Source organism: Pseudomonas sp. SC3(2021), from assembly GCF_019856535.1.
GTDB classification, from domain to species: domain Bacteria; phylum Pseudomonadota; class Gammaproteobacteria; order Pseudomonadales; family Pseudomonadaceae; genus Aquipseudomonas; species Aquipseudomonas monsensis.
Window position 1 is genome coordinate 1,198,198 of sequence record NZ_CP082236.1, and the last position, 115,343, is coordinate 1,313,540.

Annotated in this window: 101 protein-coding genes, 1 tRNA gene and 1 pseudogene (1 of these 103 running past the window's edge); 48 read left to right on the forward strand and 55 right to left on the reverse strand. The window is 61.0% G+C overall.

Annotated features, from left to right (window positions below; all coding sequences use genetic code 11):
* The 7 genes from aroB to K5Y35_RS05280 all read right to left on the reverse strand — a co-directional run.
* Positions 1 to 319 carry the beginning of a 3-dehydroquinate synthase gene (aroB, locus tag K5Y35_RS05250; protein WP_123470762.1) on the reverse strand. The gene continues 782 nt to the left of window position 1, outside the view, so 319 of the gene's 1,101 nt are visible here — the first part of the coding sequence; its start codon is at positions 317 to 319; its stop codon lies beyond the left edge, outside the window.
* A gap of 152 nt (positions 320 to 471) precedes the next feature.
* Entirely contained in the window at positions 472 to 990 is a 519-nt protein-coding gene (gene aroK / locus K5Y35_RS05255; protein WP_045122260.1) for a shikimate kinase AroK, read from the reverse strand.
* A gap of 4 nt (positions 991 to 994) precedes the next feature.
* Positions 995 to 3,076 carry a type IV pilus secretin PilQ gene (gene pilQ, locus K5Y35_RS05260; protein ID WP_222833824.1) on the reverse strand — a complete coding sequence of 694 codons (2,082 nt, stop codon included), beginning with the start codon at positions 3,074 to 3,076 and terminating at the stop codon, positions 995 to 997.
* 13 nt (positions 3,077 to 3,089) lie between these two features.
* Complete coding sequence (locus K5Y35_RS05265; protein WP_222833825.1) at positions 3,090 to 3,617, reverse strand: pilus assembly protein PilP; 528 nt, start codon at positions 3,615 to 3,617, stop codon at positions 3,090 to 3,092.
* A complete protein-coding gene (gene pilO / locus K5Y35_RS05270) occupies positions 3,614 to 4,237 on the reverse strand; it encodes a type 4a pilus biogenesis protein PilO (protein WP_123470756.1) in 624 nt (207 codons plus the stop codon). Before pilO ends, K5Y35_RS05265 begins: the two co-directional genes overlap by 4 nt.
* Positions 4,234 to 4,800 carry a PilN domain-containing protein gene (locus K5Y35_RS05275; RefSeq protein ID WP_123470754.1) on the reverse strand — a complete coding sequence of 189 codons (567 nt, stop codon included), beginning with the start codon at positions 4,798 to 4,800 and terminating at the stop codon, positions 4,234 to 4,236. The genes pilO and K5Y35_RS05275 overlap by 4 nt, the downstream gene beginning before the upstream one ends.
* Complete coding sequence (locus tag K5Y35_RS05280; RefSeq protein ID WP_123470753.1) at positions 4,800 to 5,864, reverse strand: pilus assembly protein PilM; 1,065 nt, start codon at positions 5,862 to 5,864, stop codon at positions 4,800 to 4,802. The genes K5Y35_RS05275 and K5Y35_RS05280 overlap by 1 nt, the downstream gene beginning before the upstream one ends.
* 219 nt (positions 5,865 to 6,083) lie before the next feature.
* On the opposite strand from K5Y35_RS05280, the gene K5Y35_RS05285 reads away from it, so the two are divergent.
* Complete coding sequence (locus tag K5Y35_RS05285) at positions 6,084 to 8,528, forward strand: penicillin-binding protein 1A (protein WP_409202052.1); 2,445 nt, start codon at positions 6,084 to 6,086, stop codon at positions 8,526 to 8,528.
* Positions 8,529 to 9,255: 727 nt separating this feature from the next.
* Here the strand turns inward: K5Y35_RS05285 and K5Y35_RS05290 are convergent.
* From K5Y35_RS05290 to rpmE, 3 genes are all read right to left on the reverse strand, one after another.
* Complete coding sequence (locus K5Y35_RS05290) at positions 9,256 to 10,524, reverse strand: malic enzyme-like NAD(P)-binding protein (protein ID WP_003220889.1); 1,269 nt, start codon at positions 10,522 to 10,524, stop codon at positions 9,256 to 9,258.
* 183 nt (positions 10,525 to 10,707) lie between these two features.
* Positions 10,708 to 11,490, reverse strand: a complete 783-nt coding sequence (locus tag K5Y35_RS05295; RefSeq protein ID WP_222833827.1) for a thermonuclease family protein — start codon at positions 11,488 to 11,490, stop codon at positions 10,708 to 10,710.
* A 41-nt stretch (positions 11,491 to 11,531) separates the two neighbouring features.
* Positions 11,532 to 11,750: a 50S ribosomal protein L31 gene (gene rpmE, locus K5Y35_RS05300; RefSeq protein ID WP_123470748.1), complete on the reverse strand. Its 219-nt coding sequence runs from the start codon at positions 11,748 to 11,750 to the stop codon at positions 11,532 to 11,534.
* Positions 11,751 to 12,038: 288 nt separating this feature from the next.
* Here rpmE and K5Y35_RS05305 point away from each other — a divergent pair, with 288 nt between their 5' ends.
* From K5Y35_RS05305 to K5Y35_RS05350, 10 genes are all read left to right on the forward strand, one after another.
* Positions 12,039 to 14,258 carry a primosomal protein N' gene (locus K5Y35_RS05305; RefSeq protein WP_222833828.1) on the forward strand — a complete coding sequence of 740 codons (2,220 nt, stop codon included), beginning with the start codon at positions 12,039 to 12,041 and terminating at the stop codon, positions 14,256 to 14,258.
* Positions 14,259 to 14,424: 166 nt separating this feature from the next.
* Positions 14,425 to 16,161, forward strand: coding sequence for an arginine--tRNA ligase (argS, locus tag K5Y35_RS05310; protein WP_123470744.1), 1,737 nt, complete (start codon positions 14,425 to 14,427; stop codon positions 16,159 to 16,161).
* A gap of 1 nt (position 16,162) precedes the next feature.
* A complete protein-coding gene (locus K5Y35_RS05315) occupies positions 16,163 to 16,879 on the forward strand; it encodes an SPOR domain-containing protein (RefSeq protein WP_123470742.1) in 717 nt (238 codons plus the stop codon).
* A 286-nt stretch (positions 16,880 to 17,165) separates the two neighbouring features.
* Positions 17,166 to 17,702 (forward strand): ATP-dependent protease subunit HslV, encoded by a 537-nt coding sequence (hslV, locus tag K5Y35_RS05320; protein WP_003220875.1) that lies wholly within the window; start codon positions 17,166 to 17,168, stop codon positions 17,700 to 17,702.
* Between the two features lie 49 nt (positions 17,703 to 17,751).
* Complete coding sequence (hslU, locus tag K5Y35_RS05325; protein ID WP_123470740.1) at positions 17,752 to 19,089, forward strand: ATP-dependent protease ATPase subunit HslU; 1,338 nt, start codon at positions 17,752 to 17,754, stop codon at positions 19,087 to 19,089.
* Between the two features lie 76 nt (positions 19,090 to 19,165).
* Entirely contained in the window at positions 19,166 to 19,537 is a 372-nt protein-coding gene (locus K5Y35_RS05330) for a gamma-butyrobetaine hydroxylase-like domain-containing protein (protein WP_123470738.1), read from the forward strand.
* Between the two features lie 258 nt (positions 19,538 to 19,795).
* Positions 19,796 to 21,475 (forward strand): class II poly(R)-hydroxyalkanoic acid synthase, encoded by a 1,680-nt coding sequence (phaC, locus tag K5Y35_RS05335; protein ID WP_222833829.1) that lies wholly within the window; start codon positions 19,796 to 19,798, stop codon positions 21,473 to 21,475.
* A 137-nt stretch (positions 21,476 to 21,612) separates the two neighbouring features.
* Entirely contained in the window at positions 21,613 to 22,467 is an 855-nt protein-coding gene (phaZ, locus tag K5Y35_RS05340; protein ID WP_123470735.1) for a poly(3-hydroxyalkanoate) depolymerase, read from the forward strand.
* A 135-nt stretch (positions 22,468 to 22,602) separates the two neighbouring features.
* Positions 22,603 to 24,285, forward strand: a complete 1,683-nt coding sequence (gene phaC / locus K5Y35_RS05345) for a class II poly(R)-hydroxyalkanoic acid synthase (RefSeq protein ID WP_123470734.1) — start codon at positions 22,603 to 22,605, stop codon at positions 24,283 to 24,285.
* A gap of 30 nt (positions 24,286 to 24,315) precedes the next feature.
* On the forward strand, positions 24,316 to 24,936 hold the full coding sequence (locus K5Y35_RS05350; RefSeq protein WP_123470732.1) for a TetR/AcrR family transcriptional regulator: 621 nt from the start codon (positions 24,316 to 24,318) through the stop codon (positions 24,934 to 24,936).
* A 286-nt stretch (positions 24,937 to 25,222) separates the two neighbouring features.
* Here K5Y35_RS05350 and K5Y35_RS05355 read toward each other — a convergent pair whose 3' ends face one another.
* The 3 genes from K5Y35_RS05355 to K5Y35_RS05365 form a co-directional block, all read right to left on the reverse strand.
* Complete coding sequence (locus K5Y35_RS05355; protein ID WP_222833830.1) at positions 25,223 to 26,095, reverse strand: phasin family protein; 873 nt, start codon at positions 26,093 to 26,095, stop codon at positions 25,223 to 25,225.
* A gap of 10 nt (positions 26,096 to 26,105) precedes the next feature.
* Positions 26,106 to 26,528, reverse strand: coding sequence for a phasin family protein (locus tag K5Y35_RS05360; protein ID WP_123470728.1), 423 nt, complete (start codon positions 26,526 to 26,528; stop codon positions 26,106 to 26,108).
* 231 nt (positions 26,529 to 26,759) lie between these two features.
* The gene (locus K5Y35_RS05365) at positions 26,760 to 27,035 is read right to left on the reverse strand and encodes a polyhydroxyalkanoic acid system family protein (protein WP_025110282.1); all 276 of its coding nucleotides are present in this window, start codon (positions 27,033 to 27,035) and stop codon (positions 26,760 to 26,762) included.
* A 154-nt stretch (positions 27,036 to 27,189) separates the two neighbouring features.
* On the opposite strand from K5Y35_RS05365, the gene ubiE reads away from it, so the two are divergent.
* From ubiE to K5Y35_RS28115, 11 genes and pseudogenes are all read left to right on the forward strand, one after another.
* Complete coding sequence (gene ubiE / locus K5Y35_RS05370; protein ID WP_003220857.1) at positions 27,190 to 27,960, forward strand: bifunctional demethylmenaquinone methyltransferase/2-methoxy-6-polyprenyl-1,4-benzoquinol methylase UbiE; 771 nt, start codon at positions 27,190 to 27,192, stop codon at positions 27,958 to 27,960.
* Entirely contained in the window at positions 27,960 to 28,583 is a 624-nt protein-coding gene (locus tag K5Y35_RS05375; protein ID WP_222833831.1) for an SCP2 domain-containing protein, read from the forward strand. Before ubiE ends, K5Y35_RS05375 begins: the two co-directional genes overlap by 1 nt.
* Positions 28,580 to 30,184: a ubiquinone biosynthesis regulatory protein kinase UbiB gene (ubiB, locus tag K5Y35_RS05380; protein WP_123470724.1), complete on the forward strand. Its 1,605-nt coding sequence runs from the start codon at positions 28,580 to 28,582 to the stop codon at positions 30,182 to 30,184. Before K5Y35_RS05375 ends, ubiB begins: the two co-directional genes overlap by 4 nt.
* A gap of 122 nt (positions 30,185 to 30,306) precedes the next feature.
* On the forward strand, positions 30,307 to 30,708 hold the full coding sequence (gene hisI, locus K5Y35_RS05385; protein ID WP_123470722.1) for a phosphoribosyl-AMP cyclohydrolase: 402 nt from the start codon (positions 30,307 to 30,309) through the stop codon (positions 30,706 to 30,708).
* Positions 30,701 to 31,033: a phosphoribosyl-ATP diphosphatase gene (locus K5Y35_RS05390; protein WP_007909355.1), complete on the forward strand. Its 333-nt coding sequence runs from the start codon at positions 30,701 to 30,703 to the stop codon at positions 31,031 to 31,033. The genes hisI and K5Y35_RS05390 overlap by 8 nt, the downstream gene beginning before the upstream one ends.
* A gap of 25 nt (positions 31,034 to 31,058) precedes the next feature.
* Entirely contained in the window at positions 31,059 to 31,340 is a 282-nt protein-coding gene (locus tag K5Y35_RS05395) for a twin-arginine translocase TatA/TatE family subunit (RefSeq protein WP_123470720.1), read from the forward strand.
* A gap of 10 nt (positions 31,341 to 31,350) precedes the next feature.
* On the forward strand, positions 31,351 to 31,809 hold the full coding sequence (tatB, locus tag K5Y35_RS05400; protein WP_123470718.1) for a Sec-independent protein translocase protein TatB: 459 nt from the start codon (positions 31,351 to 31,353) through the stop codon (positions 31,807 to 31,809).
* Positions 31,806 to 32,597, forward strand: a complete 792-nt coding sequence (gene tatC, locus K5Y35_RS05405; protein WP_038360030.1) for a twin-arginine translocase subunit TatC — start codon at positions 31,806 to 31,808, stop codon at positions 32,595 to 32,597. The genes tatB and tatC overlap by 4 nt, the downstream gene beginning before the upstream one ends.
* The gene (locus K5Y35_RS05410; RefSeq protein WP_123470716.1) at positions 32,594 to 33,301 is read left to right on the forward strand and encodes a 16S rRNA (uracil(1498)-N(3))-methyltransferase; all 708 of its coding nucleotides are present in this window, start codon (positions 32,594 to 32,596) and stop codon (positions 33,299 to 33,301) included. The genes tatC and K5Y35_RS05410 overlap by 4 nt, the downstream gene beginning before the upstream one ends.
* 238 nt (positions 33,302 to 33,539) lie before the next feature.
* Positions 33,540 to 34,436 (forward strand): annotated as a pseudogene (locus tag K5Y35_RS28110) (methyl-accepting chemotaxis protein); the annotation flags it as partial.
* A 198-nt stretch (positions 34,437 to 34,634) separates the two neighbouring features.
* Positions 34,635 to 35,339 carry a methyl-accepting chemotaxis protein gene (locus tag K5Y35_RS28115; protein ID WP_410055922.1) on the forward strand — a complete coding sequence of 235 codons (705 nt, stop codon included), beginning with the start codon at positions 34,635 to 34,637 and terminating at the stop codon, positions 35,337 to 35,339.
* A 154-nt stretch (positions 35,340 to 35,493) separates the two neighbouring features.
* Here K5Y35_RS28115 and K5Y35_RS05420 read toward each other — a convergent pair whose 3' ends face one another.
* From K5Y35_RS05420 to hutC, 21 genes are all read right to left on the reverse strand, one after another.
* Positions 35,494 to 36,228, reverse strand: a complete 735-nt coding sequence (locus K5Y35_RS05420; protein WP_222833833.1) for an amino acid ABC transporter ATP-binding protein — start codon at positions 36,226 to 36,228, stop codon at positions 35,494 to 35,496.
* A complete protein-coding gene (locus tag K5Y35_RS05425; RefSeq protein ID WP_222833834.1) occupies positions 36,221 to 37,180 on the reverse strand; it encodes an amino acid ABC transporter permease in 960 nt (319 codons plus the stop codon). The genes K5Y35_RS05420 and K5Y35_RS05425 overlap by 8 nt, the downstream gene beginning before the upstream one ends.
* A 140-nt stretch (positions 37,181 to 37,320) precedes the next feature.
* The gene (locus K5Y35_RS05430) at positions 37,321 to 38,118 is read right to left on the reverse strand and encodes a transporter substrate-binding domain-containing protein (protein ID WP_041071500.1); all 798 of its coding nucleotides are present in this window, start codon (positions 38,116 to 38,118) and stop codon (positions 37,321 to 37,323) included.
* A 385-nt stretch (positions 38,119 to 38,503) separates the two neighbouring features.
* Positions 38,504 to 41,074, reverse strand: a complete 2,571-nt coding sequence (mdoH, locus tag K5Y35_RS05435) for a glucans biosynthesis glucosyltransferase MdoH (protein ID WP_123470708.1) — start codon at positions 41,072 to 41,074, stop codon at positions 38,504 to 38,506.
* The gene (locus K5Y35_RS05440; protein WP_185015849.1) at positions 41,067 to 42,848 is read right to left on the reverse strand and encodes a glucan biosynthesis protein G; all 1,782 of its coding nucleotides are present in this window, start codon (positions 42,846 to 42,848) and stop codon (positions 41,067 to 41,069) included. The genes mdoH and K5Y35_RS05440 overlap by 8 nt, the downstream gene beginning before the upstream one ends.
* 461 nt (positions 42,849 to 43,309) lie before the next feature.
* Positions 43,310 to 43,747 (reverse strand): D-aminoacyl-tRNA deacylase, encoded by a 438-nt coding sequence (dtd, locus tag K5Y35_RS05445; RefSeq protein ID WP_007909321.1) that lies wholly within the window; start codon positions 43,745 to 43,747, stop codon positions 43,310 to 43,312.
* Complete coding sequence (gene pip, locus K5Y35_RS05450; protein WP_222833835.1) at positions 43,744 to 44,715, reverse strand: prolyl aminopeptidase; 972 nt, start codon at positions 44,713 to 44,715, stop codon at positions 43,744 to 43,746. The genes dtd and pip overlap by 4 nt, the downstream gene beginning before the upstream one ends.
* A gap of 104 nt (positions 44,716 to 44,819) precedes the next feature.
* Positions 44,820 to 45,725 carry an alpha/beta hydrolase gene (locus tag K5Y35_RS05455; protein ID WP_186746243.1) on the reverse strand — a complete coding sequence of 302 codons (906 nt, stop codon included), beginning with the start codon at positions 45,723 to 45,725 and terminating at the stop codon, positions 44,820 to 44,822.
* 153 nt (positions 45,726 to 45,878) lie between these two features.
* Positions 45,879 to 46,826 (reverse strand): choline ABC transporter substrate-binding protein, encoded by a 948-nt coding sequence (locus tag K5Y35_RS05460; protein ID WP_222833836.1) that lies wholly within the window; start codon positions 46,824 to 46,826, stop codon positions 45,879 to 45,881.
* Between the two features lie 254 nt (positions 46,827 to 47,080).
* Complete coding sequence (hutG, locus tag K5Y35_RS05465; protein ID WP_222833837.1) at positions 47,081 to 47,884, reverse strand: N-formylglutamate deformylase; 804 nt, start codon at positions 47,882 to 47,884, stop codon at positions 47,081 to 47,083.
* Between the two features lie 10 nt (positions 47,885 to 47,894).
* Complete coding sequence (hutI, locus tag K5Y35_RS05470; protein WP_222833838.1) at positions 47,895 to 49,100, reverse strand: imidazolonepropionase; 1,206 nt, start codon at positions 49,098 to 49,100, stop codon at positions 47,895 to 47,897.
* Between the two features lie 37 nt (positions 49,101 to 49,137).
* A complete protein-coding gene (locus tag K5Y35_RS05475) occupies positions 49,138 to 49,776 on the reverse strand; it encodes a hypothetical protein (protein ID WP_222833839.1) in 639 nt (212 codons plus the stop codon).
* A gap of 26 nt (positions 49,777 to 49,802) precedes the next feature.
* Positions 49,803 to 51,335 carry a histidine ammonia-lyase gene (gene hutH, locus K5Y35_RS05480; protein WP_222833840.1) on the reverse strand — a complete coding sequence of 511 codons (1,533 nt, stop codon included), beginning with the start codon at positions 51,333 to 51,335 and terminating at the stop codon, positions 49,803 to 49,805.
* A 116-nt stretch (positions 51,336 to 51,451) separates the two neighbouring features.
* A complete protein-coding gene (gene hutH, locus K5Y35_RS05485) occupies positions 51,452 to 52,975 on the reverse strand; it encodes a histidine ammonia-lyase (RefSeq protein ID WP_222833841.1) in 1,524 nt (507 codons plus the stop codon).
* A gap of 182 nt (positions 52,976 to 53,157) precedes the next feature.
* Entirely contained in the window at positions 53,158 to 53,988 is an 831-nt protein-coding gene (locus K5Y35_RS05490; protein WP_123470690.1) for a glycine betaine/L-proline ABC transporter ATP-binding protein, read from the reverse strand.
* Entirely contained in the window at positions 53,985 to 54,836 is an 852-nt protein-coding gene (locus tag K5Y35_RS05495) for an ABC transporter permease (RefSeq protein WP_007949591.1), read from the reverse strand. The genes K5Y35_RS05490 and K5Y35_RS05495 overlap by 4 nt, the downstream gene beginning before the upstream one ends.
* 83 nt (positions 54,837 to 54,919) lie before the next feature.
* Positions 54,920 to 55,888: an ABC transporter substrate-binding protein gene (locus K5Y35_RS05500; protein ID WP_123470688.1), complete on the reverse strand. Its 969-nt coding sequence runs from the start codon at positions 55,886 to 55,888 to the stop codon at positions 54,920 to 54,922.
* Between the two features lie 69 nt (positions 55,889 to 55,957).
* Entirely contained in the window at positions 55,958 to 57,430 is a 1,473-nt protein-coding gene (locus K5Y35_RS05505) for a purine-cytosine permease family protein (RefSeq protein WP_123470687.1), read from the reverse strand.
* Between the two features lie 152 nt (positions 57,431 to 57,582).
* A complete protein-coding gene (hutU, locus tag K5Y35_RS05510; RefSeq protein WP_222834440.1) occupies positions 57,583 to 59,253 on the reverse strand; it encodes a urocanate hydratase in 1,671 nt (556 codons plus the stop codon).
* 494 nt (positions 59,254 to 59,747) lie between these two features.
* Positions 59,748 to 60,317, reverse strand: coding sequence for a HutD family protein (locus K5Y35_RS05515; RefSeq protein WP_123470683.1), 570 nt, complete (start codon positions 60,315 to 60,317; stop codon positions 59,748 to 59,750).
* Positions 60,314 to 60,982, reverse strand: a complete 669-nt coding sequence (hutC, locus tag K5Y35_RS05520; protein WP_232519483.1) for a histidine utilization repressor — start codon at positions 60,980 to 60,982, stop codon at positions 60,314 to 60,316. Before hutC ends, K5Y35_RS05515 begins: the two co-directional genes overlap by 4 nt.
* A gap of 187 nt (positions 60,983 to 61,169) precedes the next feature.
* On the opposite strand from hutC, the gene K5Y35_RS05525 reads away from it, so the two are divergent.
* Positions 61,170 to 62,534 carry a formimidoylglutamate deiminase gene (locus tag K5Y35_RS05525; RefSeq protein ID WP_222833842.1) on the forward strand — a complete coding sequence of 455 codons (1,365 nt, stop codon included), beginning with the start codon at positions 61,170 to 61,172 and terminating at the stop codon, positions 62,532 to 62,534.
* Between the two features lie 122 nt (positions 62,535 to 62,656).
* On the opposite strand, the gene K5Y35_RS05530 is transcribed toward K5Y35_RS05525, so the two are convergent.
* Both K5Y35_RS05530 and K5Y35_RS05535 read right to left on the reverse strand, forming a co-directional pair.
* Positions 62,657 to 63,226, reverse strand: coding sequence for a lipocalin family protein (locus K5Y35_RS05530; RefSeq protein WP_123470680.1), 570 nt, complete (start codon positions 63,224 to 63,226; stop codon positions 62,657 to 62,659).
* Positions 63,227 to 63,257: 31 nt separating this feature from the next.
* Positions 63,258 to 63,512: a hypothetical protein gene (locus K5Y35_RS05535; protein ID WP_007952486.1), complete on the reverse strand. Its 255-nt coding sequence runs from the start codon at positions 63,510 to 63,512 to the stop codon at positions 63,258 to 63,260.
* A 281-nt stretch (positions 63,513 to 63,793) separates the two neighbouring features.
* Here K5Y35_RS05535 and K5Y35_RS05540 point away from each other — a divergent pair, with 281 nt between their 5' ends.
* Positions 63,794 to 65,686, forward strand: coding sequence for a methyl-accepting chemotaxis protein (locus K5Y35_RS05540; RefSeq protein ID WP_222833843.1), 1,893 nt, complete (start codon positions 63,794 to 63,796; stop codon positions 65,684 to 65,686).
* Positions 65,687 to 65,870: 184 nt separating this feature from the next.
* Here K5Y35_RS05540 and K5Y35_RS05545 read toward each other — a convergent pair whose 3' ends face one another.
* The 5 genes from K5Y35_RS05545 to K5Y35_RS05565 all read right to left on the reverse strand — a co-directional run bounded on the left by K5Y35_RS05545 (position 65,871) and on the right by K5Y35_RS05565 (position 75,400).
* Positions 65,871 to 66,473, reverse strand: a complete 603-nt coding sequence (locus tag K5Y35_RS05545; protein ID WP_128616436.1) for a DUF924 family protein — start codon at positions 66,471 to 66,473, stop codon at positions 65,871 to 65,873.
* A gap of 3 nt (positions 66,474 to 66,476) precedes the next feature.
* Entirely contained in the window at positions 66,477 to 67,487 is a 1,011-nt protein-coding gene (locus K5Y35_RS05550) for a class 1 fructose-bisphosphatase (RefSeq protein ID WP_222833844.1), read from the reverse strand.
* Positions 67,488 to 67,826: 339 nt separating this feature from the next.
* A complete protein-coding gene (locus K5Y35_RS05555; protein ID WP_222833845.1) occupies positions 67,827 to 69,191 on the reverse strand; it encodes a DUF3999 domain-containing protein in 1,365 nt (454 codons plus the stop codon).
* Entirely contained in the window at positions 69,188 to 72,781 is a 3,594-nt protein-coding gene (locus K5Y35_RS05560; protein ID WP_222833846.1) for a DUF2339 domain-containing protein, read from the reverse strand. Before K5Y35_RS05560 ends, K5Y35_RS05555 begins: the two co-directional genes overlap by 4 nt.
* A gap of 168 nt (positions 72,782 to 72,949) precedes the next feature.
* Positions 72,950 to 75,400 carry a glycogen/starch/alpha-glucan phosphorylase gene (locus K5Y35_RS05565; protein WP_123470669.1) on the reverse strand — a complete coding sequence of 817 codons (2,451 nt, stop codon included), beginning with the start codon at positions 75,398 to 75,400 and terminating at the stop codon, positions 72,950 to 72,952.
* Positions 75,401 to 75,660: 260 nt separating this feature from the next.
* Between K5Y35_RS05565 and K5Y35_RS05570 the strand changes: the two genes are divergently transcribed.
* Entirely contained in the window at positions 75,661 to 76,098 is a 438-nt protein-coding gene (locus K5Y35_RS05570; protein ID WP_007961740.1) for a YkgJ family cysteine cluster protein, read from the forward strand.
* A 782-nt stretch (positions 76,099 to 76,880) separates the two neighbouring features.
* Here the strand turns inward: K5Y35_RS05570 and typA are convergent.
* Positions 76,881 to 78,701: a translational GTPase TypA gene (gene typA / locus K5Y35_RS05575; protein WP_003220792.1), complete on the reverse strand. Its 1,821-nt coding sequence runs from the start codon at positions 78,699 to 78,701 to the stop codon at positions 76,881 to 76,883.
* Between the two features lie 139 nt (positions 78,702 to 78,840).
* On the reverse strand, positions 78,841 to 80,295 hold the full coding sequence (gene thiI / locus K5Y35_RS05580) for a tRNA uracil 4-sulfurtransferase ThiI (protein ID WP_128616286.1): 1,455 nt from the start codon (positions 80,293 to 80,295) through the stop codon (positions 78,841 to 78,843).
* A 328-nt stretch (positions 80,296 to 80,623) separates the two neighbouring features.
* Between thiI and glnA the strand changes: the two genes are divergently transcribed.
* From glnA to ntrC, 5 genes are all read left to right on the forward strand, one after another.
* Positions 80,624 to 82,030, forward strand: coding sequence for a glutamate--ammonia ligase (gene glnA, locus K5Y35_RS05585; RefSeq protein ID WP_007961736.1), 1,407 nt, complete (start codon positions 80,624 to 80,626; stop codon positions 82,028 to 82,030).
* A gap of 284 nt (positions 82,031 to 82,314) precedes the next feature.
* The gene (locus tag K5Y35_RS05590; protein WP_222833847.1) at positions 82,315 to 82,827 is read left to right on the forward strand and encodes a DUF4124 domain-containing protein; all 513 of its coding nucleotides are present in this window, start codon (positions 82,315 to 82,317) and stop codon (positions 82,825 to 82,827) included.
* Positions 82,824 to 83,441 carry a DUF4124 domain-containing protein gene (locus K5Y35_RS05595; protein WP_222833848.1) on the forward strand — a complete coding sequence of 206 codons (618 nt, stop codon included), beginning with the start codon at positions 82,824 to 82,826 and terminating at the stop codon, positions 83,439 to 83,441. Before K5Y35_RS05590 ends, K5Y35_RS05595 begins: the two co-directional genes overlap by 4 nt.
* 231 nt (positions 83,442 to 83,672) lie before the next feature.
* Entirely contained in the window at positions 83,673 to 84,758 is a 1,086-nt protein-coding gene (gene glnL, locus K5Y35_RS05600) for a nitrogen regulation protein NR(II) (protein ID WP_007909240.1), read from the forward strand.
* On the forward strand, positions 84,755 to 86,191 hold the full coding sequence (gene ntrC, locus K5Y35_RS05605) for a nitrogen regulation protein NR(I) (protein WP_123470660.1): 1,437 nt from the start codon (positions 84,755 to 84,757) through the stop codon (positions 86,189 to 86,191). Before glnL ends, ntrC begins: the two co-directional genes overlap by 4 nt.
* A gap of 1,027 nt (positions 86,192 to 87,218) precedes the next feature.
* Here the strand turns inward: ntrC and K5Y35_RS05610 are convergent.
* Positions 87,219 to 87,659, reverse strand: a complete 441-nt coding sequence (locus K5Y35_RS05610; RefSeq protein ID WP_123470658.1) for a hypothetical protein — start codon at positions 87,657 to 87,659, stop codon at positions 87,219 to 87,221.
* Between K5Y35_RS05610 and trmL the strand changes: the two genes are divergently transcribed.
* Positions 87,658 to 88,113, forward strand: a complete 456-nt coding sequence (trmL, locus tag K5Y35_RS05615; RefSeq protein ID WP_222833849.1) for a tRNA (uridine(34)/cytosine(34)/5-carboxymethylaminomethyluridine(34)-2'-O)-methyltransferase TrmL — start codon at positions 87,658 to 87,660, stop codon at positions 88,111 to 88,113. The genes K5Y35_RS05610 and trmL overlap by 2 nt on opposite strands.
* Positions 88,114 to 88,233: 120 nt before the next feature.
* On the opposite strand, the gene secB is transcribed toward trmL, so the two are convergent.
* The 3 genes from secB to K5Y35_RS05630 are packed head-to-tail and all read right to left on the reverse strand — an operon-like array spanning position 88,234 to position 89,446.
* Positions 88,234 to 88,719, reverse strand: a complete 486-nt coding sequence (gene secB, locus K5Y35_RS05620; protein ID WP_123470657.1) for a protein-export chaperone SecB — start codon at positions 88,717 to 88,719, stop codon at positions 88,234 to 88,236.
* 57 nt (positions 88,720 to 88,776) lie between these two features.
* A complete protein-coding gene (gene grxC, locus K5Y35_RS05625; protein ID WP_123470655.1) occupies positions 88,777 to 89,031 on the reverse strand; it encodes a glutaredoxin 3 in 255 nt (84 codons plus the stop codon).
* Position 89,032: 1 nt separating this feature from the next.
* A complete protein-coding gene (locus K5Y35_RS05630; RefSeq protein ID WP_064585542.1) occupies positions 89,033 to 89,446 on the reverse strand; it encodes a rhodanese-like domain-containing protein in 414 nt (137 codons plus the stop codon).
* A gap of 154 nt (positions 89,447 to 89,600) precedes the next feature.
* On the opposite strand from K5Y35_RS05630, the gene gpmI reads away from it, so the two are divergent.
* The 5 genes from gpmI to K5Y35_RS05655 all read left to right on the forward strand — a co-directional run bounded on the left by gpmI (position 89,601) and on the right by K5Y35_RS05655 (position 96,297).
* The gene (gpmI, locus tag K5Y35_RS05635; protein ID WP_222833850.1) at positions 89,601 to 91,130 is read left to right on the forward strand and encodes a 2,3-bisphosphoglycerate-independent phosphoglycerate mutase; all 1,530 of its coding nucleotides are present in this window, start codon (positions 89,601 to 89,603) and stop codon (positions 91,128 to 91,130) included.
* Between the two features lie 253 nt (positions 91,131 to 91,383).
* Positions 91,384 to 92,670 carry a murein hydrolase activator EnvC family protein gene (locus tag K5Y35_RS05640; RefSeq protein ID WP_123470651.1) on the forward strand — a complete coding sequence of 429 codons (1,287 nt, stop codon included), beginning with the start codon at positions 91,384 to 91,386 and terminating at the stop codon, positions 92,668 to 92,670.
* Between the two features lie 31 nt (positions 92,671 to 92,701).
* A complete protein-coding gene (locus tag K5Y35_RS05645) occupies positions 92,702 to 94,021 on the forward strand; it encodes a S41 family peptidase (RefSeq protein ID WP_123470649.1) in 1,320 nt (439 codons plus the stop codon).
* A 2-nt stretch (positions 94,022 to 94,023) separates the two neighbouring features.
* On the forward strand, positions 94,024 to 94,800 hold the full coding sequence (locus K5Y35_RS05650) for a divergent polysaccharide deacetylase family protein (protein WP_222833851.1): 777 nt from the start codon (positions 94,024 to 94,026) through the stop codon (positions 94,798 to 94,800).
* Positions 94,801 to 94,914: 114 nt separating this feature from the next.
* A complete protein-coding gene (locus K5Y35_RS05655) occupies positions 94,915 to 96,297 on the forward strand; it encodes a Vps62-related protein (protein WP_222833852.1) in 1,383 nt (460 codons plus the stop codon).
* Here K5Y35_RS05655 and K5Y35_RS05660 read toward each other — a convergent pair.
* The 7 genes from K5Y35_RS05660 to K5Y35_RS05690 all read right to left on the reverse strand — a co-directional run bounded on the left by K5Y35_RS05660 (position 96,278) and on the right by K5Y35_RS05690 (position 102,089).
* Complete coding sequence (locus K5Y35_RS05660) at positions 96,278 to 97,033, reverse strand: substrate-binding periplasmic protein (protein WP_222833853.1); 756 nt, start codon at positions 97,031 to 97,033, stop codon at positions 96,278 to 96,280. The genes K5Y35_RS05655 and K5Y35_RS05660 overlap by 20 nt on opposite strands.
* A gap of 73 nt (positions 97,034 to 97,106) precedes the next feature.
* Positions 97,107 to 97,877 (reverse strand): imidazole glycerol phosphate synthase subunit HisF, encoded by a 771-nt coding sequence (hisF, locus tag K5Y35_RS05665; RefSeq protein WP_090452593.1) that lies wholly within the window; start codon positions 97,875 to 97,877, stop codon positions 97,107 to 97,109.
* 9 nt (positions 97,878 to 97,886) lie between these two features.
* Complete coding sequence (hisA, locus tag K5Y35_RS05670; protein ID WP_007909210.1) at positions 97,887 to 98,624, reverse strand: 1-(5-phosphoribosyl)-5-[(5-phosphoribosylamino)methylideneamino]imidazole-4-carboxamide isomerase; 738 nt, start codon at positions 98,622 to 98,624, stop codon at positions 97,887 to 97,889.
* Positions 98,625 to 98,666: 42 nt separating this feature from the next.
* Entirely contained in the window at positions 98,667 to 98,927 is a 261-nt protein-coding gene (locus K5Y35_RS05675; RefSeq protein WP_027611255.1) for a DUF2164 domain-containing protein, read from the reverse strand.
* Positions 98,928 to 99,566: an imidazole glycerol phosphate synthase subunit HisH gene (gene hisH, locus K5Y35_RS05680; RefSeq protein ID WP_123470642.1), complete on the reverse strand. Its 639-nt coding sequence runs from the start codon at positions 99,564 to 99,566 to the stop codon at positions 98,928 to 98,930. It abuts the gene before it with no gap.
* Positions 99,566 to 100,159, reverse strand: coding sequence for an imidazoleglycerol-phosphate dehydratase HisB (hisB, locus tag K5Y35_RS05685; RefSeq protein ID WP_007909204.1), 594 nt, complete (start codon positions 100,157 to 100,159; stop codon positions 99,566 to 99,568). The genes hisH and hisB overlap by 1 nt, the downstream gene beginning before the upstream one ends.
* 265 nt (positions 100,160 to 100,424) lie before the next feature.
* Positions 100,425 to 102,089, reverse strand: a complete 1,665-nt coding sequence (locus K5Y35_RS05690; protein ID WP_123470640.1) for an OFA family MFS transporter — start codon at positions 102,087 to 102,089, stop codon at positions 100,425 to 100,427.
* Between the two features lie 320 nt (positions 102,090 to 102,409).
* Here K5Y35_RS05690 and K5Y35_RS05695 point away from each other — a divergent pair, with 320 nt between their 5' ends.
* From K5Y35_RS05695 to K5Y35_RS05745, 12 genes are all read left to right on the forward strand, one after another.
* Positions 102,410 to 102,814 (forward strand): acetyl-CoA sensor PanZ family protein, encoded by a 405-nt coding sequence (locus tag K5Y35_RS05695; RefSeq protein ID WP_186748385.1) that lies wholly within the window; start codon positions 102,410 to 102,412, stop codon positions 102,812 to 102,814.
* A gap of 78 nt (positions 102,815 to 102,892) precedes the next feature.
* Positions 102,893 to 105,118 carry an AsmA family protein gene (locus K5Y35_RS05700; protein ID WP_222833854.1) on the forward strand — a complete coding sequence of 742 codons (2,226 nt, stop codon included), beginning with the start codon at positions 102,893 to 102,895 and terminating at the stop codon, positions 105,116 to 105,118.
* Positions 105,115 to 106,182, forward strand: a complete 1,068-nt coding sequence (gene mutY / locus K5Y35_RS05705) for an A/G-specific adenine glycosylase (protein WP_186748387.1) — start codon at positions 105,115 to 105,117, stop codon at positions 106,180 to 106,182. The genes K5Y35_RS05700 and mutY overlap by 4 nt, the downstream gene beginning before the upstream one ends.
* Positions 106,179 to 106,451 (forward strand): oxidative damage protection protein, encoded by a 273-nt coding sequence (locus tag K5Y35_RS05710; RefSeq protein ID WP_008024947.1) that lies wholly within the window; start codon positions 106,179 to 106,181, stop codon positions 106,449 to 106,451. Before mutY ends, K5Y35_RS05710 begins: the two co-directional genes overlap by 4 nt.
* Before the next feature lie 103 nt (positions 106,452 to 106,554).
* Positions 106,555 to 106,630, forward strand: a tRNA-Phe gene (locus K5Y35_RS05715).
* Between the two features lie 416 nt (positions 106,631 to 107,046).
* Positions 107,047 to 108,021 (forward strand): 2,3-diaminopropionate biosynthesis protein SbnA, encoded by a 975-nt coding sequence (gene sbnA, locus K5Y35_RS28120; protein WP_410055910.1) that lies wholly within the window; start codon positions 107,047 to 107,049, stop codon positions 108,019 to 108,021.
* Positions 108,022 to 108,027: 6 nt separating this feature from the next.
* Positions 108,028 to 109,059 carry a 2,3-diaminopropionate biosynthesis protein SbnB gene (gene sbnB, locus K5Y35_RS28125; protein WP_410055911.1) on the forward strand — a complete coding sequence of 344 codons (1,032 nt, stop codon included), beginning with the start codon at positions 108,028 to 108,030 and terminating at the stop codon, positions 109,057 to 109,059.
* A complete protein-coding gene (locus K5Y35_RS05725; RefSeq protein ID WP_222833855.1) occupies positions 109,053 to 110,843 on the forward strand; it encodes an FAD/NAD(P)-binding protein in 1,791 nt (596 codons plus the stop codon). Before sbnB ends, K5Y35_RS05725 begins: the two co-directional genes overlap by 7 nt.
* Complete coding sequence (locus K5Y35_RS05730; RefSeq protein WP_222833856.1) at positions 110,840 to 111,454, forward strand: glutathione S-transferase family protein; 615 nt, start codon at positions 110,840 to 110,842, stop codon at positions 111,452 to 111,454. Before K5Y35_RS05725 ends, K5Y35_RS05730 begins: the two co-directional genes overlap by 4 nt.
* Before the next feature lie 17 nt (positions 111,455 to 111,471).
* The gene (locus tag K5Y35_RS05735) at positions 111,472 to 112,896 is read left to right on the forward strand and encodes a transporter (RefSeq protein WP_123470631.1); all 1,425 of its coding nucleotides are present in this window, start codon (positions 111,472 to 111,474) and stop codon (positions 112,894 to 112,896) included.
* A 29-nt stretch (positions 112,897 to 112,925) separates the two neighbouring features.
* Positions 112,926 to 114,404 carry a PLP-dependent aminotransferase family protein gene (locus tag K5Y35_RS05740; protein ID WP_222833857.1) on the forward strand — a complete coding sequence of 493 codons (1,479 nt, stop codon included), beginning with the start codon at positions 112,926 to 112,928 and terminating at the stop codon, positions 114,402 to 114,404.
* A 102-nt stretch (positions 114,405 to 114,506) separates the two neighbouring features.
* Positions 114,507 to 114,854, forward strand: a complete 348-nt coding sequence (locus tag K5Y35_RS05745) for a hypothetical protein (RefSeq protein WP_128614603.1) — start codon at positions 114,507 to 114,509, stop codon at positions 114,852 to 114,854.
* Here K5Y35_RS05745 and K5Y35_RS05750 read toward each other — a convergent pair.
* The gene (locus tag K5Y35_RS05750) at positions 114,851 to 115,300 is read right to left on the reverse strand and encodes a carboxypeptidase regulatory-like domain-containing protein (RefSeq protein WP_222833858.1); all 450 of its coding nucleotides are present in this window, start codon (positions 115,298 to 115,300) and stop codon (positions 114,851 to 114,853) included. The genes K5Y35_RS05745 and K5Y35_RS05750 overlap by 4 nt on opposite strands.
* Positions 115,301 to 115,343 lie beyond the last annotated feature (43 nt).

Below are 115,343 nucleotides of genomic sequence, written 5' to 3' on the forward strand. Positions count from 1 at the left end.
CACCGATAACACCGCCGCCGAGGGCAATCACTGTGGTGCGGCGGTCATGACGAGCGGTCAGCAGACCGTCGAAGATCAGTTGCAGAGTTTCCCAGTTCTTGAAGGCTTCGCCGTCGGGCAACACCACCGAGATCACCGAGAACTGCGCCAGGCTGCGGGTCAGACGTTCGAGATAGAGCGGCGCAACGGTTTCGTTGGAGATGATTGCCACTTGCCGCCCGTGGATATGCGGAGCCAGCAGCTCGGGCTGATCCAACAAACCTTCGCCAATATGAATCGGGTAGCTGCGCTCGCCTAGATCGACCTTGAGTGTCTGCATGTGTCCCCACAGTGAAGATGGAAGCAGGCGTCCTGCCCTGAATTATTGGTTGTCTGCGGCCTGTAGCGGGTATGACGCCGCTCGCACGCCATCCGCCACAACCTCGGCGGGCTGTGACAGGACGCCGAGGATAGCGCATTTCGGGCGATGCTTTAACGGGGTGGAAGCTGCGCGAGGCGATCAAGAATGTCGAGCACCACCATGCGTGGTGGCCGTTCGTCGGTTTCCACCACCAGATCGGCGATTTCCCGATAAAGCGGATCACGGATCGCGAGGAGGTCACGCAGGGTTTTCGCCGGATCGGCGGTGCGCAGCAACGGCCGATTGCGATCACGCGAGGTGCGGCCCACTTGCTGTTCGACGGAGGCATGCAGATACACCACTCGCCCACCCTCATGCAGGGCCTTGCGATTGGCATCACGCATCACCGCGCCGCCACCGGTGGCCAGCACCACGCCGTCGAACGCGCACAGCTCGGCGATCATCGCCTGCTCACGGTCACGAAAGCCGGGCTCGCCTTCCTTGTCGAAGATCCACGGGATATTGGCGCCCGTGCGCAGTTCAATTTCCTTGTCGGAATCTTTGAACGGCAGGCGCAGCTCTTTGGCCAGCAACCGGCCGATGGTGCTTTTGCCAGCGCCCATCGGTCCTACAAGAATCAAATTTCGCACAGAATCAACGACTCACAGCAATCGCCTGGTTATTCATGATACGCGGAGTGAGAAATACCAGCAGCTCGGATTTTTTCTCCGAAACCACATCACGCCGGAAAAGGCGGCCAAGATACGGCACATCGCCAAGAAATGGCACCTTATCTACAACCTTGCTTTGAGTATTTGAGAAAACGCCCCCAATCACGATGGTTTCGCCGTCATTCACCAGTACTTTGGCGTTGACCTCGTTTTTCTTGATCGGCGGTACATCCTGCACTTTGTTCAGGTAGTCCGGTTCGTCCTTGGTGACCTTCACTTCCATGATGATGCGGTTGTCGGGCGTGATCTGCGGCGTCACCTCCAGCGACAGCGAAGCCTCCTTGAACGACACCGACGTCGCCCCGCTGGAGCTGGCTTCCTGGTACGGAATCTCGGTGCCCTTGAGGATCTTCGCGGTCTCCTTGTCGGAGGTGACCACCTTCGGCTGGGAGACAATTTCGCCGTTGCCGGTTTTTTCCATCGCTGTCAGCTCAAGATCGAGCAATACATTGTCGGTGATGAACGCAATGCCGATCCCGGACGTGTTGCCGACCGTGCCCATGTCGACGAACGGCGAGTTGGTGCTGGTGCTGCCCGGCGTGCCAATGGTGGTGGAGTTGCCGTTACTGACCCCGGACGTGTTCCAGTTGCCCTTGTTCTGGATCGAACCGCCCCAGCGCACGCCCAGGCTCTTGTCGTAATCGACGTTGGCCTCGACGATCCGCGCCTCGATCATCACCTGGCGTACCGGGATATCCAGCTGCGCCACAATCCGCCGCAGTTCGTCGAGGCGATCCTGGGTCTGGTAGGCAATGATGTTGTTGGTGCGCTCATCGACCGTGATCGAGCCACGCTCATCGACTTTCGCTTCGGCGCTGGTCACCGACTGGAACAGTTTGGCGATGTCGGCCGCCTTGGCGTAGTTCACTTGCAGCAGTTCGCGGCGCAACGGCGCCAGTTCGGCGATCTGCTTCTGCGACTCCAGTTCCTGGCGCTCACGGGCGGCGATTTCATCGGCGGGTGCCACCAGCAGCACATTGCCGATCTTGCGTTTATCCAGCCCCTTGGTTTTCAGCACCAGATCCAGCGCCTGATCCCACGGCACGTTCTGCAGGCGCAAGGTGATACCGCCCTGCACTGTGTCGCTGGCGACCAGATTGAGGTTGGTGAAGTCGGCGATCAATTGCAGTACCGAGCGCACGTCGATGTCCTGGAAGTTCAACGAGAGCTTTTCGCCGACGTAGCTGTTGCGGTCGGCATTACGCTTTTGCAGATCGTCGACCGTCATCGGGCGGACGCTGACGGTCAGTTTGTTGTCGGTCTGGAAAGTCGAATACTCGTAAGTGCCGCCGGGTTCGACGGTGACCACCGTGCGATCACCGCTCACCCCGGCATTGACGAACTGCACCGGCGTGGCGAAATCCTTGACGTCGAGCCGTACTCGCAGTTTCTCCGGCAACTGAGTACGGGCGAAGCTGAGGATGATCTTGCCGTCATGCTCCTGGATATCCGGGGCAATGGTCGGGTCGGACAGGTCGATGACCACATTGCCCTCGCCCGCCGTACCGCGCTGGAAATCGACACCGCGAATCGCTCGGCTTTTCGCCACGAAGGCCTTGGCCGGAGCAGCAGCGACGGTCGTCGCACGGGGTACGGCGGCTGCGGGACGGGGGGCCGCAACCGGCGCGCCCTGGCCGACCACCACGTACAGAGTATTGCCCTCCACTCGCGTGTTATAGGGCGCCAACTGCGTGAGGCTGACGATCAGCCGCGTCCGGTCCTTGGCCTCGACCACCGTGGCAGTGCGCGCATTGCCACTGCCCAGATCGAAATTTTTGCTCGCCAACTGACTGGCGACACCGGGCAAATCCACAGCGATGCGCGCCGGCGACTCGGTGGTGTAGCCCTTGGGCTGCGGTGGCGGGCCGTCGAACGACAACTTCAGTTCGACGCGGTCGCCCGGCAATGCCGCCACGTCCAGCGCCTTCAGGTTGGCAGCGAGTACCATCGGCGACATCAGCGCTATCCATAGCGAAAAACCGAGGGTGGAGAAAATCCTGTTCATTGTTCGACTTCCACTATGAGTGCACTTTCAAAGGAATGGTGCGTGGTCGTTCCAGCCAGGCGCCCTGACCGTCGGGAACGATTTCGACCACATCGACCTGGGTCGCGCTGATGGCCACGATGCGGCCGTCGTTGCGCCCCAGGTAATCGCCGACCTTCAACCGATGCACACCGCCCGCCCCGCGCAACAGCGCAAAAGAGCCAGAGGCATTGGCAATGGTGCCGACCATCTCGAACTGCTCGATGTTGAAACCTTCGAGGTATTGCTTGACCCGATTGGGGTCGGGTTTGACGTTGCGCGAACCCTGCTTCTGTCCCGCCAGGTCAACCCGCACCTGACGGGAAAACGGACTGCGCAGATTGGCAGCGCTGTAGGTGAATGTGGGGTAAGACCGGAATGTCGGCGTTGGTTCAATCTTGCCCGGCGGACGCAGGCGCACTTCATTCATGTAGGCGTCGAGGTCGCTGAAGTCACTGCTGCCCCCGCAGCCGCTCAAGGCCAGCAGCGCCACCGGCAAGACCAGATTACGAATCGGGGTCATTTCTGCAGCCCCTTGTCGTTGTAGCGGTAGGTCTTGGCGAGGATGCTCATGCGCAGTTTCGGCCCGCCTTCGGGGCTGGCCGGCGCCAGTTCGAAATCATGCAAGGTGACAATCCGCGGCAGGCCGGCCACGCCGCTGACGAAGGTCGCCAGGTCGTGATAGGCGCCCGTCACGGTGATCTGGATCGGCAACTCGATGTAGAACGGTTGCGTCACCTCCGGCAGCAGTTTGATCTCTTCGAATTCCAGCCCGCTGCCCAGCCCGGTACGGGTGATGTCCTCCAGCAAACCGGGGACTTCAGTGTCACTGGGCAATTGCCGCAACAGCACGCCAAAGGAGTTCTCCATCTCCTTCATTTGCTGGGTGTACAACTCCAGGTTTGCCGACAGGCGCGCCTTGCTGGCGAACTGGTCTTTGAGCGTGGTCTCCTCCTCGCGCCTGGCTTCGAGCTGGCTCTGCATGTCGCTTATGAAAAAGTTATAACCAAGCGCCAGCACCAGCACCATCAACAGCACCCCGGTGATGGCTTTCACGGCCCCAGGCCAGGAACCGATGTTGCTCGTGTCCAAGTCGTTGAAGTCGATATTGCGCAGGCTGTCCAGCCACTCGGACGGCTTCATTGGTCGTCCTCCAGACTTTTCGGCTGGGTCTGACGAACAGTCAGTTCAAAGGTATTGGACTGTTCCACCTGATCGGCGGAGGTGGCTTTGACTTCATTCAGGCTCGGTGCGTCGAACCAGTCGGACGCATCCAGATTGCGCATCAGCTCGGACACCCGGTTGTTCGACTCCGCCGCGCCGCTGATGGAGAGGGTCTTGCCGAGCCTTTTCACCTTGGTGAAATACACGCCGTCGGGCAGTGTGCGCGCCAGCTGATCGAAGATCCGCCCGCTGACCTGCCGGTTGCCCTGCAGATCCTGGATGATGCGCATGCGCTCGACCAGTTGCTGGCGATGGGCCTTGAGCTCACTGATCTGTTTGATCCGTTCGTCGACGACGGCGATCTGTTTGCCGATGTAGTCGTTGCGCGCGATTTGCCGGTCGATTGCCGCGCTGATGACCTGATCGGCGATAAACACGGCACCGATCGAGCCGACCACCACGCCGGTCAGTGCCAGCAGGAAGCGTTTGCGCCGCTCTTCGCGGCGCTCCTCGCGCCAGGGTAGAAGGTTGATCCGCGCCATCAGTCGAAACTCCGCAGCGCGAGCCCGCAGGCAATCATCAGGGCCGGCGCATCACTGGCCAGGGCCCCGGCGTTGACCTTGCTGCTCAGGGCCATGTCGAAAAACGGGTTGGCGACCTGGGTCGGGGTGTTCAGGCGCTGCTCGATCAAACGATCCAGACCCGGCACCGAGGCCGTGCCGCCGGCCAATAAAATGTGATCGACCGCGTTGTACTGGCCAGAAGCGAAAAAGAACTGCAACGAGCGCGACACCTGCTGTACCAGTGCCTCGCGAAACGGCTGCAAGACCTCGCTGACGTAATCGTCGGGCAGTCCGCCCTGCTTTTTCGCCAACCCGGCCTGTTCGACCGTCAGGCCATAACGCCGCTGGATTTCCTCGGTCAGTTGCCGGCCGCCGAACAATTGCTCGCGGGTGTAGATGATCTTGCCGTTGTGCAGGACGCTGAGGGTGGTCATGGTCGCGCCGATGTCGACCACGGCCACGGTCAGACGCTCCTGGGACACCGCCAGTTGCGTGGCAAGCAGGCCGAACGAGCGCTCCAGCGCGTAGGCCTCGACATCCACCACGCGCGCCGTCAACCCGGCGAGGGCCAGCGCCGCCTCGCGAACTTCGACGTTTTCCTTGCGACAGGCGGCGAGCAGCACGCTGACGCGCTCGGGATTGCGCGGGGACACGCCCTGGACTTCGAAGTCGATGGCCACTTCGTCCAGCGGGTAGGGAATGTATTGATCGGCCTCGATCTTGAGCTGGTTTTCCAGTTCGTCGTCGGACAGTCCGGCATCCATTTCGATGATCTTGGTGATCACCGCTGAACCGGCCACGGCCACGGCCACGCTCTTGAGCCCGGTGCGCGCCTTGACCAGCACCCGGCTCAGGGCGTGCCCGACGCCTTCGAGTTCGGCGATGTTTTTCTCGACCACGGCATTCGCGGGCAACGGCTCCACCGCGTACGCTTCGACCCGGTAGCGATCACCCTGACGGCTCAGTTCCAGCAACTTGACCGAAGTGGAGCTGATGTCGATCCCCAGTAACGTATTGGCCTTTTTATTGAAGAGTCCCAGCACTACCAATTCCCTATGACTTTCCGTGAGTTACGGACTCTGTAATACGCTTTGCGTTCCTTCACCCCGTCTTGACAGAAGCGCAAATGACGCCCCCAGCAGAAAAGTGCTTATAATGCCCAGCGTTTTTTTCTGCTTTTTACTGCCAGCGCGGTCCGTTCCGTGTGTAGCCGGAACCCCGTCGCCAAATTCATTCTTTGCCCTGGATGTCCAAACGCCTTGATTCGTCTGCTGAAATTTTTCGGTTGGTCCATCGTCGCCGTTTTCTGCGGACTGCTTTTAGGTCTCAGCGGCGCGTTTCTTTACCTTAGTCCGGGTTTGCCGTCTGTGGAGGCGCTGAGAAGCATTCAGTTGCAGATTCCACTGCGGGTTTACAGCAGCGACAACAAGTTGATCGCAGAATTTGGCGAAATGCGCCGGACTCCGATCCGTTTCGCCGACATTCCCCCCAATTTCATTAATGCGTTACTAAGTGCTGAAGACGACAATTTCGCCAACCACTATGGCGTCGACCCGAGCAGTCTGATGCGCGCCGCGACCCAACTGGTCAAAAGCGGACACATTCAGTCCGGCGGCAGCACCATCACCATGCAGGTGGCAAAGAACTTCTTCCTGACCAGCGAGCGCAGCTTCTCGCGCAAAACCACCGAAATCCTGCTGGCCCTGCAAATCGAACGGCAGCTGACCAAGGACGAGATCCTTGAGCTGTACGTGAACAAAATCTATCTGGGCAACCGCGCCTACGGCATCGAGGCCGCAGCGCAGGTGTATTACGGCAAGTCGATCCGCGACGTCAGCCTGGCGCAGATGGCGATGATCGCCGGGCTGCCGAAAGCCCCGTCACGCTTCAACCCGCTGGCCAACCCGGCGCGCAGTAAAGAACGTCGCGACTGGATCCTCGGGCGCATGTACAAACTCGGCAAGATTTCCGAGGCTGACTACACCGCCGCGATCAACGAACCGCTAAACGCCAGCTATCACGTGCCGACCCCGGAAGTGAATGCACCGTATATCGCTGAAATGGCCCGCGCCGAAATGGTCGGTCGTTATGGCAGCGACGCTTACACCGAAGGTTTCCGCGTCACCACCACGGTGCCAAGCAATCTGCAGGAAATGGCCAACACCGCGCTGCACGAGGGTTTGATGACCTACGACCAGCGTCACGGCTACCGTGGTCCCGAATCGCGCCTGCCGGGCAAGACCCGCGAAGCCTGGGCCAGCGAGCTGACCAAGCAGCGCACCATCAGCAGCCTCGAACCGGCCATCGTCACCCAGGTCGAGAAAAATGGCCTGCAAGTGCTGACCCGTACCGGCGAAGAACACGTCGCCTGGGACACCATGAAGTGGGCGCGGCCGTTCCTCAATACCAACAGCATGGGCGCCGCCCCGCGCCAGCCGTCGGATGTGGCACAGATCGGTGATCTGGTTCGCGTACAGCGCCAGAAGGACAATTCGCTGAAGTTCAGTCAGATCCCGCAGGCGCAAGGCGCCCTGGTGTCGCTGGACCCGCAGAACGGCGCGATCCGCTCGCTGGTCGGCGGCTTTGCATTCGAACAGAGCAACTACAACCGTGCCCTGCAGGCCAAGCGTCAGCCGGGTTCGAGCTTCAAGCCGTTCGTCTACAGTGCCGCGCTGGACAGTGGCTACACTGCTGCCACGCTGGTCAACGACGCCCCGATCGTGTTCGTCGACGAGTACCTGGACAAGGTCTGGCGGCCAAAGAACGACACCAACACCTTCCTCGGCCCGATCCGCCTGCGCGAAGCGCTGTACAAGTCACGTAACCTGGTGTCGATCCGCCTGCTGCAGGCGATGGGCGTGGGCAAGACCATCGACTACATCACCCGCTTCGGTTTCAACAAGCAGGACCTGCCGCCGAACCTCTCGCTGGCGCTGGGTACGGCGACGCTGACGCCGATGGAAATCGCGACCGGCTGGAGCACTTTCGCCAACGGCGGCTTCAAGATCACCCCGTACATCATCGACAAGATTGAAAGTCGCAACGGCGACACGCTGTTCGCCGCCAATCCGCCGACCGTGCCGCAGGGTGTGTCGGCCACAGATGGCTTTGCCGCGCCGGCGTCTCAGCCGATCACCGTCAATGCGGCACCGGCGCCGGGTGAAGTCCCGGGCGCGGCCGCAGCACCACAAGCGCCGGCAGTGGCTGAGCGGATCGTCGATGGTCGCACCACGTACATTCTCAACAGCATGCTGCAGGACGTGATCAAGCTCGGCACCGGTCGCCGCGCGCTGGCCATGGGTCGCAGCGATATCGCCGGCAAAACCGGTACCACCAACGAATCGAAAGATGCCTGGTTCTCCGGTTACAACGCCGATTACGTGACCACGGTGTGGACCGGTTTCGACCAGCCAGAAAGCCTCGGTCGCCGCGAGTTCGGCGGCACCGTGGCCCTGCCGATCTGGATGAACTACATGTCGGCTGCGCTCAAGGACAAGCCGCCACACGTGCAGCCCGAGCCGGAAGGCATCCTCAGCCTGCGGGTGGATCCGGTCAGCGGTCGTGCGGCGACACCGAGCACGCCGGGCGCTTACTTCGAGCTGTTCAAGTCGGAAGACACGCCGCCCTCGGTGAATGAACTGGGCAACGGCACCGTACCGGGCAGCCCGCTGCCGGCGGATGAACAGGCGCCGATCGATTTGTTCTGATCCACCGTCACTGAAAAGCCCCGCCTTCGTGAGAAGCGCGGGGCTTTTTATTACCTGAAGATCAAAAGCCCCTCACCCTAACCCTCTCCCGGAGGGAGAGGGGACTGACCGAGTTGTCTGGGGTCATACACCAACCTGAAAGTGTGGTGTCGATTATGGATTCGGCACAGCACTTTCAGGTCGGCGCAACTCCCGAGCATCCCCCAATCAGTCCCCTCTCCCTCCCGGAGGAAGAGGGGACTGACCGAGTTGTCTGGGGTAATGCACCGACCTGAAAGTGTGGTGTCGACTATAGATTCGGCACAGCACTTTCAGGTCGGCGCAACTCTGGAGCATCCCCCAATCAGCCCCCTCTCCCTCCCGGAGGGAGAGGGGACTGACCGAGTTGTCTGGGGTCATACACCGACCTGAAAGTGTGGTGTCGACTATAGATTCGGCACAGCACTTTCAGGTCGGCGCAACTCTGGAGCATCCCCCAATCAGCCCCCTCTCCCTCCCGGAGGGAGAGGGGACTGACCGAGTTGTCTGGGGTCATACACCGACCTGAAAGTGTGGTGTCGATTATGGATTCAGCACAGCACTTTCAGGTCGGCGCAACTCCCGAGCATCCCCCAATCAGTCCCCTCTCCCTCTGGGAGAGGGCTAGGGTGAGGGGCTCTTGATCTTCAGGCATAAAAAAGCCCCGACTCTCACAAGCCGGGGCTTTTGTTTGAAGCGCTACAACGACTTAGCCGTTGAACACGTCATCCACGCTTTTCAGCGGGTAGTTCTTCGGATACGGCAGGGTGGCCACACCGGTCTCGATCGCGGCTTTGGCCACAGCGTCGGAGATCAGGGTGATCAGGCGCTTGTCCATTGGCTTCGGAATGATGTACTCACGACCGAATTCCAGCGGGGCACCACCGTAGGCATCGCACACGTCTTGCGGCACTGGCAGTTTGGCCAGTTCACGCAGGGCGTTGGCCGCGGCCACTTTCATTTCTTCGTTGATGCGCTTGGCGCGAACGTCCAGGGCACCACGGAAGATGAACGGGAAGCCCAGTACGTTGTTGACCTGGTTCGGGTAGTCGGAACGACCGGTGGCCATGATCACATCGCTGCGGGTAGCGTGTGCCAGTTCCGGGGAGATTTCCGGATCCGGGTTCGAGCAGGCGAAGACGATCGGGTTGGCCGCCATCGACAGCAGGCCTTCAGCGCTCAGCAGGTTCGGGCCGGACAGACCGACGAACACGTCAGCGCCTTTCAGAGCGTCAGCCAGGCTGCGCTTGTCGGTGGCGTGAGCGAATACCGCTTTGTACTGGTTCAGGTCGTCACGGCCGGAGTGGATCACGCCGGTACGGTCAACCATGAAGATGTTTTCGATTTTTGCGCCCATGCTCACCAGCAACTTCATGCAGGAGATGGCCGCAGCGCCAGCGCCGAGGCAGACGATCTTCGCTTCCGGCAGGGTTTTGCCGGCGATTTCCAGGGCGTTGATCATGCCCGCAGCGGTCACGATCGCGGTGCCGTGCTGGTCATCGTGGAATACCGGAATGTCGCACTGCTCGATCAGAGCACGTTCGATCTCGAAGCACTCAGGTGCCTTGATGTCTTCCAGGTTGATGCCACCGAAGGTGATGGAGATGCGTTTTACGGTGTCGATGAAGGCTTGCGGGCTTTCGGAGTCGACTTCGATATCGAACACGTCGATACCGGCGAAGCGCTTGAACAGTACGCCTTTACCTTCCATTACCGGCTTGGAAGCCAGCGGGCCGAGGTTACCCAGACCCAGAATCGCGGTGCCATCGGAAATGACTGCAACCAGGTTGCCCTTGCCGGTGTATTTGTAGGCCAGTTCAGGATCGCGAGCGATCTCACGCACTGGTTCAGCTACGCCGGGGCTGTAGGCCAGCGACAGGTCGCGGGCGGTAGCAGTGGCCTTGGTGAGCTCGACACTCAGCTTCCCTGGACGAGGATTGGCATGATATTCGAGAGCGGCAGTTTTCAGATCAGACATTTTGGCATTCCGCTTTTTACTGTTGGACAGACTGGTCAGCGAGGATACGCGCCTCGCAAAGTCCCCACAAGACTGAGCAGTCACCCCTGTCAAGCGCCCTGTCCTACGACTTTGGGCCAAGAGCCACGGCGCACAAGGGCTGGACTGTTCACAATCGACAGAAAAAATGTCTACAATTTTTCTTCAGCGAGAACTGCGCATCATGGCCGGATCGGTCAACGGAAGCAGCCAGCGCGGCTGGCCCGCCTGCAATCCACCGCGCCGCGAACGGTCGACCACCCAGCCCCGGGCCTCGATCTGCCTGCCCTGCAGCGCTTGCAAGCGCGCCATGTCGAATTGTCCGACGAGATTGGGTGCAACACGCAATACAACGGCGCCCTGCAACTCGATCCAGACTCCGCCCCGATTGCGCTGCACTTTGCTCACACGACCGCTGAGCACGGCGAAACCCGAGCGCTGGATCTGCTCCGCTTTCAGTACAGGTGACTGTCGCCAAAGGCCTCGGCCAGCCTGTCGCGCACTGCGTTCGGCAGCCTGCTGACAGGCAACAAGATCGACATTCGGCGCTACCGCGACCTGGAAGCCAAGACCGTCAGCCAGCATTTGCGCCTCAAGGTTGGCGCCGCTGACGTTATAGAGGTGGGCGAGCGTACGCCCGTAATGGTCTTTCGCTTGCTTGCCGGGGAGCACAACGACTTGTCCGCCACTGTCATCAATCAACGCTTGCAGACGCTGGCGTGCCGCCACGGCAAAAGGTTCATCGCTGCGACCCTGCTTGCCCAATTCCGGCGTGTTGAGGCCGATCATGCGCACACTGCGGCCATCGCTCAGGCGCACCGTGTCACCATCAACGACGCGCTGTACGGCGACGCTCGGCAACCCCACAGGCGCCGGACAGAAGGCCTGAGCCCCGGAAAGCCAAATCGCGGACACAAAAAAGGCGCCCGCAAGGGACGCCTTTTTCATCAGACCGGAAAAGCCGCTGAGGTTTTCCAGAATGAAGGGCCTTAGGCCTTTTTCGCGCCGAAAGCACCGAAACGGTCGGCGAACTTCTGAACGCGACCACCGGTGTCCAGAGTCTTCTGCTTACCGGTGTAGAACGGGTGGCATTCGTTGCAAACGTCGATCGCCAGGGCTTTGCCGAAGGTCGAACGAGTTTCGAACTTGTTACCGCACGAGCAGGTAACAGCGATTTCTGGGTAATTCGGGTGGATATCAGCTTTCATGATGTCTTCCTCAGCTAGCGTGCCGCCACCCAACACGATTGTTGAATACCGCACGTAATTAGGCCGCGGATTCTACCAGACAATGTCAATCGCGCAAGCTGTCCCTGAGACCGACCGTCTGCTAGGCTCCCGGCCTTGAACGTACTCCACTGTGGGAGCGAGCTTGCTCGCGAATGCGGTGTGCCAGTTGATGACTCAGTGCCTGACACACCGCGTTCGCGAGCAAGCTCGCTCCCACAATTGATCTGCGCTCACTACCTTATTTTGCGCTTATAGAGATCCCCCCGCGTGCCCGACGCCATTCTGCGCCTCGCCCTGCCTTCGCCCTTGCGCCGCCTGTTCGACTATCGGGCGCCGGCCGGCGTGCTGCGCGCCCAGTTGCAACCGGGCATGCGCCTGCGGGTGCCGTTCGGGCGACGGGAGATGATCGGGATTCTGGTCGAGATCACCGACACCAGCGAAGTACCGGCAGAAAAACTCAAACCGGCGCTGGCCCTGCTTGATGCCGAGCCGCCGTTGCCGCCAGCACTGTTCAAGCTGTGCCTGTGGACGTCGCAGTATTACCAGCACAGCCTCGGCGACACCTTGAGCTGGGCCCTGCCGGTATTACTGCGCCAGGGCGAACTGGCCGAGGCCCGCCAGGAGCGCTTCTGGTCGGTCGTACCTGGCGCCAGCCTCGATGATCCGCGCATCGCCCGCGCCCCGCGCCAGCGTGAAGCACTGGCGACACTGGCGCAGCACCCGCACGGTGTGGCCCATCAGTTGTTGAGCAAACTGATGCTGAGCAAAGACAGCCTCGACCTGCTGCTGGCGAAGAACCTGGTGCAAGTGGAGATCCGGCGCCACGCCCCCGGCGTTCGCCATGAACACTGGCTGGCCCAGCCGGAGTTGCCACTCAACACCGAACAACGCGCCGCTTACGAAGCAATCCGGGCCGGGTTCGACAGCTATCACGCTTTTCTGCTGGCCGGGGTCACGGGCAGCGGCAAGACCGAAGTCTATTTACAGCTGATCCGCGAAACCCTCGAAGCCGGCAAACAGGCGCTGGTGCTGATCCCGGAGATCAACCTCGGCCCGCAAACCCTGGCGCGCTTCGAACAGCGTTTCAATGCGCGCATCGCCTTGCTGCATTCGGCCGTCAACGACCGCGAACGCCTTGACGCCTGGCTCGCGGCCCGTGATGGCGAGGCCGACATTATTATCGGCACCCGCTCGGCGCTGTTCACCCCAATGAAGAACCCGGGGCTGATCATCATCGACGAAGAGCACGACGGCTCTTATAAGCAGCAGGAAGGTTTGCGCTACCACGCCCGGGATCTGGCACTGGTACGCGCACGGCAGGAAAACATCCCGATCGTCCTCGGCTCCGCCACGCCTTCGCTGGAAAGCCTGCACAACGCCTACACTGGACGGTATGGGCTCCTGCGCCTGAATGAGCGTGCCGGCGGTGCCAAGCAACCCCGTTTCTTGCGGCTGGATGTGAAAAGCCGTCCACTGGACAGCGGCATTTCCGGACCGATGCAGCAAGCCATCGGCCAGACCCTCGCCAATGGCCAACAAGTGCTGGTGTTCCTCAACCGTCGCGGTTTCGCCCCGACGTTGCTGTGCCACGATTGCGGCTGGATGTCCGAGTGTTCGCGCTGTGACGCGCGGATGACCGTGCACCAACGCTACGGCGAATTGCGCTGCCATCACTGCGGTTATGTCGAACGCACGCCGCGCCAGTGCCCGAAGTGCAACAAGGTCGATCTGCGCCCGGTGGGCGCCGGCACCGAGCGGGCCGAAGAGCGGCTGGCGATTCTGTTTCCCGATTACCCGGTGCTGCGGGTCGATCGCGACAGCACCTCGCGCAAGGACGCGATGAATCAGTTGTTCGCGACGATCCAGAAGGGTCAGCCGTGCATTCTGGTCGGCACGCAGATGCTGGCCAAGGGGCACCATTTTCCGCGCGTCACGCTGGTGTCGATCCTCGATGCCGATGGCGGCCTGTTCTCCGGCGACTTCCGCGCCAGTGAGCGTATGGCGCAGTTGATCGTGCAGGTGGCCGGGCGCGCCGGGCGGGCAGAAGAGCCGGGCAAGGTGATCATCCAGACACACCTGGCCGACCATCCTTTATTGGTGCAGTTGACCGAGCAGGGTTATTTCGCCTTTGCCGAGCAGGCCCTGAGTGAGCGCCGCGCTGCGGGGCTGCCGCCGTTTGCGCATCTGGCGCTGTTGCGTGCCGAAGCGCACAAGCCGGGGCAGGCTGAAGGCTTTCTCGATGAAGCGTGCAGCGAGGCCGAACGCTTGCTGGCCGAGCAGCATCTGAGCGGGATTGAGTTGCTCGGGCCGGTGCCGGCGCCGATGGAACGGCGGGCCGGGCGCTATCGCGCGCAGTTGTTGTTGCAGGCGACAGCACGAGCGCCTCTGCATCGGTTGCTCGCCAGTTGGTTGCTGGTGCTGGAGCAGATGCCGAGCGGGCGGGCGGTGCGCTGGTCGCTGGATGTTGATCCGGTCGATTTGTACTGAAGCTCAATAGATCGCTGCCGCAGACTGCGATCTTTTGCCTTTGATGTCACCACATATCCATAAGCGGCCTGCTAAGGTTGGCAAGCCCGTCTTCGCAACGGATAATGCCCAGTTTTTCCACCCGCGCATTGATGCGCCGCCGCGCTTGCGGTCGAAAGAGAAGACCATGAAAGACACCATTCGCCAGCTGATCCAACAAGCCCTCACCCAACTCGTCAACGAAGGTGTGTTGCCTGAAGGCCTGTCGCCGGCGATTCAGGTGGAGAACGCCCGCGACAAGACCCACGGCGACTTCGCCAGCAACATCGCCATGATGCTGGCCAAGCCTGCGGGCATGAAGCCGCGCGATCTGGCGGAAAAAATCATCGCCGCGCTGCCGGCCGACGAAAACGTCACCAAGGCCGAAATCGCCGGCCCGGGCTTCATCAATTTCTTCCAGAACACCCAGGCCCTGGCCAATCGCCTCGATGCCGCCCTGGCCGACGCTCACGTCGGCGTGCGCAAGGCCGGCCCGGCGCAGCGCACCGTGGTTGACCTGTCGGCGCCGAACCTGGCCAAAGAGATGCACGTCGGCCACTTGCGCTCGACCATCATCGGCGACGGCGTGGCCCGCGTGCTGGAATTCCTCGGCGACGACGTGATCCGCCAGAACCACGTGGGCGACTGGGGCACCCAGTTCGGCATGTTGATGGCTTATCTGCAGGAAAACCCGATCACCAGCGACGAGCTGTCCGACCTGGAAAACTTCTACCGCGCCGCCAAGCAGCGTTTCGACGAGTCCGAAGAGTTCGCCGACCGTGCCCGTGGTCTGGTGGTCAAGCTGCAGGCCGGCGACGCCGAGTGCCTGGCGCTGTGGACCAAGTTCAAGGACATCTCGCTGTCGCACTGCCAGAAGATCTACGAACTGCTCAACGTCAAACTGACCATGGCCGACGTGATGGGCGAAAGCGCCTACAACGACGACTTGATAAATGTGGTAAACGACCTGAAAGCCGCCGGCATGCTGGTCGAGAGCAACGGCGCCCAGTGCGTGTTCCTCGACGAGTTCAAGAACGCCGACGGCGACCCGCTGCCGGTGATCATCGTCAAGGCCGACGGCGGCTACCTGTACGCCACCACTGACCTGGCGGCTGTGCGCTACCGCAGCGGCAAGCTCAAGGCCGACCGCGCGCTGTACTTCGTCGACCAGCGTCAGGCCCTGCACTTCCAGCAAGTGTTTGCCGTGGCGCGCAAGGCCGGTTTTGTCACCCATCCGATGGAGATGGAGCACATGGGCTTCGGCACCATGAACGGCGCCGATGGCCGTCCGTTCAAGACCCGTGACGGCGGCACCGTGAAGCTGATCGACCTGCTCACCGAAGCACAGGAACGTGCCTACAACCTGGTGAAAGAAAAGAACCCGGAACTGGCCGAAGACGAACTGCGCAACATCGCCAAGGTGGTCGGCATCGGTGCGGTGAAATACGCCGACCTGTCGAAACACCGCACCAGCGACTACAGCTTCAACTTCGACCTGATGCTCAACTTCGAAGGCAATACCGCGCCGTACCTGCTGTACGCCTATACCCGTGTGGCCGGGGTGTTCCGCAAACTGGGCAAGGACTTCAGCGAAGTCGATGGCCAGATCGTGCTGGAAGCCGCGCACGAGCAAGAGCTGGCGGCGAAACTTGCGCAGTTCGGCGAAGTGCTGAACAACGTGTCCGACAAAGGCACGCCGCACATTCTCTGCACCTATCTGTACGACGTTGCCGGCCTGTTCTCCAGCTTCTACGAGAACTGCCCGATCCTCGCCGCCGAAACGCCGGCCCAGATGCAGAGCCGTCTGCGTCTGGCCGCGCTGACCGGTCGTACTCTCAAGCAAGGCCTGGAACTGTTGGGCCTGGAAACTCTGGAGCGTATGTAAGTTGGCTGCCAAGAAAAAACCTGCACCCAAGCGTGGCGCCAGCCGTTACCAAGCTCCTGCGAAGCAACCGATTCCGGGTTGGCTGTGGATGGCCATCGGCCTGACGGTCGGCGCGTTCATCGTGTTCCTGATGAAACTGGAGCCGGGCAAGGGCAGCGACACGGTCAAGCGCGAGAAGGTCGAACAGGCGCAGCAGCAGAAAGCGTCGAAGATCGCCGAGGCCAACAAGACCCCGCCGAGCCCGACGCAACCGGTGAAGCCGAAGTACGACTTCTACACCCTGCTGCCGGAATCGGAAGTGATCGTGCCGCCGGACGCCGTGCCGGAGAAAACCCTGCCGACGCCGCAAGTGCCGGCGATCCCGACGACGCCGGTCACCCCTGCGGAAGCGGCGAAGATCGACACCGCGCGCGCGCAGGCAGCACTGGCCGGGATCACCCCGCCGCCAGCGCCACCGGTGAGCAAAGCGGCGCCCGTGACCAAATTCTTCCTCCAGGCGGGTTCGTTCCGCAAAGAGGCGGATGCCGACAAGGTCCGTGCACAGATCATTCTGCTCGGCCAGGCCGTGGCGGTTGAGTCCGGCACCGTGAAGGATGAGACCTGGTACCGCGTATTGGTCGGCCCGTTCAGCAACCGCGAACAACTGACCACGGCCCAGAAACAACTGGCCGGCGCCGGCTTCAGCAACCTGTTGTTACAACAGCGCCAGAGCCGCTGATAGTCTCCCGTGGGCGCCTCACTTTTTGGTTGCCCACAATCCCTGTGGCGAGGGGATTTATCCCCGCTGGGTCGCGAAGCGGCCCCAAAACCAGCAATTGCGGTGCATCAGGCCCACCGCGAAGGATGGTTTGGCGACTGCTTCGCAGCCGAACGGCGATAAATCCCCTCGCCACAGTCAACACACACCATTCGTCTCCCATTGCCCTCCCCGGTTGAAATCCTCTCCAGCACCCCCATATGAATGGGCATAAGGCATTTTCGCCCCGCTGCGTGGAGACTCTCCCTTGACCACCATCGTTTCAGTCCGCCGCCACGGCAAAGTCGTCATGGGCGGCGACGGCCAGGTTTCTCTCGGCAATACCGTGATGAAAGGCAACGCCAAAAAGGTGCGTCGCCTGTACCACGGCCAGGTCATCGCCGGTTTCGCCGGTGCCACCGCCGACGCCTTTACCCTGTTCGAACGTTTCGAAGGCCAACTCGAGAAACATCAGGGCCACCTGATCCGCGCCGCCGTCGAACTCGCCAAAGAATGGCGCACCGACCGCTCCCTGAGCCGCCTCGAAGCCATGCTCGCGGTCGCCAACAAGGACGCATCCCTGATCATCACCGGCAACGGCGACGTGGTCGAACCCGAGAATGGCCTGATCGCCATGGGTTCCGGTGGCGGTTACGCCCAGGCTGCGGCCAGCGCGCTGTTGAAAAAGACCGACCTGTCGGCCCGTGAAATCGTCGAAACCGCACTGGGCATCGCTGCCGACATCTGCGTATTCACCAACCACACTCAGACCATTGAGGAGCAGGATCTCGCTGAAGAAGCCTGATACGGCCCCTGTGCCACGGCTTGTTTCTGCTTGAGGACCGTCAATTACTATGTCCATGACTCCCCGCGAAATCGTCCACGAACTCAACCGCCATATCATCGGCCAGGACGATGCCAAGCGCGCCGTCGCGATTGCCCTGCGCAACCGCTGGCGCCGCATGCAGCTGCCTGAAGAGCTGCGCGTTGAAGTGACCCCGAAAAACATCCTGATGATCGGCCCGACCGGTGTCGGTAAAACCGAGATCGCCCGTCGTTTGGCGAAACTGGCCAACGCGCCGTTCATCAAAGTCGAAGCGACCAAGTTCACCGAAGTCGGCTACGTCGGCCGTGACGTCGAATCGATCATCCGTGATCTGGCCGACGCCGCGATCAAGATGCTTCGCGAGCAGGAAATGACTCGCGTGCGTCATCGCGCCGAAGACGCTGCCGAGGACCGTATCCTCGACGCACTGCTGCCGCCGGCGCGCATGGGCTTTAGCAATGAAGAAGCGCCGAGCACCGACTCCAACACCCGTCAGCTGTTCCGCAAGCGCCTGCGCGAAGGTCAGCTGGATGACAAGGAAATCGAGATCGAAGTGGCCGAGGTGTCCGGCATCGAAATCGCCACGCCGCCTGGCATGGAGGAGATGACCAACCAGCTGCAATCGCTGTTCGCCAATATGGGCAAGGGCAAGAAGAAGGCGCGCAAGCTCAAGGTCAAAGAAGCACTGAAGCTGGTGCGCGACGAAGAAGCCGGGCGCCTGGTCAACGAAGAAGAGCTGAAAGCCAAGGCGCTGGAAGCCGTTGAACAGCACGGCATCGTGTTCATCGACGAGATCGACAAGGTCGCCAAGCGCGGCAATGTCGGCGGTGCCGATGTGTCCCGTGAGGGCGTACAGCGCGACCTGCTGCCGCTGATCGAAGGCTGCACCGTCAACACCAAACTGGGCATGGTCAAGACTGACCACATCCTGTTCATTGCGTCCGGCGCGTTCCACCTGAGCAAGCCGAGCGACCTGGTGCCTGAACTTCAGGGTCGTCTGCCGATCCGCGTCGAACTCAAGGCCCTGAGCCCGGAAGACTTCGAACGCATCCTCAGCGAACCGCATGCATCGCTCACCGAGCAATACTGCGCGCTGTTGAAAACCGAAGGCCTGAACATCCAGTTCCAGCCGGAAGGCATCAAGCGTCTGGCGGAGATCGCCTGGCAGGTCAACGAGAAGACCGAGAACATCGGTGCCCGTCGCCTGCACACCCTGCTTGAGCGTCTGCTCGAAGAGGTGTCGTTCAGTGCCGGCGACCTCGCCAGCACGCACGATGAAAAGCCGATTCTGATCGACGCCGAGTACGTCAACAGCCACCTCGGCGAATTGGCGCAGAACGAAGACCTGTCCCGCTACATTCTGTAGAGCGGCAAGCCGCAAGCTGCGAGCGGCAAGCTGAGTTAAGCTTGCCGCTTGTAGCTCGCAGCTGAAGGCTTTTCCTATGATTCCTACCGACATCAAACTGCACAAAGCCTCGAAAACCCTGACGCTCACTTACGCGTCCGGCGAGGAGTACACCCTGCCCGCCGAATTCCTGCGCGTGCATTCCCCCTCCGCCGAGGTCCAGGGCCACGGCAAACCGATCCTGCAATTCGGCAAGATCAACGTCGGTCTGAGCAAGCTGGAACCGGCCGGTCACTACGCACTGAAACTGACCTTCGACGACGGCCACGACAGCGGCTTGTTCACTTGGGATTATCTCTACGAACTGGGGCGACGTTATGACGCACTCTGGGCCGACTATCTCGCTGAACTCAAAGCCGCCGGAAAAACCCGCGATCCGGACGAGTCGATCGTCAAGCTGATGCTCTAGTCCGAGACTCTTGCTCTTTAGAGGGCATTTTCTAAATTCATCTGTTTGAATGCTCCGCTGTGTGGCCGAGGATCGGCCCGCTTGCGAAAAAAATTAAACTCGGGTAACCAATGGAGCTGGCAAGTTCCCTGCAGTGCTCTACGACTGTAAAGCAGCTATGCAGAATTAACGGTCACCCGAGCAGTAGTACCTGGCATTGGCTGTGGAACTGCACAGTGCAAAACCGGGTACTCGTCTCAGGACAATGGAGCGTCGTAGATGAGTAACAAGAATAACGATGACCTGAAGTACCAAGCCTCGGAAAACACCCTGGGGCTTAATCCCGTCGTTGGGCTACGCGGAAAGGATCTGCTGGCCTCTGCTCGTATGGTGCTGAGACAGGCCATAAAACAACCGATCCATAGCGTCAGGCACGTCACCCATTTCGGCCTCGAACTGAAGAACGTGTTGTTTGGCAAATCCGAACTGCAACCGGCTGGCGATGACCGTCGCTTCACCGATCCTGCGTGGAGCCAGAACCCGCTCTACAAACGTTATCTGCAAACTTACCTGGCGTGGCGCAAGGAACTCCACGCCTGGATTGATGACAGCAACCTCTCACCCAAAGACATCGCGCGCGGCCACTTCGTCATCAATCTGATGACCGAAGCGATGGCCCCGACCAACACCGCCGCCAACCCGGCCGCGGTAAAACGCTTCTTCGAGACCGGCGGCAAAAGCCTGCTCGACGGTCTCTCGCATCTGGCCAAGGATCTGGTGCACAACGGCGGTATGCCGAGCCAGGTCAACATGGGCGCGTTCGAAGTCGGCAAGAGCCTCGGCGTGACCGAAGGCGCCGTGGTGTTTCGCAACGACGTGCTGGAACTGATCCAGTACAAGCCGATCACCGAGCAGGTCCACGAGCGTCCACTGCTGGTGGTACCGCCACAGATCAACAAGTTCTACGTATTCGATTTGAGCCCGGACAAGAGCCTGGCGCGTTTCTGCCTGCGCAATAACGTGCAGACGTTCATCGTCAGCTGGCGCAACCCGACCAAGGCCCAGCGCGAGTGGGGCCTGTCGACCTACATTGATGCGCTCAAGGAAGCGGTCGACGTGGTCACGGCGATCACCGGCAGCAAAGACGTGAACATGCTCGGCGCCTGCTCCGGTGGCATCACTTGCACCGCCCTGCTCGGCCACTACGCCGCCCTCGGCGAGAACAAGGTCAACGCGCTGACCCTGCTGGTCAGCGTGCTCGACACCACCCTCGACAGCGACGTGGCCCTGTTCGTCGACGAGCAGACCCTGGAGACCGCCAAGCGTCACTCGTACCAGGCCGGTGTGCTCGAAGGCAAAGACATGGCCAAGGTTTTCGCGTGGATGCGCCCCAACGACCTGATCTGGAACTACTGGGTCAACAACTACCTGCTCGGCAACGAGCCCCCGGTGTTCGACATCCTGTTCTGGAACAACGACACCACAAGGTTGCCCGCAGCGTTCCACGGCGACCTGATCGAGATGTTCAAAAACAACCCACTGATCCGCCCCAATGCACTGGAAGTGTGCGGTACGCCGATCGACCTCAAGCAGGTCACGGCCGACATCTTCTCGCTGGCCGGCACCAACGACCACATCACCCCATGGAAGTCCTGCTACAAGTCGGCGCAGCTGTTTGGTGGCAAAGTCGAGTTCGTGTTGTCGAGCAGCGGGCATATCCAGAGCATTCTGAATCCGCCGGGCAACCCGAAATCGCGCTACATGACCAGCGAAGGCATGGCCGCAAATGCCGATGAATGGCAAGAGAACTCGACCAAGCACACCGACTCCTGGTGGCTGTACTGGCAGGCGTGGCAGGCCGAGCGCTCGGGCAACCTGAAAAAGGCACCGACCAAACTGGGCAACAAAGCGTACGCGCCAGGTGAAGCATCGCCGGGCACTTACGTTCACGAGCGGTAAAACCTGTGGGAGCGAGCTTGCTCGCGAAAGCGTCGTGTCAGTCACCATCAATGTTGAATGATTGACCGCATTCGCGAGCAAGCTCGCTCCCACAGTTATAAATTTGAGAAACAGACTCCATCCACAGGGCCTGAAGCATGCCGCATCCGTTCATATTCCGTACCGTCGATCTGGATGGCCAGACCCTCCGCACTGCGGTACGCCCCGGCAAGCCTCATTTGACGCCCTTGCTGATTTTCAACGGCATCGGCGCCAACCTGGAGCTGGTGTTTCCGTTCGTCGCGGCGCTGGACCCGGATCTGGAAGTGATCGCCTTCGACGTGCCCGGTGTCGGCGGCTCATCGACGCCGAACCGGCCGTATCGCTTTCCCGGGCTGGCCAAGCTGACGGCGCGGATGCTCGACTACCTCGACTACGGTCAGGTCAACGTGATCGGCGTGTCCTGGGGCGGTGCGCTGGCCCAGCAGTTTGCCCACGACTACCCCGAGCGCTGCAAGAAACTGGTGCTGGCGGCGACCGCCGCCGGTGCGTTCATGGTGCCGGGCAAACCCAAGGTGCTGTGGATGATGGCCAGTCCACGGCGCTATATCCAACCCTCGCACGTGATCCGGATCGCGCCGCTGATCTATGGCGGCTCGTTCCGTCGCGACCCGACCCTGGCTGCCAGCCATGCCGCCAAGGTGCGTTCGGCGGGCAAGCTCGGTTACTACTGGCAACTGTTCGCCGGGCTGGGCTGGACCAGCATTCACTGGCTGCACAAGATCCACCAGCCGACGCTGGTGCTGGCCGGCGATGACGATCCACTGATCCCGCTGATCAACATGCGCATGCTCGCCTGGCGCATTCCCAATGCCCAACTGCACATCATCGACGACGGTCATCTGTTCCTGATTACCCGTGCCGAAGCGGTGGCGCCGATCATCATGAAATTTCTCCAGGAGGAACGTCAGCGTGCAGTGATGCACCCGCACCCGACACCGCTGGGCGGCTAGCTGCTGCGGCAGGCTTTATGCAAGCGTCAGGAAGTGCGCGGCAGGACGCCGCGCAGGCAGCAACCCGCAACAGCGACTATGGTGTTCTGGTTCGGTGAGTTTGTTTTTGGCCTGAAGACGAAGGAGTGTTGAGTCATGCGCGACAAACCAGCGACGGGCGTAGTGCCCAGCCCCGCCGTGTTCATCAACGCACAAAGTGCGATCACCGGCCTGCGTGGCCGGGATTTGATTTCGACCTTGCGCAGCGTGGCAGCCCATGGCCTGCGCAACCCGATCCACAGTGCGAAGCATGCCTTGAAGCTCGGCGGCCAACTGGGCCGTGTGCTCCTCGGCGAAACCCTGTACCCGACCAATCCGCAGGACAGCCGTTTCGCCGATCCGGCGTGGAGCCTCAATCCTTTTTACCGGCGCAGCCTGCAGGCCTACCTGGCCTGGCAAAAACAGGTCAAAAGCTGGATAGATGAAAGCAACATGAGCGACGACGATCGTGCCCGCGCGCACTTCGCCTTCACCCTGCTCAACGACGCCGTGGCGCCCTCCAACACCTTGCTCAACCCGCTGGCGGTCAAGGAGCTGTTCAACTCCGGCGGACACAGTCTGGTGCGTGGCCTCAGTCATCTGTTCGATGACTTGCTGCACAACGATGGCCTGCCACGGCAGGTGACCAAGCAGGCTTTCGAGGTCGGCAAGACCGTCGCCACCACCACCGGCTCGGTGGTATTTCGCAACGAGATGCTGGAGCTGATCCAGTACAAACCGATGAGCGAAAAGCAGTACGCCAAGCCGCTGCTGGTGGTGCCGCCGCAAATCAACAAGTACTACATTTTTGACCTGAGCCCGCACAACAGCTTCGTCCAGTACGCCCTGAAGAACGGCTTGCAGACCTTCATGATCAGCTGGCGCAACCCCGATGTCCGCCATCGCGAATGGGGCCTGTCGACCTACGTCGAAGCGGTAGAAGAAGCGATGAACATCTGCCGGGCGATCACCGGCGCGCGCGAAGTCAACCTGATGGGCGCCTGCGCCGGCGGCCTGACCATCGCGGCGCTGCAAGGTCACTTGCAGGCCAAGCGGCAACTGCGGCGGGTTTCCAGCGCGACCTATCTGGTCAGCCTGCTGGACAGCCAGATCGAGACCCCGGCCACCCTGTTCGCCGACGAGCAGACCCTGGAAGCCGCCAAGCGCCGCTCCTATCAGAAGGGTGTGCTCGATGGTCGTGACATGGCCAAGGTCTTCGCCTGGATGCGCCCCAACGATTTGATCTGGAGCTACTTCGTCAACAATTACCTGCTGGGCAAGGAGCCACCGGCCTTCGACATCCTCTACTGGAACAACGACAACACGCGCCTGCCGGCGGCATTTCACGGCGACCTGCTGGACTTCTTCAAGCACAACCCGTTGACCCATCCGGGCGGGCTCGAGGTGTGCGGCACGCCGATCGACCTGCAGAAAGTCACCGTCGACAGCTTCAGCGTCGCCGGCATGAACGACCACATCACCCCGTGGGATGCGGTGTATCGCTCGACCCTGCTGCTCGGTGGCGATCGACGCTTCGTGCTGTCCAACAGCGGCCATGTACAAAGCATCCTCAACCCGCCGAGCAATCCGAAGGCCGCCTACGTCGAGAACGGCAAGATGAGCAGCGACCCGCGCGCCTGGTACTACGACGGCAAACACGTCGAGGGCAGCTGGTGGCCGCAATGGCTGACATGGATTCAGGAACGCTCCGGGGCGCAGCACGAAACCCAGATGGCCCTCGGCAACCCGAACTATCCACCGATGGAGGCGGCACCCGGTACTTACGTGCGTGTGCGCTGACGCTTAACCGAATTTTTCTAAGAAGACTGGATGAAAACCCGCGACCGGATTCTCGAATGTGCTTTGCAGTTGTTCAATGAGAAAGGCGAGCCGAACGTCTCCACCATGGAGGTGGCCAACGAAATGGGGATCAGCCCCGGCAACCTCTATTACCACTTCCACGGCAAGGAGCCGTTGATTCTCGGCCTGTTCGAACGCTTCCAGAATGAGCTGGCGCCGCTGCTCGATCCGCCGGCCGATGTGGAGCTGGCGCCGGAAGACTACTGGCTGTTTCTGCACTTGATCGTCGAGCGCCTGGCGCAGTACCGCTTCCTCTTCCAGGACCTGTCGAACCTCGCCGGGCGCTTGCCGAAGCTGGCCAAGGGCATTCGTCATCTGCTCAATGCGCTGAAGCGCACACTCGCTTCGTTGCTTGCACGATTGAAGGCTTCGGGGCAACTGGTCAGTGATACGCAGGCGTTGGGGCAACTGGTGGAGCAGATCACTATGACGCTGCTGTTTTCGCTGGATTATCAGCGGATTCTGGATCGCGAAGGCGAGGTTCGTCTGGTGGTTTACCAGATCATGATGCTGGTGGCGCCGCATCTGCTGCCGCCGGTTAAGGTCGCCACGGAGCGGATGGCCCTGCAATACCTTGAAGATCACGACTGACGCAAAAGCCCCTCACCCTAGCCCTCCCGAAACGTCGGACCGCCCGGAGGGAGAGGGGACTGATTGGGGGATGCTTGAGATGTACGCCGACCTGCGGCTGTTTTGCCGAATCCATAGTCGACTCGGTCTGTCAGGTCGATGTTTGACGCAAGACTGCTCGGTCGGCTCCCTCTCCCTCCGGGCGGTCCGACGTTTCGGGAGGGCTGGGGTGAGGGTAAGCTTTTAAAAAGCACAAACAAAAACGCCCGACCTTCACAGGCCGGGCGTTTTGTTTTGCCCTGAAGAATCAGGACTGACTGGTTGGCGTCGACGGGGTCGATACAGCAGTCGGGGTGGCCGCCGGAGTCGGCGCTGCGGCGGAGTTCGACGCGCTGGCCGGAGCTGCCGGGGTGGCCGGTTTGGCTGCAGCAGGTGCGGCCGGTTTCGGCGCAGCGGCTTTCGGCGCGGCCGGTTTTTTCACTGCCGGTTTCTTCGCCGCAGCAGGTCTCGCTGCAGGCTTGGCAGCCGGTTTGGCGGCAGCGGTTTTGGCGGCGGGTTTAGCTGCAGTTTTGGTCGCAGGTTTTGCTGCCGGTTTCGCGGCGGCTTTAGCGGCAACCGGCTTGGCTGCGGCTTTGGCTGCTGGCTTGGCGGCGGCGGTTTTCGCAGCGGCTTTGGCTGCAGGCTTGGCCGCTGCTTTGGCCAGAGGCTTGGCGGCAGTTTTCGCAGCCGGTTTAGCCGCTGCGGTTTTCGCCGCTACCGGTTGGGTTTTCAGACCGGTGAGTTTCTCGATCTGCTTGGTCAGGGTTTCAACCTTGCTGTGCAGCGCTTTCACTTCATTGCGGCTTGGCACACCCAGGCGCGAAATCGCGCTGTTCAGGCGCTTGTCGAAAGCCCCTTCCAGCTCGTCCCACTTGCCCAGTGCGCGATCTTTCACGCCGCTGATGCGCGACTTGGCCGAAGAAGCGGAGTCCTTGGCGGCATCGACTTTTTTGCCGACTGCTGTCTTGGTGAGCTTCTCGGCTTTCTCGCCGTCTTTGACCAGTGACTCGAAGAGCTTGCTGCCGTCAGTGTCGATCTTCGAGTACACGCCTAAACCAGCCAGCCAGATTTTGCGGGAGTAGTCTTCGACTTTCCCAATCCACGAGCTGCCTTCTTTATCGGTGTTCTTTTTACCAGCCATCCCGTTCTCCTTAAGATTTACGCGCGACGCGTTCGAGCAATGCCGTCAGCTCATCGAGCTTAGCAGAGAGTGTCTCAACGTCATGTTTAGACGGAATGCCGATACGATTCAAGGCACTTGCAACACGGGAGTCGAACGCCTTCTCGACCTTGTCGAGCTGGACTTCGACACGACCCTTGAACGAGCTGACTTCGTCCTTGACGTCATCAATCTCGGCGTTGGCTGCTTCGAGTTTTTCGGTGACGGCTTTTTTGCCTTTCTTTTCAACAGTTTGACCGGCCTTGATCAACTCCTGAAAGTAGTCGCTGCCTTCTTGGCCGACCTTGGTGTAGGCACCCAGGCCTGCCAGCCAGATCTTGCGGGCATAGGATTTGACGTCGCTCAGAGCAGAAGTCGAAGCGTCGATTTTTTTCTTCAAAATGACTTTGGCCATGGTGCACCTCACGCGCAGAAGGTTTGAGGAACTGCCCGCAAAGGTGTCGGGCTCAGGCACAAAGTAGGGAGAAAAATTAGAAACGGCACCCTAACAACTGACATAAACAGCAGGAGCACCACAGAACAAATGCAGGAGTGAGCCTGCTCGCGATTGAGGTCTGTCAGTCAACATTGCGGTGACTGACAGACCCCAATCGCGAGCAGGCTCACGCCTACAGGGGATCGTATTTCAGACCAGGGCCTTGTCGAGGGCCTTCTCGATCTCGGCTTTGATCATGCCGCTCATGGCCGACATCATGATGCCCAGTTCCACATCGACCTTGATCGAATCGTCGGCCACATGCACCGCGCCTTTCACGCCTGAGCGCTTGAGGTTCAGGGTGTCGCCCGACCACTGCGGCTCCAGGCCATATTGATCGGAGAGTTTCTGCGCCAGCTTGTCGGCCTTCTCGCGGGCGGCTTCCTTGCCCAGGTTGTGGGCACGCTCAACACTGATTTTGGCCATTGAATGACTCCTGCTTGATGAATAGGTCTCGGCAAATCTTGACCGCGTCTGCGGCAAATCGTCCCGAAGGTTGCCCATCTTACCTTTAGCCATTCCAAGACAAAGCATGGCTTGGGGATTAGAATGTCGCGCATTCTCTTTTGGTGACAGCGATATGACTGATCAGCGCAAAGGCAGCGATGCCGAACCCACCACACACTTCGGCTTCAAAAACGTTCCGGAAAGCCAGAAAGCGGAAAAAGTCGCTGAGGTCTTCCACTCGGTAGCGGCGAAATACGACCTGATGAACGACCTTCTGTCGGGCGGCATGCACCGTCTGTGGAAGCGTTTTGCGATCGAATTGTCGGGCGTGCGCAGCGGCAACCGCGTGCTGGACATCGCTGGCGGCACGGGCGACCTGACCAAAAAGTTCTCCCATCTCGTTGGCCCGACCGGCCAGGTGGTGCTGGCCGACATCAACGAATCCATGCTCAAGGTCGGCCGTGATCGTCTGCTGGATCTGGGGGTGTCGGGCAACGTCGAATTCGTTCAGGCGGATGCCGAAAAGCTGCCGTTCCCGGACAACCATTTCGACTGCGTGACCATCGCCTTCGGCCTGCGCAACGTGACGCACAAAGAAGACGCCCTGCGCTCGATGCTGCGCGTGCTCAAGCCCGGCGGTCGCCTGCTGGTGCTGGAGTTCTCCAAGCCGACCAACGCGCTGATGTCGAAAGCCTACGACGCCTACTCGTTCGCCTTCATGCCGCTGATGGGCAAGCTGATCACCAACGACTCGGAAAGCTATCGCTACCTGGCCGAATCGATCCGCATGCACCCGAATCAGGAAACCCTGAAGTCGATGATGGTCGACGCCGGTTTCGACCGCGTGACCTATCACAACATGACCGCAGGCATCGTCGCCCTGCACCGCGGCATCAAGCCCTGATGTTGCTCACCGGGCTGCTCGCCAGCGTTGAACTCGGTCTGAACCGGGTGCTGCGTCTCGACAGCACGGCGCTGCCGCGGCTGGCGCATCTGACCGGCAAGGTGATTGCCGTCGATTGCCGCAGCCCGGCGCTGCAACTGTTCATCCTGCCGAGCGATGAGGGCCTGATGCTGGCCGCGCACTGGGAAACCGCTGTCGACTGCACCTTGCGTGCGCCCGCGTCGAGCCTGGTGAAACTGGCCGTGAGCAAGGACAAGACCGCGGTGCTGCACGCCCCGGAAGTCGAGCTCGACGGTGACAGCGGCGTGCTGCTGGAACTGGCCGGCGTGCTGCAGGATCTGGAGCTGGACTGGGAGTACGAACTCTCGCGCTGGCTGGGTCCGGTCGCCACGCAGCTGGTGGGCGGTCATCTGCGCAGCCGCGCGCGCTGGTATCAACAAGGATTTGCCAGCCTCAACCAGAACCTCGCCGAATACCTCGCCGAAGAATCGCGCACCCTCGTCGGGCAGCGCGAGGCCGAAGCGCGGTTCAGCGAACTGGACCGGATCAAACTTGATCTGGAACGTCTCGAGGCGCGTTTCGAGCGCCTTTCCCGATCCCTCGACCCAAGCGATAACGCATGAAGCTGCTTGCCGTCCGCCGTCTGTTGCGCATCCAGCGCGTCGTGATCCGCTACCGCCTCGATGACCTGCTGTTCGAGTTGCCGCTGCCCTGGTTTCTCCTGGCGCTGCGCTATGTGCTGCCGTGGCGCTGGTTCCCGCGCAAGCCGCTGGACCTGAGCCGTGGCGCACGCCTGCGCCTGGCCCTGCAGGACCTGGGTCCGATCTTCATCAAGTTCGGGCAGATTCTCTCGACCCGCCGCGACCTGTTGCCGGAAGACATCGCCGATGAGCTGATGCTGCTGCAGGACCGCGTGCCGCCGTTCGATTCGCAGTTGTCGATCAAGCTGATCGAAGAGCAACTGGGCAAGAAGATCAGCGAAGTGTTCAGCCGTTTCGACGTCGAACCGCTGGCCTCGGCCTCGGTGGCGCAGGTGCATGCCGCACAGCTGAAAACCGGCGAAGAAGTGGTGGTCAAGGTGATCCGTCCGGGCCTGAAACCGGTGATCGCCCAGGATCTGGCGTGGCTGTTCATCCTCGCCCGCGCCGCCGAAAAAGTCTCCGCCGACGCCCGCTTGCTGCACCCGGTGGACGTGGTGCAGGACTACGAGAAAACCATCTACGACGAACTCGACCTGCTGCGCGAGGCGGCCAACGCCAGCCAGTTGAAACGTAACTTCGAAGGCTCGCCGCTGCTCTACGTGCCACAGGTCTACTGGGACTGGTGCCGGCCGAAAGTGCTGGTGATGGAGCGCATCTACGGGATTCAGGTGACGGATCTGGCGACCCTCGCCGACCAGCGCACCGACATGAAGATGCTCGCCGAGCGCGGCGTGGAGATCTTCTTCACCCAAGTGTTCCGCGACAGTTTCTTCCACGCCGACATGCACCCGGGCAATATCTTCGTCAGCACCGTCAACCCGTGGAGCCCGCAGTACATTGCGATCGACTGCGGCATCGTCGGCAGCCTGACCCCGGAAGATCAGGACTATCTGGCGCGCAACCTGTTCGCCTTCTTCAAGCGTGACTATCGCCGCGTGGCGCAACTGCACATCGACTCGGGCTGGGTGCCGGCGGAAACCAAACTCAACGAATTCGAAGCGGCGATCCGTACCGTGTGCGAACCGATCTTCGAAAAACCGTTAAAAGATATTTCATTTGGCCAGGTGCTGATGCGCCTGTTCCAGACCGCACGACGCTTCAACATGGAAGTTCAGCCGCAGCTGGTGCTGCTGCAAAAGACTCTGCTGAACATCGAAGGCCTCGGCCGTCAGTTGTACCCGGACCTGGATCTGTGGAACACCGCGCAGCCGTTCCTCGAACGCTGGATGCGCGAGCGCATCAGCCCGAAAACCTTGATCGGCAACGTGCAGAGCCAGTTTGAACAGCTGCCGCATCTGGCCAACATGGCGCGCGACCTGCTCGAACGCATGTCCCAACCGCACGCCAAGGACCCGCCACCGCCCTGGCACAAACGCAAGGATGACTGGTTCCTGCGCCTGCTCGGCAGCGCTCATCTGGCAGGCGGCACCATCCTTGCCGCCGGTGGCCCGTTGCACGAACTGGGGCATTGGCCGGCAGGCATCATGGTGGCAGTCGGCTTGTATCTGGTCGTTCGCCGATAGCACGAATCTGCTGCAAGTTATAAGCTGCGAGCTGCAAGCTTGACGACACAGATACACCGCAGCCTGCTTTTACTTGCAGCTTGAAGCTCGAGACTCGAAGCTGCTTTTTTCAGGAATTGAAGATGAAAAACTGGCTGGACGAGATCAAGTGGGACGCTGACGGCCTGGTGCCGGCCATTGCCCAGGATCACAAAACCGGACGTGTGCTGATGATGGCCTGGATGAACCGCGAAGCCCTGGAGCTGACGGCGGCAGAAAACCGTGCCATCTACTGGTCACGTTCCCGTGGCAAGCTGTGGCGCAAGGGCGAAGAGTCCGGCCATGTGCAGACCCTGCATGAAATGCGTCTGGACTGTGATGCCGACGTCATCATCCTGATGGTCGAACAGATCGGCGACATCGCTTGCCATACCGGCCGTCAAAGCTGCTTTTACCGCGTCTTCGAAAACGGCGACTGGAAGACAGTCGACCCGGTCCTGAAAGACCCGCACGCTATCTATTGCGCAGGACACAAACATGAGTGACACCCTGACCCGCCTGGCCGAAGTGCTCGAAGAGCGCAAAGGCGCAGCCGCCGACAGCTCGTATGTGGCTAGTCTGTATCACAAGGGTTTGAACAAGATTCTGGAGAAAGTCGGCGAAGAGTCGGTCGAAACCATTATTGCCGCCAAGGACGCCGCGATCAGCGGCGACTGCAGCGATGTGATCTACGAGACCGCCGACCTGTGGTTCCACAGCATGGTCATGCTCGCCCAACTGGGGCAGCATCCGCAGGCCGTGCTGGATGAACTGGATCGCCGCTTCGGCCTGTCCGGACACGTCGAGAAAGCCTCGCGTCCGTCCGCCTGAACAACTTCTAGAGAGGAACAGCAACATGGGCATTTTTGACTGGAAACACTGGATCGTCATTCTGGTTGTCGTGGTGCTGGTGTTCGGCACCAAGAAACTGAAAAACCTCGGCACCGACGTCGGTGAGTCGATCAAGGGCTTCCGCAAAGCCATGAACGACGACGAGAAACCCGCTGCCGATCCGACCGTAACGCCTGCGCAACCGGTGCCACCGGTGCAGCCGCAAACGACCGCTCAGGCCAACCCGCCGCACACCATCGACGTGCAGGCGCAGAAAGTCGAAGAGCCGATTCGCAAAGACGTGTGAGCACTGACTAATGTTTGGTATCAGCTTCTCTGAACTGCTGCTCGTCGGCCTCGTCGCCCTGCTGGTGCTGGGTCCCGAGCGTCTGCCGGGCGCTGCGCGCACCGCCGGCCTGTGGGTCGGGCGGCTGAAGCGCAGCTTCAACGCGATCAAACAGGAAGTTGAACGTGAAATCGGTGCCGACGAGATCCGTCGGCAACTGCACAACGAGCACATTCTGTCGCTGGAGCAGGAGGCGCGGAAGATTTTCACGCCGGTTCAGCAGGAACCGACGCCGGTCGAGCACGTGGGTGAGCAGACGATTCACAGCCCTGCTGCTGCGACACCACCTGCAGCCGCCAGTGCACCAGTCATGACACCGACTGAACCAGCGCCCGCCGCTGCACAAACTTCGGTTGAACACGTTGCTCCAGCCGCCGCGCCTGTTGCGCCGGCCCCTCACGACCCCACATTGCCGCCGCGAGCCCCATGAGCGATCTCCCCGAAAACGACCAGCACATGCCGCTGGTTTCGCACCTCACCGAGTTGCGCACCCGCCTGCTGCGTTGCGTGGCGGCGATCTTCATCATCTTCGCCGGGCTGTTCGCCTTCACCCAGCAAATCTACACCTTCGTCTCGACGCCGCTGCGCCAGTACCTGCCGGTCGGCGCGACGATGATCGCCACCGACGTGTCATCGCCGTTCCTGACGCCGCTGAAGCTGACGATGATGGTCTCGCTGTTCCTCGCGATCCCGGTGATCCTGCATCAGATCTGGGGCTTTATCGCGCCGGGCCTGTACAAGCATGAGAAGCGCATCGCGGTGCCGCTGCTGGTTTCCAGCATCCTGCTGTTCTACACCGGCATGGCGTTCGCCTATTACTTCGTGTTCCCGCTGATCTTCAAGTTCTTCGCTGCGGCCACCCCGGCCGGCGTGGAAATGATGACCGACATCGCCAGTTACCTCGATTTCGTCATGACGCTGTTCTTCGCCTTCGGCGTGGCGTTCGAGATCCCGGTGGCTGTTGTGCTGCTGGTGTGGATCGGCGTAGTCGACGTAGCCTACCTGAAGAAAATCCGCCCGTACGTGATCATCGGCTGCTTCGTGGTCGGCATGATCCTCACGCCTCCGGACATCTTCTCGCAGACCCTGCTCGCCGTGCCGATGTGGATGCTGTTTGAAATCGGCATCCTGTTCGGTGGGCTGATCAGCAAGCGCGAACGCCCGGACGAAACCCCGGCCGACGATCACAACGACCAGCCGCCAGCGACCCAGGCATGAACCTGCTGTTGCTCGAAGAGGCCGACTTCATCGCGGCCGACCGCGTCGTGCTGCGTGACCGGCGCCTGACCCACATGCAGGAAGTGCATCGCTCCGAAGTCGGTGACAGCCTGCGGGTCGGGCGCATCAATGGCCTGATGGGTTCGGCCGAACTGCTGCGCCTCGAGGCCGGCGAAGCCGAACTGCGCGTCACCCTCGATCAGCCACCGCCGGCCAAGCTGCCGCTGACCCTGGTGTTGGCCCTGCCGCGTCCGAAGATGCTGCGGCGGGTGTTCCAGACCGTGGCGACCATGGGCGTATCGAAGGTAATTCTGGTCAACAGCTACCGGGTCGAGAAGAGCTTCTGGCAGACGCCGTTCCTGGAGCCGGAAGCAATTCGCGAGAATCTGATCCTCGGTCTCGAGCAGGCCCGCGATACCGTGCTGCCGGACATCATCATTGAGAAACGCTTCAAGCCATTCGTCGAAGACCGCCTGCCGGCGATCACCGAAGGCACCCTCGGCCTGGTCGGTCATCCCGGTAACTACCCGCCGTGCCCGCGTGCGCTGAGCGAACCGGTGACACTGGCGATCGGCCCGGAAGGCGGCTGGATCCCCTACGAAATCGACCTGTTGGGCAAGTCCGGCCTGCAACCGGTGCAACTGGGCGAGCGCATCCTGCGCGTCGAAACCGCCGTCACCGCCCTCCTCGCCCGCCTGTTCTAAATCCGACGCGCAACCTCTGTGGCGAGGGAGCTTCACCCCGGATAAATGGCGTTACAGATTGCCATCACTCGGCCGATACCCTCTCCATAAGTCCAATTAGTGGTCCGAGGGGAGTCGTCGCATGTACCGTTGGTTAGCCGAGAATCTTGGGAACGTCAGTGTCAAACGCAAGCTGGGCATCGGTTTCGGCCTGGTGCTGTTGCTGACGCTGTTGATTACCTTCACCGGCTGGACCGGCATGGGCGGCATCATCAGCCGCGGTGACAAGCTCGGCTTCATCTCCAGCCTCAATGAGCTGACCAAGGACCTGCGCCTGGCCCGTCTGGACTATGAAGCTCGTCGTGGCGAACAAGGCCCGGGCGCGGTCAACGAGCTGTTGGCCAAACTCGCCAGCGGCCTGCAAACCGCGCGCGGTCTGATCGAGCAGCCTTCCGATGCGGCGATGGTCGATCAGCAACTGGCCGCCGTCGCCGAGTACAAGCGCGCCTTCGCCGAGATGACCCAGGCCACCGTGCAGCGCGAAGACGCGCGCAGCAAACTCGGCGCCAATGCCGACAATGCCGTGGCCAAGGTCGCGGAAGTCGAGAAATCCCTGCTGCAGGGTGACAGCGTCGCGCAATTCAACAGCGTGATCGAGCTGAGCAAACTGTTGCAGCAGGCGCGTTATCAGGTGCGCGGCTACACCTACAGCGGCAAGGCCGATGCGGAGCAGCCCGCGCTGGACGCCATCGACAATGCCCTGAAAAACCTCGACAGCCTGCCGGCGAAATTGCCCGAGCAGCACATCGCCAACCTGCAACAGGCCACCGACTCGATCAAGGCCTATCGTGCGGCAGTCGCTCAGTTCCGCGACTCGCAGGTGAACAATGCCAAGGCCGGGGCCACCATGAAGGCTCAGGGCGACATCCTCCTCGACGTCAGCAAGAAACTCACCCAATCGCAAACCGTGGTGCGCGACACCGATGCCGCGCACGCCAAGAACATGTTGATCATCGCCACCCTGCTCGCTGTGGCCTTCGGCCTGCTGGCCGCCTGGGCAATCACCCGGCAGATCATCATTCCGCTGAACCAGACCCTGAAAGTCGCCGAACAAGTGGCCGCCGGTGATCTGACCCACAACCTCGTGTCGCAGCGCCGCGACGAACTCGGTCAGTTACAGCGCTCGATGCAAAGCATGACCCAAGGCCTGCGCGAGCTGATCGGTGGCATCAGCGATGGCGTGACCCAAATTGCCAGCGCTGCCGAAGAGCTGTCGGCGGTCACCGAGCAGACCAGCGCCGGGGTCAACAATCAGAAGATCGAAACCGACCAGGTCGCCACCGCCATGAACGAAATGGCCGCCACCGTGCAGGAAGTCGCACGCAACGCCGAGGAAGCTTCCGAAGCCGCCGTGGCCGCCGACCAGCAGGCCCGCGAAGGCGACAAGGTGGTCGGTGAAGCGATCGCGCAGATCGAGCGTCTGGCGGTTGAAGTCGGTCATTCCACCGAGGCCATGGGCGAACTCAAGCGCGAAAGCGACAAGATCGGCAGCGTGCTCGACGTGATCAAGTCCGTGGCCCAGCAAACCAACCTGCTGGCGCTCAACGCCGCCATCGAAGCCGCCCGTGCCGGTGAGGCGGGTCGTGGTTTTGCCGTGGTCGCGGATGAAGTGCGCAGCCTCGCCCAGCGCACCCAGAAGTCCACCGAAGAGATCGAAGAACTGATCGTCGGCCTGCAAAACGGCACCCAGCAAGTGGCGACGATCATGGACAACAGCCGCTCCCTGACCGACAGCAGCGTCGAACTGACCCGTCGCGCCGGTGGTTCGCTGGAAAGCATCACCCGCACCGTGTCGGCGATTCAGGCGATGAACCAGCAGATTGCGGCAGCAGCCGAGCAGCAGAGCGCCGTGGCTGAGGAGATCAACCGTAGCGTGCTGAATGTGCGGGATGTGTCGGATCAGACCTCGGCGGCCAGTGAAGAGACCGCGGCGTCCAGTGTTGAGCTGGCGCGGCTGGGGACGCATTTGCAGACGTTGGTGGGGCGCTTCAAGGTTTGAGGTGATTCATCTGCCTCGGTTCACTGGGAACCGGGGTGAGGCTATCGCTGGCAAGCCAGCTCCCACAGGATTTATGTCGATCACAACGGTTGTGTTCAACCCACTCACTGTGGGAGCTGGCTTGCCAGCGATGGCGTCCGAGGGGACGCCGCCGTTACAGGACCTGACGCAGGAAAGCCTGAGCGCGCGGATCCTTCGGTGCATCAAAGAACTCTGCCGGCGCCGCATCTTCCAGCAACTTGCCGTGATCGAAAAACAACACCCGATCCGCCACTTCCCGGGCAAAACCCATTTCGTGGGTGACGCAGACCATGGTCATGCCTTCCACGGCCAGGCTCTTCATCACGTCCAGCACTTCACCGACCATTTCCGGGTCGAGGGCCGACGTCGGTTCGTCGAACAGCATCACTTTCGGGTCCATCGCCAGCGCCCGGGCAATCGCCACACGCTGTTGTTGACCGCCGGACAGGCGTGAAGGGTATTCCCGGGACTTCTGTGCGATACCGACCTTCTCCAGCAACGCCAGGGCCTTGGCCTCGCTTTCCTTCTGCCCGCGCTTGCGCACGACTTTCTGTGCGAGGCAGAGGTTTTCCAGCACGGTCATGTGCGGGAACAGGTTGAAGTGCTGGAACACCATGCCGACTTCGCGGCGGTAGGCGTTGACGTCGGTTTTCGGGTCGGCCAGTTGCAGGCCGTCGATGCTGACCGAACCCGAGTCGAACGCTTCCAGACCATTGAGGCAACGCAGGAAGGTCGATTTGCCGGAACCCGACGGACCGATCACCACCAGCACTTCGCCCTTGGCCACCGTGGTAGTGACGTGATCCACAGCGCGGACTACCTGGCCACGGGTGTCGAAGACTTTTACCAGATCGCGGACTTCAATCACTTTGCGCGAGCCTCCGCTCAAGCCGGCTGGCGATTTTCGACAGCGGCAGGTTGATCAACAGGTACAGGCCGGCGACGCAGAACAGGATTTCGAACGGCGAGAACGAGGTGGTGATGACTTCGCGACCGCTTTTCAGCAGCTCGGTGATGGCGATCACCGACACCAGCGAGGTGTCCTTGACCAGACTGATGAATTGCCCTGCCAGCGGCGGCAGCACGCGTTTGAAGGCTTGCGGCAGCACCACGTGACGCATCGACTGGCCAGCGCTCAAGCCGAGCGAACGCGCCGCTTCGTTCTGGCCACGGGCAATCGACTGCACGCCGGAACGGATGATCTCCGCCACATAAGCACCCGTGAACAGCGACAACGCGGCGATCCCGGCGAACTCACGGGACAGGTTCATCACCGTGCCGATGAAGAAGTAGAAAATGAAGATCTGCACCAGCAGCGGTGTGCCGCGCACCAGTTCGACGTAGATGCTCGACAGGTCGCGCAGGGTCGGGTTGCTCGACAGGCGACACAGCCCGGTGACCAGACCGATCAACAACCCGAGCACGCCGGACACCACCGACAGCCACAGCGTCGTCCACAGCCCCCACAACAACGGCCCTGCGGCCCAATGCCGGGTCACGCCCACGACGTCGCCTTCCGCGACATCGTCGCCCTGAGCGAATTGCAGGCTGTTCTCGTCGACCGTCAGGTGCTGCTCGTCACCGGCGTCGTTACGCAGGGTGACTTGGGCGCTGCTGCCCTTGCGCACCAGTTCGGTAACCGTGGATATGTCGGTGGCGCGCTGGGATTCTTCGGCCTGATAGGCGAAATACTGTGGCACGCGGTTCCAGCGCCATTCGTAGGACATCAGCGACGTGGCGTAATACAACGCGCCCGCCAGGCCGACCAGCACCAGCACGGTGAGGACGTGCCAGGGCCATTGGGCTTTTTTCTGTTTCATTGCAGGTTCCGGATTTTGTGTTGCTCTGGAGGGCCTCTTCGCGAGCAAGCTCGCTCCCACAGGGGATTTGTGGTGTTCACATAATCACTGTGGGAGCGAGCTTGCTCGCGAATGGGGCAACTCGGTCTATCTGACCGGGCTTATTCCATGTCCTTGAGCCACTCGGTGCTCTTGAACCACTTGTCATGGATACGATCGTAGGTGCCGTCTTCGTGGATCTGGTGCAGGAAGTTGTTGATGAAGTTGAGGCTGTCGTAGTCGCCCTTCTTCAGACCGAAGGCCAGCGGCTCGTAGGTGAACGGCTTGTCGAGGAACACCAGTTTGCCGGCGCCGACCTTGTTCACCGCCACCACGTTGTACGGCGCGTCGTAGATGAAGGCGTCAGCCTTGCCATTGACCACGTCGAGCACCGCTTCCTGCTCGTTGTCGTAGCCGTGGTATTTGGCTTTGGCGATCAGTTTCTTGGCGACCATCTCGCCGGTGGTGCCGAGCTTGGAGGTGATGCGATAGTCGGCGGTGTTCAGGTCTTTATAGGACTTGATGGTGCCTTCCAGCTCCTTGCGGATCAGCAGGGTCTGGCCGACGACGATGAACGGTTCGCTGAAGTTCAGGCGCAGGTTGCGCTCCTGGGTCAGGGTCATGCCGCTGCCGATCATGTCGAATTTGTCAGTCATCAGTGCCGGGATGATCCCGTCGTAACCGGTCGACACCAGCTCCAGCTTGACGCCCATGGCCTTGGACATGGCCTTGAGGATGTCGACTTCGAAGCCGATGATCTCGCCGCGCTTGTTGGTCATCTCGAACGGCATGTAGGTCGGGTCCATGCCGACTTTCAAGGTGCCGCGCTTGACCGCGTCGTCGATCGCGCCGGCGTGCGCCGCATTGACTGCAACCAGTGCCGTGACGCCGACCAGCAGCATCGACAGATACTTCTTCATCTTCAAGTCCCCAAAACCATTGCAATTGCGGCGCGAAAACCAACAGAGGCGGGCAAAAAAGCCCGGGTGCGCCAATTCGGGGACGGATGCTAACGCACTCGTTTTTTTGCACAAGGTTTAATGGACGATTTGTTTAACAATCAAGAGCTGACCCTCATCGGAACGCGGCCCAGCCCTCTCCCCGAGGGAAAGGGGGCCGACCGAGGTGTCTCAAGCTATACGCCGACCTGAAAGATCGAGTCGATTATGGATTCAACCCAGCAAGATCAGGTCGACGTAACGCTGAAGCATCCCCCGATCAGTCCCCTCTCCCTCTGGGAGAGGGCTAGGGTGAGGGCCTTTTCAGCAGGCAAAAAAAACCCCGCAACATCGCGGGGTTTCTTTATCAGGCCGGTTGCGCCTGCAAGCTCACCGGTCGCAGCGGCAGCAATGGCGCATGCGGATCGGCTTTCACCGAAGCGCGCCAGGCATCCAGCCACTCGGCGTGACCTTCGGCCCAGACCAGCTCGTGCAGACGCGCCAGGGCCACCGGATCGCTCAGCAGTTGCAGGCGATCATGGTTGCTCAGCGCCGCCGGGCCAGCTTTCAGGGCGTGACGCACCCGTTCCTGACGCAGCCATTCGATCGGCTCGGCCTGACCGTGTCGCGAGGTCGCCAGCGAGCACGCCAGGGCGTTCTGCTGCGGATCGACCACGGCGCGGACGAAGCCGTCCTTCAGCGCGTGCCAACGGTTCTCGTGGGTGTACTGGTCGGTCGCCAGCAGCGCCTGTGGCGGATTGTATTCCTCTGGGATGAGGAACAGGCTCTCGTCACGGGACTTGAGACCCAGGCCGACACGGCTGGAGATCACCGACACCGGGATCGACAGCATCAGCGAACCGACGATCGGCACCAGCCACCACAGGAAGCTCGGGTTCAGCCAGATCACCAGCAGCGCCCAGCAGAAACCCAGCAGGGTCTGCGGACCGTGGCGTTTGACCGCCTCGCTCCAGGGCGTCGAGTCGTCGTCACGCTGCGGCGAGTTCCAGGTCGCGGCCCAGCCGAGGAACGCGGCAAGGACGAAACGGGTGTGGAAAATCATCCGCACCGGCGCCAGCAGCATGGAGAACAGCATCTCCAGCAGCATCGACAGGGTCACCTTGAACTTGCCACCGAACTCTTTCGCGCCCTTGGCCCAGATCAGGATGATGCTCAACAGTTTCGGCAGGAACAGCAGCACGATGGTGGTCGAGAACAGCGCGATCGCCTTGTCCGGGTGCCATTGTGGCCACAACGGATAGAGCTGGCGCGGTTCGAGGAAGTACTGCGGCTCCATCAGCGTGTTCACCGCCAGCAGCGCAGTCGACAACACCAGGAAGAAGAACCACAACGGCGCCGACAGGTACGACATCACGCCGGTGAGGAACACCGCACGGTGCACCGGGTGCATACCTTTTACCAGGAACAGGCGGAAGTTCATCAGGTTGCCGTGGCACCAGCGACGGTCACGCTTGAGTTCATCAAGCAGGTTCGGCGGCAGTTCTTCGTAGCTGCCCGGCAGGTCGTAGGCAATCCACACGCCCCAACCGGCACGGCGCATCAGCGCAGCTTCAACGAAGTCGTGGGACAGGATCGCACCAGAGAACGCACCTTTGCCCGGCAACGGCGCCAGGGCGCAGTGGTCGATGAACGGCTTCATGCGGATGATCGCGTTGTGACCCCAGTAGTGGGACTCACCCAGCTGCCAGAAGTGCAGACCGGCGGTGAACAGCGGGCCATACACACGCGTGGCGAACTGCTGCATGCGCGCATACAGGGTGTCCATGCCCGACGCACGCGGCGCGGTCTGGATAATCCCGGCGTCCGGCGTGGCTTCCATCAGGCGCACCAGACTGGTCAGACACTCGCCGCTCATCACCGAGTCGGCGTCGAGCACGACCATGTACTTGTAGTCACCGCCCCAGCGACGGCAGAAGTCGTCGAGGTTGCCGCTCTTGCGTTTCACACGACGGCGACGGCGGCGATAGAAGATCTTGCCGAAACCCTTGGCTTCGCGGCAGACATCCAGCCAGGCCTGTTGCTCGGCGACGCAGATATCGGTGTCGTTACTGTCGCTGAGGACAAAGAAGTCGAAGCGGTCCAGATCACCGGTGGCAGCGACCGATTCGAACGTCGCCCGCAAACCGGCGAACACGCGCGGCACGTCTTCGTTGCAGATCGGCATGACCAACGCGGTACGCGCGTCTTTGGCAATCGGCTCGTTACCGGCGCTTTTACCGGAGATACGGTATTTATCGTGACCGGTGAGCAACTCGAGGAAGCCCATCAACGCGGTCCAGAAACCCGCCGACACCCAGCAGAACAGAATCCCGAACAAGATCAGGATGCTGGTTTGCAGCGCATACGGCAGCACTTGCGTGGCAGTTTGCAGCAGCGGTTGGTGCAGGACTTCTTCCAGATCGACGAACGACCAGCCCTGGTACGGCATGATGCCTTTCATGTACCAACCGGCGACGATGGTCTGGCCGAGCATCAGCAGCAACAGAATGTAGCGACGGATCGAGCCAACGGTGCGCCAGCGCGCGGCCGGCAACACGTTGGCGTCTTTCGGCGGCTGCGGCGGGTTGGTGCGGCCGGTCAGACGGCGCCAGCCGCGCACCAGAATATTGGTGCGCCACGGCTCCGGTACGACTTTGGTCCGTCGGATCGGCGGCGTCGCCTTGAGGCTGACGCGGCCGCTGGCGTCGAGCACCAGCATCTCGGCGTCGGCCAGTTCTTCGGCGGTGCTCAGTGTCAGGCGCTTGCCCACCGAAGCCTGGGCGGCTTCGGCAGGGGCGTCGAACGTCGAAGACGACAGGCGTTCATGCAGCTCGCTGAACGACTGGCAGCCCGCGAGTTCCGCGCGCTGCTCGTCGGTCATCGGCAGATGCGCCAGGTACTCGGACAGAGTCTCTGGCTGTACTTGAGAGTTACTCATCGGCAGGCAACTGATAGCTCCAGGTCTCGGTCAGGACTTCTTCAGTCGGTGCCGATTCCGGTGTGGCTGGGGCCGCGTTCGCAGCCGCTGGCTGCTTGGCGTCTTTGTTGGCCTTGTCCTTGGCATCTGCAGCGGGCTTGGCATCGGCCAGTTTGGCTTCGGCGGCCTTGGCTTCCTTGTCGATTTTCTCTTGTTGCTTGGCGGCAACCTTGTCGGCCTTGGCGACGGACGAGTTGGACGCCGGCACCGATTTCGCCAGATCAGCGGTCACGACCGGCTGTACCAGCGCGGCACGCATCTCGGTGGACTTGCTCGCGTCCTTGATTTTCATCCGCAGAGTCAAGCGCCAGCCTTTGGTTTCCGGGTTGTAGCGCACGCTGTTTTCGACCAGTTCGGCGTTGTCGCCAACACTGACCTGACTGCGCACGTCGGCATCCGGGGCCAGAGCGGCCAGCGACGGACCTTCGAAATCGACCAGGTACGCGACGCTGCCGTCCGGCTGACGGATCAGGTTCGACTGCTTGACGTCACCGGTCGAACGCAGGGTCTGCTTGACCCAGGCGCTGTCGGGGGCGTGAATCGCCGCTTCATCCATGGTCCAGTGCAGGCGGTAGGCGAAGTCCAGCGGCTGACCCGGCTCCGGCATTTTTTCCGGGCTCCAGAACGCAACGATGTTGTCGTTGGTTTCGTCGGCGGTCGGAATCTCTACCAGATCAACGGAGCCCTTGCCCCACTCGCCCTTCGGCTCGATCCAGGCGCTTGGGCGCTTGTCGTAGCGATCGTCGAGGTCTTCGTAGTGGCTGAAGTCGCGGCCACGTTGCAGCAGACCGAAACCACGCGGGTTCTCGACGCTGAAGTTGCTCACGGCCAAGTGTTTCGGGTTGTTCAGTGGACGCCAGATCCACTCGCCGTTGCCGGCATGGATCGACAGACCGCTGGAGTCGTGCAGTTCACGACGGTAGTTGAGGACTTTCGACGGCTGGTTGGCGCCGAACAGGAACATGCTGGTCAACGGTGCGATGCCCAGTTTGCCGACCTTGTCACGCAGGAACATCTGCGCCTTGACGTCGACAATGGTGTCACTGCCCGGACGCAGGATCAGGCGGTAGGCACCGGTGGCACGTGGCGAATCCAGCAGGGCGAAGATCACCAGGTGCTTGTCGCCCGGCTTCGGCTGTTGAATCCAGAACTCACGGAAACGCGGGAACTCTTCGCCCGACGGCAGCGCGGTGTCGATTGCCAGGCCACGGGCCGACAGACCGTAGGTATGACCCTTGCCAACGACGCGGAAGTAGCTCGCGCCGAGCATGGTCATGATTTCGTCTTGCTTGTCGGCCTTGTTGATCGGGTACAGCACACGGAAACCGGCATAACCCAGTTGTTCAGTGGCTTTCGGATCGAATTTCAGGTCGCCGAAATCGAAGCGCGTCGGATCGTATTTGATCTCTTCGACGGTGTTCGCTGTGATTTCATTGATTTTCACCGGTGTATCGAAGTGCATACCCTGGTGATAGAAGGACAGTTTGAACGGGGTCTTCTGATCAGCCCACTCAGCCTTTTCGGTGAGGAAGCGGATTTTCTGATAGTCCGCGAACTTCATGTCGCGGAATTCGTTCGGCAGGTTGCTGCGCGGGGCTTCGAACTTCTGCCCGGCCAGCTCTTTGGCCTTGGCCGATACATCGTCAAGATTGAACGCCCAAAGCTGACCGGCGCTGAGCAGGCACAGGAGCGCCGAACCCGCTACCAGGGCACTTCGCATGCGTTTGGCAGACATTTTTGCTGCATTACAGGGACTAACAATCACGAGCAACCCTCGCCGAAAACAGATCAAAAAACCAACGGCCAGCAAGCCGTCTGTGTGGCCATTTTTGTCAGCTTATTTCGGTTCCAGGAAATCAGATACTTCGTTGCCGCGCCTCCCCATAGCAAGCTATGAGTCGTCGCAGCGCCTTGTCTCTGACTCCCTGGCCCTCGAAATAATGCTGGCAAAAATGGCCGTACAGACCGCTCATACCAGGTTGGCGAGCATTGTTCCGACTCCGATGGGGCAAAATGATTCCCCAATCGGATCCAGACAAGTCTCTACCTAAGTCAAAAATGAATCAGCGAACGCTGATCCCAGTGCGCGCGATTATCTAGTAGCCCGCATGACAACGCATCAGGGGTAACAAAGTATTTATCGCGAAAACACCCTAAAAACAGTCGAAATTTCCTAAAAAGGTGTTTCAAGCGCTTTCAGGTCTGTAACAAAAAGGTAACCGGGCCATCGTTGACCAAATGCACCTGCATATCGGCGCCGAATCTACCTGATGCCACAGTGCCATGCACCTGTTTCGCACTGCTCAATAGATAGTCGAACAATTCCTCGCCCAAGGCCGGTGGCGCGGCCGTCGAAAAGCTCGGGCGCAACCCGCTTTTGGTGTCGGCCGCCAGCGTAAACTGCGAGACCAGCAGCAACCCACCGCCGACATCGGCGAGGGACAAGTTCATCTTGCCCTCCGCATCACTGAATACCCGATAGTTAAGCAGTTTATGCAGAAGTTTGTCGGCGCTGGTACGCGTGTCGTCGGGTTCGACCGCCACCAGCACCAGCAAACCGTGATCGACCGCGCCTACCACTTCACCCGCGACTTCAACCCGCGCACCGCGCACGCGCTGCAACAGGCCCTTCATGCTTCTTCGGGCGGCAGGTCGAGCAGGCGTCGCGCCATGTTACTGGCGGCACGGACCAGTGCATCGGTGATACCCGGTTCGGACGCGGCGTGCCCGGCGTCGCGAATCACCTGCAGCTCGCTGTTCGGCCAGGACTGATGCAATTCCCAAGCGTTGTCGAGTGGACAGATCACATCGTAACGACCGTGGATGATCACGCCCGGCAGGTGGGCGATCTTGCCCATGTCGCGAATCAGTTGATTCGGCTCGAGGAAGGCGTTGTTGGTGAAGTAATGGCATTCGATCCGCGCAATCGACAGCGCGCGCTGTGGCTCGGAGAAGCGATCGACCACCAGCGGATTCGGCCGCAGGGTCGCGGTGCGCCCTTCCCAGGTCGACCAGGCTTTGGCCGCGTGCATCTGGGCGATCTGGTCGTTGCCGGTCAGGCGCTTGTGGAAGGCGCTGAGCAGATCGTCGCGCTCGTCCAGCGGAATCGGCGCGATGTAGTCCTGCCAGTAGTCGGGGAACAGACGGCTGGCCCCGGCCTGATAGAACCACTCGATTTCCTGCGGGCGGCAAAGAAAGATCCCGCGCAGGATCAGACCGTGGACACGCTCCGGATGGGTTTGCGCATAGGCCAGCGCCAGGGTCGAGCCCCACGAACCGCCGAACAGCACCCATTTGTCGATGCCCAGGTGTTTGCGGATACGTTCGAGGTCGGCGACCAGATCCCAGGTGGTGTTGTTTTCCAGGCTGGCGTGCGGGGTGGAGCGTCCGCAGCCGCGCTGGTCGAAAGTGACGATACGGTACAGGTTCGGATCGAAATAACGACGGCTCTGGGCGTCACAACCGGCGCCGGGGCCGCCGTGGATGAACACCACCGGCAAACCCTCCGGCGAACCGCTTTCATCGACATACAGCGTATGGGTGTCATCGACAGCCAGATCGTGCCGGGCATGGGGTTTGATCTGCGGAAACAATGTCTGCATTGCGTGCTCCGTAAGGGGTCGAGGTCATCCCTGGGGGGACTTCTATTATTCTGCCGTCAGGCATCATAAACCCGATTTACGTCAATGAGCATGCCCGTACGCAGTCACATTTTGTCAGCCATGTACCTCAACAGGTTTTCGTAGAGCCGGTCGACCTCGGCGACCTGGCCAAGCGCGCGCAAACAACCGTGCACAAGCCCTTCGCCGTAATAGAGGGTAGCGTCTGGCAACCGTTCGGCGTAGCGCACGCCGTCGTCGCGCAGGGGATCGAATTGCGCGACGGCGATGAACGCCGGCGGTAATCCGCTGAAGTCCTCGGCGAGCAAGGGCATGGCGTACGCGTTCGGCCGCGCGGTGCCGCGCAGGTAGAGCGCGTGATAGCAGTCGACGTCTGTGCTGCCGAGCAACGGCGCATCGGCACACTCGCTGCGGGACGGCAATCGTTCGTCGCCACCAAGGCCGGGATAGAGCAGCACTTGCGCTGTAGGCAGCGGCTCCCCGGCATCGCGCAACGCCAGGCACAACGCGGCGGCGAGATTGCCACCTGCGCTGTCACCGGCCACCAGCATTTTTTCTCGATCAAACCGGAACGGCCCGCTGCGCAAGGCGCGCCAGACACTCAGGCAATCCGCAAACCCGGCGGGAAAGGGGTGTTCGGGCGCCAGCCGATAATCCACCGCCACCACCATCGCGCCCAATGCCACGGCGAGCTCGAAGCAGATGAAGTCGTGGGAATCGAGGCCGCCGACCACCCAGCCGCCGCCATGCAGGTAGAGAATGCAGGGCCAGCCGGCGGCCGGGGGCTCTATGGGCGGGCGATACGAGCGCACCGCCACGCCGCTCAACCGGAAATCCACGACTCCAAGTCCCGCCGGGATTGGCGGAGTGAAGGCTCGACACATTTCATCGTAGTCGCGACGCAGGCCGTTGATGCTGCTGTCATCGCTGGTGAAACTGAGGGTCCTGGCGACGAAATCCGCCATGGCCGACGAAAGCTGGTAGTGAGCCATAAGCCCTCGATGCAGCAGCTATTTGCAGAGTGGCAGAACTGTGGCGAGGGAACTTGCTCCCGCTCAAGCGCGTAGTGCTCGAAACAGCCCTGGGTCCGCCTCGCAATCCTGCGGAGCAAGCGCCCGCGCCACAAAAAAATCATTCACCTATCTTCAGGGCTTGAGGCTGGCCTGAACCGCAGCCACACCTTCTTTGCCATCAAAACTGCTGACCCCCGCCAGCCAGCGCTGCAGATCCTCGGGGTGTTCACGCAGCCAGTTCTTCGCCACTTCCTGCGGGGTCTTGCGCGCCATGATCGGCACCATCAACTGACTTTCCTGAGCGGCGCTGAAGGTGAGGTTTTCCAGCAGTCGATACACGTTCGGACAGCGCTCGGCGTAATCCGGCGAGGTGACGGTGGACACGGTCGCGGCGCCTTCGTTGGGGCCGTAGACGTCTTCGCTGCCGGTCAGGTAAGTGATCTTCATGTTGATGTTCATCGGGTGCGGGGTCCAGCCGACGAACACCACGAACTCCTTGCGATTCACCGCGCGCTGCACGGCGGCCAGCATGCCCGCCTCGCCCGACTCGACGATCTTGAAATCCTTCAGACCGAAGTGGTTGGTCTCGATCATGGTGTTGATCGTGGTGTTGGCGCCGCTACCCGGTTCGATACCGTAGATCTTGCCGCCGAGCTGATCCTTGAACCTGGCGATGTCGGCAAAGGTTTTCAGCCCGGCTGCCGCGACGTAATCCGGCACCGCCAGCGTCGCCTGCGCATCCGCCAGGCTCGGCTGGTCCATGACCTTGACTTGATGGGCGGCGAGGAACGGCGCGATGTTGTTGTCCATCGCCGGTTTCCAGTAACCGAGGAAGATGTCCAGACGCTTGTCGCGAATACCGGCAAAGATGATCTGCTGCACCGCGCTGGTCTGCTTGCTCTCGTAGCCGAGGCCGTTGAGCAGCACGTCGGCCATGCCGCTGGTGGCGATGACGTCAGTCCAGTTGACCACGCCCATGCGCACGGTTTTGCACGACGCGTCGTCATTGGCCATGGCGCCGGCGCTGAGCAGCGCGCAGCCGGTGAGGATTAACGCACAGCGAGTGAAGAGTTTTTTCATTCGGGAGGTCTCGTGCGGCAGCGGATTATTGTCAGGTCGGTGTCTGTTGCACCATGGCCGAAACATTACGCAGGCGACGAGAGGGAAAGATGAACGGTGGCGACCGTGTTTTGCACAGCGGCGACCCGGACGGAACACCGTCCCCTTGTGAGAGCGAGCTTGCTCGCGAATGCGGTGGGTCAGTCACCTCATAATCGACTGACACTATGCTTTCGCGAGCAAGCTCGCTCCCACAGGGGGTTGTGGGTCTGTGTTCAGGATTTGTAGTGGCTCTCGCCCCAGGCGAGGAAACCTTGCAACAACTCCTTCAGCACCACCCGCGCCGGCTCGGCCAGGTCGGCGCGATAGCGGAACGGTTCGAACTCTTCCATGTAGGTGCTCTGGCACAGCTCCAGTTGCACCGCGTGGATGTTCTCGGCCGGGTTGCCGTAATGACGGGTAATGTGGCCGCCCTTGAAGCGTCCGTTGAGCACGTGGCTGTAATTGCCGTAGCGCGCGCAGATGGCTTCAAGCTGACTGGCCAATTGCGGATCGCAACTGGCGCCGTTGAAGGTGCCGAGGTTGAAGTCCGGCAATTTACCGTCGAACAGGTGCGGGATGATCGAGCGGATCGAATGCGCGTCGAACAGCAGCGCGTAGCCGAACTCTGCCTTCAGTCGCGCCAGCTCTTGCTGCAGGGTGCGGTGGTACGGCGTCCAGATCTGTTCCAGATAGGTCGCGCGTTCTTCTTTCGAAGGCGCGTGCCCTTCGCGGAACAACGGGATGCCATCGAACAGTGTTGCCGGGTAGAGGCCGGTGGTGGCGCCGGCGTACAGCGGCTTGTCGTCGGACGGACGATTCAGGTCGATCACAAAACGCGAGTACTCGGCGGCCAAGGTGCTGGCGCCCAACGCTTCGGCAAAATCGTAGAGCTGCGGAATGTGCCAGTCGGTGTCCGGCAGGCTTTTCGCGTCCGCGATCAGCCCGGCTTCGACCGCAGGCGTCAGACGTAAACCGGCATGCGGCATGCTGATCAGCAGCGGCACGCGACCTTGTTTGAAACTCAGAACCTTATCCACAACCGCTCTCCTACAAACTTGATTCGACGCCGTGACGCACGACGCGTTTGTCCAGATCCCCACCGAGCCAATAAGCCAGATCCGCCGGGCGATCAATGTGCCAGGCAACAAAATCCGCAACCTTGCCGACTTCCAGCGAGCCATGCGTATCGGCCATGCCCAGCGCTTGTGCGGCATGAATAGTCGCACCGGCCAGGGCTTCTTCCGGGGTCATGCGGAAACAGGTACAGGCCATGTTCAGCATCAGGCGCAACGACAGCGCCGGCGAGGTGCCGGGGTTGAGGTCGCTGGCGATGGCGATTTTCACCTTGTGTTTGCGCAAGGCGTCCATCGGCGGCAATTGAGTTTCGCGCAGGAAGTAGAACGCTCCTGGCAGCAGCACCGCGACGGTGTCGGATTTGGCCATGGCGATGGCGTCGTCTTCGTCCATGAACTCCAAGTGATCGGCGGACAACGCGTGATACCGCGCCGCCAGACTGGCGCCATGCAGCGACGACAATTGTTCGGCGTGCAGCTTCACCGGCAACCCGAGTTTCTGTGCGGTGATGAATACCCGCTCGACCTGTTCCGGCGAGAACGCCAGGTATTCGCAGAACGCATCCACGGCATCAACCAGCCCTTCGGCGGCCAGCGCCGGGAGCATCTCGGCGCAGATGTGATTGATGTAAGCGTCAGCGCGATCCTTGTATTCCGGCGGCAACGCGTGGGCGGCCAGACAGGTGCTGCGCACGCTGATCGGCAGTTCTTTCTGCAGACGACGGATGACCCGCAGGATCTTGCGCTCGCTGGCCAGATCGAGACCGTAGCCGGACTTCATCTCGACCGTGGTCACGCCGTCGCGCATCAGGCTTTTCAAGCGTTTGGCGGCGCTGGCGAACAGCTCGTCTTCGCTCGCCTCACGGGTGGCGCGCACGGTGCTGGCGATGCCGCCGCCCTGCGCCGCGATCTCGGCGTAGCTGACGCCTTGCAGGCGCTTCTCGAATTCGCCGCTGCGGTTGCCGCCGAACACCGTGTGGGTGTGGCAGTCGATCAGGCCGGGGGTGACCCACGCGCCTTGCAGGTCGTTGACCGCCGGGTATTCGCCGGAGGGCAATTGAGTGCGCGGGCCGATCCACTCGATGTGCGCACCGGACGTCACGATGGCCGCATCCTCGATGATCGAATAGACGCCCTGCGCCATGGTTGCGACGTGGCAGTGTTGCCAGAGGGTTTTCACTGTTGGCCTCCGTTGGAATTGATTTGGTGGTTGGCCTTCAAAAGCCCCTCACCCTAGCCCTCTCCCGGGGGGAGAGGGGACTGACCGCGTAGTTCTTTCGAGGTACGCCGACCTGAAACTTCTGTGTCGAACCCAGGCTTTGAACACCACGAAGATCGACTCCCTTCCCCCTCTCACTCCCGGGAGAAGAAGGACTGACCGTGTAGTTCTTTCGAGATACGCCGACCTGAAACTTCTGTGTCGAACCCAGGCTTTGAACACCACGAAGATCGACTCCCTTTCCCCTCTCACTCCCGGGAGAAGAAGGACTGACCGCGTAGTTCTTTCGAGATACGCCGACCTGAAACTTCGGTGTCGAACCCAGGCTTTGAACACCACGAAGATCGACTCCCTTCCCCCTCTCACTCCCGGGAGAAGAAGGACTGACCGCGTAATTCTTTCGAGATACGCCGACCTGAAACTTCTGTGTCGAACCTAGGCTTTGAACACCACGAAGATCGACTCCCTTCCCCCTCTCACTCCCGGGAGAAGAAGAACTGACCGGGTTGTTCTGTCGAGGTACATCGACCTGAAACTCCTGAGCCGAACTCAGGCCTTGAAGCTCACCGAGATCGGCTCCCTTCCCCCTCTCCCCCCTGGGGGAGAGGGTTGGGGTGAGGGGGATCGTTTTCAGCATCAACAACACTCCCCCTGAAAAACCACCTACAAACTAGGCAGCAACTTCGCCGGAACCAGCTCGGTCAGGCACCGCGAGGCCAACAACTCAGTCGCCGCATTGATGTCCGGCGCAAAGAAGCGGTCCTTCTCATAGAACGGCACTTCCTTGCGCAGAATTGCCCGCGCCTGTTCCAGCTTGGTCGAGGTCTTCAGACCGTTGCGCAGGTCCAGACCCTGCACCGCCGCCAGCCATTCCACCGCGAGAATCCCGCGGGTGTTCTCGGCCATTTCCCACAGACGCTTGCCCGCAGCCGGAGCCATCGAAACGTGGTCTTCCTGGTTGGCCGAGGTCGGCAGGCTGTCCACCGAATGCGGATGCGACAGTGCCTTGTTCTCGCTGGCCAGTGCTGCCGCAGTCACCTGGGCGATCATGAAGCCCGAGTTGACGCCGCCATTGGCCACCAGGAACGGCGGCAGTTGCGACATGTGCTTGTCCATCATCAAGGAAATGCGGCGCTCGCTCAGCGAACCGATTTCGGCGATGGCCAGGGCCATGTTGTCGGCGGCCATGGCCACCGGTTCGGCGTGGAAGTTGCCACCGGAGATCACATCGCCCTCAGCGGCGAACACCAACGGGTTGTCGGAGACGGCGTTGGCCTCGACCACCAGCACGTCGGCAGCCTGACGGAACTGCGTCAGGCAGGCGCCCATGACTTGTGGTTGGCAGCGCAGGGAGTACGGGTCCTGGACCTTCTCGCAGTTCTGATGCGAGTCGGAGACTTCGCTGCGTTCGCCGAGCAGATCGCGATAAGCGCTGGCGGCGTCGATCTGGCCTTTCTGGCCACGGGCCGCGTGGATGCGCGCATCGAACGGCGAGCGCGAACCGAGCACTGCTTCCACCGTCAGACCGCCAACAGCCAGCGCACCGGCAAACAGGTCTTCGCCTTCGAACAGGCCGCGCAGGGCAAATGCGGTGGACACCTGCGTGCCGTTGAGCAGCGCCAGGCCTTCTTTCGCCGCCAGGGTCAGCGGGGTCAGACCGGCGACTTTCAGCGCTTCGGTGGCTTCCATCCACTCGCCCTTGTAGCGCGCCTTGCCTTCGCCCAGCAGCACCAGCGACATGTGCGCCAATGGCGCCAAGTCACCGGAAGCGCCGACCGAACCTTTCAGCGGAATGTGCGGATAAACCTCGGCGTTGATCAGCGCGATCAGCGCATCGATCACCACACGACGGATGCCGGAGAAACCCCGGCTGAGGCTGTTGACCTTGAGCACCATGATCAGGCGCACCAGCTCATCGCTGATCGGCTGGCCGACACCGGCAGCGTGGGACAGCACCAGCGAACGCTGGAGGTTTTCCAGATCTTCGCTGGCGATACGGGTCGAGGCCAGCAGGCCGAAACCGGTGTTGATGCCGTAGGCGGTGCGATTCTCGGCGAGGATCTGCTCGACGCAGGCGACGCTGGCCTCGATCTGCGCGGAGGCGCTGTTGTCGAGGGTCAGCTTGACCGGGTTCTGATAAACGTCACGCAGTTGGGCCAGGCTCAGTTGGCCGGGAATCAGGTTCAGCGCAGTCATTAAAATGCTCCTTTTGAGACATTGTTATTAACTACCAGTCGCTCCGGAGCATTCCGTTATCCGTCGCTTCTCGTCTTGTGGACGATGAGCGCCTTGGCACGCTGGTATGGGTATTGTCAGTGCAGATTCGGTAATACGTTGTGCAGCGAATTCGAGTCTTTCAACACGCTCGCGGCGGCGGCGATATCCGGCGCCAGCCAGCGATCCTGATCGTAGGCCGGGACGGTTTCGCGCAGCAGTCGCCACGCGCGGTCAGTGCCCGCGCCGAAGCGTTGCTCCTTGAGGAACTCAAACGCTTGCGCTGCCAGCAGGTACTCGATGGCGAGGATCTGCGTGCAGTTTTCCAGGGCGCGGTGCAGCTTCAGCGTGGCGCTGGTGCCCATGCTCAAGTGATCTTCCTGCAGGCCGGAGGTGACGTAGTTGTCGAGCACCGCCGGTTGCGCCAGTTGACGGTTTTCCGCGCACAGCGAAGCGGCGACGTATTGCACGATCATCATCCCGGAGTTCACCCCAGGGTTAGCCACCAGAAACGCCGGCAAGCCGCTGACGTGCGGGTTGACCAGCCGATCGAGGCGACGCTCGGCGATCGAGCCGATTTCGGCCATGGCAATCGCCAGCAGATCCGCCGCCATCGCCACCGATTGCCCGTGCGGGTTGGCTTGCGACATCACCCGGAAGTTGTCCGGCGTACCGAGCAGCAACGGGTTGTCGGTGCAGCCGTTGAGTTCGGCTTCGACCTGCTTGATCGCGTGCGCCAGTTGATCGCGCGCCGCGCCATGCACCTGCGGGATCGAGCGAATGCTCAGCGCATCCTGCGTGCGAATGCCTTTGCTCGCCGCGATCACTTCACTGCCATCGAGCAACGCCCGCAGATTGATACCGACCTGCTGCATGCCCGGGTGCGGCTTGAGCGCGATGATCTCGGCGTCGAACGCGGCGATCTGCCCGCGCTGGGCTTCAAAACTCATGGCGCCGATGACATCGGCCCATTGCACCAGGCGCGTGGCATCGGCAATCGCCAGGCAGCTGAGGCCGGTCATGCACGGCGTGCCGTTGACCAGGCACAGACCGTCCTTCGCGCCGAGCTGCACCGGTTGCAGACCTTCTTCCGCCAGCGCCTGTTGCGCCGAGGTGATTTGCCCGCGATAGCTGACATTGCCCACGCCCAGCAGCGCGATGCCGATGTGCGCCATGTGGGTCAGGTAACCCACCGATCCTTGCGACGGCACCTGCGGGGTGATGCCGCGATTGAGCAGCGCCAGCAGGCCTTCGACCACGCGACGATGAATGCCGGATTTACCGTGGCTGTAGTTGTGGATCGCCGCGCAGATGATCGCGCGGGTCTGCTCATCGGGCAGCACCGGGCCGACGCCGCAGGCATGGCTGAGCAGGGTGTTGCGCGAGAGCTGGCTGAGTTGCTGGTCTTTCAGCGAAACGTTGGACAAACCGCCCAGACCGGTGTTGACGCCATAGGCGCGCTCGCCGCTTTCGACGATGCGCTGGACGATGCCCTGGGCATTTTCGATCCGCGCCCAGGTCTCGCTCGACAGCTCCAGTTGCGCGCCATGACGGGCGACGGCGACCACGTCCTGCCAACGCAGGGGGTTGCCGGTGATAACGATTTTTTCAGCCTGGGACATCTGGAGCCTCATACCAATACTGTTAATGCATCACGCTGTGGCGAGGGGATTTATCCCCGTTCGGCTGCGAAGCAGTCGTAAAACCTGCCTCCGCAGTCTGTTTGACAGACTGGGGCGCATGGTTTGGGGCAGCTTCGCCACCCAACGGGGATAAATCCCCTCGCCACAAAGGCAATCCAATTTCAAACCACCGCCGCCCGCCGCTGCACGAACCGGTCGACGTACTCATCCGCCGGCGAATGCAGGATCTCGCGCGGGGTGCCGACCTGAATCAGCCGGCCGTCCTTGAGGATCGCGATGCGATTGCCGATGCGCACGGCCTCGTCGAGGTCGTGGGTGATGAACACGATGGTCTTGTGCAGGGTCTTTTGCAGCTCCAGCAACTGGTCCTGCATCTCTGCGCGGATCAGCGGGTCCAGCGCACTGAACGCTTCGTCCATCAGGATGATGTCGGTGTCCGCCGCCAAGGCGCGCGCCAGGCCGACACGCTGACGCATGCCGCCGGAGAGCTGGTGCGGGTATTTGTTTTCGTAGCCCTTGAGGCCCACGGTGTTGATCCAGTGCAGCGCGCGCTCCGAGCACATCTGCTTGCTCTCGCCGCGCACTTTCAGGCCGTAGGCGACATTGTCGAGCACGGTCTTGTGCGGCAGCAGACCGAAGCTCTGGAACACCATGCTGATCTTGTGCCGGCGAAATTCGCGCAGGGCGTCCATGTCGTATTGCAGGATGTCCACGCCGTCGACCAGGATCGCGCCGCTGGTCGGGTCGATCAGCCGATTGAAGTGACGCACCAGGGTCGATTTGCCCGAGCCGGACAGGCCCATGATCACAAAGATCTCACCGGTGCCGATGCTCAGCGACAGGTCGTTGACCCCGACCACGCAACCGGTTTCGTTCAGCACCTGATCCTTGGTCTTGCCCTGGCCAACCATCGCCAGTGCATCCTTGGCGCGGTTGCCGAAAATCTTGAAGACGTTTTTGACTTCGATCTTGCTCACGGTTGCGTTGTTCATTTGCTCACCTCATGCCGTGGCCGACCGTACGCCTGGGTAATGCGGTCGATGACCACTGCGAGAATCACGATCGCCAGACCGGCTTCGAGGCCGCGTCCGACGTTGAGGGTCTGAATCCCCACCAGCACATCTTCACCCAGACCTCGGGCGCCGATCATCGAAGCAATCACCACCATCGACAGGGCCATCATGGTGGTCTGGTTGATCCCGGCCATGATGCTCGGCAGGGCCAGCGGCAGTTGCACGCCGAACAGTTGCTGCCAGCGGTTGGCACCGAAAGCGTTGATCGCTTCCATCACTTCGCCGTCGACCTGGCGGATGCCCAGATCGGTCAGACGGATCAGCGGCGGCGCGGCGTAAATCACCGTGGCGAAAATCGCCGGGACCTTGCCCAGGCCGAACAGCATCAGCACCGGGATCAGGTAAACGAAACTGGGCATGGTCTGCATGATGTCGAGCAGCGGCATCAGCACCGAACGCAGGCGATTGCTGCGCGCCGAGAGAATCCCCAGCGGAATGCCGATCAGCACCGAAATGATCGTCGCAACCATCATCAGCGCCAGGGTCTGCATGAGTTTGTCCCACAGGCCGACAGCGCCCACCAGGAACAACAGACCAACGATGACGGCCGTGGTCACGACTTTGCGCGTGGCGTGCCAGGCGACCACACCAACAATGGCGAGCATCAACCACCACGGCGCCGCACGCAGCAAACCTTCGAGATTGACGATGGCCCACAGCAGGGTGTCGGAGATGTGGCGGAACACATCACCGTAGTTGGTGACCAGCGAATCGACCCAACCGTTGACCCAGTCGGCGATGGAAAAGGTAAAGCTTTCGGGAAACATAAGCGGCTCTCAATCAGAAATCTCAATCAAGCGTTTACGGCATATCTCCCGGCCAGCCTCACGGTTAGCCGGGAGGTATCGACCTACAGCGCCGCGTCGATTTTCTTGGCAGCGTCGTCACTGACCCACGCATGCCAGACCTCAGGATGTTCCTTGAGGAAGATTTTCGCCAGTTTTGGCGACTCGATACGCTCCTTCGCCATGCGGCCCAGGTTCTGGTTCAACAGGTCGATCGGCAGGTTGACCTTTTCCAGCACGGCCACCAGTTCCGGAGCTTGCTCGTGGAAGGTTTTCGACAGACCGACCTTGATGCTCACGGTCTTGTCGACGCCCGGTTTCTCTTCGAGTTTGACCGCGTCGATCTGGCCCATCAGCGGGGTTGGCGACCAGTAGTAGAACAGGATCGGCTCGCCACGCTTGTAACTCGACAGCACTGCCGCATCCAGCGCCGGGCCGGTGCCCGGACGGAAGTTGGTGTAGGTGCTTTCCAGACCATAGCTCTTGAGCATTTCGCTGTTGTCCAGCTCACAGGTCCAGCCGGCCGGGCAGTTGTAGAAACGGCCTTTGGACGGCTCTTCAGCGTCTTTGAAGATGGCTGCGTATTTGCCCAGATCGGCAATCTTTTTCAGGTCCGGGGCCTTCGCCTCGATCTTGCGTTTGGCATCGCCTTCGATCACGTAACGCGGCACGTACCAGCCTTCGACAGCGCCGACGATCGGCGCACCGACACCAACGACCTTGCCGGCCTTCTCGGCCTTGTTCCAGACCTCGCTGCGGCCGACCCATTCTTCGGCGAACACTTGAATATCGTTACTGCTCAGAGCGTTCTCCATGGTGATGGAGTTACCCGGCAGGCTGTCGGTCTTGCAGTCGTAACCTTTTTCCAGCACCACTTGCAGCACGTCGGTCAGCAGCATGCCGCTTTCCCAGTTCAGGCCGGCGAACTTCACCGGTTTGCCCGATTCGCACCAGCCGGCGGCTTGTGTCGCGCCGGCACTGGCCAACAGGCCCATGGACAGCAGTGTGGTCAGCAGGGTCTTGTTCGATTTCATTGTTGCGACGCTCCTAATCATGAATTGGCTTACGGCAGTCAAGAGGCATCCAGCCCTGTCCACGTCCAATCAGGCCTGCGCCGCAGCGCGCCCGGCCCCACTTTTTTCAGGTTGTACAACGCTGTTCTGCTCGACCGGCAGAATCAGTTGATCAGGCACGCTGCCGTGCCATTTTTTTGCGCACACGTAATAGACGACGGCGGGCAGTACCAGACCGATGATCCAGGAAATGTCCACATCACCGAGGGCGGCTACCAGCGGGCCGGTGTAGAACTTGGTGGAGATGAACGGCAACTGCACCAGCACGCCGAACACGTAGACGCTGATGCCAAGCAGGTTCCAGCGGCCGTAGCGACCGTTCGGGTCGGCCAGGGCCGGAACGTCATAGCGCTCACGGGTGATGCAGTAGTAATCCACTAGGTTGATCGCGCTCCAGGGTGTGAAGAAAGCGAGCAGGAACAGGATGAAAGACTTGAACGCACCGAGGAACGAGTGCTGGCCGAGCAAAGCGATCAGAGTTGCAGCACCGACAATGACCAGCACAAACACCAGACGCTGCATCCGGGTAACCGTCAGGTGCCCCTTGAAACCACTGATGATGGTCGCGATGCACATGAAGCTGCCGTAAGAGTTCAGCGTCGAGATCGTCACCTTGCCGAACGCGATGCTGAAGTACAGCAACGCAGCGGTTGCACCGGTGCCGCCCAGACCGACGATGTAGGCTACTTCATGCCCGGCGAATTGACCGTTGGCGGAAGCTGCGGCGAACACGCCGAGCACCATCGCCACCTGAGCACCGATGACCGAACCTGCGCCAGCGGCAAAGAAGGTTTTCACCGAGGAAATCTTGCTCGGCAGGTAGCGCGAATAATCCGCCACATACGGGCCGAACGCGATCTGCCAGGAGGCCGCGAGCGACACGGCCAGCAGGAAGCTGCTCCAACTGAAGTGACGAATCTGCAGCAGTGCGCCCACATCCACCTGACTCAGCAGACGACTGAACAGATACACGAAGGCAATCACCCCGATCACGCTGGCAACCCGGCCGATCCAGTGGATCACCCGATAGCCGAGCACCGTGACCACCACGATGACACTGGCGAACAGCAGGATGCCAACGGTGTCGCTGACGCCGAACAACTGACCCAGCGCCTGCCCGGAAAGCACCGTACCGGTAGCGGTGAAACCCAGGTACATCAGGCACACCAGGACGATCGGGATCGCCGCGCCGTACACACCGAACTGCACCCGGCTGGAAATCATCTGCGGCAGGCCCAGCTTCGGCCCTTGCGCCGCGTGCAGCGCCATCACGCCGCCGCCCAGCAGTTGCCCGATCAACAGACCGATCAACGACCAGAACACATCACCGCCCAGCACCACGGCCAAGGCCCCGGTGACAATCGCGGTAATTTGCAGATTCGCCCCCATCCACAGGGTGAACTGGCTCAACAGACGACCGTGTCTTTCCGCTTCCGGGATGTAGTCGATCGAACGCCTTTCGATCAACGGTTTGTTGCCTGCACGATCGGTGGTTACAGCCATGATTCAACCTCTATGGATTGTTTAATTGTTCTGTCCGGGGCGACTCGAACTCTGTGGGAGCTGGCTTGCCAGCGATGACGTCTGCACCTTCAACATCATTTCCAGCAGTGCCACCGCTATCGCTGGCAAGCCAGCTCCCACAGGGATTTGTGTTACTTGCCGCCGGTAATCATCGGCAGGTTCAGCCCCTGCTCCTTGGCGCAGTCGATGGCGATCTGGTAACCGGCATCGGCGTGACGCATGACGCCGGTGGCCGGGTCGTTGTGCAGCACGCGCGCAATGCGCTCGGCCGCTTCATCGGTACCGTCGCAGACGATCACCATGCCCGAGTGCTGCGAGAAGCCCATGCCCACGCCGCCGCCGTGGTGCAGCGAGACCCAGGTCGCACCGCTCGCGGTGTTCAGCAACGCGTTGAGCAGAGGCCAGTCGGACACGGCGTCGGAACCGTCCTGCATCGACTCGGTTTCGCGGTTCGGGCTGGCCACCGAGCCGGAGTCGAGGTGGTCGCGACCGATCACGATCGGCGCCGACAGCTCGCCGCTGCGCACCATTTCGTTGAACGCCAGGCCGAGCTTGGCGCGCAGGCCCAGACCGACCCAGCAAATACGTGCCGGCAGACCCTGGAAGCTGATGCGCTCGCGGGCCATGTCCAGCCAGTTGTGCAGGTGGGCGTCGTCCGGGATCAGCTCTTTGACCTTGGCGTCGGTTTTGTAGATGTCTTGCGGATCACCCGACAGCGCCGCCCAGCGGAACGGGCCAATGCCACGGCAGAACAGCGGACGGATGTAAGCCGGTACGAAGCCCGGGAAGTCGAACGCGTTTTCGACGCCTTCTTCCTGCGCCATCTGGCGGATGTTGTTGCCGTAGTCGAAGGTCGGGATGCCTTGCTTCTGGAATTCCAGCATCGCTTTGACGTGCACGGCCATCGACTGCTTGGCGGCTTTGATCACAGCGGCCGGCTCGGTCTTGGCGCGGGCGCGATACTCGTCCCAGGTCCAGCCCGCCGGCAGGTAGCCATTGAGCGGGTCGTGGGCGCTGGTCTGGTCGGTGACCATGTCCGGGCGCACGCCGCGCTTGACCAGTTCCGGGAGGATTTCTGCCGCGTTGCCCAGCAGGGCGATGGAGATCGCTTTGCCTTCTTTGGTGTACTTGGCGATACGTGCCAGCGCGTCGTCGAGGTCTGTGGCTTGCTCGTCGACGTAACGGCTTTTCAGGCGGAAATCGATGCTCACTTGTTGGCATTCGATGTTCAGCGAGCAGGCACCGGCCAAGGTGGCAGCCAGAGGTTGTGCGCCGCCCATGCCACCGAGACCGGCGGTCAGGACCCATTTGCCCTTGAGGTCATCGTTGTAGTGTTGGCGACCGGCTTCGACGAAGGTTTCGTAGGTGCCCTGGACGATGCCCTGGCTGCCGATGTAGATCCAGCTGCCGGCGGTCATCTGGCCGTACATGGCCAGGCCTTTGGCGTCGAGTTCGTTGAAGTGTTCCCAACTCGCCCAGTGCGGTACGAGGTTGGAGTTGGCGATCAGCACGCGCGGGGCGTTGCTGTGGGTCTTGAACACGCCGACCGGCTTGCCGGATTGCACCAGCAGGGTCTCGTCGTCATTCAGGTTGGTCAGGCTTTCGACGATCTTGTCGTAGCACTCCCAGTTACGCGCAGCGCGACCAATACCACCGTAGACCACCAGCTCTTTCGGGTTCTCGGCGACTTCCGGGTCGAGGTTGTTCATCAGCATGCGCAACGGCGCTTCGGTCAGCCAGCTCTTGGCGGTCAGCTTGTTGCCGCGCGATGCACGGATTTCGACGTCGCGAAACTTAGTCATTTTGTTGTCAGTCACGAAAGAGACTCCTCAGCGATCAATTCAAACCAACCCTGGCAGTGGGCAAGCAGCCTGCGCGCCTCAATGCGCGACAAGCGAATCAGTGGACGCTGCGGAGAGTCTCGAACAACTCATACGCATACGTCTTTACTTGTACATACAAGCATATGCAATCAAGCGGCCAACTTGTTGGAGGGGCGTTCAAGAAAAATCGCGGACAGGGCTGGAGCGCGCCTGAGACAAGGCTTGCGGCGCGGATGAAAATTTTCGCGGGGGTGTTCGAGGGAAGTGAGCGACTGTTACAAAAGCGTGGTTTTGCGCCACGCTGGGGCGTTCGGTAACAAGTTGGTGCGCCGAGAGAAACAGGAAGTGTGAACGCAATTGTGGCGAGGGGATGTATCCCCACTGGATCGCGAAGCGGCCCCATTTTCGATTAGAAGAAGCGGGGCTGCTACGCAGCCCAACGGGGATAAATCCCCTCGCCACAGGGATTCTGGTTAGTTTTGGAGGAGTTCGATTACGCAGCAAGCGGCATTGGTGGAGACTTCGACCAACCCGGCGTTACCGTCCAGTTGCAGACAATCATGTCGCCCCAACTGTGAAACGCTGTCACCGACCTGCACGTGCAGCAACTCACTGACACTGAACACCAACACTGTCCCCGCCGAGCTGAAAAACCGCTGCTCACCGTCCAGCCACTGCAACCGCGCGCGGTAACGCTGCGGCGCGTAGATCAGGTTGAAATCGCGGATCGCCCCGCCAAGCAGCGTGCAGGACACCTGGCTTTCGCCGCTGAACGCAAACGGGTCGAGCGGTAACAGCGGGCGTGTGTCATCGCCATCGACGCACAGCGTCATGCCGTCGCCCTGCAACACCGTGATCACTCGCTGATAACCGGTAAAGGTCGAAAACCCGCCTGACTCGGCGATGTCGGCAATCGACAGGCGCCAGCCAAAACCCTCCAGGCCCGCGCCCGCGTCTCGGGTGATTTCTTCGGTGCTGCCGCCGCCGTTCTTCCACGGCATGCGCGGGTAGCCTTCGGCGCGTAAAACCTTCAAACCATTCATTTATGAAAGCGTCCTTCCAGACGATGACGGGAACCGGGGTGAATCAGGCGCGCCGCCGTCACCGGCTGGCGGCCCGACCAGGTACGACGGCGGATCAACAGGCACGGCTCGCCTTTTTCGATCTGCAGCAATTTGCACTCGGACGGTTCAGCGAGGATCGCTTCGACCACGTGTTCGCCTTCAGTCAGCGGCGCCACCTGGTTGAGATAGGCATACGGGGTTTGCAGGGTGAAATCCTGCTTGAGGTATTCCGGCGCGACCAGCGCGTTGACGAAACGGTCTTCGATTTGCACCGGAATGTCATTTTCGTAATGCACGATCAGCGAGTGAAAAACCTTCTGCCCTTCGCGCATGTCCAGCGCCAGTGCGCGTTCGGAGCCGGCGGCCTCTTCTTCCAGAGTAATGACCTGGCAGGTGTGGCGGTGGCCGCGTGAGGCGATTTCGTCGGCGATGTTGTGCACTTCGAACAGCGCGGACTGGCTCTTCGGTTCGGCGACGAATGTACCGACGCCTTGCATGCGCACCAGCAAACCGTCGGCGGTCATTTCACGCAACGCACGGTTGATGGTCATACGGCTGAAACCGAGCTGATTGACCAGCTCGCTTTCCGACGGCACACGGTAGTGCGGCGGCCAGTTACCGCTGTCGATCTGCTGGGTGATCATCTGTTTGACGCGGGCGTACAAGGGCGCCGGACTGTCGCCCAGGTTCGCGGCCAACGGGGAGACTGGAGGCGGAGTCGGCACGGTTGATCCCTGTTCATTGAAGAAAGTGGCTAGCTTGCCGGAGTTTACCGGGCAGGCAAACGTCTGTATATGTATATACAAATAACACACGATGGGGTGCTGAACCATGTCCGCCTTCTTTGCCGAACGCGCGCTGCTGCCTAACGGATGGGCCAACCATGTACGTCTTGAGGTCAACGCCGATGGCGTGTTGACCCAAATCCAGGCCGATTCCACCGCAGATGGCGCCGAGCGGCTGAGCGGCCCGTTGCTGCCGGGGATGCCCAACCTGCACTCCCACGCCTTCCAGCGTGCGATGGCCGGACTGGCCGAAGTGGCCGGCAATCCCAACGACAGTTTCTGGACCTGGCGCGACCTGATGTATCGGCTGGTCGGAAAAATCAGTCCGGATCAGCTCGGGGTGATCGCCCGTCAGTTGTACATCGAGATGCTCAAAGCCGGTTATACCTCGGTCGCCGAATTCCATTACGTGCACCACGACCACAACGGCCAGCCTTACGCCGACCCGGCGGAACTGGCGCTGCGCATCAGCCAGGCCGCAAGTGACAGCGGCATCGGCCTGACCCTGCTGCCGGTGCTCTACAGCCATTCGGGTTTTGGCGGGCAGACGCCGAACGACGGCCAGCGTCGCTTTATCAACAGCACCGAAAATTACCTGAATCTGCAATCGCGCTTGCAGCCAATACTGGCGCAGCAAAAGGCGCAATCGCTGGGCCTGTGCTTTCACTCGTTGCGCGCGGTGACCCCGCAGCAGATCAGCGAAGTGCTGGCCGCCAGCGACCAACAGTGCCCGGTGCACATTCACATCGCCGAACAGCAGAAGGAAGTCGATGACTGCCTGAGCTGGAGCGGACGGCGTCCGTTGCAATGGCTCTACGAAAACACCGAAGTCGATCAGCGCTGGTGCCTGGTCCACGCGACTCACGCCAACCCTGAAGAAGTCACGCTGATGGCCAAGAGTCGCGCCATTGCCGGCCTGTGTCTGACCACCGAAGCCAACCTCGGCGACGGGATTTTCCCGGCGGTGGATTTCCTCGCCCAGGGTGGGCGTATGGGCATCGGTTCCGACAGCCATGTTTCGCTCAGCGTGGTCGAGGAATTGCGTTGGCTGGAATACGGCCAGCGCTTGCGTGATCAGCGGCGTAACCGTTTGTATGGCGCGGATCAGCCGATGGTCGGGCGTACGTTGTATGACGCAGCGCTGGACGGTGGTGCGCAGGCGTTGGGGCAACCGATTGGTGCGCTGGCGGTTGGCAAGCGTGCGGACTGGATTGTGCTCGATGGCAACGATCCGTATCTGGCCACGGCCACGGGTGACGGGATCTTGAATCGGTGGTTGTTCGCCGGTGGCGATCGTCAGGTGCGCGATGTGCTGGTCAACGGCCAGTGGGTGGTGCGTGACGGCCGGCATGCTGGCGAAGAAGACAGTGCTCGCGCCTTCACCCAGGTCCTGCGTGACCTTTTAGGCTGACACAAAACAAAAATGTGGGAGCGAGCTTGCTCGCGAAGAGGCCGTATCAGTCGACTGAAATGTTGACTGATACACCGCTTTCGCGAGCAAGCTCGCTCCCACATTTTGATTGGTGGCGATGCTTAATTCGAAGTCTTGGCCATCTGCCGATCCGACGTTCGCCAGATCAATCGCGTGGTGTCATACCCCTGCTGCCGCGCCTTGCTCAGCAGTTCTTCACGCACCACACCGTTGACGGTCGGCGTGCGCGACAACAGCCACATGTACTTGCGACTCGGATCGCCGACGATGGCAGTCTTGTAGTCATCGCTGACGTACAACACCCAGTATTCGCCTTTCGCCACACCCGGAATCAGCCGCGAGAACCAGGTATCGAACTCGACCCACAGCTTGTCGGTCTTGCCCGGCACCTGTGGATAAGCCTTGCCCTTGGCCTCTTCCCACTGCCACTGCGACGTCAGGCAGCGATTGAGCACCGCGACGTTACCGTCAGGCTGGAGGGTGTAATGGGCTTCGGATTGCGCGCAATTGCGCTGGAAGTACATTGGCAAGCGCGCCAGTTCGTACCAGGTGCCCTGATAACGCTTGAGATTGACACTGTTGGCCGTCTTCGGCGCCAACGGGTCGACGCCTGAAGTGGCGCAGCCGGCCAACACCAGGCCGGCAAAAAGGATCAACAATAACCGCTTCATTTTTTCTTCTCCGTGGGCGCGAAGCCCCGGTTTACTTCAGGCCTTGGCCGGAAAACATCAGCACTTTGTCACCGGCGTACTGCACGCTGATAAAGCTGTTCTTGTCGCCCCAGGTGCAACTGGACATGCCGAGCGCGCCCGAGCAGTCGGTGGGTTTGCCGAGCAAGGTCTCAACCTCGGCCTTGGCCATGCCGGCCGAGAGCTTCGAGTAGTTTTCCTGGTTGACCTTGCTGCATGCGGCCAACAGCACGCAAAACGACAACAGGGCGATAGATCGCAGCGACATGGTGTAACTCCTGGAACGAGGGGGGATGGCAGGGTGCCAACCAGAAGCTTAGAAGAGAAAACCTTCTTCTGGTTCCCTGTACGGACGGCTATTTATTAGCCCGCCCGTCTGGCTTTTGCCGATAAATCAGACACCTTGTGGGCCTGGTGCGCATTTCGTCGCATTTCACGAAAACCGCCTAATCTTTGGCGCGCCGCGGTCGAAATAAGAGCAGCGCAAAGCCCCCGAGTGTGGCAAATTGCCGCCCTTTCTTGACCAGTCCCTTCGCGGTAGTTCATTCGATGACCAGAAACATGAAATTCAGCCACAAGATCTTGTTGGCTGCCGCCCTCGTGGTGGCCATTGCGTTCGCCTGTTTCATTTTGTTCAACGATTACCGACAACGCGAAGCCCTGAGCAGCAGCACCGAAGCGTCGATGCAGGAACTGGGCAGCTTGACCACCAGCAACATCCAGACCTGGCTGGAAAGCCGGATTCAGTTGCTGCAATCGCTGTCGCAGCAAGTGGCGGTTGACGGTAATGCACCCGCCAGCCTGAAACGCATCATCGACCTGCCCGCCTACACCGGCAATTTCCAGCTCAGCTACTTCGGTGGTGTCGACGGCGTGATGTTCTCGGTGCCCGCCGGCAACCGCGCGCCGGACTACGACCCGCGCGCCCGTGGCTGGTACAAGGCGGCCAACAGCGCGCAGCAGACCATCGTCACCGAACCGTACATCGCCGCTTCGTCGGGCAAACTGGTGATCACCGTCGCCACCCCGGTGCAGCGCCAGGGCCAGATGCTCGGCGTGGCCGGTGCAGACATCGACCTGAGCAGCGTCAGCGCGATCATCAACTCGCTGAACTTCGGCGGCCACGGCAACGCCTTCATCGTCAGCAGCGAGGGCAAGATCCTCATCCACCCGGACAGCAAACTGGTGCTCAAGACCCTCGCCGAGGCGTATCCGAACGGCGCGCCGAAGGTCAGCCCGGGCCTGAAAGAAGTCGAGTTCGACGGCAAGACTCAACTGATCTCCTTCACCCACGTCAACGGCGTGCCATCGGCCGACTGGTACGTGGCGCTGGTGCTGGACAAAGACACGGCGTTCTCGATGCTCAGTGAATTCCGCACTTCGGCGCTGATCGCCATGGTCATTGCCGTGGTGATCATCATCGCCCTGCTCGGCATGCTGATCCGCGTGCTGATGCAACCGCTGCTGACCATGGGCCGCGCGATGCACGATATCGCTGAAGGCGAGGGCGACCTGACCAAGCGTCTGGTGATCCACGGCCACGACGAGTTCGGCGCACTGGGCACCTCGTTCAACCGCTTCGTCGAGCGCATTCACACCTCGATCCGCGAAGTGTCCTCGGCCACCGGCCAGGTCAACGAAGTCGCCCTGCGCGTGGTCGCCGCATCGAACTCGTCGATGTACAACTCTGACCAGCAGGCCAGCCGCACCAACAGCGTGGCCGCCGCGATCAACCAGCTCGGCGCCGCCGCCCAGGAAATCGCGCAAAACGCCGCCCTCGCCTCGCAGCACTCCAGCGATGCGCGCAGCCTGGCGGTCGACGGCCAGCAGGTGGTAGATAAAACCATCCACGCCATGCAGCAACTGTCGGCAAAAATCAGCGACTCCTGCGGCAACATCGAAACCCTCAACAGCAACACGGTAAACATCGGCCAGATTCTGGAAGTGATCACCAGCATCTCGCAGCAGACCAACCTGCTGGCGCTCAACGCCGCGATCGAAGCGGCCCGTGCCGGTGAAGCCGGGCGTGGTTTCGCCGTGGTCGCGGACGAAGTGCGCAACCTCGCGCACCGTACCCAGGATTCGGCGCAACAAGTGCAGAAGATGATCGAAGAGCTGCAGGTCGGCGCACGCCAGGCGGTGAACATCATGACCGAGAGCCAGCGCGAGAGCGAAAGCAGCGTCGGCATCGCCAACCAGGCCGGCGAGCGGTTGGGCAGCGTGACCCAGCGCATCGGCGAGATCGACGGCATGAACCAGTCGGTGGCCACCGCGACCGAAGAGCAGACCGCTGTGGTCGAGTCGATCAACGTCGATATCAACGAGATCAACACGCTGAACCAGGAAGGTGTGGAGAACCTGCAGGCAACGCTGCGGGCGTGCTCGGATCTGGAGCAGCAGGCGGCGCGGTTGAAGCAGTTGGTGGGTAGTTTCAGGATCTGAAGATCAAGGGCTTTACCCCCTCACCCCAACCCTCTCCCCCAAGGGGGGCGAGGCGGGAAGGGAGCCGATCTTCACACTGTTCAAAACCTGAGTTCGACTCGATATCTCAGGTCGATGTATCAAGCCCAGACACCTCGATCAGTCCCCTCTCCCTCCGGGAGAGGGCTAGGGTGAGGGAAAGCTCTTAAAATCTAGAGCCAGGCTCAGAAAGAAACACCAACTCCTCAGCCGTAGACTCCCGCCCCAACACCGCATTGCGATGCGGAAACCGGCCAAACCGCGCAATCACTTTGCGGTGCCGCTCGGCGTAATCCAGATTATCGGCAAACACCGCCCGCTCGGCTTCCGGCTGTTCAGCCACCAGATCCATAAACCGTGAAACGGCTTCGTTCTGCACCGCGAGGTTTTCGCAGTGTTCGAACACCAGATAAATAAATACCCGCTGGATCGGCTTCAACTGCCGGTCAAAGTCCGCCGCAATGCCTTGGGCGACGAGTTTCTGCGCGCGCAGATCACCGGAAAATGCTTTGGGAGAGTCGCGAAAGATCATTCGCGGCAATTGATCGAGCAGCAGCACCACCGCCAGCCAACCTTCGGGACGTTGCGTCCACTCGGTCAATTCGCCGGCGAGGGCCTGATCGACAAAGACCCCGAAACGCGTCTGCGCTTCGAGGTCTTGGCTATCTTTCTTGCCGAACCACAACTTGCCTTTGTCAGCCGCAATCTCGTCAGGTGATTCGGCGTGTCCGAACCACCACTCGAGCAACGGCTGCCAAGGCGCGTGCATGGTTTATTCCTTGTGGTAGGCCGTGGCGCGGGCGACTTCTTCTTTCGAGCCAAGGAACACCGCTACGCGCTGGTGCAGGCCTTCGGGCTGAATGTCGAGGATGCGCTGGTGACCGTCGGTGGACGCGCCGCCGGCCTGTTCCACCAGGAACGACATCGGGTTGGCTTCGTACATCAGACGCAGTTTGCCCGGCTTGGATGGCTCACGGCTGTCGCGTGGGTACATGAACAGACCGCCACGGGTCAGGATGCGGTGCACGTCGGCAACCATCGCGGCCACCCAACGCATGTTGTAGTTCTTCTTCAGCGGGCCTTCTTCGCCGGCCAGCAGTTCGCCAACGTAGCGCTGTACCGGGGCTTCCCAGTGGCGCTGGTTGGACATGTTGATGGCGAATTCCTGGGTCGATTCAGGAATGGTGATGTCTTCGTGGGTCAGGACGAAGCTGCCCATTTCGCGGTCCAGGGTGAAGCCCTTGACGCCGTCGCCCAGGGTCAGCACCAGCATGGTCTGCGGGCCGTAGATGGCGTAACCGGCGGCAACCTGTTGGGCGCCTGGCTGCAGGAACGCTTTCTCGTTCAGTGGCTCGTTCTGGCTCAGGTATTCGTTCGGGCAACGCAGTACCGAGAAGATGGTGCCGACCGGGGCGTTGATGTCGATGTTCGACGAACCGTCCAGTGGGTCGAATACCAGCAGGTAGGCGCCTTTCGGGTATTTGCCCGGGATCTGGTAGGCATTGTCCATTTCTTCGGACGCCATGCCGGCCAGGTGACCGCCCCATTCGTTGGCTTCGAGCAAGATCTCGTTGGAGATCACGTCGAGTTTCTTCTGCACTTCGCCTTGGACGTTTTCAGTGCCCATGCTGCCCAGAACACCGCCCAGGGCGCCTTTGGACACGGCGTGGCTGATCTCCTTGCAGGCACGCGCCACCACTTCGATCAGGAAGCGCAGATCGGCAGGAGTGTTGTTGCTGCGGGTCTGCTCAATCAAATAGCGACTCAGGGTAACGCGGGACATGGACGGCTCCGGTGGAATGGGGGGCTAAAAACCCGCGCAGTTTACAGGGAGTCTGAAAACGTAGCGAGCGAAGACGCCCGGTAACGTGCGTTGGGGCGTAATTGCCTCTATGAGACGTGATTGTCAGTGGAGAGTTCAGGTAGCGGGTTTAGCGTAGACCGGTTCGGGACGGGTGGTGGTTGAGTGATAGCGGCAGTTTGAAGATTTTTGTTGATTGATCGGCCGTCATCGCTGGCAAGCCAGCTCCCACAAGGACTTCGGTCGTTCACCTGTTTTGTGTACACCAAATAACCTGTGGGAGCTGGCTTGCCAGCGAATGGCGCGTAGCGCCGGCCATTCTCAGGTGTTGGTCGGTGGCTTGCGCAACAAGCTGAACGCCATCGCGCCAAGAAAAACCACACTGAGCAACAACACCGCCCATAACCCGATTTTCTTCCAGTTGGTCTCGGCAGCGGCCGTCGTGGTTGCAGGCGAAGCCTGGGTGGTGAGCACTTCACCCGCCACCGTCGCCTTGCCCAGCGTCGCGAGTTTCTCCGGTTTGAAATCCGGAATCAGCGTGGCCAGCGGCAGGTTCGCCGGTTTCACACTCGGGTTACCCAATGCCAGGCTATACGGCCCCTCCCCACGTGCGAGGAAAATCACCTGCGTCGCCCGCACCGCATATTTCAGACTCGGTGCCTGCTCGCCCAAACCACCGCCGCGCTCGTCCACATTCAATTTCAACTGCTGCACGGTCTGCCCGTACAGCGGCAATTCGTTCTGCACCACGTCCTGACCGTTCTGCGTCAGGCGATACAGCAAACCGCTGCTCAATGTCTGCCACGGCAAACTGCTTTCGCGACGGCCGGCCAGCGTCACGGGCGCCAGGCTGTTCGGCTGTTTCAGTTCAACCTGCACCCGCTCGACATTCAGCCCCATCGGCAACTGCCAACTGTATTCACCGGCCTTGGTGCTATTGCCGGCCAATGACTGCGACCAGACCAACGGCAGCGGAACGTTGCGCGGATCACTGTTTTTCAGTTGTGCCGCCGTGAGGATCGGCGCCGAACTCGGCGACTCCCACAACAGCCGCAGGTAACGCGCCGATTGCCCCGGCAGCGTCACCTCATGCTGTTCGATACGCTCATCGGCAAAGGTCAGCCGCGCAACCTGACCTTCGCCCCACGCTTGCCAGTGCTGCAAATCGTCGCTGGCCTCGATGCTGAAGCGCTGAAAGCCGTCGCGCTCACTGGTCCAGTCAAGGATCAATTGCTGCAACGGCGCTTTGATCGCGCTCGCATCCAACAGCCAGCCACGCAGCACTTCTTCGCCGGCCTCCAACTGGCTGGAGGGCTGCACTTCGACCAGCGTGCCGCTGGTGGTCGATTGCACCCGCACATTCGGTGCGCGTTCGCTGGCATCGGCGGCGTTGTACAGAGGGAACCACTTCACTTCGTGCAACTGGCCGTTGTCGCGGGTCTGCGCCGATTCACGGGCCAAGGCGTAAGCCTGTGGCTCACCGGCAGCGTTGAACACCCGCAGGTCACTCAGGTCGGTCTGGCGTGCCTGCAACTGCGCACTCAGGGGCAATTCGAGGCGGTACCACGGGCCGTTGCCACTGACGGTCAGCGGCACCTGCGTGGCGAAGTCCGCCGGTTTTTCCTGGGCGCCGGCAGCCATCACCACGCCCAGCGCCAACCACCCCAGATTCAGCATGCGACTCAAGATGAAACTCCTTCGGTTTCCGGGGCCGGTTTCTCCGCCGCCGGTTCAGCCTCGACGCGTTTGGGCGGCAGCGGCGCAAAGTAGCCCACCACCAGCAACAACACGCCGACACCGATAAACGAGACGATCCGGGCGAGGCCGCCACGGTTGCTCAATTCGACAAAAACCAGTTTGGCCACCACCAGCGCAATCAGCGCGGCGCCGACCAGCCAGACCTCGCGGCGATGACGCAGATGTCCGCCGATCATCAGTCCCAGCGCCATCAGTGTCCAGACGATGGACAAGCCGGCCTGCACCAGCATCGAGGCAAGCAGTTGATCGAGTTCGAACGGGATCCCCGCCCAATGGTGAGCGGCGCGGGTGACCAGCGCGGTGCAAAAGGCGAACAAGGAAATACCGGCGACCAGTTGCGTGGCGTACTCGGCGTAATCCTTGCGAATCGACAGTTGTGTCACGGCGCTGCGCGACCAGACGTACACCCCGAACAGTGCGAACAGCAACCCCAACTCCAGCGGGTTGAGCAGCGGCACATACGGCAGCGGTTCGGCGTTACCGTCACTGACACCATTGGCCAGCCAGAACCAGCCCAACATCAGCACCGCCAGCGGCGCGGCCGCGTACAAGCGGTATTCGCGGGGGAACGCCGCCACCGGCCACGGCCAGTTGCGCGGCGCGGCCATCAACAGCAGATACAGGCTCGGCAGAATCGCCCAGCCCAGCCAGCGCCAGGCGTTGTATTGCTCGGACAACAGCAGCAGGCCGTAGCGCAACTCCAGCGCCAGCACGCCGATCAGCAACCAGCAGCCGAGCACATGCGCAGTGTTCAAGGCCCGCGCCGGCAGCATCGGCGCCAACCGCCGCAAACTGAAGACATGCACGGCGAACACCAGCGCCCACGCCAGCCAGCCGAAGGTTGCCGCCGGGTGATAACGCGAATGCCAGGCGGCCAGCAGCACCAGTCCTGCCGCCGGAATCAGCAAGGTGCAGAGCAGGCCCAGTGCCGACCATTTCAGGCGCAGCGACAACCATGCCCACAACGCTACGCTGAGCGCCGCGATCAGCAGCAACAGCGTGGCTTGCAGATGCAGCGGCGCAAACCGCAGCACTTCACTGATCCACGCCAGCGCCCACCAACCGGCGCCCCACACCAGCAACACTTCAGACAAGCGCTGCAAACTCAGCCCATCGAAGGCCGAGGCGTGATTGCCCAGTTGCAGGCGCCACGCACCGATCATCGCGGCCAGCCCCAGCACCAGCGGCGTCCAGAAGCCGCCATGGGCCAGCGGCCGCAAGCCTTCGCTGGACAGCGGCCCGAGCAATTGCGGGCCGGCCAGCAAAAACGCCGCGCCACCGATCACCTGCAACAACAGCCCGAAGACAAAACTCACCCGCTGCTTGAGGTACAGGCTCAGCCAGATGATCAGCAAACCGCTGGCGGCCCACACCGCACTCGCGGTCTGCCACGGCAGCACGAACAGCACCGCCAGATTGATCAGCACCAGCCCCGCCAGCAGCACCACCGACAAACCGCGCAGCAGACGCACGTCACCGCGCACCATGTCATCGCGAGCCGCCAACAGCATGCCGGCGATCAACGCCAGACCGATCAGCGATGCACTGAGCAAGCCGCTCCAGCCAGCGCTGAACACGGCCGCCGAATCCTCGCCCGCGCCTTGCAGGCGCAACAGGAACAACGCGCCACCGAGCAACTGCACGGCAAACGCGGTGAACAGGAACGTGCGCGACTGCAGGCGCAGACCGACAAACAACGTCACCAACCCGGCCAGCGCCCAACTGATCGCCGTGGCCTGAACGAAGAAAAACAGCGGCGCCAGCAGATAGAGGAAGGTCAGCCCCAGGCACGCCAATACCGGCAAGCCTTGGCGCTCCCAAGGCGATGCCTGTTCCGGCGAAGCCTTGCGCAGTTGGTAGAAACTGAACAGCAACGCAATACCGAGCATCAATGCGCCCAACGGTGCACCGTCAAGCAGACTGCTTTCGCCGAGACGCAATTGACTGAGGAACGCCAGTGCCGAACCCAGTTGCAACAGCAGCGCAAAGGCCCGGGCGAACGGTCGATGTTGACGCAGACCCAGCCAGTAAATCCCTGCACCTTCCACCGCCCACGCCGCCGAGGTCCAGCGCGCATCGAGTCCCAGCGGGATCGCCAGACTGGCAAAAATCACCCCGAGCGCCAGACAGGTTTCACCCAGCAACACCGCGCGACCGCCCATCAACACTCTGGCCAGCGCCATGTAGATCATGCCCAGCGCCAGCGCACTGAAAGCGGCCGCGAACTCCAGATGCTGGACCAGCGCGAACTGCAAACCGAAGCCAATGATCGGCGGGCCGAACAGCATCGTCCCGTCGACATAATCGCCTTTACGCGCTGACCAGTGCAGCAATGCCTCGCGGTCGCCATCCGCCGGCGCATCGGGCATGTCGCGCAACTTGCGACGGGCGAACAACAGGCCGATGGCCAGGTACATCAGGAAGAACAGAATCAGGAACGGCTCGGTACTCCACAACAACTCGGGCGCATACGAGCGCAGGCCCCAGGCGAAACCGATGCCGAAGGTGCCGACGAAACCGATCAGGTTGAGCAGCCGCCAGGCCTTGAACCAGGCAATGGCAAGGATGCCGGCGTTGAGCAACGCGAAATAGCTGAACAGCGCGACATGGTTGCCGGCCCCGGTCGAGGTCAGGATCGGCGCGGCGAAACCGCCGAGCGCTGCGGCGGCGGCCAGGCCCAGTGCATCTTGAGTAATCGCCAGAATCGCCGAAAACACCGTCACCGCGACCAGCAACCCCAACGCAGCCGACGGATCAAGCAGCGGGTGCAAACGCATCGCCGCAAACACCGTCAGATACAGCACCGCAATCCCGGTGCCCTGCAGCATCAACGCGTAATTGCTGTTGCGCCGGCGCAACCACCAACCCAGCGCGAGCAGTCCCAATGCCGCAGCCGCGACCCCGGCGTAGCGCAACTCGATCGGCACGACCATGCCTTCGGTGGCGTAACGCAACAGGAACGCCAGACCGAAAAACAGCAACACCACGCCGACTCGCAGCACCGTGTTGCCGCCAAACAGCCAGTTGCGCGCAGCACTGATGCCGCGCTCGATCAGGTTCGGCCCACGGGGTTCAGCAGGTTGTGCAGGGGCTGTTGGCTCGTCGGTGATGGCGTCCAGACGCCAGAGATCGGCCGGTAGCGGCTGGCTGGTTTCACTGGCGACGGCGGAAAGCGGTTCAAGCTCGGGCGGCAACTCCCAGACCAGTTCCGGTGCGGCAGCGGGTGCCTGTTCGGCGACGAACACCGGTTCGACGGCTTCCGGAGCCGGCGCAACCCTCGGTGGTGCAGTGCTTACGCCGGCACCTTCGAGCAGAAACAGACGTTGCTCGACAGCCTGCAAGGCGACTTTTGCCTGTTCAAGTTGACGTTTGTGCTCGGCAGTCTGCGAGCCGAGTCGGGTAATGCGGATCGTCTGACCGATGACCAGCCCCAGCAATGCACCCAACAGCGCATCACTGAACGACTCGTCGAGCAGCCACCCGAGCAGCAGCCCGATCAACATGAACATCCATTGCATGGTCGATATCCCTAAGCGCAAAGGCCAATCCGGGAAGATTAGCGCAGCCTGATCCAAAAAGATCGCAGCCTTCGGCAGCGCCTGCAGGGTTATGTGAACACCTGTGCAGGAGCTGCCGAAGGCTGCGATCTTTTCCGGCGCGCCGATTATATCGAGCCGGGTGAAAAGTTACTCCAGCGCTTTCCAGATATCCGTGGCGTACTCGCGAATCGTCCGGTCGGAGGAGAACCAGCCCATCCGCGCGGTGTTGAGCACCGCCGAACGCCACCAGTTGTTGCTGTCATGCCAGTGCGCTTCGACGCGTTTCTGCGCTTCCCAGTAGGAATCGAAGTCGGCACAGACCAGGAAGCGGTCGTAGTCCACCAGCGAGTCGATCAGCCCGGTGTAGCGTGAGGTGTCATCCGGCGAGAACACGCCGCTGCGGATCGCTTGCAGCACGTCGCTCAAACGATGCGACGCGGCAATGTCCGGCGCCGCACTGAACTCGTGGTTCTGTTTGCGCGCTTCAACCTGCTGCGCACTGAGGCCGAAGATGAACATGTGCTCGGCACCGATGCGTTCGCACATTTCCACGTTGGCGCCGTCGAGGGTACCGATGGTCAGCGCGCCGTTGAGGCCGAACTTCATGTTGCTGGTGCCCGACGCTTCGAAACCGGCCGTGGAAATCTGCTCGGACAAGTCCGCCGCCGGAATGATGCTCTCGGCCAGGCTGACGTTGTAGTTGGGCAAAAACACCACTTTCAGCAAGCCGCGCACCGTCGGGTCATTGTTGACGACACGGGCGATGTCGTTGGTCAGCTTGATGATCAATTTGGCCTGGTGATAACTCGCGGCCGCCTTGCCGGCGAAGATCTTCACCCGCGGCACCCAATCGACTTCGGGCTCGGCGCGAATCGCCTGATACAGCGCCACGGTGTGCATCAGGTTGAGCAACTGGCGCTTGTATTCGTGGATCCGTTTGACCTGCACATCGAACATCGCTGCCGGATTGACCGCGATGCCCAACCGCTCGTGAATCAGATAGGCCAAGGCTTTCTTGCTGTGCAGGCGTTGCTCGGCGAAGGCTTTGCGGAACGCGGTTTTCTCGGCGAACGGTTCGAGGTCGAGCAGGCGCTCTTCGGGATTATCGAGAACCTCCGGACCGAGTGCGTCGACCAGCATCGAGGTCAGCTCGGAGTTGGCCTGGAACAACCAGCGGCGGAAGGTGATGCCGTTGGTTTTGTTGTTGATCCGCTCGGGATAGAGCTTGTGCAGTTCGGCGAATACGGTCTTGCGCATCAACTGTGTGTGCAATCCGGACACACCGTTGACGCTGTGCGAACCGAGGAACGCGAGGTTGCCCATGCGCACCCGGCGACCGTTGTCCTCTTCGATCAGCGACACTGCGCGCAGCACGTCGAAATCGTGAATGCCCTTGGCTCGCAGCGAGTCGATGTGCTGGGCATTGATCAGGTAGATGATCTGCATGTGCCGCGGCAGCATGCGCTCCATCAAGCCGACCGGCCAGGTTTCCAGCGCTTCCGGCAGCAGTGTGTGGTTGGTGTACGACAACGTGTCGACGGTGACTTGCCATGCTGCATCCCAGGCCACGTCGTAGACATCGACCAGTTGGCGCATCAGTTCAGCGACAGCAATCGAGGGATGCGTATCGTTGAGCTGAATTGCCGCGTGATCGCCCAGGGTCAGCACCGAGGTGTGCATGTTGCGATGACGACGCAGCAAGTCCTGCAGGGAGGCGGCGACAAAAAAGTACTCCTGACGCAGGCGCAGCTCCTGCCCCGCTTCGGTGCTGTCCGCCGGGTAGAGCACGCGGGAGATACTTTCAGCCCGGGCGACTTCAGCAACCGCACCCAAGTGGTCACCGGCGTTGAAGCGCTCCAGGTGCAGGTCTTCCATGGCGCGTGCGCGCCACAGGCGCAGGGTATTGACGCTCGCCCCGCGCCAGCCGACCACCGGTGTGTCGTAGGCAATCGCGCGTACGGTTTCCGCTGGCGACCAGACCTGCCTGGTCTTGCCGCTGGCATCGGTGACGGTTTCGACGCTGCCGCCGAAGCCGATGCTGTACACCACTTCCGGACGCTCGAACTCCCACGGGTTGCCGAAGTCCAGCCAGTGTTCGGTCTGCTCCTGCTGCCAGCCATCGACGATGGCCTGACGGAACAAGCCGTGTTCATAGCGAATCCCGTAGCCATGCCCGGCGATGCCGAGGGTCGACATGCTTTCCATGAAGCACGCCGCCAGCCGGCCGAGGCCGCCGTTGCCGAGTGCCGCATCCGGCTCAAGCAGGCGGATGCGCTCCAGATCGACACCGAGCTCAGTCAGCGCTTCACGGGCGACATCGAGCAGGCCAAGGTTGCTCAGGCTGTCGTAGAGCAAACGGCCGATGAGAAATTCCAGCGAGAGGTAATACACCCGCTTCTGGCCTTTGCGGTAAATCTGCCGGGTGTGGTCCATCCAGTGTTCGACCATGTGGTCGCGCGCCGCCAGGGCAATGGCCTCGAACCAGTCATGGTCGAAGGCGTGATCCGGGTCTTTGCCCACTGCATAGGTGAGCTTGGTCAGGACGGCGTCGCGGAATGCGGCCACCTCTGCTTCGCGAACTAGTGGTTCTTGAGTCATCGATAGGACCTCGAGCGAGCGGGGAATTGTCTGAGCCTAGACGGTCTGACCGACGGTAGAGGCGCAGGTTCTGCAGTATTTCCGAAGACGGTGAGATAGCCCGACATAACCTTGGCGAGTGGGCTAATGAATGCAGGGGTTGTGCCGAATTGTCCGGCCGCCGGCCTGTCTGTAGAAAAAATCTGGCGAAAGGTTGTTCAAAAATCCACCAGTCCCGGTATGATCGCGCGCCCTGATGCATACACGCCTGGTAACTCCCGATGATGAAGCCCAACCTGATTGCCGCCGCCGAGATCGACCGTCTCGATACGTGGGCCAAATATTCGGCCCCGATGTGCGGCTCTTGTGTCTCCAGCTGCTGCACCCTGCCGGTCGAGGTCAAGATCAAGGACCTGGTGCGCATCGGCGTGGTCGACGAGTTCGAGCTGGGCGATCCACCGAAGAACATCGCCAAGCGTCTGCAAAAGGAAGGGCTGGTCGAGCGCTTCAACCAGAAGTCGGGGATCTTCACCCTGCAGCGCATGAGCAACAACGATTGCTACTACCTGGATCGTAAGAGCCGCCTGTGCACCATTTATGACAAGCGCCCGGACACCTGCCGCAACCACCCGAAAATCGGCCCGCGTCCGGGGTATTGCGCGTACAAGCCGAAAGAAGTCGAGCGGGTGCAGAATTCGCGGTCGATCGAGAAGTTCTAAAAGCCAACCCTCACCCCAGCCCTCTCCCGGAGGGAGAGGGGGCCAACCGAGGTGTCTGGCGCTATACGTCGACCTGAAAAATCCAGTCGATTATGGATTCATCACAGCATTTTCAGGTCGGCGTACTTCTCAAGCATCCCAAATTCAATCCCCTCTCCCGGAGGGAGCGGGTGCCGACCGAGGTATCTGGCGCAATACATCGACCTGAAACACCCAGTCGATTGTCGACTCGATAAAGCCCGACCACATCGCTTATGGATTCAGCAGAATTCTTCCAAGTCGATGCATCTCATGAATATCCCCCATTCAGTCCCCTCTCCCTCCACTCCCGGAGGGAGAGGGGGCCAACTGAGGTGCCTGGCGCAATACATCGACCTGAAACACCCAGTCGATTGTCGACTCGATAAAGCCCGACCACATCGTTTATGGATTCAGCAGAATTCTTCCAAGTCGATGCATCTCATGAATATCCCCCATTCAGTCCCCTCTCCCTCCACTCCCGGAGGGAGCGGGGGCCGACCGAGGTGTCTGGTGCAATACATCGACCTAAAACACCCAGTCGATTGTCGACTCGATAAAGCCCGACCACATCGTTTATGGATTCAGCAGAATTCTTCCAAGTCGATGCATCTCATGAATATCCCCCATTCAGTCCCCTCTCCCTCCGGGAGAGGGCTAGGGTGAGGGGCTTTTGATCTTCAAGGCCCCATCTGCACTTCCCCCAGACAAACAAAAACGCCCCCGGTCTCGCGACCGGGGGCGTTTTTTATTCCAGGGCTAAATTACGCCTTGGCTTTCTTGGCAGCGCGGGTACGCTCGCTTTCGTCCAGGATCTTCTTGCGAAGACGGATGGACTTAGGCGTGACTTCGCACAGCTCGTCTTCCTGGATGTATTCCAGAGCCTGTTCCAGGGTGAAGCGAACAGGTGGTACCAGAGCGATGGTTTCGTCTTTACCCGAAGCACGCATGTTGTCGAGCTTCTTGCCTTTGGTTGGGTTTACACCCAGGTCGTTGTCGCGGCTGTTCTGACCAACGATCTGACCGTTGTAGATCTCCTGGCCGTGTTCTACGAACAGCTTGCCACGAGCCTGCAGGGTTTCCAGCGAGTAGGTCAGTGCCTTGCCGGTTTCAACCGAAACCAGAACGCCGTTCTGACGGCCGGACATGTGGCCCGACTTCACTGGAGCGTAACGGTCGAAGATCGAGGTCAGGATGCCAGCACCGTTGGTCAGGGTCAGGAACTGGTTACGGAAACCGATCAGACCGCGAGCAGGGATGTTGTATTCCAGACGAACACGGCCCTTGCCATCCGGCACCATGTTGCTCAGGTCGCCCTTACGCAGACCCATCTCTTCCATGACCTTGCCCTGCGATTCTTCAGGGATGTCGATGGTTACGTTTTCGAACGGTTCCTGCTTCACGCCGTCAACTTCACGGATGATCACTTCAGGACGGCCCAGGGCCAGCTCGAAGCCTTCGCGACGCATGGTTTCGATCAGTACCGAGAGGTGCAGCTCACCACGGCCGGAAACCTTGAACTTGTCAGCCGAGTCGCCTTCTTCAACGCGCAGTGCAACGTTGTACAGCAGCTCTTTGTCCAGACGATCCTTGATGTTACGGGAGGTCACGAACTTGCCTTCTTTACCGCAGAATGGCGAGTCGTTTACCTGGAAGGTCATGGAAACGGTTGGCTCGTCAACGGTCAGTGGCTTCATCGCCTCGACGGTGTTGATATCGCACAGAGTGTCGGAGATGAACAGCTCGTCGAAGCCGCTGATGCAGACGATGTCGCCGGCCGCAGCTTCTTCAACGTCAATGCGGTGCAGACCGTGGTGACCCATCAGCTTCAGGATACGACCGTTGCGGCGCTTGCCGTCGGCGCTGATAGCGACAACCGGGGTGTTCGGCTTGACGCGACCACGAGCGATACGGCCAACACCGATAACACCCAGGAAGCTGTTGTAGTCCAGTGCGGAGATCTGCATCTGGAACGGACCGTCACGGTCAACGGCCGGAGGCGGAACGTGGTCGACGACCGCTTGGTACAGCGGAGTCATGTCTTCAGCCATGGCGGTGTGATCCAGACCGGCAATGCCGTTCAGGGCCGAGGCGTAAACCACCTGGAAGTCCAGTTGTTCTTCGGTCGCACCGAGGTTGTCGAACAGGTCGAAGATCTGGTCCAGAACCCAGTCCGGACGCGCGCCTGGACGGTCAACCTTGTTGATTACCACGATTGGACGCAGGCCGGCTTCGAACGCCTTCTTGGTCACGAAACGGGTTTGCGGCATAGGGCCGTCTTGAGCGTCAACCAGCAGCAGAACGGAGTCAACCATCGACATTACGCGTTCAACTTCGCCGCCGAAGTCGGCGTGGCCCGGGGTGTCCACGATGTTGATGTGGTAGCCGTTCCAGTTGATGGCGGTGTTTTTCGCCAGAATGGTAATACCGCGCTCTTTTTCCTGGTCGTTGGAGTCCATCACGCGCTCGTCGTTGAGCTCGTTGCGCTCCAGGGTGCCGGATTGACGCAGGAGTTTGTCTACCAGGGTGGTCTTACCATGGTCAACGTGGGCAATGATGGCGATGTTACGTAGATTTTCGATCACTTGTGTATCTCGATCAGAGGATTCGGTTTGCTGACAAGTCTTGGCAGCGATTAACAGTAGTGTCCGGCATGGCCGTTACAGCTTGACGGCGGTGTCGGGGGGCCGGTGACGCAGGCCACAGGCAAACAGCCCCGGGCACTTAGCTCGGTCGATAAACGCGCACATTGGCATGCCCCTCACTGAGCAAATGGTGAGCATGCAGGCGACTCATCACGCCTTTGTCGCAATACAGCAGGTACTGGCGAGTCGGATCCAGCTCCTTGAAACGAGCGTTCACTGCGTAGAACGGCATCGTCTGTACTTCTACGCCAGCGATTTCCAGCGGCTCATCCTCGGCGGCATCCGGGTGACGGATGTCGATGACGATCTGACCGGCCAGTGCTTCGCTGACTTCTTCAATCTGTACGTCCTGGCCCAATTCGTCGATTACCCGATCAATCGGCACCAGTTTGGCGTTTTCGAGCGCACGCTCGAGCACCGCCATGTCGAATTCTTTCTCTTCGTGCTCAACACGACCGCGTTTGGCGGCTGTCTTCGGATTGACCGAAATAACCCCGCAGTACTCCGGCATGTGCCGGGCGAAATCGGCGGTGCCGATCTCGTTGGCCGTGTCGATGATGTCCTGCTTGTGCGCCACGATCAGCGGACGCAGGACCAGCTTATCGGTCACGCAGTCGATCACCGACAGGTTCGGCAGCGTCTGGCTCGACACCTGAGAGATCGCTTCGCCGGTCACCAGGGCATCAATGTGCAGGCGGTCGGCAATGGCGGAGGACGCGCGCAACATCATACGCTTCAATACGACGCCCATATGACTGTTATCGACTTTGCCGAGAATTTCGCCCAACACTTCTTCAAACGGAACACTGACAAATAGCACGCGTTGCGAGCTGCCGTACTTCTTCCAGATGAAATGCGCGACTTCCATCACGCCCAATTCGTGGGCACGACCGCCCAGATTAAAGAAGCAGAAGTGCGCCATCAGGCCACGGCGCATGATCTGGTAGGCGGCAACGGTCGAGTCAAAGCCGCCGGACATCAATACCAGCGTCTGCTCCAACGCGCCGAGCGGGTAACCGCCGATGCCGTTGTGCTGGCTGTGGATGACGAACAACCGTTTGTCGCGAACTTCGATGCGCACTTCGATTTGTGGCGCTTTCAGGTCGATACCGGCAGCACCGCACTCACGGCGCAGCTTGCTGCCGACGTATTTTTCGACGTCCATCGAGCTGAACGTGTGCTTGCCCGCGCGCTTGCAGCGCACCGAAAAAATCTTCCCGGCCAGTGCATCACCGTAGTGCTGTTTGCACTTTTCGGTGATGTCGTCGAAGTCGCCCAGCGGGTACTCGTCGATCTGCAACAGGTGGGCAATGCCCGGCATGCAGCTCAGACGCTCAACCATCTCTTTCTGGGCTTTGGCGTCGGCTACGCGGGTTTCCAGCTCGAGGTTGTCCCACACACCGTTCACCACCACAGCCGGGTCCAGATCGCGGAGCACGGCGCGGATGTTTTTGGCCAACTGGCGGATAAATTTCGTCCGGACAGGTCGACTCTTGATGGTGATCTCGGGGAAGACTTTTACGATTAGTTTCATGAAAACAGCGCGCGCAGGGCCAGCCGAAAAAGGGGGGCGCGGATTATAGCGGAAATTGCTCAAGGTTTAACCAGTTAATGTGCATAAGGTTTTGCGCGCACCAAAACAGGTCATTTTCAGAATCGAGCGCTACATTAAGGGGCGAGATTTTCGCCTTTCTGGCGATTTGCTCCATTAGAAGCGTGAATTTGGGGCAAAAAACCCATGCTGGGGCACTGGCATGCAATTTGCTCCCTTGTGAGGCAGGTTGCCTTGGCAGAGTATCTGCGCCGGCATCACCCATATTAAGGGCATCCACTACCAAGCCCTAAGCCACCCGGAGGACACTATGTCGAAGTCGGTTCAACTCATCAAAGATCATGACGTCAAGTGGATTGATCTGCGCTTCACGGACACCAAAGGCACTCAGCACCACGTGACCATGCCGGCTCGCGATGCGCTGGAAGACGACTTCTTCGAAGTCGGCAAGATGTTCGACGGTTCCTCCATCGCTGGCTGGAAAGGCATCGAAGCCTCCGACATGATCCTGCTGCCGGACGACGACACTGCCGTGCTCGACCCTTTCACCGAAGACGCCACCCTGATCCTGGTGTGCGACATCATCGAACCGTCGACCATGCAAGGTTACGATCGTGACCCGCGCGCCATTGCTCACCGCGCCGAGGAATACCTGAAGACCACCGGTATCGGTGACACCGTCTTCGCCGGTCCAGAACCGGAATTCTTCATCTTCGACGAAGTGAAGTTCAAGTCGGACATCTCCGGCTCGATGTTCAAGATCTACTCCGAACAAGGTTCGTGGATGTCCGACCAGGACATCGAAGGCGGCAACAAAGGTCACCGTCCTGGCGTCAAAGGTGGCTACTTCCCGGTTCCGCCGTTCGACCACGACCACGAAATCCGTACTGCCATGTGCAACGCACTGGAAGAGATGGGCCAGACCGTTGAAGTTCACCACCACGAAGTGGCGACTGCCGGTCAGAACGAAATTGGTGTCAAGTTCAACACCCTGGTGAAGAAAGCTGACGAAGTTCAGACTCTGAAATACGTTGTACACAACGTTGCCGACGCTTACGGTCGCACCGCGACCTTCATGCCGAAGCCACTGTACGGCGACAACGGCTCGGGCATGCACGTCCACATGTCCATCGCCAAAGACGGCAAGAACACCTTCGCTGGCGAAGGCTATGCCGGCCTGTCCGAAACCGCCCTGTACTTCATCGGCGGTATCATCAAGCACGGTAAAGCGCTGAACGGCTTCACCAACCCGGCCACCAACTCCTACAAGCGTCTGGTGCCAGGTTTCGAAGCCCCGGTAATGCTGGCCTACTCGGCTCGCAACCGTTCCGCCTCGATCCGTATTCCTTACGTCAACAGCCCACGCGGCCGTCGTATCGAAGCACGCTTCCCGGATCCGGCTGCCAACCCGTACCTGGCATTCGCAGCTCTGCTGATGGCCGGCCTGGACGGTATCCAGAACAAGATCCACCCAGGCGATGCCGCTGACAAAAACCTGTACGACCTGCCGCCTGAAGAGGCGAAAGAGATCCCACAAGTTTGCGGCAGCCTGAAAGAAGCCCTGGAAGAGCTGGACAAGGGCCGTGCGTTCCTGACCAAGGGCGGCGTGTTCTCCGACGACTTCATCGACGCTTACATCGCGCTGAAATCCGAAGAAGAAATCAAGGTTCGCACCTTCGTACACCCACTGGAATATGAGCTGTACTACAGCTGCTGATCCGGTAGCGCCGCGCTAAGCGGCGTGAAAAAAAGAGGCCTCCTTCGGGAGGCCTTTTTTATCGCCCGGATTTTATGGCCGCCCCATATTCCTGCAGGAGTGAGCCTGCTCGCGATAGCGGTGGGTCATTGCAAGTGAGAGTGACGGATACAACGTCATCGCGAGCAGGCTCACTCCTACGGGAGATTTTGGCGTCCGAATGGTTTCCGGATCTGTCTCGGGTTGGGCCAACCGCCGCACCTCGCCTATGCTGCACCCCATCGCTTTCTTTCCCGGTCGATTTCATGGGTCGCACCTTTCTCTACATCCTGCTGCTGATCGCCCTGCCCGCCGCCGCGCAGATCTACAAGTACACCGACGCCAACGGCCACACGGTGTACAGCGATCACTCGCCGGACGGCGTACAGGCGCAGCCAGTGGAGCTGCCGCCGCTCAACAGCGTCGAACCACAGGCACCGAGCGCCCCGGCGCCCGCCAGCACGGACAATCGCCCAGCGGCCCGCAACGCTTATGCAGTGCTGGAGCTGACCGGCCTGCCTACCGAAGAAGCCCTGCGCGCCAACAACGGCACCTTCACCGTCAACGTGCTGATCAAGCCGCGCCTGCAGTCGCCGCACCAACTCAGGCTGGTATTGGACGACGCGCCTTACGGCCAGTCGAGCAACGTGCCGATCCTGCAACTGGTGAATATTGATCGCGGGGAGCATCGTCTCGCGGTGCAGGTGATCGACGGCGAAACGATCATCCAGCAGAGCCCGGCGGTGACGTTCACCGTGCAGCGGGTGCACACGCCATGAGGATTTTCTGGCTGATCCTGTGCCTGTTCGCTCTGCCCGCTCACGCCGAGGTCTTCACCTATGTCGATGCCCAGGGCAATCGCGTCTACACCGACCAGCCGCGTGGCAACGCCAAGCGTGTGCCCATCGCGACCAGCAACCGCATGTCGGCTAATCCCACGGCGGCTGCGCCGCTGCGCGCGACACAAAAATCCCCGGAACCACCGCTATTCCACTACGACATGCTGCGCATCCTGATCCCCGAGCCGGACGCGACCATTCGCAGCAGCGCGGGCGAGGTGATCGTCAGCGTCACCAGCGAACCGGGGCTGCAGCAAGGCCATCGCTACCGCCTGCTGCTCGACGGCCAGGCCACTGGCGAGCCAGGCCTGAGCCCGGTGTTCCCGTTGAGTAACATCGACCGTGGCAGCCACCACTTGTCGGTGGAAATCCTTGATGAACAGGGCCGCATCGTCGAACGCACCGCCAACCAGCCGTTCCATATGCTGCGCATCTCGCTGGCGCAGAAACGTCAGGTCAAACCCTGCGTCAGCGAAGACTACGGCGTACGCCCGGAATGTCCGCTGAAAGACAAACCGCCCGAGCCGAAAAACCCCTTCCTGCGTTTCTTCTAACGCCGTTCAGCTTTGCGCACTATATTGGTGCAATAGACTGCACCGTACCCACATTCCAACCCATTTTGGTTCGAAACTTCCCGTTCCAGCCGCAATGGCGCCACGCAAACGAGCGTCAAACGCCCGTTTCAGGGGTTGAACGCTTCTTTTCGGAGCCTTGGTTTGGTTTTTGCATTTTCCGTTTAACGACGCCTGCTTCTTGCGCACGCTCCGCCCCCAAAAGAGGCTCCGATGACTATTAGCGACGCAATCCACCGTTTGCTGCTCGACAACCTGACCACCGCCACCATTCTGCTCGACGCCGAATTGCGCCTCGAATACATGAACCCGGCGGCGGAAATGCTGCTGGCCATCAGCGGCCAGCGCAGCCATGGGCAGTTCATCAGCGAGCTGTTCACCGAGTCCACCGAAGCGCTCAACTCGCTGCGCCAGGCGGTTGAGCAGGCGCACCCGTTCACCAAACGCGAAGCCATGCTCACCGCCCTCACCGGCCAGACCCTGACCGTGGACTACGCGGTGACGCCAATCCTCAGCAACGGTGCAACCATGCTTCTGCTGGAAGTGCACCCGCGTGACCGGCTGCTGCGGATCACCAAGGAAGAGGCGCAACTGTCCAAACAGGAGACCAGCAAGATGCTGGTGCGCGGCCTCGCCCATGAGATCAAGAATCCCCTCGGCGGCATTCGTGGCGCGGCGCAGTTGCTGGCCCGCGAACTGCCGGAAGACAGTCTGCGCGACTACACCAACGTGATCATTGAAGAGGCCGACCGCCTGCGCAATCTGGTTGATCGCATGCTCGGCTCGAACAAGCTGCCGTCGCTGGCCATGTGCAACGTCCACGAAGTGCTGGAGCGTGTCTGCCAATTGGTCGAGGCGGAAAGTCAGGGCTGCATCACGTTGGTGCGCGATTACGACCCGAGCATTCCCGACGTGTTGATCGACCGCGAGCAAATGATTCAGGCCGTGCTGAACATCGTGCGCAACGCCATGCAGGCGATCAGCAGCCAGAACGAGCTGCGCCTGGGCCGCATCAGCCTGCGCACGCGAACGATGCGCCAGTTCACCATCGGCCACGTCCGCCATCGTCTGGTGACCAAGATCGAGATCATCGACAACGGCCCGGGGATCCCGGCGGAACTTCAGGAAACCATTTTCTTTCCCATGGTCAGCGGTCGTCCGGACGGTACCGGACTGGGCCTGGCCATTACCCAGAACATCATCAGCCAGCACCAGGGCCTGATCGAGTGTGACAGCCATCCAGGCCACACCACGTTCTCGATCTTTCTGCCACTGGAACAAGGAGCCACATCGACATGAGCCGTAGTGAAACTGTGTGGATCGTCGATGACGACCGTTCTATCCGTTGGGTTCTGGAAAAGGCCTTGCAGCAGGAAGGCATGACCACCCAGAGCTTCGACAGCGCCGATGGCGTGATGAGTCGCCTGGCCCGCCAGCAGCCTGACGTGATCATTTCCGACATCCGCATGCCCGGCGCCAGCGGCCTCGACCTGCTCGCACGGATTCGCGAACAACATCCACGGTTGCCGGTCATCATCATGACCGCTCACTCCGACCTGGACAGCGCCGTCGCCTCCTATCAGGGCGGCGCATTCGAATACCTGCCCAAGCCGTTCGACGTGGATGAAGCGGTATCGCTGGTCAAACGCGCCAACCAGCACGCGCAGGAACAACAAGGCCTGGAAGTCGTGCCCGCGCTGACCCGCACCCCGGAAATCATCGGCGAAGCGCCGGCGATGCAGGAAGTGTTTCGCGCCATCGGCCGCTTGAGCCACTCCAACATCACCGTGCTGATCAACGGCGAATCCGGCACCGGTAAAGAACTGGTGGCCCACGCCCTGCACCGCCACAGCCCGCGTGCGGCCTCGCCGTTCATCGCACTGAACATGGCGGCGATCCCCAAGGATCTGATGGAGTCCGAGCTGTTCGGCCACGAAAAAGGCGCGTTCACCGGCGCGGCCAACCTGCGTCGCGGCCGCTTCGAACAGGCTGACGGCGGGACGCTGTTCCTCGATGAAATCGGCGACATGCCCGCCGATACCCAGACGCGTCTGTTGCGGGTTCTCGCGGACGGCGAGTTCTATCGCGTTGGCGGGCATGTGCCGGTCAAAGTCGATGTGCGGATCATCGCCGCGACGCACCAGAATCTGGAAACCCTGGTACACGCCGGGAAATTCCGCGAGGATTTGTTCCACCGCCTCAACGTGATCCGCATCCACATCCCGCGTCTGTCGGATCGCCGTGAAGACATTCCGACCCTGGCCAAGCATTTCCTCAGCCGCGCCGCGCAAGAATTGGCGGTCGAGCCGAAGCTGTTGAAAAGCGAGACCGAGGAATACCTGAAAAACCTGCCGTGGCCGGGCAACGTGCGGCAGCTGGAGAACACGTGCCGCTGGATCACCGTAATGGCCTCCGGGCGCGAAGTGCATATCAGCGATCTGCCGCCAGAGTTGCTGAGCCTGCCGCAGGATTCGGCACCGGTGACCAACTGGGAGCAGGCGCTGCGCCAGTGGGCCGATCAGGCCTTGGCCCGTGGCCAGTCGAGTTTGCTCGACAGCGCGGTGCCGGCGTTTGAGCGGATCATGATCGAGACCGCGCTCAAGCACACAGCCGGTCGGCGTCGTGATGCGGCGGTATTGCTCGGTTGGGGTCGCAACACCCTGACGCGCAAGATCAAGGAATTGGGGATGAAGGTTGATGGTGGCGATGATGAGGAGGGGGATGAGGGTTAAGGCGCCGTTCGCTTAAAACCTTCTTCGCCTTCGCCATCCAGCCCCTCACCCCAGCCCTCTCCCAATGGGAGAGGGGGCCGACCGAGTCGGTCATGCACTGTCCATCGACCTGACGTGTTGAGTCGACTTTGGATTCGGCAAAGCAATTTCACCTCGGCGTATCTCTTCGACATCCCTCGGTCAGTCCCCTCTCCCTCTGGGAGAGGGCGCCGACCGAGTCGGTCATGCACCATCCATCGACCTGACGCGTTGGGTCGACTTTGGATTCGGCAAAGCAATTTCACCTCGGCGTATCTCTTCGACATCCCTCGGTCAGTCCCCTCTCCCTCTGGGAGAGGGCGCCGACCGAGTCGGTCATGCACTATCCACCGACCTGACGCTTTGGGTCGACTTTGGATTCGGCAAAGCAATTTCACCTCGGCGTATCTCTTCGACATCCCTCGGTCAGTCCCCTCTCCCTCTGGGAGAAGGCGCCGGCCGAGTCGGTCATGCACTGTCCATCGACCTGACGCGTTGGGTCGACTTTGGATTCGGCAAAGCAATTTCACCTCGGCGTATCTCTTCGACATCCCTCGGTCAGTCCCCTCTCCCTCTGGGAGAGGGTTAGGGTGAGGGGCTTTTGTGCACCACCACAATGCACGTTGACCCGCGATTGCGCACAGCCCTCAGTAAAAAACCGCCCCTGGAATCACCGCAAAACTTGAATTTTACAATCACGAAAACCCCGGATTACGGGGCTTTCGGGTTTCTGAAAACTGCTTTAGTTTGAAAAACTGAAAACCTGGCACGCGCCCTGCAATAACCCTCACAGGTGATTCGATTCACCACCCGTTTCGGGGACCTTGGTACAGGCAGGCCGGGGAATCCCCTCTTTACACCGGGCGCACAACGCAACGCGATGCGCCCACCCTTTTGGGATCCTTGGTACAGGCAGGCCGGGGGTTCCCTCTTTACATCGGACCGACGCTTTCAGCGAAGTCCACCCGTTTTGGGAACCCTGGTACAGGCAGGCCGGGGATTCCCGCTTTTATTGCTCCCGGAGATGGATCTCCAGCCGCCAGCGGTCATCGACCTGACTGCCGGCCCAGTCCCCCTGCAGCGGCCGTGCCGCCAGCACCGTCAGCAACAAACCACCATCACTCACACGCGTACGCCAGTTGACGTCCTTGCCGTTGAGCTTGAGCTGGCCCTTCTGCGCCTTGCCCTCAGCCTGGAACAGCAACGCCACCGCGCCGTCGACGATCTCGCCGTGCAGTTTGGGTTCATTGTTGAACCACACCACCAGGCCGCCGTCAGTCACCTCGACCTGCTGCAACACGCTCGGATCCGGCGTGGTCAGGCGGCCGATCATCAGCCCGACCATCAGCCCGAAAATCGCCAGCGAACCGATCACCCGCGGGAATAGTTTCGAACGCGGGTCCGCTTGCGGCGTAGAATGCGCGTCATCTTTACCTTCGGAGCCGTGCATGTTTCACGTCATCCTTTTCCAACCAGAAATTCCGCCGAATACCGGCAACGTTATCAGGCTGTGCGCCAACAGCGGCTGCCACCTGCATTTGATCGAACCCTTGGGTTTCGAGATGGACGACAAGCGTCTGCGCCGCGCCGGTCTCGACTACCACGAATATGCCACCCTGCAGCGCCACGCCGATCTGGCCAGTTGCCTGGAAAGCCTGGGCAACCCGCGCTTGTTCGCGTTTACCACCAAGGGCTCGCGACCGTTTCATGATGCCGCGTTTGTCCCGGGCGATGCATTCATCTTCGGCCCGGAAAGCCGTGGCCTGCCGCCTGAGATACTGGACGCCCTGCCGGCAGAACAGCGCCTGCGCCTGCCGATGCGCGAAGGCTGCCGCAGCCTGAACCTGTCCAACACCGTGGCGGTGGCCGTGTACGAAGCGTGGCGGCAGAACGACTTCAAATAAACACCCAAAACAACTGTGGGAGCGAGCCTGCTCGCGATTACGGCCTGTCAGCGACATTGATGTCTCTGACAAACCGCTTTCGCGAGCAGGCTCGCTCCCACAGGGGTACAGCTGAACCGCTTATTGTACGGTTGGCGTCTCGCCGCTTTCCTGCATGCGCTGCAGCTCTTGCGCGTAGAGGGCGTCGAAGTTCACCGGGGCCAGCATCAGGGCCGGGAACGAACCACGAGTCACCAGGCTGTCCAGGGTTTCGCGCGCGTACGGGAACAGGATGTTCGGGCAGAACGCACCCAGGGTGTGGCTCATCGAAGCCGCGTCCAGGTTTTTGATCAGGAAGATACCGGCCTGTTGCACTTCAGCGATGAACGCCACTTCGTCACCGTTTTTCACGGTCACAGACAGGGTCAGCACGACTTCGTAGAAATCACCTTCCAGTTCTTTCTGGCGAGTGTTCAGATCCAGACCGACGCTCGGGTCCCACTGCTGGCGGAAGATCGCCGGGCTTTTCGGGGCTTCGAACGACAGGTCGCGTACATAGATGCGCTGCAAGGAGAATTGCGGTGCGGTTTCTTCTTCGCTGGCTGCAGTGTTCTGTTGGTCAGTCATCTCAGATCCTTTCTGATCTTGGGTCTTTTAGGGATTGCTGTACGTGGGTGCAGCCGTTCAAGCCTTGAGCAGCGCGTCGAGCTTGCCGGCGCGCTCCAGGGCATACAAATCATCACAACCGCCGATGTGCTTGTCGCCGATCCAGATCTGCGGCACGGATGTGCGTCCGGCCTTCTGGGTCATGGCAGCACGAATCTGCGGCTTGCCATCGACCTTGATCTCTTCGAAGGCCACACCTTTGTTCGCGAGCAATTGCTTGGCTCGCATGCAATAAGGGCAGTAATCGCTGGAATAGACGATGACTTCGCTCATATCACTTCACCAGCGGCAGGTTGTCGCCTTTCCAGCTAGAGATCCCGCCGGACAGCTTGGCGGCGGTGAAGCCGGATTTCATCAGTTCGCGGGCATGGGTGCCGGCGGTCTGGCCCAGGGCATCAACCAGAATGATGGTCTTGGCCTTGTGTTTTTCCAGCTCGCCGATGCGCGCAGCCAGTTTGTCCTGAGGGATGTTCACCGCGCCAACGATGTGGCCGGCAGCAAAATCCTTGGTTGGACGGATGTCCACCACCACGCCCGCATCTTTATTGACCAGCGCGGTCAGCTCACCGGTGCTCAGGCTTTTACCGCCGCCCTGCATCGTGTGCGCCAGCAGCAGAGCCAGCAGTACGACGAAGATACCGACAAGAATGTAGTGGTTAGTGGCAAATTCAATCAGGTGAGCAACCATCGAAGGAGGTTCCAGGGCGTTAAAATGTCGGCCAGTATACACAGCCCCCAAGGTGGGCCAAACCCCGTCCGGCGGTGACGTGGTCGGAACTAAGCATTAAACTCGCCACTCCCTTTTCCATCGCCCTCTTCTTTATTAGCCACGAGTGGATTCCATGACTACCACGCCTAAACCTTTGGTCCTGATGATTCTCGACGGCTTCGGTCACAGTGACAGCCACGAATCCAATGCCGTGTACGCGGCGAAGAAGCCGGTCCTTGATCGCCTCTGGGCCAGCGTGCCGAACGGCTTGATCTCGGGCAGCGGCATGGACGTCGGCCTGCCGGACGGCCAGATGGGCAACTCCGAAGTCGGCCACATGAACCTCGGCGCCGGCCGCGTGGTGTATCAGGACTTCACCCGCGTGACCAAAGCGATCCGCGACGGCGAGTTCTTCGACAACCCGACTCTCTGCGCCGCTGTGGATAACGCCGTGGCCGCCGGCAAAGCCGTGCACTTCATGGGCCTGCTGTCCGACGGCGGCGTACACAGCCACCAGGATCACCTGATCGCCATGGCCGAACTGGCCTTCAAGCGCGGCGCCGAAAAAATCTACCTGCACGCCTTCCTCGATGGCCGCGACACGCCGCCGAAAAGCGCCACGTCGTCGATCGAACTGCTCGACGCGACCTTCCAGGCGCTCGGCAAGGGCCGCATCGCCAGCATCGTCGGTCGCTACTACGCGATGGACCGTGACAACCGTTGGGACCGCGTATCTCAGGCCTACAACCTGATCGTCGACGGCAACGCCGAATTCAACGCCGCCACTGCCCAGGAAGGCCTCGACGCCGCCTACGCCCGTGGCGAGAGCGACGAATTCGTCAAAGCCACCACCATCGGCGAGCCGGTCAAGGTCGAAGACGGCGACGCCGTGGTGTTCATGAACTTCCGCGCCGACCGCGCCCGCGAGCTGACTCGCGTATTCGTCGAAGACGATTTCAAGGAGTTCGAGCGCGCGCGCCAGCCGAAACTGGCCGGTTTCGTCATGCTGACCCAATACGCCGCCAGCATCCCTGCGCCGTCGGCCTTCGCCCCCGGCAGCCTGGAAAATGTGCTCGGCGATTATCTGGCGAAGAACGGCAAGACCCAGCTGCGCATCGCTGAAACCGAGAAATATGCGCACGTGACCTTCTTCTTCTCCGGCGGTCGTGAAGAACCGTTTCCGGGCGAAGAGCGGATTCTGATCCCGTCGCCGAAAGTCGCCACCTATGACTTGCAGCCGGAAATGAGCGCGCCCGAGGTTACCGACCGCATTGTCGACGCCATCGAAAATCAGCGTTACGACGTGATCGTGGTCAACTACGCCAACGGCGACATGGTCGGCCACAGCGGCGTGTTCGATGCGGCAGTGAAGGCTGTGGAATGCCTCGACACCTGCGTTGGCCGCATCGTTGAAGCGCTGGAAAAGGTGGGCGGCGAAGCGCTGATCACCGCCGACCACGGTAACGTCGAGCAGATGTCCGACGCCTCCACCGGCCAGGCGCACACCGCCCACACCACCGAGCCAGTGCCATTCATTTATGTCGGCAAGCGTGACCTCAAGGTCCGCGAAGGCGGCGTCCTGGCGGACGTGGCACCGACCATGCTGATGCTGCTGGGCCTGGAAAAGCCGGCGGAAATGACCGGCACCTCGATTCTGGTCTGACCCGAATCGCCAAAACACCGCAAAACCCTGTGGGAGCTGGCTTGCCAGCGATAGCAATCTGACAGCCAACATCTATGTTGAATGTGCAGACGCCATCGCTGGCGAGCCAGCTCCCACAGTGGTTTATGGGGTTTTCGAAATGGAATTACGCCTGTCTGGCGCTCCAGTTATCACACAGCCCCAATTGGGCGTTTTTTTTGCAGCGTCGGGCGGGCATACTAGGCCGTCCCTTACCCTGGTGCCGCCCGCCCCTATGCTTCGCGTCCTGATCGCCCTTGCTCTGACATGCCTGCTCCAACCGGCCTTCGCTGACGAGCGCGCGCAAACCCAACAGCAGTTGGACGCCACGCGTCAGGACATTGCCGAGTTGAAAAAACTGCTGGGCAAGCTGCAGGAAGAAAAATCCGGCGTGCAGAAAGAGCTCAAGGGCACCGAAACCGAGATGGGCAAGCTCGAGAAGCAGGTCGATGCCCTGCAAAAAGAGCTGAAGAAAAGCGAATCCGAGCTGCAGCGGCTCGATGCGGAGAAAAAAAAACTCCAGAGCGCGCGCACTGAACAACAGCGACTGATTGCCATCCAGGCCCGCGCGGCCTACCAGAACGGTCGTCAGGAATACCTCAAGCTGCTGCTCAACCAGCAGAATCCCGAGAAATTCGCCCGTACCCTCACCTATTACGATTACCTGAGCCAGGCCCGTCTGGAGCAGTTGAAAAGCTTCAACGAAACCCTGCGCCAGTTGGCCAATGTCGAAAAAGACATCGCTCTGCAGCAGGCGCAATTGCTGGTGCAGAAAAGCAGCCTCGACACCCAGCGCGACGAGCTGGAAAAGGTCCGCAAGGAACGCCAGCAAGTCCTCGCCAAGCTCAATGACGACGTGAAAGCCCGCGACCAGAAACTGGCCGCCCGCGAGCAGGATCAGGCAGACCTGTCTAAAGTCCTTAAAACCATTGAAGAAACCCTGGCCCGTCAGGCCCGTGAGGCAGAAGAAGCGCGGCAGAAAGCGCTGATCGCCCAGCAGGAAGCGGAAAAAAAGCGTTTGCGTGAGGCGCAGGCTGAAAACAGCGACGCCCCACGAAAACCCGCCAGATCCACCCCCGGCGCGCTGGTTTCCAGCAGCGGCGAGACCTTCGGTGGCCCTTTTGCTGCAACCCGGGGAAAACTTCCGTGGCCGGTTGATGGTCGACTGCTGGCACGCTTCGGCGAAAGCCGTGGCGACGATGCCCGTACCAAGTGGGACGGCGTAATGATCAGCGCTTCCGCCGGCAGTCAGGTGCACGCCGTACACGGCGGTCGCGTGGTATTCGCCGACTGGTTGCGCGGTGCCGGGCTGCTGGTGATCCTCGATCACGGCAACGGTTTTCTGAGTCTTTACGGTCACAACCAGACGCTGCTCAAGTCGGCCGGTGACGTGGTAAAAGCCGGTGAATCCATCTCCACTGTCGGTAACAGTGGTGGCCAGGACACGCCTGCGCTGTATTTCGCAATTCGTCAGCAGGGTCACCCGAGTGATCCGGCGCAATGGTGTCGTGCGCAAGGATAAGCGCACCGCCTAATTAAGGAGTTCGTTCGACATGCTGCATTTGTCCCGTCTTACCTCGCTGGCCCTGACGATCGCTCTGGTGATCGGCGCGCCTCTGGCGTTCGCTGCTCAGCCAGCCCCGGCGGTCGCTCCGGCAGGCACTGCCGCGACCGCCAAGGCACCGTTGCCGCTGGAAGAGTTGCGCACCTTTGCCGAGGTCATGGACCGGATCAAGGCCGCCTACGTCGAGCCGGTGGACGACAAGACCCTGCTGGAAAACGCGATCAAGGGCATGCTCAGCAACCTCGATCCGCACTCCGCCTACCTGGGCCCTGAAGACTTCACCGAGTTGCAGGAAAGCACCAGCGGCGAATTCGGCGGGCTGGGCATCGAAGTCGGCTCCGAAGACGGCTTCATCAAGGTCGTCTCGCCGATCGACGACACGCCTGCATCGAAGGCCGGTATTCAGGCCGGTGACTTCATCGTCAAGATCAACGGCCAGCCGACTCGCGGCCAGACCATGACCGAAGCCGTCGACAAGATGCGCGGCAAGATCGGCCAGAAGATCACCCTGACCCTGGTCCGCGACGGCGGCACGCCGTTCGACGTGACCCTGGCCCGCGCCGTGATTCAGGTCAAGAGCGTCAAGTCGCAGCTGCTGGAATCGGGCTACGGCTACATCCGCATCACTCAGTTCCAGGTCAAGACCGGCGAAGAGGTCTCCAAGGCCCTGGCGAAGATGCGCAAGGACAACGGCAAGAAGCTCAAAGGCATCATTCTCGACCTGCGTAACAACCCGGGCGGTGTACTGCAGGCGGCGGTGGAAGTGGTCGACCACTTCATCACCAAAGGCCTGATCGTCTACACCAAGGGCCGGATCGCCAACTCCGAACTGCGCTTCTCTGCCACCGGCAAGGACGAAAGCGAAGCCGTGCCGATGGTCGTGCTGATCAACGGTGGCAGCGCCTCGGCCTCGGAAATCGTCGCCGGCGCCCTGCAGGATCAGAAACGCGCCGTGGTCATGGGCACCACCAGTTTCGGCAAGGGTTCGGTGCAAACCGTGCTGCCGCTGAACAACGACCGCGCGCTGAAGATCACCACGGCGTTGTACTTCACGCCGAATGGCCGCTCGATCCAGGCTCAGGGCATCGTCCCGGACATCGAAGTGCGCAAGGCCAAGATCACCAACGAAGCGGACGGCGACTACTTCAAGGAAGCCGACCTGCAAGGTCACCTGGGCAACGGCAACGGCGGCGCGGACAAGCCGACCGGTTCCGGCGCCAAGCCTAAGGCAATGCCGCAGGATGACGATTACCAGTTGGCCCAGGCCCTGAGCCTGCTCAAAGGCCTGAGCATTACATCCGGCCGTTGAGGATGTCTTTGCGTTTCCTTTTCGTCCTGCTGTGCTGTCTGGCGGGCGCTGCTCATGCAGAGCCCGCCAGCCCCACGCCACACAAAGCCTACCTGACGCTGATCATCGACGACCTGGGGCAGAACCTGCCCCGGGATCGCCGCGTGCTGGCCCTGCCCGGCCCGGTGACCACGGCGATCATGCCCGACACGCCTCACGCCACCGAATTCGCCCGCGAGTCCCATCGCGCTGGCAAGATCGTCATCCTGCACATGCCGATGGATCCGGCCACCGGCCCGTACGCCTGGCACCCGGAATTGCCGATTGAAGAGCTTGAGAAGCGCCTCGACGCAGCGTTCAAAAAGGTGCCGTACACGGCGGGCATCAACAATCACATGGGTAGCCGCATGACTGCTCAGCCCGTGGCGATGGCCTGGCTGATGGGCGAGTTGCAGCGGCGGCACAAGTTCTTCGTCGACAGCCGCACCAGCGCGCAGACCGTCGCCGCGCAGCAAGCGCAGAAGATCAATCTGGCGAGCGTCTCGCGGGATGTGTTCCTGGATGACGAGCGCACCGAAGCGGCGATTTTCACCCAGTTGCAAACAGCGATCAGTCTCGCCCGTAAACAGGGCTCGGCGGTGATGATCGGCCACCCTTACCCGCAAACGCTGGCGGTGCTGGAGCGCGAGCTGCCCAAGCTGAAGGCCCAGGGCATCGACTGGATCGACATCAGGCAAATGATCAGCGTGCGCAGCAATCGCGCCATGAGCGGACATGGCAAAGACGGGATTTATCGGTAATACCGGGTAACGCTCTATACATAGTTACCGCCAGCAATCCTGCTGGCTTCCGGATAGTGAGACCTGCAACAGGTCGTGGCTCCCCCGAGCCGCTTTCAACTATCAGGATTGACTATGGCTCTCGAAGAAAACGCTGCCTCGCCACCCAGGCCAATGCAGCCCATCACGCACGACAACCTGCTGATCAACTTCACAACCGAGTTTCATCGGGTCTGGAGTATCAATAGTGCAAAGGCAAAACCTGGAACTTTCTGGCGCCCCACGCCCGCTCCGGATGCGTTGCCGGGTTACTTTCCACTGGGCGATCTGTTCATTCCCGGCAGTTTCAACATTAACGGCGACATGGTCTCGGCTGTCGTCTGCGAGAAGGACTTGAAAGGGGCGAAAAACAGTAAAGGCAACGCGCTGGCCAAGCCTGCCGATTTCGAACTGGTCTGGAATGAGTCCCCGTCACCCAGTGTTACGCGCACATCCATATGGCGCCCGATCCCCCCAGCAGGCTACGTCGCCCTGGGCCTGGTGTGCGCCAGTGACCACCGTAAGCCATCACCCAATACCGTCCGCTGCGTGAGGGCCGATCTGGTTGTAGAGGCAACTGTCGGGGATCTGCTGTGGAATGACAAAGGCACGGGCGCAAAACTCAGTTTCAGCGCCTGGACCATACAGCCACCCACTGCCGAGCCGGGCGAAATCTGTTTTGCTCCCGGCACCTTTGTGGGCGTAGAGACCTACAACAAACCCACAGCGCCCGGCACTGCTTATGCGTTACGGATGCAGATCCCGATGCAAATCACCGCAGCACCCCAAGCTCCGATGCTCACCGGGTATGCGCACCCTCCGAGTAGCGAAGCCGTCAAAGTCACTCAGGTTGCCCGCCTGCCCTGGTTTGCGGTCAGAGACCACGCCGATCCCGCCGAGCAGTTTTTCAGCTCGCCCTATTACGAGCTGAAAAGAACAGACGAATATGTGTTGATTGGTCATGACCACAACACCTCGGACAACACCCGTGCGGCCAAATGGATCACCCACCGAACACAAAACCCGATAGGGCTACGCGTGTTCAGCGGCTTGACGTCGATTGAAATCGACAAGGCCTGGCCATCCGTGGCGTTGAGCGATAGACGGGTGACGAAACTTTCGGCCCGCCTGCCGGAACACTTCACTCATACCGAAAATTCTGCGAGCGGCTGGATGGAGTCACGCCCTCAGGCCGTCATCGCCATGGTTGCGAAGCAGACTGCCGTCGCGGTCTACCAGATGGAAAGTCATTACAAACTCATACGTGAGGACGGCACTCAGGTGGCCGTCGAATTCCGCTATACCGACGACTCCAGCTTTCATCTGACGCAATTTCCGCCGGAACAAATCGAGATTGCCAACGCGTGCCGGCAACTGACCATGAGCACACCGTCAGGCTCCGAGGACAGTGGTGGTGCGGTCGACATCATTGCACCGTCAGCGCTGGAACTACCGGCTGCTACAGATAGCGCCCCATGATCTCGTCGACAACCCCATCCTTGCGCATTTGATCCAGTGCAGCCTGCAACTTGGCAACGACTGTATCTGACACATCCTTGTTCAGTGCCAGATACAGTTCTGCGCTGTTGAAGCGCAGCACAGTCTTGAGGCCGGTAACACCGTCCTGCCGCGCCAGATACCGTCCGGCAGGATCGCCTGTGGCCCACAAATCAATCTGCCCGCCGACCAGTTTTTTCGCATTGTCCTGATCACGCAGCACCACAATCGGCTTCAGCCCCTGCTTGGCCAGTGTCTCGGCAATGGCATCCCCCTTGTAGGCGCCGATCTTGTATTTGCGCGCATCCTCGAGGGTTTCGAGAGTGATCTTGCTGTCAGCCTTGGCCAACATGATCCAGTCGTCAGGGCCGATCGGGCCGACCCATTTGAAGAGTTTTTCCCGGTCCGGCAGACGCGCCATCACGAAGGCACCGTAACCGGGGTTTTCCAGGGCGAGTTTGTAGACGCGCTCCCAAGGAAAACGCAGAGTCAGGCTGTAAGTGATCCCGGCACGCTGGAACATTTCACGGACGATATCGGTGGCGATGCCATTGATGTTCTCGCCCTGGGCGAAATTTTTGCCGTTCTTCGCCATGTTATAGGGCGGGAAGTTTTCGGTGAGCAGCACCAGATCGGTGTCGGGACTGTTTTCGGCACGGGCATTGTTGATCAACAACAAAGAGGCACTGGCGAGAACAAGGAGCAGGCGTTTGATCATGTCGGGCTACCGGAATCCATGGCGTGCCCAAGAGTGCCTTGGGTGCGCCATGGTGTCCACTGGCCCGTACGGTTTAGCGCATTACGATGCCGCGTTTGGCCATATACGCTTTTGCTTCCTGCACGGTGTACTCGCCGAAGTGGAAAATACTCGCCGCCAGCACTGCGCTGGCGTGGCCTTCAATGATGCCGTCAGCCAGATGCTGCAGGTTGCCGACGCCGCCGGAAGCGATGACCGGAATGCCCAGCGCATCGCTGATGGCGCGGGTCACGCCGAGGTCGAAGCCGTTTTTCATGCCGTCCTGATCCATGCTGGTCAGCAGGATCTCGCCGGCGCCGAGGCCTTCCATTTTCTTCGCCCACTCGACCGCGTCGAGGCCGGTCGGCTTGCGTCCGCCGTGGGTGAAGATTTCCCAGCGCGGGGTTTCGCCCGGGCCTGAGACTTTCTTCGCGTCGATGGCGACGACGATGCACTGCGAGCCGAAATGCTGCGCGGCTTCGCCGACAAACTCAGGGTTGAACACCGCTGCGGTGTTGATCGAGACCTTGTCCGCACCGGCATTGAGCAGGTTGCGAATGTCCTGCACGGTGCGCACGCCGCCGCCCACGGTCAGCGGGATGAACACCTGGCTGGCCATGCGCTCGACGGTATGCAGCGTAGTGTCGCGGCCATCGACGCTGGCGGTGATGTCGAGGAAGGTAATCTCGTCGGCACCCTGCTCGTCATAGCGCCGGGCGATTTCCACCGGGTCACCGGCGTCACGGATGTTCTCGAACTTCACACCTTTGACGACCCGGCCGTTGTCCACGTCCAGGCAAGGGATGATGCGTTTGGCCAGCGCCATGGTCAGTCCTCAGCCTTTGTACGAATCGCAGAAAGCTTGCGCTTCGGCGACGTCGAGGGTGCCTTCGTAGATCGCCCGGCCAGTGATGGCGCCGATGATGCCTGGCGCCTTGGCGTCGAGCAGCGACTTGATGTCACCCAGATTGTGGATACCGCCGGAAGCGATCACCGGGATCTTCGTGGCAGCGGCCAGCGCAGCGGTAAACGGCACGTTGCAACCCTGCATCATGCCGTCTTTGGCGATGTCGGTATAAACGATCGAGGAGACGCCGTCGGCTTCAAACTGCTTGGCCAGATCAATGACCTGCACGGTGCTGATTTCAGCCCAGCCATCGGTGGCGACAAAACCGTCTTTGGCATCCAGACCGACGATGATCTTGCCCGGGAACGCGCGGCAGGCCTCAGCGACGAACGCCGGATCTTTAACGGCTTTGGTGCCGATGATCACGTAGCTCACGCCCGCCTTGACGTAGTGCTCGATGGTTTCCAGCGAACGGATGCCGCCACCGATCTGGATCGGCAAAGTCGGATAGCGCTTGGCGATCGCAGTGACCACTTCGCCGTTGACTGGCTGGCCTTCGAACGCGCCATTCAGATCGACCAGATGCAGACGGCGGCAACCGCCCTCCACCCACTTGGCAGCCATGCTCACCGGGTCATCGGAGAACACTGTGGAATCTTCCATGCGGCCCTGGCGCAGACGTACGCAGGCACCGTCTTTAAGATCGATAGCGGGAATAATCAGCATCTGGCAAACCTTCAAATTTGAATGTTCAGCTTGGCTCGGAAATCAGTTTTTCTCGAGCGCCCACAGGTCGCTTTCGATGCTTTCAAACCGCTCTTTGAGGTGGGTCTGCACATCGAAAATCGCCCTGTTGTAATAGTGCGGAGCAATTTCGCGGGTAAACAGCTCAAGAATTTCCGCCGCTTCGAACGAACCCAGATCGAGTTCGAAACGGTCTTCCATGAACCGCTGGATCTTGCGATTGACCTCGTTCTCCTGCTCGGGAGTGAGGGTCAGGATCGGCGGTTTGGACTTCTTGGCAGCCATTTACCAGCGACCGTCCCACGCGGCGAAGTTCTGCAGCAGTTGCAGGCCATGGGTATGGCTCTTCTCCGGGTGGAACTGCACGGCGAAACGCGAGCCATCGGCCAGTGCTGCGGCGAAATCGAGCCCGTAATGACCGCTGCCCACCACCTGCCGCGCGTTGGCGGCGGCGATGTAGTAGCTGTGCACGAAGTAGAAACGCGCCATGTCCGGAATATCGTGCCACAGCGGGTGACTGACCTTCTGCTTCACCTCGTTCCAGCCCATATGCGGGACTTTCAGGTGCTCGCCGTCTTCATGCAGGTCTTTGCCGAAGAACTTCACCGCCCCCGGAAACAGGCCGATGCAGTCAACGCCGTCGTTCTCTTCGCTGGTGTCGAGCAAGGCCTGCATGCCGACGCAGATGCCGAGGAACGGACGATCCTGGCTGACTTCACGCACCAGCGAGTCGAAACCGAGGCGACGAATTTCCGCCATGCAGTCGCGAATCGCGCCCACACCGGGGAAGACCACGCGGTCGGCTTCGCGGATCACGTCGGCATCGCTGGTGATCAGCACCTTGCCGGCACCGACGTGCTCGAGGGCCTTGGCCACCGAGTGCAGATTGCCCATGCCGTAGTCGATAACTGCAACCGTCTGCATTACAGGACGCCTTTGGTCGATGGCATTTGCCCGGCCATGCGCTCGTCCAGCTCGACGGCCATGCGCAGGGCGCGGCCGAAAGCCTTGAACACGGTTTCGATCTGGTGGTGGGTGTTGGTGCCACGCAGGTTGTCGATGTGCAGGCTGACCAGTGCGTGGTTGACGAAGCCCTGGAAGAATTCCTGGAACAGGTCAACGTCGAAGCCGCCCACGGTGGCGCGGGTGTACGGCACGTGCATCTGCAGGCCCGGGCGGCCGGAGAAGTCGATCACCACACGCGACAGCGCTTCATCGAGCGGCACATAGGCGTGGCCGTAGCGACGGATGCCTTTCTTGTCGCCGATGGCTTTGGCGAAGGCCTGGCCGAGGGTGATACCGACGTCTTCCACGGTATGGTGGTCGTCGATATGCAGATCGCCCTTGCATTCAATATCCAGGTCGATCAACCCGTGACGGGCGATCTGATCCAGCATGTGCTCAAGAAAAGGAACACCGATATCGAATCGGGCCTTTCCGGTGCCATCAAGGTTGATCGAGGCTTTGATCTGGGTTTCCAGAGTGTCGCGCTCGACAGACGCCTTACGTTCGGCCATCACCAGCTCCGCAAAATCATTGGGCGAAAAAGGCAGCCATTATAGGCACGCGGGGCCGAAACAGAAACACGAGACGCAATATCGCTGACGGACAGAAGTCCCGGCTGTCGCGGGTAGACATGTCCATACAAGCCATTACAGGCACCCCAAAAACAACTGTAGGAGTGAGCCTGCTCGCGATGAGGACCTGGCAATCAACATTTCTGTGACTGTCAGACCGCTATCGCGAGCAGGGCTCACTCCTACAGGGGTACTGCGTTTTTACTTAGTGAAACAGTACCGCCGTTTTCTGCAGGGTCACCCACACACCCCACGCCAACGGAATCCCCACCACCAGCCATGCTGCGACGGCCAACGGCTTGCTGCCCGGCGCGGCTTTCCACTCCAGAACCGTAGTCGCATCAGCACCTTTGTCGTGGCCCAGCGCCTGTTCGGCAGCCAGTTCAGCGTCGGTCATGAAGTACTTGTCAGCCACCGGACGAACCAGCAGGTTGCACAGGAAGCCCAGCACCAGCAGGCCGGCGAGGATGTACAGGGTGATGTCGTAGGCAGCCGCGCGGTCAACGCCGATGCTCAACTGGTACTCACGCAGGTAGTTCACCAACACCGGACCGAGCACACCGGCTGCCGCCCAGGCGGTCAGCAGACGACCGTGGATCGCACCCACCATCTGCGTACCGAACAGGTCGGCCAGATACGCCGGCACCGTGGCGAAACCGCCGCCGTACATCGACAGAATGATGCAGAACGCCGCCACGAACAGCGCGACGTTGCCCAGATGACCGAGGTTCGGGATTAATGCGTACAGGGCAAAACCCAGGGCGAAGAACACGAAGTAGGTGTTTTTGCGACCCAGGTAGTCGGAAAACGACGCCCAGAAGAACCGGCCACCGATGTTGAACAGGCTCAGCAGACCGGTGAAACCGGCAGCAATTGCGGCAATCGAAGCCAGTTGCCCGGCATCCAGTTGGCCGAACGGCACGTCAACCCCCAGCAGGCGGCCACCGAACACTTCCTGCAACAGCGGCGAGGCCATGCCCAGAATGCCGATACCGGCGGACACGTTCAGGCACAGCACCAGCCACACCAGACGGAATTGCGGGGTTTTCCACGCCACATTCACGTGCACGTGACGGTGGGTGATCATCGCGTTCGACGCTTTCTTCGCCGGCGCGGTCCAGCCTTCAGGCTTCCAGCCGGTTGGCGGCACGCGGTAGGCCAGGGCGCCACCGATCATGAACACGAAGTAGATCGCAGCCATGGCCACGAAGCTCTGCCAGACGCCGACACCGGCCGGCGAAGCGAAGTGGCTCATCAGCGCAGTCGCCAGCGGTGCACCGACCATCGCGCCGCCACCGAAACCCATGATTGCCATGCCGGTGGCCATGCCGCGCTTGTCCGGGAACCACTTGATCAGGGTCGAGACCGGCGAGATGTAGCCCAGGCCCAGACCGATACCGCCGATCACGCCGGAGCCGATCCACATCAGCCAGATCTGGTGGGTATAGATACCCAGCGCCGAAATCAGCAGACCGCCGCACCAGCACAGTGCCGATACCACACCGGCCTTGCGTGGGCCGGCGTGTTCCAGCCAGCCGCCCCAGATAGCTGCCGAGCAGCCGAGGAAGATGAAGAACAGGGTGTAGATCCAGCCGAGCATCGAGATCGGCCAGTCACATTGCGACGAAAACACTTGTGCGATGAAGCTCATGTCCGGTGCGCAAGCCACTGGAGCGGTGACGCCCAGCGCCTTGGACAGCGGCAGCCAGAACACCGAGAAACCGTAGGCCATGCCGATGCACAGGTGGATGGCCAGAGCGGCCGGTGGTACCAGCCAGCGGTTGAAACCGGGCTTGGCGATGATGCGTTCCTTGGACAGGAACGCGGGCTGGTCGGCGCGAAGGCCGTCCGCCGTGATGCTCGTGCTCATTGTGTATCCCCCAATTATTAGTATGGTTCGCCAGCCACTGCTCACCCCCGGCCTTTATGCACGCAGGCATGACCGTTTTTTTGGGTGAAGCTCCTTGAAGGCGCGACGTTAAGTCGCAGAAGGACGGACGAACGGGCGAAGGTTACCATTTGCACGTGACAGAAAAACCAAACTGATATCACCTTTTTTCATGTCACCTGATCTCCTTACCTGCAGGCACCGCACAACGCTGCGATCGTTTGATCATTCTTGAAATCACCAACGGCAATAGATCGCGGCCTGCTGCGGCTCCTGCATAGCGCTTCACAAACGGAAAAATCATGCCTGTCATCGTTCAAACGCTTGAAGACGCCAGTTATCAGGATCAGCAGGATTTGCAGAAAATCTATCGTGATGCGCCGCAATGGCTGTTCGCACCGTTCACCGGCGCGGCCGATCTGATCGAAAACGCCCTCGCTGACGGCTGTTTGATTGCCGGACGTTTCAATGATCGCCTGCTCGGTGCCGGGCGCCTGACAAGGCACCACGGCGTTTGGCATCTGTCCCATTTATGTGTGCGAAAAATCACCCGGCGTCGCGGAGTTGCCGAGCGGCTGGTGAACCAAGCGCAAAAAATGGCGTCGCAAGCGGGGGCGGAACTGCGCCTGCTGGCACCCGCCGGACACCTTGAAGCGCAGGCGCTGGCGGCCAAATTGCACGTGCCACTGGAAGTAATAGCGACATGACGGCGCCCCGAACCGGGTGGATGCAGCGCTATACTCCCCGGCTAAATTACGAATTCGACTAACTACAAGGACTCGCCCATGAAAGCGTTCGGCAAAATCCTGGGTCTGGTACTTCTCGGGTTGTTGCTGATCATTGTGGCGGCAGGCTTTGCCCTGACCCACCTCTTCGATCCCAACGACTATAAAGACGAGATTCGCCAGATAGCCCGTGACAAGGCCCACATCGAGCTGACGCTCAATGGCGATATCGGCTGGAGCCTGTTCCCGTGGCTCGGCCTGGAACTGCACGAAGCCAGCGTCGCCACGCTGATCAATCCTGCCGAACCGTATGCCGATCTGCAGATGCTTGGCCTGTCCGTACGCGTACTGCCCCTGTTGCGCCGTGAAGTACAGATGAGCGATGTGCGGGTCGAAGGCCTGAACCTGCGCCTGAAACGCGACAAGAACGGCCACGGCAACTGGGAAGACATTGGTAAATTGCCGACGCCCGCCGCACCTGCCGGCAGCCCTGCTCCCGCCAGCGCACCGACTGCCGAGCCCCCCGCGCAGCCGGAAAAACCGCCGCAGCCGATCCGCCTCGACATCGACAGCCTGACCGTCAACAACGCCCGCGTTGAATACAACGACGAGCAGACCGGCAAGCAATTCAGCGCCGAAAGCATCCAGCTGAGCACCGGCGCGGTACATGATTCGACCAACATTCCGCTCAAAGCCACGGCGTTCCTCAGCACCAATCAGCCTGTGCTGCGGGTGCGCACCGAACTCAATGGCGAGCTGCGCATCGAGCGCGCCCTGCAACGCTACAAGTTCGAGGACATGAAACTGTCCGGCGAACTGACCGGCGATCCGCTGCAAGGCAAGACCATGACCTTCTCCGCTCAAGGCCAGGTGCTGCTGGATAAAGCGGCGAACGTCGCCGAATGGACCGGGATCAAGATCTCCGCCAACCAGTTGCGCGCACTGGGCGAACTGAAGGCCAATGACCTCGACAAGACGCCGCAGATTACCGGCGGCCTGTCGATCGCCCAGTTCGATCTGGCGAAGTTCGTCGACAGCATCGGTCAGAAACTGCCGGCGATGGCCGAAGGCAGCCTGAGCAAGGTCGAACTGGTCAGCCGCGTGGCGGCCACTCCGACCAGCGTCGCCCTCGACAACATCAACCTCAAACTCGACGACAGCAGCTTCAGCGGTCGCATTGCCGTCGAGGACTTCGCCAGGCAGTCGCTACGCGCGACCCTCAAAGCCGACACCTTTAACGTCGACCGTTACCTGCCGCCGAAATCGGACCAGGCGAAAAACGCCACGCAAGTGCGTCAAGCCGAAGTTGCCAGCACCGAAGCCGATGCCATGGCCGGTGCCGGTTCCACGCCGCTGCCGGAAAAACCGAGCAAGAGCGCCTGGAGCACCGAGCGCCTGCTGCCGGTCGAGCGTCTGGCCAAACTGGATGTGGATGCCGATCTGACGTTCGGCCAACTGACCCTCGACAAACTGCCGATCCAGAACGCCGCACTCAAGGCCAGCGGCCAGGGCGGTCTGTTGACCCTGAGTAACCTCAGCGGTGAGTTGTATAACGGCGGTTTCGAGGCCAGCGGCACCCTCGATGTGCGCCCGAGTGCACCGGTGTTGAACCTGACGACCAAAATCAACCGTGTGCCCGTCGAGAAAATCCTCGAAAGCCAGGGCAAGAACCCGCCGGTCAAAGGTCTGGTGACCCTCACCAGCAATCTCACCGGCAGCGGCAACAGCCAGCAGGCACTGATCGAAACCCTGAACGGCAACGCCAGTTTCGTGATCAACAACGGCGTGCTGCTCAACGCCAACCTTGAACAGCAGCTGTGCAAAGGCATCGCCACCCTCAACCGCAAAACCCTCAGCGGCGAGCCACGGGGCAAGGACACCCCGTTCCAGGAGCTCAAGGGCAACCTGACGTTCCGCAACGGCATCGCCAGCAACCCGGACCTGAAGGTGCGCATCCCGGGCATGACGGTTAACGGTGACGGCGATATCGACCTGCGCGTACTCGGCATGGACTACCGCGTCGGCATCATCGTCGAAGGCGACACCAGTGCCATGCCGGACCCGGCCTGCCAGGTCGGCGAGAAATTCGTCGGCATCGAATGGCCGCTGCGCTGCCGTGGCCCGCTGGAACTGGGCGCCAAGGCCTGCCGCGTGGACAACGAACGCCTGGGCCAGGTCGCGACAAAAATGGCCGGCGACAAGCTCAGCGAGAAGCTCGACGAGAAACTGGGCGACAAAGTCAGCCCGGAACTGAAAAACGCATTGAAGGGGCTGTTCAAGCGATGAGAGCGGAGCAGTTTTCCTCGGCGGTGCTGGACTGGTTCGACCGCCACGGCCGCCACGATTTGCCTTGGCAGCAAGGCATCAACCCATATCGGGTGTGGGTGTCGGAGATCATGTTGCAGCAGACTCAGGTCAGCACCGTGCTCAATTACTTCGACCGCTTCATGGCCGCGCTGCCGACGGTTCAAGCGCTGGCTGAAGCGCCCGAAGACGAAGTGCTGCACCTGTGGACCGGGCTGGGTTATTACACCCGCGCGCGCAATTTGCAGAAGACCGCGAAGATCGTTGTCAGCCAGTACGGTGGCGAGTTTCCCCGTGACGTCGAAAAGCTCACGGAGCTGCCGGGCATCGGCCTGTCCACCGCAGGCGCCATCGCCAGCATCAGCATGGGCCTGCGCGCGCCGATCCTCGACGGCAACGTCAAACGCGTTTTGGCGCGGTTTACCGCGCAAGAGGGTTACCCCGGCGAACCGAAGGTCGCCAAACAGTTGTGGGCCACTGCCGAGCGCTTCACGCCGCACGACCGGGTCAACGCCTATACGCAGGCGATGATGGATCTGGGTGCGACGCTGTGCACCCGCAGCAAACCGAGCTGCCTGCTGTGTCCGCTGGAACGCGGCTGCGAAGCGCACATGCTCGGCCTCGAAACCCGCTACCCGATCCCCAAGCCGCGCAAGGCCATCCCGCAGAAGCGCACGCTGATGCCGATGCTCGCCAACGGCGACGGCGCGATTCTGCTTTACCGGCGCCCGTCCAGCGGTCTGTGGGGCGGTTTGTGGAGCCTGCCGGAACTCGATGATCTCGACGACCTGCAACATCTCGCCGATCAGCACGCGCTGACCATGGGCGAGCAGCAGGCGCTGCCGAGCCTTGTCCACACATTCAGCCATTTCCAGCTGGCCATCGAACCCTGGCTGGTTCAGGTGCAGGAGGCCAGCCACCACGTGGCCGAGGCCGACTGGCTCTGGTATAACCTCGCCACCCCGCCGCGCCTGGGCCTTGCCGCCCCGGTCAAAACCTTGCTCGAGCGCGCGGCCGCCGTATTGAACGCAGGAGAGTCGTCATGACCCGCACCATCATGTGCCGCAAGTACAAAGAAGAATTGCCCGCCCTGGAGCGCGCTCCGTTCCCGGGCGCCAAAGGCCAGGACATTTTTGATCACGTCTCGGCCAAGGCCTGGGCCGACTGGCAAAAACACCAGACCCTGTTGATCAACGAAAAACGCCTGAACATGATGAACGCTGAAGATCGCAAATATCTTCAGGGCGAAATGGACAAGTACTTCTCCGGCGAGGAATACGCCAAGGCTGAAGGCTACGTTCCGCCTGCTGAGTAACCCCGCAAAATCGGGGGTCGTATCGTAAGCGACGGAATTAATTTAAGAAATTTTAAAAAAGTCGTTGACGTAAATCCGAAAAACCCTTTTAATGCGCCCCGTTGCCCAGATAGCTCAGTCGGTAGAGCAGGGGATTGAAAATCCCCGTGTCGGCGGTTCGATTCCGTCTCTGGGCACCAAATACCGAAAACCCTGAATCGCAAGATTCAGGGTTTTTTTATGCCTGCGATTCAGCCTCCCCCCCTCTTCGCCCCGTCAGCCCTCCGCTCTCGATACACCTCCCCTCCAGGCTGTACTGAAAAATACCCAAAATCTGTATCTCTCCCTGCATAGACCATTTCGCCACTATGGCGCCAAGCCTTGGCGAGCCAATGACTGGCTCTACTGTGCGCCCCGCAACACTCTGGGCTCCTGCGGCCCTCAGAGCGCAAAACCTGATTTTTTGAATAGATCGGCGTCCACCGAAAGGTCACTTCCTGTCCAGCTAAAAAATCTAAAAACACTCAACAGGCGAACGGCAATTACTGCTTTTCAAACATTCCAGGATGAATGCCGGGCCCCTGCGCGCCCGGCGAAAGAGCGAAACGGACGACGTATGATCAAGCAACTTATCAACGAAGAGAGTTACGTACAGATTGGCGATCTGTGCAGCGCAACGATCCAGCTGAAAATCGAAGGACTGAATCCTGCCGGCTCGATCAAGCTGAAAACCGCGCACGCACTGATTACCGATCTGGAAGTCAGGGGCCTGATTACCCATAAAACCCGTCTGGTCGAGTCGTCTTCAGGGAATCTGGGGGTCGCGCTGGCGATGGTTTGCGCGGCCAACGGTTACAAGTTTGTCTGCGTGATCGACCCGAACATTTCCGCGCCGAACCGGAAACTGATCCATGCCCTCGGCGCCGAGATGATCATGGTCGATCAGCGCGACGAAAACGGCGGTTTCCTGAATTCGCGCATTCGCCTGATCGAGCAACTGGTGGCCGACAACGCCGACTACATCTGGCTCAATCAGTACAAGAACCCGACCAACCCCCTCGCCCACTATCAAGCGACGGCCCGGTCGATCGCGCGCAGGTTTCCACAAGTGGATTACCTGTTCGTCGGCGCCGGTACCACCGGCACGCTGATGGGCTGCAAAAACTACTTCGCCGAACACCACCCGCACACCAAGGTCATCGCCGTCGATACCGTCGGCTCGGTCACCTTCGGCCTGCCGGGTGGCCCGCGTCATATCCCTGGGCTCGGCACCAGCCGTCGCCCGGAGATTTTCGAACCGGCCGGCATCCACGACTTTCTGTCCATCCCTGAAGAACAGACGATCAAGGTCTGCCGCTGGCTGGCGCAGCGCTACGGCCTGCTCTTCGGCGGCTCGACCGGCACCGTCCTCGCCGGCGTGCAGCAGTGGGCGCCGCACATCCGCCCCGACGACGTCGTCGTGGCGATCTCACCCGACATGGGCGAGCGATACCTCGAAACCATCTACTCCGACGACTGGGTGACCCAGCGTCTCGGCGCTGCGGCGCTGCAACCTCTCTTCCCAGAACCCGCTCTGGCACTTTCGGCGTAAAACACAATGACGACTCAAACCTCGATTCAACCCTTCCATGTGGTGCCCGGCGCTGCGGTCAAGAACATCCTCAACGGCCTGCGCCAGGACGCTATCGAGCTGGTGGCGCAAACCTACCTGACCCACGAGCGGGGCGAGACGGTCAACCCCGACAGTTACTTCCTGCGCTTCCCCGAGCAGCCGGCGAACCGGATCATTGCCTTGCCGGCGGCGATCGTCGACAGCGAGGGCGATCAATCGGTCTCCGGGATCAAATGGATTGCCAGCTACCCCGACAACATCAAATCGGGGATTCCCCGCGCCTCTGCGGTGCTGATCCTCAACGATCCGGACACCGGCTATCCCTACGCCCTTCTTGAAGGCGCACTGATCAGCGCCGTGCGTACAGCAGCGTCGGCGGTGCTCGGCGCCTGGTGGCTCAATGGCCAGAACAAGCGTGCGCCAAGACTGTCGATCGTGGGTGGCGGGGTGATTGCGCGCAACATTCTCGAAACATTCATCAGCGACGACTGGTCGTTCGACCGTGTCGAAATTCACGACCTCAATACTGAATCGGCCGAAGCGCTGGCAGCGTTTGCTGAGCAGCTCGCGGTGCCGCAGGTGCAGATCGTGCCGCTGGCCGATGCCCTGAGCGCCGACATCGTGGTGTTCGCGACCAGTGCCGGTGAGCCTTACGTCAAAGGCAACGGCACATTCCGTCCGGGGCAGATCGTGCTGAATATCTCGCTGCGGGATATCGGTGCGGAAATCATCGAAGAAAGTTACAACTACTTCGATGACGTGACCCACTGCCTGAAAGCCAATACCTCGCCGCATCTGGCCGAGCAGAAGTACGGCCATCGCGACTTCGTCACCGGCACCGTGGCGCAGCTGATTCGCGGCGACCTGCAGGTAAGCCGGGACAAACCGCTGATCTATTCGCCGTTCGGCATGGGCATTCTCGACCTGGCGATCGGCCGTATGGTCCACGACATCGCGGTCAAGGAAGGTCAGGCCGTTGCCATCCCGTCGTTTTTCGGGGAGGAGCGCAGATGGTGAAGGCGCCCCTGCACATCGGCCTGGTGGGTTGCGGCTCGCGCGGCCTGTCGATCTTCGAACGGCTGCTGAGCCTCAGCGAAACGCGCCCCGAGCAACCGGTGGTGCTCAATATCTTTGAGCCCAACGTGCACGGTTGCGGCGCGCACTGGCCCGATCAACCGGACTACCTGCTGCTCAACACCGTCGCCGGGCAACTGGGCGTGTTTCCCGATGCGGCAGCCTTCGGCGATCTGCCGCAGGCGCAAGCACGCTCGGGGCCGGACTTCCTGCAATGGTGCCGCGAGCAGAACCTCAAGGTCGATGCCGACAGCGGGCTGCTGGCGAGTGAAGGCCGCGAGGTCCAGGCCCAGGACTTTCTGCCACGGCATCTGCTCGGCGCTTATCTGGCCGATGCCTTTACGCGCATTCTGGCGACCGCGCCGCAGTGGGTCAGCGTGCGCCTGCATCACCAGGCCGTGACCGCCGTCGACTCGGTCGATGGCAAGCGCTACCGCCTGAAAACGCCAGCAGGGGCCGAAATCACGGTGGACCGACTGATCCTGACGGTCGGCCACACCGGTCGGGTGCAGGCCGCCGATCGCCAGCGCATCGGCAATATCTATCCGTTGCCAGGCAGCCTCGACCGCATCGAACCGGGCGAAAGCATTCTGCTCGAGGGCCTCGGGCTGGGCGCCATGGACACGCTGGCCGCCCTGACCGCCGGACGCGGCGGGCAATACACTCGCCGCGCCGACGCCAGCCACGTCTACCACCCTTCAGGCCAGGAGCCGGTGATTTACGTGCAGTCACGCGACGGCCTGCCCTTCCGCACGCGGCCCAATGGCCTGACCGACTGCCCACGCCATCAAGCCGTGCTCCTGACCCCGGCGCGCATCGACGCGCTGCGGGCCGACGCCAAGGACGGGCAACTGGACTTCGAGCAGGACATTCTGCCGCTCATGCTGGTGGAAATGCGTGCCGCCGCTGTCGCCGTGTTGCACGCTCAATCTGACGCCGAGCGGCATCGCGAAGTGCTGAGCCGCCTCAGGACGGTGAGCACGGCCGGGACCGCCGGTGTCGTCGCTTGCGAAGCGTTGCTGCGCGAATACGAAGCCGCCAGTGGTTCGATAGATCCACTGGCGCTGATCTGCCATGCGCTGCCCGCCAGTGTGACCGCGCACAATTATCACTCGTGGATCTATCACGCGCTCGAGGCCGACTTGCACGAGTCGCGAGTGGGACGCGGCGAATCGGCGATCAAGGCCGCCATCGAAGTCTGGCGCGATCTGCGTGACCGCTTGCGCCAGGCCGTCGATTTCGACGGCCTGACCGAGGCCTCGCATCGTCAGTTCTATGGCCGTTGGCACAAGGCGATCAACCGCCTCGTGGCGGGCCCGCAGAAGGAGCGCCACGCCGACCTGCTTGCCCTGTGCGATGCCGGTCTGCTGACCTTCCTCATGCCCGGCACCGCGCCAGCGACCGAGCATTACCGCCGCGTCGCCGGCTATGTGCAGGGCAGCGGCGTGATCAACAGCGACTGCGCACCGGTGCGCGATCTCGCGCGCCTGGGGCTGATCCGCCCACGCACCGAAGAGGCACGCATCGACGGCATCGACGTCGACGCCGCTTGCCACCCCAAATCAATCCGCGGCGAAGCGGTTCGCAACCTCTGGGTACTCGGGCCACTCGCCGAGGGCTCCTGCTACTACAACCACTACGTCACTTCGGCGGGTGCGCCTTCGCGCCTGTTCATGGACGCCCATCGAGCGGCCGCGGCAATTCTTGAAGCAGGAACTCCAGCATGAAACTTTACTACCAGACGCATTCACCCTACGCCCGCAAAGTGCTGGTGCTTGCCCACGAACTGGGGATCGCTTCAAGCCTTGAGGTCATCCACCACGAGACCAGCCCGACCTCGCCGAACGCGACCATCTACAAGGCCAACCCGTTGGGCAAGGTGCCAGTGCTGATGCTGCCGGACGACACGGCGCTGTTTGACTCCATCGTCATTTGCGAATACCTCGACGACCTGAGCGACGGGCCGAAATTCATCCCGCCGAGCGGCCCCGAGCGCTACAAGGCGCTGCGTCTGCAGGCCCTGGCGCAAGGCATGTGCGATGTCGGCATCAAGCTGCGCTGGGAAGTCGAGCGCCGCCCGAAGGCCTTGCGTTACCCGGCCTATGCCGACGGCCAGGCCTACAAGCTCAAGGAGGCCTATCGCTTCATCGAGGAGCACATCGACCTCAATGGCCCGATTACCCTCGGCCACATCGCCCTGGCGACCGCCCTCGACTGGATCGCCTTTCGCGAGCTGTCGGACTTTAGCGCGCACCCGCGCCTGAACGAGTGGTATCAGACTTTTTGTGAGCGGGCGTCGATGCGGGCGACCGAGTACAGCGGGCAGACTCACGATTAAGTTAAGGAAAACTGTGTATGACTTCGCTCTTGTTGCAAATGTCGCCCATCGGCCTGGTAATCGCGCTGATTCTGGTGATCCGCCGGCCACCGGTGCAGGCCGCGCTGGCAGGCGCTGCGCTGGTGTTCGTGTTGTGGGGGCTGGGCGCTGCCGGGCCGTTTTCCTCGGCCATCACCTCGGCGATCTTTCAGGACACCGCCATTCTGTTTCTCAGCACCGCGTGCGTAATCGTGCCGGGGCTGGCGTTCGTCATTCTGGTCGAGCGCGGCGGTGCCCCCCAGGCCATCGGCGCCTGGGTCAAGGAACTGGGCTGGACACCACCGGCGCAGGTCATTTTCATCGTCCTCGGCCTGGCACCGCTGCTTGAAGCCATGACCGGTTTCGGCGTTTCGCTGATCGCCACCGTGCCGTTGCTGATGGGCCTGTTCAGCCGCCAGGCAGGGATGAAAATCGCCCTGGCCGGGATGGTCATCATGCCGTGGGGCACCCTCGGCCTGGCGACGGTGATCGGTGGACTGCTGGCGCACTTGCCCGCGGAAACGCTCGGCAGCCACTCGGCCCTGATCAGTGCGCCGGTGTTCCTCTGCCTCGCCGCCATCGCCCTGTGGCAGGCCGGCATCCGCAGCGTGGCACCGTGGCTCGGGTTGCTGCTGGTGACGGCGCTGTTCATCGCCGTGCTGTACTCGATCAACCTGTGGGTCGGCCCGGAAGTCTCCGGCGTGCTGGCAGGGCTGACGGTCGCGTGCGTCGGCCTCGGCATCTCGTTCTCGCAGCGCGGCAAACTGGTGCGCTGGCCGAGTGCGGCCTGGCCGTATCTGGCCCTGCTCGGCGTCATCGTCGCGTCCCGTGCGGTGTTCGTGCTGTCCGGTTGGGATGCGCTGTGGATCATCAAGGGCGAGCACGTGTCGTGGAAACCCTTGGCATCGCCAGGACTGGCGCTGCTGATCGTCACCTTGTTGATGGCCAGCAAACAAAGCGCTGCTAACGGTTTCCCGTGGCGTGCTCTGTTCAACCGGGCGAAATTTCCGGTGACGACGATTTTCCTGTTCCTGCTGCTTTCCCAGGTGATGGTCAACGCCGGGTTTCTGGTCGAGGCGCAGCGCACCCTGCAATCGCTGTCGGGGATTTCCCTGGCACCGACCATTGCCTTGCTCGCGGGGATTGCCGGCTACGTCACCGGCTCCAACGTCGGTGGCAACACCCTCGTGATGCCGTCCATCGCAGCATTGACCAGTGAACACGGCGCGTGGCTCGCGGCGATGGTCAACAGCGCCGCCGGCCATGGTGCGCTGGGCTCGCTTTCGATTCTGTCGCTGATCACCGGGCTGGCAGGCGCCAACCGCCAGGAGGAACACAGCCTGATCCGCTTCGCCTTCGGACTGGTTGTGCTGAACATCGTCATTGTTGCTGCAACGGGGGTCGTTTTACTTTACTTTCTGTGAAGTGTTTCCAGAAATGACCAAGAGAACTTATGGACAGGTTTGATTTACCGGACAAGCGCTGGCGAATAGTCAAGGACTGGATCATTCGCCAGATCGACAGTGGTGACTGGGCAGCCGAATCGAAACTGCCGTCAATCCGCACCCTGGCGCGGATGTTTGAAACCAGTATCACCACCGTTCAACGCGCGCTGGCCGATCTGGAGGCCGATGCCTATGTGACAACGGTTGCGCGTGTCGGCTATTTCGTCTCGGCGTCCGGGCAGGCCAAACCGGCTGCCTGTTTCGATTTCTCCAGCGTCACCGTCAACGTCAACCATGCAGTCGTCGCGATGCTGTCCCAGGCGGCCTCGCGCACCACCGCATCGTTGAGCTCCGCGGTCCTGCACAGCGACCTCACGCCTCATGTACTGCTGAACAAGTGCCTCTCCGTGCTGGCCGCCAAGGCTGACAACTCGCTGACCGGGCTGGTTGCACCTCCCGGCCTGCCTGCATTACGTCGACGCATCGCCGGACTGATGCTGACCCGTGGCGTCGTCTGCGGGCCGGACGATGTGCTCGTGACTTCCGGCGACACCATTGCCCTGGAACTGGCACTCGAAGCCGTCGCATCGCGAGGCGCGACGGTCGCCATCGAAACCCCGACCTATTACGGCATTCTGCAAACCATCGAGCGTCTGGGCATGCGCGCCTTGCCGATTCGCACCCACGGCCAGTCGGGCATCGATGTCGATCACCTCGAAGAAGCGCTGAAACAGAAAAAGGTGTCGGTGATCTTTCTCAACCCGACCCTGCAGAACCCACGCGGTTTCATCATGCCCGACGAGACCCGTGCCCGATTGTCACAAGTCGCTCGCGAAGCCGATGTGCCGATTATCGAAGACGATATCTTTTTCGATCTGGTGCCCGAAGCAGAGCGCCCGCGCGCGATCAAGAGCTACGACAGCAGCGGCCAGACGATTTACTGCTCGTCCTTTTCGAAGACCATCGCCCCGGGTTATCGCGTCGGCTGGTGTGTGGCGGGCAAGTATCGGGAAGCCATCCTCGCGCAGATGTTTTCGCGCAACCTGGCGGTGTCCAGCCTTGCGCAAAATGTCCTCAATGAATTTATCGGCCGCGGCTACATGGAGGAACATTGCGCGCGGCTGCGGTCGCAACTGTCCTCACTGGCCAACCATGTCGAAGGGCTGGTGCGCAGCGACTTTCCTGCGGGAACCGTCTACGTGCCGCCGCGTGGCGGGTTCATTCACTGGATCAAGCTGCCCGGGCACACCGACATGGCGGCACTGGAGCGGCTGGCCAGCGAGCGCGGTTGTCACGTTGCCGGCAGCGGAATCTTTTTCGCCGACGGGCATCCTTCCACAGGGCTGCGCATTTGCCTGGGCACCACGCTGTCGCCGGGGGTGATGCAGATTCTCGCGGTGATCGCCGAATGCGCGCATCTTGCCGGCGAGCAGCCGAGCGGGCGTCTGCCACTGGCTCAGGCACGCGAGGACACTGTGCTCTCCTGAGCCTGAGCGGCGGCACGTGTGATCTCGTCAATCTCAGTGCCTTTCGATCAAACGCGATCCGCGCTACCTTGGCCGCCCCTTACGGAAGAGGGTCATCTGCTGATGAACCAGAAACGACGCCGCGTAGTCCTGCCTCACCCGCCACCCTATCGCGAAAGCCACCTGTCGAAGTGCCTGACGATCCTGTTCAGCGTGTTTCTGACAGGTCTCGGTGGGCTGCTGGCTTATCTGGTTATCGAGGGGCTGGTGCAAGGCTCCATCACCCTGATCAACCGCGGCGGGCCGGCCATGACCTACACCCTCGCGACCCAACCGCGCCTGTATTGGTTTCACATGGTCTGGCAGGGACTCTTCGCCCTGCTGCTTCTGGCCGCAGGGCCGGGATGGTACTGGATCACACGGCTATCCCGGCCTGCAGCCCCGGCAAAGCGCAAGGTCAAAACGCACTAGCTGTTGTCGTTCCAGTGGAACACCAGATTGCGCGCAGCAGCGCCGCCGACATCGGTGACATCGCGCCGGGTCTCGCCCTTACGCGTGGCCACCACGGTGTATTTGCCGGGTGGCAATTGCACATACACCAGCGGGCCGGTCTGACTGAGGGTCAGTACGGTTTGCCCCGGCGCCTTTTGAATCGTGACATCGACGTCGGCGGTGTACTCGTCCTGCGCACCGACCGCAAAGGTCATGTGCAGGTTGTAGCCTTGGGTCTGCTGTATGGCCTTCGCCTCATCTTCACCGATGCCGCCGGCCAGATAATGGATACCGCTCTGTTGTTGCTGCTGAACCTGCACACCCGCATTGTCGATGGGCTCGAGACTGGCGGCCTGCAACATCACCGGAAACAAAAGTGCAGCCAGCGCGGCGATGGGCAGCATGAATGAAAGAACGCGTTTCATGATGACGACTCCCGGGTTCCTGTAGAACCCAACCGTTACGCCT

Coding starts and splice junctions, on each gene's coding strand:
- pilQ (WP_222833824.1), bottom strand. CDS start 3,076: ATGAACAGGATTTTCTCCACCCTCGGTTTTTCGCTATGGATAGCGCTG.
- K5Y35_RS05265 (WP_222833825.1), bottom strand. CDS start 3,617: ATGACCCCGATTCGTAATCTGGTCTTGCCGGTGGCGCTGCTGGCCTTG.
- pilO (WP_123470756.1), bottom strand. CDS start 4,237: ATGAAGCCGTCCGAGTGGCTGGACAGCCTGCGCAATATCGACTTCAAC.
- K5Y35_RS05275 (WP_123470754.1), bottom strand. CDS start 4,800: ATGGCGCGGATCAACCTTCTACCCTGGCGCGAGGAGCGCCGCGAAGAG.
- K5Y35_RS05290 (WP_003220889.1), bottom strand. CDS start 10,524: ATGTCTGATCTGAAAACTGCCGCTCTCGAATATCATGCCAATCCTCGT.
- K5Y35_RS05295 (WP_222833827.1), bottom strand. CDS start 11,490: ATGAAAAAGGCGTCCCTTGCGGGCGCCTTTTTTGTGTCCGCGATTTGG.
- rpmE (WP_123470748.1), bottom strand. CDS start 11,750: ATGAAAGCTGATATCCACCCGAATTACCCAGAAATCGCTGTTACCTGC.
- argS (WP_123470744.1), top strand. CDS start 14,425: ATGAAAGACACCATTCGCCAGCTGATCCAACAAGCCCTCACCCAACTC.
- hslU (WP_123470740.1), top strand. CDS start 17,752: ATGTCCATGACTCCCCGCGAAATCGTCCACGAACTCAACCGCCATATC.
- K5Y35_RS05330 (WP_123470738.1), top strand. CDS start 19,166: ATGATTCCTACCGACATCAAACTGCACAAAGCCTCGAAAACCCTGACG.
- phaC (WP_222833829.1), top strand. CDS start 19,796: ATGAGTAACAAGAATAACGATGACCTGAAGTACCAAGCCTCGGAAAAC.
- phaZ (WP_123470735.1), top strand. CDS start 21,613: ATGCCGCATCCGTTCATATTCCGTACCGTCGATCTGGATGGCCAGACC.
- phaC (WP_123470734.1), top strand. CDS start 22,603: ATGCGCGACAAACCAGCGACGGGCGTAGTGCCCAGCCCCGCCGTGTTC.
- K5Y35_RS05350 (WP_123470732.1), top strand. CDS start 24,316: ATGAAAACCCGCGACCGGATTCTCGAATGTGCTTTGCAGTTGTTCAAT.
- K5Y35_RS05355 (WP_222833830.1), bottom strand. CDS start 26,095: ATGGCTGGTAAAAAGAACACCGATAAAGAAGGCAGCTCGTGGATTGGG.
- K5Y35_RS05360 (WP_123470728.1), bottom strand. CDS start 26,528: ATGGCCAAAGTCATTTTGAAGAAAAAAATCGACGCTTCGACTTCTGCT.
- K5Y35_RS05365 (WP_025110282.1), bottom strand. CDS start 27,035: ATGGCCAAAATCAGTGTTGAGCGTGCCCACAACCTGGGCAAGGAAGCC.
- ubiE (WP_003220857.1), top strand. CDS start 27,190: ATGACTGATCAGCGCAAAGGCAGCGATGCCGAACCCACCACACACTTC.
- K5Y35_RS05375 (WP_222833831.1), top strand. CDS start 27,960: ATGTTGCTCACCGGGCTGCTCGCCAGCGTTGAACTCGGTCTGAACCGG.
- ubiB (WP_123470724.1), top strand. CDS start 28,580: ATGAAGCTGCTTGCCGTCCGCCGTCTGTTGCGCATCCAGCGCGTCGTG.
- hisI (WP_123470722.1), top strand. CDS start 30,307: ATGAAAAACTGGCTGGACGAGATCAAGTGGGACGCTGACGGCCTGGTG.
- K5Y35_RS05390 (WP_007909355.1), top strand. CDS start 30,701: ATGAGTGACACCCTGACCCGCCTGGCCGAAGTGCTCGAAGAGCGCAAA.
- K5Y35_RS05395 (WP_123470720.1), top strand. CDS start 31,059: ATGGGCATTTTTGACTGGAAACACTGGATCGTCATTCTGGTTGTCGTG.
- tatB (WP_123470718.1), top strand. CDS start 31,351: ATGTTTGGTATCAGCTTCTCTGAACTGCTGCTCGTCGGCCTCGTCGCC.
- tatC (WP_038360030.1), top strand. CDS start 31,806: ATGAGCGATCTCCCCGAAAACGACCAGCACATGCCGCTGGTTTCGCAC.
- K5Y35_RS05410 (WP_123470716.1), top strand. CDS start 32,594: ATGAACCTGCTGTTGCTCGAAGAGGCCGACTTCATCGCGGCCGACCGC.
- K5Y35_RS28115 (WP_410055922.1), top strand. CDS start 34,635: ATGGCCGCCACCGTGCAGGAAGTCGCACGCAACGCCGAGGAAGCTTCC.
- K5Y35_RS05425 (WP_222833834.1), bottom strand. CDS start 37,180: ATGAAACAGAAAAAAGCCCAATGGCCCTGGCACGTCCTCACCGTGCTG.
- K5Y35_RS05430 (WP_041071500.1), bottom strand. CDS start 38,118: ATGAAGAAGTATCTGTCGATGCTGCTGGTCGGCGTCACGGCACTGGTT.
- mdoH (WP_123470708.1), bottom strand. CDS start 41,074: ATGAGTAACTCTCAAGTACAGCCAGAGACTCTGTCCGAGTACCTGGCG.
- K5Y35_RS05440 (WP_185015849.1), bottom strand. CDS start 42,848: ATGTCTGCCAAACGCATGCGAAGTGCCCTGGTAGCGGGTTCGGCGCTC.
- dtd (WP_007909321.1), bottom strand. CDS start 43,747: ATGAAGGGCCTGTTGCAGCGCGTGCGCGGTGCGCGGGTTGAAGTCGCG.
- pip (WP_222833835.1), bottom strand. CDS start 44,715: ATGCAGACATTGTTTCCGCAGATCAAACCCCATGCCCGGCACGATCTG.
- K5Y35_RS05455 (WP_186746243.1), bottom strand. CDS start 45,725: ATGGCTCACTACCAGCTTTCGTCGGCCATGGCGGATTTCGTCGCCAGG.
- K5Y35_RS05460 (WP_222833836.1), bottom strand. CDS start 46,826: ATGAAAAAACTCTTCACTCGCTGTGCGTTAATCCTCACCGGCTGCGCG.
- K5Y35_RS05475 (WP_222833839.1), bottom strand. CDS start 49,776: ATGCTGAAAACGATCCCCCTCACCCCAACCCTCTCCCCCAGGGGGGAG.
- hutH (WP_222833840.1), bottom strand. CDS start 51,335: ATGACTGCGCTGAACCTGATTCCCGGCCAACTGAGCCTGGCCCAACTG.
- hutH (WP_222833841.1), bottom strand. CDS start 52,975: ATGTCCCAGGCTGAAAAAATCGTTATCACCGGCAACCCCCTGCGTTGG.
- K5Y35_RS05490 (WP_123470690.1), bottom strand. CDS start 53,988: ATGAACAACGCAACCGTGAGCAAGATCGAAGTCAAAAACGTCTTCAAG.
- K5Y35_RS05495 (WP_007949591.1), bottom strand. CDS start 54,836: ATGTTTCCCGAAAGCTTTACCTTTTCCATCGCCGACTGGGTCAACGGT.
- K5Y35_RS05500 (WP_123470688.1), bottom strand. CDS start 55,888: ATGAAATCGAACAAGACCCTGCTGACCACACTGCTGTCCATGGGCCTG.
- K5Y35_RS05505 (WP_123470687.1), bottom strand. CDS start 57,430: ATGGCTGTAACCACCGATCGTGCAGGCAACAAACCGTTGATCGAAAGG.
- hutU (WP_222834440.1), bottom strand. CDS start 59,253: ATGACTAAGTTTCGCGACGTCGAAATCCGTGCATCGCGCGGCAACAAG.
- K5Y35_RS05515 (WP_123470683.1), bottom strand. CDS start 60,317: ATGAATGGTTTGAAGGTTTTACGCGCCGAAGGCTACCCGCGCATGCCG.
- hutC (WP_232519483.1), bottom strand. CDS start 60,982: ATGATCACCCAGCAGATCGACAGCGGTAACTGGCCGCCGCACTACCGT.
- K5Y35_RS05525 (WP_222833842.1), top strand. CDS start 61,170: ATGTCCGCCTTCTTTGCCGAACGCGCGCTGCTGCCTAACGGATGGGCC.
- K5Y35_RS05530 (WP_123470680.1), bottom strand. CDS start 63,226: ATGAAGCGGTTATTGTTGATCCTTTTTGCCGGCCTGGTGTTGGCCGGC.
- K5Y35_RS05535 (WP_007952486.1), bottom strand. CDS start 63,512: ATGTCGCTGCGATCTATCGCCCTGTTGTCGTTTTGCGTGCTGTTGGCC.
- K5Y35_RS05540 (WP_222833843.1), top strand. CDS start 63,794: ATGACCAGAAACATGAAATTCAGCCACAAGATCTTGTTGGCTGCCGCC.
- K5Y35_RS05545 (WP_128616436.1), bottom strand. CDS start 66,473: ATGCACGCGCCTTGGCAGCCGTTGCTCGAGTGGTGGTTCGGACACGCC.
- K5Y35_RS05550 (WP_222833844.1), bottom strand. CDS start 67,487: ATGTCCCGCGTTACCCTGAGTCGCTATTTGATTGAGCAGACCCGCAGC.
- K5Y35_RS05560 (WP_222833846.1), bottom strand. CDS start 72,781: ATGCAATGGATGTTCATGTTGATCGGGCTGCTGCTCGGGTGGCTGCTC.
- K5Y35_RS05565 (WP_123470669.1), bottom strand. CDS start 75,400: ATGACTCAAGAACCACTAGTTCGCGAAGCAGAGGTGGCCGCATTCCGC.
- K5Y35_RS05570 (WP_007961740.1), top strand. CDS start 75,661: ATGATGAAGCCCAACCTGATTGCCGCCGCCGAGATCGACCGTCTCGAT.
- thiI (WP_128616286.1), bottom strand. CDS start 80,295: ATGAAACTAATCGTAAAAGTCTTCCCCGAGATCACCATCAAGAGTCGA.
- glnA (WP_007961736.1), top strand. CDS start 80,624: ATGTCGAAGTCGGTTCAACTCATCAAAGATCATGACGTCAAGTGGATT.
- K5Y35_RS05590 (WP_222833847.1), top strand. CDS start 82,315: ATGGGTCGCACCTTTCTCTACATCCTGCTGCTGATCGCCCTGCCCGCC.
- K5Y35_RS05595 (WP_222833848.1), top strand. CDS start 82,824: ATGAGGATTTTCTGGCTGATCCTGTGCCTGTTCGCTCTGCCCGCTCAC.
- glnL (WP_007909240.1), top strand. CDS start 83,673: ATGACTATTAGCGACGCAATCCACCGTTTGCTGCTCGACAACCTGACC.
- ntrC (WP_123470660.1), top strand. CDS start 84,755: ATGAGCCGTAGTGAAACTGTGTGGATCGTCGATGACGACCGTTCTATC.
- trmL (WP_222833849.1), top strand. CDS start 87,658: ATGTTTCACGTCATCCTTTTCCAACCAGAAATTCCGCCGAATACCGGC.
- K5Y35_RS05610 (WP_123470658.1), bottom strand. CDS start 87,659: ATGCACGGCTCCGAAGGTAAAGATGACGCGCATTCTACGCCGCAAGCG.
- secB (WP_123470657.1), bottom strand. CDS start 88,719: ATGACTGACCAACAGAACACTGCAGCCAGCGAAGAAGAAACCGCACCG.
- grxC (WP_123470655.1), bottom strand. CDS start 89,031: ATGAGCGAAGTCATCGTCTATTCCAGCGATTACTGCCCTTATTGCATG.
- K5Y35_RS05630 (WP_064585542.1), bottom strand. CDS start 89,446: ATGGTTGCTCACCTGATTGAATTTGCCACTAACCACTACATTCTTGTC.
- gpmI (WP_222833850.1), top strand. CDS start 89,601: ATGACTACCACGCCTAAACCTTTGGTCCTGATGATTCTCGACGGCTTC.
- K5Y35_RS05640 (WP_123470651.1), top strand. CDS start 91,384: ATGCTTCGCGTCCTGATCGCCCTTGCTCTGACATGCCTGCTCCAACCG.
- K5Y35_RS05645 (WP_123470649.1), top strand. CDS start 92,702: ATGCTGCATTTGTCCCGTCTTACCTCGCTGGCCCTGACGATCGCTCTG.
- K5Y35_RS05650 (WP_222833851.1), top strand. CDS start 94,024: ATGTCTTTGCGTTTCCTTTTCGTCCTGCTGTGCTGTCTGGCGGGCGCT.
- K5Y35_RS05655 (WP_222833852.1), top strand. CDS start 94,915: ATGGCTCTCGAAGAAAACGCTGCCTCGCCACCCAGGCCAATGCAGCCC.
- K5Y35_RS05660 (WP_222833853.1), bottom strand. CDS start 97,033: ATGATCAAACGCCTGCTCCTTGTTCTCGCCAGTGCCTCTTTGTTGTTG.
- hisF (WP_090452593.1), bottom strand. CDS start 97,877: ATGGCGCTGGCCAAACGCATCATCCCTTGCCTGGACGTGGACAACGGC.
- hisA (WP_007909210.1), bottom strand. CDS start 98,624: ATGCTGATTATTCCCGCTATCGATCTTAAAGACGGTGCCTGCGTACGT.
- K5Y35_RS05675 (WP_027611255.1), bottom strand. CDS start 98,927: ATGGCTGCCAAGAAGTCCAAACCGCCGATCCTGACCCTCACTCCCGAG.
- hisH (WP_123470642.1), bottom strand. CDS start 99,566: ATGCAGACGGTTGCAGTTATCGACTACGGCATGGGCAATCTGCACTCG.
- hisB (WP_007909204.1), bottom strand. CDS start 100,159: ATGGCCGAACGTAAGGCGTCTGTCGAGCGCGACACTCTGGAAACCCAG.
- K5Y35_RS05690 (WP_123470640.1), bottom strand. CDS start 102,089: ATGAGCACGAGCATCACGGCGGACGGCCTTCGCGCCGACCAGCCCGCG.
- K5Y35_RS05695 (WP_186748385.1), top strand. CDS start 102,410: ATGCCTGTCATCGTTCAAACGCTTGAAGACGCCAGTTATCAGGATCAG.
- K5Y35_RS05700 (WP_222833854.1), top strand. CDS start 102,893: ATGAAAGCGTTCGGCAAAATCCTGGGTCTGGTACTTCTCGGGTTGTTG.
- mutY (WP_186748387.1), top strand. CDS start 105,115: ATGAGAGCGGAGCAGTTTTCCTCGGCGGTGCTGGACTGGTTCGACCGC.
- K5Y35_RS05710 (WP_008024947.1), top strand. CDS start 106,179: ATGACCCGCACCATCATGTGCCGCAAGTACAAAGAAGAATTGCCCGCC.
- sbnA (WP_410055910.1), top strand. CDS start 107,047: ATGATCAAGCAACTTATCAACGAAGAGAGTTACGTACAGATTGGCGAT.
- sbnB (WP_410055911.1), top strand. CDS start 108,028: ATGACGACTCAAACCTCGATTCAACCCTTCCATGTGGTGCCCGGCGCT.
- K5Y35_RS05725 (WP_222833855.1), top strand. CDS start 109,053: ATGGTGAAGGCGCCCCTGCACATCGGCCTGGTGGGTTGCGGCTCGCGC.
- K5Y35_RS05730 (WP_222833856.1), top strand. CDS start 110,840: ATGAAACTTTACTACCAGACGCATTCACCCTACGCCCGCAAAGTGCTG.
- K5Y35_RS05735 (WP_123470631.1), top strand. CDS start 111,472: ATGACTTCGCTCTTGTTGCAAATGTCGCCCATCGGCCTGGTAATCGCG.
- K5Y35_RS05740 (WP_222833857.1), top strand. CDS start 112,926: ATGGACAGGTTTGATTTACCGGACAAGCGCTGGCGAATAGTCAAGGAC.
- K5Y35_RS05745 (WP_128614603.1), top strand. CDS start 114,507: ATGAACCAGAAACGACGCCGCGTAGTCCTGCCTCACCCGCCACCCTAT.
- K5Y35_RS05750 (WP_222833858.1), bottom strand. CDS start 115,300: ATGAAACGCGTTCTTTCATTCATGCTGCCCATCGCCGCGCTGGCTGCA.